The organism is Chitinophaga sp. HK235 (assembly GCF_018255755.1).
GTDB lineage: Bacteria > Bacteroidota > Bacteroidia > Chitinophagales > Chitinophagaceae > Chitinophaga.
Map to the genome: position 1 here is coordinate 4,462,501 of NZ_CP073766.1, position 115,343 is coordinate 4,577,843.

Here is a 115,343-nt window from a genome sequence, read left to right on the forward strand (position 1 = left end):
TTCCAGCGCCGGCTCTTTGGCTGCAGCTGCCACAGCGCCACCATCATTGTTATCCGCCTTGGTCTCCCGGAAGGTCTGCATATTATACAGTGCATAGCCTGAACCGGAGGACTTCTTTAAGAGAAAGCCCAGGTCACTTTGTGCAATCCGCACATGGAATTTCTGTTCCTGGGAAGGGCCCTCGCTTTTGGCGAAACCGATAGATATCGGTACCGTACCGCTTTCCAACCGGGGCAGGATAACATACCCTCTCTCGGTAGAACTCAGCACCTGGCCATTCACCTTTACATAAAAGGGCTGACCTTTTTCACTCTGGATATATACATAATGCTGCTGTTCCTGTGCCCATGCGCGGCCACAGCAAAACAAGCATGCCAATAGGTATAATACTGTCCTGTATTTGAAAAGCATACTAAAAATTGGTATAAAACTGTCCTTTATGCAAATATTATTCCAGCACGATCAGCACCTCGCCTTTTTCTACGGCAGTGCGCTCTGCTACTTTTATTTCTTTCACCACGGCATCCGAAGCCGCTTTGAATACATTCTCCATTTTCATGGCTTCCAGGATGAGCACCGGATCGCCTTTGTGGATAACCTGACCGGGGGTTACCAGCACTTTCAGTACCAGTCCCGGCATGGGGGCCTTGATATCATTCACTTTTTTAGTCATGGCATCCTTTATCCCCATGGATGCCAGCAGCTGGTCAATTGGTTCTTCAATGGCCACTTCGTACGTCTGCTGGTTGATCTGCAGCGTAACGGTCTTGGTGTCTTTGTCTACTTTCAGTACCTGTGCCTGATAGCTGTGGCCATCCATAATGATGCTGTAATCGCCCGAAGGCACCTGTACTGCAGACCAGTCTACCGCCTGCCCGTTGCAGGTAAGGGTTGAATCCTGACTAATAGTGTACGCAGACTTACCGTTTACTGTTGCTTTGATCATAGTGTTTCGTATTTATTGGCTGCTAAGCATAACAAAAATAGCATTTTTAACCACTTGCCTCATTATTAGGCCATTTGTTTAAATTTGACGCTTTATATAAGCAGAAGCTGATATATTTAATTAAAACTGATTTTACATGAATCAACATTTGAAGCGGTCCCTTTTGGGTGTACTGATCGGTGGGATGGCTGGCTTGGGAGCAACATCTTCCCTGATGGCCCAGACCGGGATAGCAGCCCCGGAAGATCCGGCCATGAAGATCTACAGAGCGGCAGCCACCAAGGTCAATGACCTGGTACATACCAAACTGGACGTACGTTTTGATTACCCCAAACGTTACCTGTACGGCAAAGCCTGGATTACCCTGAAACCCCACTTCTACGCGACTGACTCCCTCATTCTCGACGCCAAAGGCATGGACATCCATGAAGTGGCCATTGTAAAAGGAGGCAAGAACAGTCCACTGAAGTACTCATATGACAGCTTACAGCTGCATATCAAACTGGATAAAAACTACCAGGCCACCGAATCCTATAACATCTATATCAGCTATACCGCCAAGCCCAATGAGCTGAAGGTGAAAGGGAGCGCAGCCATTACTGATGCCAAAGGATTGTATTTCATCAACCCTGATGGTACAGAACCCAACAAACCTACACAGATATGGACCCAGGGCGAAACTGAAGGTTCTTCTGTATGGTTTCCCACCATCGATAAAACCAATCAGAAATGCACCGAAGAAATCAGCATGACGGTGCCCAAAAAATATGTGACCCTCTCCAACGGTAAACTGGTAAGTCAGAAAAACAATCCTGACGGCACCCGCACCGATACCTGGAAGATGGACCTCCCCCACTCGCCTTACCTGTTTATGATGGCAGTGGGCGAATATGCCATCGTAAAAGACACCTGGAAAGGCAAAGAGGTAAGCTACTATCTGGAAAAACCTTTCGAGAAGTATGCTAAAAACATCTTTGGCAATACCCCTGAGATGCTCACCTTTTACTCCAAAATCCTGGGATATGAATATCCCTGGATGAAATACTCCCAGATCACGGGCCGTGACTATGTTTCCGGCGCGATGGAAAACACCACCGCCACCCTGCATGGGGAGTTTATGCAGAAAACAGACCGCGAACTGCTCGATAACAATAACTACAACGAAAGCGTGATTGCGCACGAGCTGTTCCACCACTGGTTCGGCGACCTCGCCACAGCCAAGTCCTGGAGCAACCTTACCGTTAATGAATCTTTTGCCGACTACAGTGAATACCTGTGGCTGGAACACAAGTACGGTAAAGATGCTGCGGATGAACACGGCTATGATGCGGCTATGTCCTACCTGTCCATGGTACAGTATTCCGGCGACAAAAACCTGGTACGTTTCCATTACCGCGACCGGGAAGACATGTTTGACCAGGTGACCTATCAGAAAGGTGGCCGTATCCTGCATATGCTGCGTAATGCCGTTGGTGATTCCGCTTTCTTCAAATCCCTGAACGTATACCTCAAGGCCAACGCATTTAAAGCCACCGAAGCCCATCAGTTGCGTCTTGCTTTTGAAGAAGTAACCGGCCGTGATATGAACTGGTTCTTCAACCAATGGTATTTCGGACAAGGGTTCCCTGAACTGGATATCAGCTATAAATACAGCGGCAACAAAGTGACTGTATTTATCCAGCAGCTCCAGAAAGCGGATAAAGTATGGCAGCTGCCGCTGGCCATTGATATTTACAGCGGAGGCCAAAAAGAGCGTCACAATGTAACGGTATCCAACCGTGTGGATTCTTTCACCTTCACCTATTCCACTAAACCTGACCTGATAAACGTAGATGCAGAGAAGGTGATTTTATCCAAGAAAGATGACCACCGTGATTTCTCTACTTATGCTTACCAATACGCCCATGCGCCCCTCTACCTGGACCGCCGCATCGCTATTGAGGCAGCAGCTGAAGCACAGGGCAGTAATCCGGAAGCTGTAAAACTGCTGATACAGGCCCTGAAGGACAAATACCATGGGCTCCGTACCCTGGCAGTCGGTTCCCTCAATCTCAAGCTGCCGGCTGTAAAAGCTGCCGCCCTGCCTGTATTGACAGAAATGGCCAAACAGGATCCCAGCTCATTGACTAAGGCCGCTGCCATCAAACAACTGGGAGAGCTGAAAGACGCACAATACGCCACTTTATTTGAAGCAGCTACTAAAGACCCATCGTATGCTGTAGAGGCTGCCGGCATCGAGGCGCTTGCAGAGCTGGACCTCGACAAGGGTTATGGTATAGCCAAACAACTGGAGAAAGATACCAAGGGTAAACTGGTAAGCGCTATTGCCAGCATCTATGCCCGCAAAGGCAATCCGGCCGATATCAGTTTTGTAGCTACCAAATTTGATGAAACTTCCGGCCAGGACAAGCTCAATGCAGCATTCGATTACCTGGGCTTCCTTGCTAAAATCAATAATACGGAGGCCGTGCAGCGCGGAGTGGATCAGGTGAAAGCGATGACCCTACAGTTCAACAACGGTCAGGTAAACACCTATATCAGCAACTGGCTGCAGGAAATTGCCCGTAAAAAAGATATGGACGCTACAGCCGTTACTGGTAAAGACAGTGATGGACTGAAGCAACAGGCTGCCTATATGCGGAAAGCATCAGACAGCATCCGGGCGGCGGCTAAAGAATAATAGCCAGCTCAGATAAAAAGACAAAAGCGCGCAGTGGTTTAACTCCTGCGCGCTTTTGTCTTTTTATGCAAACTACTGTTCCTTTTTGATGATCTTTTGTGAGGAGGGGTCCCAGCGCCAGGGGGTTTTATCCAACCGGACACCGCCCAGCCACCGATGATGAAGGGGAACATAATCGAGATAATTTTCTTCATTGTTGAGCACCTCCTGCCCGAGGCTGGTGATACTAATCATCTGGGCTTCGTTTTCTATGACGCCGGCCTGTTGCATCCGCTGTATGAGTAAATCCAGCTGGAAGTCACCAAAGCCATATATCCACAATTCATCCCAGAAAGCGGTGTAAAGGTCATAATTCCGGTATTTGCCCAGAGAAAGTTTACGGAGGAAGAATTTTTCGATGCTACTCAGGCCGCCTTCCACATCGGGGAATCGTTCCAGATGGGCACGGAGTGCTGCCGGCAGATGTTTCAGATTACCGCCTTCCATTTGGGAGATTTTTTCCAGTGCCAGCGGGGTGTCTTCGCAGTAGGCCACCCAGGTATCGAGGGCCAGCTGAATATCGGCAGGCTGCAGTAATACCCGTTGTTCCAGCATGGGCGGATAATCTGTTACTTCCCGGTGATGAGGCATGTCTACAATGCTGATGGGGGGTAAAGTATCAAGATTGTTTTTGAGGTACAGGATGATAAAGACCAGGTTGATCTGACAGAACAGGTCTGCTTCAAACCAGAGTACTATTTCATCAAAAGAGCTGGAGTTTTTTAATTTCTCCAGCTCATGAACGACATTGGTATAATATGTTTGTTTGTCAATACCGTATTGGAATTCCAGGTGTTTGGCGCGGCTTTCAAAAAATTCAACCGGGTCTTTGGTGTTTTTGACTTTCCCTTCACTCATCATCTCCCTGCATACTACTACGCCTCCTCTGAGCCTGCTTTGTCTGAGCTGGGAAAGTGTAGCGTCTCCGTTTAACACATACATGTATGACATAACAATATTTTCTAAGGGTTTTCAGATTACCAGCTACCACTGGCGCCTCCACCGCCGCCGGAACCTCCGCCGAAACCACCGAAGCCTCCGCCACCGCCGCCGCCTGACCAGCCTCCTCCGCCACCGCGTCCGAAGCCGCCCATGCCGCCGATTACAGGCCATATCCAGCCTCCGCGCCTGTTGTAAGTGGTACCACCACCTCCACCGCCACCACGGCTGATAATGGAAATGATGATTACAATCACCAGGATGAGGAGGAAAACGCCGCCCGGGCTGATACCGGGTTTGCTTTGTCTTGGATCGGCTTTGTATTCACCGGCTGCCGCTTTCTCGATGGCATCTACCGCGCCATCGAGGCCCTGGTAGTATTGTCCCTGCCGGAAAGCGGGCTTAATGATCTGTGTAATAATTTCATTGGCTATAGCGTCCGGAACAACGCCTTCCATGCCATAGCCCGTTTCTATCCTGATCTTCCTGTCTTCCAAGGAAACAAGAATAAGGATACCATTGTTCTTGCCTTTTGTACCAATCCCCCAATCTCTTAAAATTTTAAGGCCTACCTGGCTGATATCGTAATTACCAACCGATTTAAGGGTAACGATCGCTATCTGAGTGGAGGTACTGTCACTATAGGCTACCAGCTTCTGCTCCAGCCTTTCGTCTTCATCTTTCAGGAGGATGCCGGCAAAGTCGTTTACTAAAGTCGGAGGATTAGGCCGTGGCGGGATGTTTTGTGCTTTTGCCAGCAATCCTGCCATCAGTAATAATCCAGGTAAAAACCAGCGTAATATCCTCATGTTCGTCTGTGCTAAAATCGTTTTAAAAAAGTGCCCGCTAGATATTGAAAACGATGTCGTCCGGTAACTCGTTGGTATCACCGGCTTCGTGGGGAAAGTAGGTACGGAGGGATTCGCCTATCTCCCGGATACATTCTTCGATACCTTCAATGATACGGTTGTTCTGGAAGTGGCTTTTAAGGAGGGTAGCCTCCTGCTGCCAGAAGTCGTCGCCCACTTTGTCATGAATGCCCTGGTCGCCCAGAATGGCAAACTGGTGGTCTTTAAGGGCCACATATACCAATACTCCATTGCGCTGTTTGGTTTTCTCCATGCCCAGGGAAACGAAGGCTTCCTTTGCGCGGTCCATGGGATTTACATAACTGCAATGGTTTTCTACAAATAACCTGATTTCGCCCGATGTAAGCCTCTCGGCCACCCGGATAGCCTGCACCAGTCTGTTTTTATCCATTTCGGAAAAAATCTCTCTCTTTTTAAAAGGGAATAGACGCATGCTATTTATTTTTTGATTTGGATATTTAGAGATTTAGAGATTTTCCCAAAAATTTCTAAATCTCTAAATATCCAAATATCTAAATATTAAAATTTAACCTCGGGCGCTTTTTCAGCACCAGCCTGTGCTTCAAAGTAACCTTTCTGTTTGAAACCGGTGATGCCGGCTACTATATTGGTGGGGAAGCTACGAACATTGCTGTTAAATCCGTTTACCGCATCGTTAAAGTCGTTACGGGCAACGTTGATTCTGTTTTCAGTACCTTCCAGCTGTGCCTGCAGATTCAGGAAGTTCTGGTTGGCTTTCAGTTCAGGATATTGTTCAGAAACGGCGAGCAAACGGCCCAGTGCCTGGCTCAGCTGACCTTGAGCAGCCTGATACTGCTGTATTTTTTCAGGGCTCAGGTCATTCACGTCTACTTTAATTTGTGTAGCACTGGCACGGGCTTCCATCACTTTAGTAAGGGTGGTTGTTTCAAAGTTGGCGGCGCCTTTTACAGTGTTTACCAGATTAGGAATAAGGTCTGCCCGGCGTTGGTAACTACTTTGCACTACACCCCATTTATTCTTCACACTTTCCTCCTGTTTAACTAACCCATTGTACTTTCCGCAACCTAACATGCCCAGTAATACAATAACAATGATTACAATAATTCCTTTTTTCATCTGAATAGAATTTTAAATTTAATGCCGGCAAGGGAGCAAAAGCTGTTCCTGTTTCCATGCCTGCCGGTGTAACTAGTTGTTTTCACGGTGAATGCAGTAAAAAACACGGTAAAACCATATTTTTCATCTTCCCACGAAAATATGGAAACTAAAGCAGTAAATCGCTATTGCTTAGGGAAACGATGAATTTAAAAAAAAGTTCATCCATACTTGAAAAATTCACGCTAATAGAGTATGTTTATATGTACCTTTATAGCACGTTTATCGTTAACCGTTATTTATCGATAAATGCCAAAAAGTGAATGGGGCAGGATAGATATTAAAATCGATATAACAGGTTTCATTGTTTCTAACTCATTTATTATTAATAACTTGGAACTAAGTCTGCTTAAATGAGTGCACAACACATCCATATACTCTATATTGATGATGAAATACACAACCTGAATGCCTTCAAAGCTTCGTTCAGGAGACTTTACAACGTTTTCACCGCCACCTCAGCCGAAGAAGCAGTGAAACTACTGGAAGAGCAGGAATTTCATATCATCATTTCCGATCAGCGAATGCCCAGAGTGACCGGAATCGAGTTTTTTGAGTCCATACTGGAAAAATATCCCGAGCCTATCCGCATGCTACTTACCGGCTACGCTGATATTAATGCCGTTGTGGATGCGATCAATAAAGGCCAGGTGTACAAGTACTTCTCCAAACCCTGGAATGAGGAAGAACTAAGACATAATATCGAAAAAGCGTTTGAAGTGTATTCCCTCCGGAAGGAAAACAAGGAACTGACCGCCAAACTCCTGGATGTCAACGAAAAGCTGGAGTTCCTGGTACGGCAAAAGCTGATTTCCTAAGATTCTACTGTTTTTGTTTATTGGCTTTTGAAAATTAGCATATTAAGCATTTTAGAATATTAATATAGTTTAAAAAAGGTCCGATAGCCGGCCTAATCCCAAAATCCACAAATCCGTAAATCCCAAATTCCTGAATGTTCTTTTTCCTTTAACTTGCATCCCATTGTGAACTTAATTTCCTGAATCATGCAAGTTTGGAAAGAATACCAGGCCCAACACAAAGAGCGTTTCCTGGAAGAATTGCTGGATCTGTTACGCATTCCGTCTGTGAGTGCTGATTCCCGCTTCAATGGTGACGTTCAGAAGTGCGCAGAAGCCGTAAAGCAACGCCTGCAGGAAGCCGGCGCGGATAAAGTAGAAGTATGCCCGACCGCAGGACACCCTATTGTTTATGGAGAAAAGATCATAGATCCTTCTTTACCGACCGTACTGGTATACGGCCACTACGACGTACAGCCTGCAGATCCGCTGGAACTGTGGCATAGCGGGCCGTTTGAACCCGTTATCAAAGATGGTAACATATACGCCCGTGGCAGTGCGGACGACAAAGGACAGTTTTACATGCATGTAAAAGCCTTTGAAACCATGAACAAAACCAACACCATTCCCTGCAACATCAAATTTATGATTGAAGGGGAAGAAGAAGTAGGTTCTGCCAACCTGGGTATCTTCCTGGAACAAAACAAGGAAAAACTGAAAGCTGATGTAGTGCTCATCTCCGACACCTCCATGATCAGCCTGGAAGATCCTTCCATCGATACCGGCCTCCGTGGCCTCGCTTACATGGAAGTGGAAGTGACCGGTCCTAACCGCGACCTCCACAGCGGCGTTTATGGCGGTGCAGTAGCCAACCCGGCCACTATCCTCGCCAAAATGATCGCTTCCCTGCACGACGAAAACAACCACATCACCATTCCCGGTTTCTATGATAAGGTGCAGGAACTGACTCCCGAAGAAAGAGCAGACCTCAACTCAGCTCCCTTCGATGAGGAAGCCTACAAAAAAGACCTGGGCATCGCTGACGTATGGGGTGAAAAAGGATATAGCACCATCGAAAGAACCGGTATCCGCCCTACTTTGGAAGTAAACGGTATCTGGGGTGGTTACACCGGAGAAGGTTCCAAAACCGTACTGCCTTCCAAAGCTTTCGCCAAAATTTCCATGCGCCTTGTTCCCAACCAGGACTGGCATGAAATATCCGATCTGTTTACCAAACACTTTGAAGCCATCGCTCCCAAGAGTGTGACCGTAAAAGTGAACAAACATCACGGCGGAAGTCCTTATGTAACCCCTACTGACTCTGTGGCCTACAAAGCAGCCCACAAAGCCATTGATACTACCTTCGGTAAAGCTCCTATCCCCGTTCGCGGTGGCGGCAGTATTCCGATCGTAGCCCTGTTCGAAAAAACACTCGGCCTGAAAACAGTACTGATGGGATTTGGACTGGACAGTGACAATCTCCACTCTCCCAACGAAAAATATGGTCTGGCCAATTATTATAAAGGCATCGAGACCATCCCTTATTTCCACCAGTATTTTGCTGAGATGAGTAAATAATATTGAGATTTTCGATTTTTTGATTTTGAGATTTGAAATAAATCTCAAAATCAAAAAATCGAAAATCCCCAAATCCTATAAAATGAGTACCACTGAAAAAATACGGGTAGACAAATATCTCTGGGCTATCCGGGTTTTCAAAACCCGCAGCCAGGCGGCAGATGCCTGCGACGGCGGTAAAGTAAAAATGAACGGCAACAATGTAAAGGCCGCCAAACCCGTTAGCCTCGGTGACAATTTCGAAGTCAGAACCGAAGGCCGTAAATGGATCATCCAGGTAACCGGACTTCTGTCTAACAGGGTTGCCTATAGCGAAGCCATCAAATACTACGCAGACAACACCCCTGAAGAGGATAAGTCCGCACCCAAAGCCATCGCAGCCGTATTCCATACCGGTAAAAGACAAAGCAAAATAGGACGCCCGACCAAAAAAGACAGAAGAAACATCGAAGGATTCCTGGGAGAAGTAGAGGAAGATTGATTTCAATCTTCTATAATTTCTCAGTTTTGCGTAGTAATTTTGCCACCTCATTCTTAAATCAAGGAGTAATCAATGCCTAAACAAAGCGACGTACTTGCTACCGACTTCCTCGTGAAAATAGCGGACGAATTTGGTACCCCGGTATATATATACCACGCAGAAAAGATTAAGACCCAGTATGAAAAGCTCCAGAAGGCCTTCTCGAAGGCTAACACCCGCTTTTTTTACGCCTGTAAGGCATTGACCAACATCAACATCCTGAAGTACATCAACTCCCTTGGTTGCGGACTGGACACCGTATCCATCCAGGAAGTACAGCTGGGCCTCAAAGCAGGTTTTGAAGCTAAAAACATCATCTTTACACCCAACTGTGTAGATCTGCAGGAAATCATTGCTGCCAAAGACCTCGGTGTGATTATCAACATCGATAACCTCTCCATCCTGGAACAATTTGGCAACAAGTTTGGCGGTAGCTATCCCATCAGCATCCGGCTCAATCCGCATATCATGGCGGGTGGCAACTTCAAGATCTCTACCGGACATATCGACAGCAAATTTGGTATCTCCATCCACCAGCTGCGTCATATCGAACGTATCGTGAAATCCACCAAACTGAAAGTAACCGGCCTGCACATGCATACCGGCTCCGAAATCAAAGATGTGGACGTTTTCCTCCGTGGCGTGGAAATCATGTTCGAAATGGCACAGCACTTCCCTGATATCGAGTCTATCGACCTCGGCAGCGGATTTAAAGTAGCTTACCAGCAGGGAGATCCTGAAACAGATATCGACCTCCTCGGTAAAAAACTGAGCGACGCTTTCAACAACTTCTCTAAAAACTACGAAAAACCACTCCAGCTCTGGTTTGAACCCGGAAAATTCCTGGTAAGCCAGTCCGGTTATTTTGTAGTAAAAGCCAACGTGATCAAACAAACCACCGCCAACGTTTTCGTAGGTGTCAACTCCGGCTTCAACCACCTGATCAGGCCCATGTTCTACGACGCATTCCACCTGATCCGCAATATCTCCAACCCGAAAGGAACTGAACGCATCTATACCGTAGTAGGTAATATCTGCGAAACAGATACCTTCGGATGGGACCGCAAAATCAATGAAGTACGGGAAGGCGACTACCTCGTTTTCTATAACGCCGGCGCCTATGGTTTTGAAATGTCTTCCAACTTCAACTCCCGCCTTAAACCGGCCGAAGTAATGGTGAAAGACGGCAAACCATCCCTGATCCGCAAACGCGATACACTCGAAGACCTGCTTAAAAACCAGATCGAACTCATTTAGTTTATTTGATCATTTGGTTATTTGGTTATTTATAAAAAGCTGTTTATCAGCAATAGTAAAATAGCCCAATAACCAAATGATCAAATTTAAAATATTGCCCCTACCTTTACGTCTGCATACTATCTCCCCTTGTTACTCCTGCACTGTTTTTACTGTAAATTGTAAATGGAACTTTTTGTGATCACAAAAACGAAAAGCCTTTGGTGATAATTTTATACGCGTTTATATGAAGATTTTAACTGCACACTCCAACAACGTATTGCAGGACGATAAATTAATCGAAGCCAATATATCATTCGTCCCTTTCCTTCGGTTCCTGAAGGAAAAGGCAGCTAATGACGAGGACCCGCGGTCTTCTTTCTATCGCCTGATCATCCGGAAATTCGAAAGCCACCCGGAGATACTCAATCCTATTTCCCCCACAGCCGATCTTTCCGTTTATAAAGAATATCTGGACCTGCTCACCGCAGCCATTTTTCCCATTACCACAGATACCACCCGCGATATCTATGGCATAGGGGTACCCTTTAAGTTTGCCATCTTTTATTATTCAGAGCTTTTCCGGCAGATGTTCACTGAAAACGGCACCGGCCTAATAACCGTTCCCCAGGGCATTACCGCAGCTAAAGTGAAAAAAGACAAACTGACATGGCTATATAAACTGATCCTGGAAAGGATATATAATTTTCCGGTCAACTACCAGAATGAAATCATACATCATATAGAACTCCCTGACGGATCCAAACGGTACGTGAAAGTAAATATAGACCCCCGTTTTGTAGACGTAAAGGTAAAAGGGGATACTCCGCCACCGCTGGACTACGACAATTACTGTTCTTACCAGATGGCTCCGGATACCCTGCAGAAAATTATCCCCCCGGATCAGTTCTACCTCGAAGGGTTTGTAATATGGACGGTGGAAGATGTCACACAGACAGAAATCCTCAACAATATCAAGGGTCTGGTGATGAACATGCAAGCCGGCAACGAGTCTGAGACCTACCGTACATTGGAAAAAATGATTCCCACTGTTATGGGCTGCCCCGACATTACAGCGCATATCGTACCTTTTCCGAAAGTAAACGGTAAAAACGTGCTGGAAGAACAGTTCATCAGCACCGATCCTATCCTGGGCATCGGGCATAAAAAACAACAACAGCACTTCTTCCACCTGTTGATCGAACATGCGGCCAAACAGCCCACACCACTGATCATTCCGGCAGTCAATGAGGCTACCGTCTCACAATATCCTTTCCTCAAATATCTGCCGATCAAAAATATTCAGAGCTTCGTCCTCTTCCCCATCACCCATAAAAAAGAAATACTGGGTGTGCTGGAACTGGCTTCTTCCCAGGTGAATATGTTGTCAGCAGAACCACTGTGGAGACTGGAAAGCATCTATCCGCTGATGGTCCTCATGCTCAACCGCAGCATGAGTATCCTCGACAGCAGGATCAACGAAGTACTGAAAGATCAGTTTACCGCCCTGCAGCCTTCTGTGGAATGGAAGTTTACCGAAGCTGCCTGGAACTACCTGCTCACTCCTGCAGAAGAACGCAAAGACATTGAAAACATCTCTTTTGAAGAAGTATATCCGCTGTATGGCGCCATCGATATACGGAATTCCTCCGTACAACAGGGCAATGCTATCCGCGAAGACCTCCAGGAACAGCTGGAACTGATCAAATCCACGCTGGAAACAATAGCACAGGAAATTCATCTCCCGCTCCTGGAAGAACTGATGTTTAAAACAGAGGATCTGCTGGCCAACCTCAGTGACAACCTCACCGCCGGAGAAGACCTGAAGGTGAATGAATTTATGGAACAGGAAATACAGCCTGTGCTGGAACATCTGTGCGAAGGCAGTGAATCGCTGAAACCCGTTCTGGAAAAATATTTCAGCAAAATCGACAAAGCTGAAGGCTATGTTTTCCGCCACCGCCGGGAATATGAAGAAAGCCTTTCCACCATCAACAGGGCCATCAGCCAGTATCTGGAAAAAGAGCGGCTATATATCCAGCAGTCCTTTCCCTGTTATTTCGAAAAGTACCGTACAGACGGTATCGAATACACGATTTATATTGGACAGTCGATTGCCCATGAGAAAAAATTTGATCACCTGTACCTCCGCAATCTGCGCCTGTGGCAGCTTTCCTCCATGGCTAAAATTGCACGGCTGACCCATAAGATATCACCACGGTTGAAGATACCGTTACAAACCACACAGATGATCCTTATGCACAGCTCCCCTATCACTATCAGCTTCCGTAGCGACGAACGCCGGTTTGATGTGGAAGGTGCCTATAACATCCGTTATGAGATCATCAAAAAAAGAATCGACAAGGTACACGTAAAAGATACCGGCGAACGCCTTACCCAGCCCGGCACCATTGCCATGGTCTACTCTTATGTGCGTGAAATGGAAGAACTGAGGAAATACATCTCCTTCCTGCAAAGCAAAAATATTCTGTTACCCGACATTGAGATGCTGGACCTGGAAGAACTGCAGGGTGTCAGCGGCCTGAAGGCACTCAGGGTGAGGGTCAACATGGAAGATACTTTACCATCAGCTTAAAAAAGAAAGACCGGGACATTTGCCCGGTCTTTTTTTATGATCAGAATTTAAATCCAAGTGTTAGGTAGGCAATCGTCTCTTCGCTCGAATGCCCTATTACTGCCGTTACAATCAGTGCATTGACAGGAGCCAGATAGATACCGCCACCGTATCCATCATGCCATATGTGCGAAGTTTCATTATCCTTCCATACACGGCCTACATCATTAAAGGCCAGCAGCCCTACTGCTGCAGGCAAAACATAGGTTTTCAGATCAAACAGTTTCACGCGTATTTCGGTATTGTTATACGCAGAAGCACCGCCGGCAAAACGATAGTTACGGAATCCGCGCAGGTTTTGTGTGCCTCCGACAGTAGCCGCCTGGAAGAATTCATAATCGCCCCATATCTTACTGCCCCCAAAACGGCTGACGATCACAAAGCTGGCAGGTGCCCGGAAGCTCATATACAGACTAAGATCTGATTGCAACTGCGTATAGTTCTTACTATCACTACTCAGCCCTTTGGTACCCGTCCATGTAGTGGTCCAAAAAATACCCCGTGTGGGGATCAGCTTATTATTACGGGTATCTATCTGGGCTACCAGCTTGGCGCCGGCATAAGACTTATTTTTGTAGATGCCGGAGTCGAGCCCGTTCAGCTGGAAGTTCGTGATAAAGCGGTTATTGTTTTCTTCATTGTTAAATGTATAGTTATTTAACGTAGGTCCGTAAGACAGGCTGAAATGATTGCCCATTTTCGTTCTCAGCAATACCTCTGCCGTATACAGATTAAACCGTGCCCGGTAATAACGGATGTTTTTGCCATTGCTTTTATCGAAAACAGTTTCATTCCCAAACCCGAAAAAGTTGATTGTATTATTGGGAGCTTTGGCTCTGGCTAGCAGCAGCAGGTCTGACTTACCCACAACATCCGTAAACTCTCCATCATAGCGGAAATTCCAGGCTCTGGTAGCCAGCGCATGTGTAGCGGTGAAGATATGTTTGGAAGCATAAGGCTCCTTACGGAAAGAGTGCCGGACGAGCTGCAGCCCCAATCCCAGTAAAAGACCGTCATCCCGGTTATAAGCACCAGCCAGCATAGGAAACGTTTTGTTATACTGGAAGGCGCTCCGGTTATAACGGATATTCTCCGGGTCATCAGACAAACGGCGCTGTATATGGCCATCCAGCTGGAAGGTATCCTGACCGGTCCGTTGATCGTATATGCGTATCCGTTTTCCTGCGTGGGAAGTGGAACTGTCGATATAGGTATCTGCGTCTTTGCCTCCTATAAGGCGAACACGTATAGGCGTGCCATGGTTACCTTTTATTTCGAAACGGTCGTGTCCTCCCAGCCCGTATACATTCACTTCATTGGTTTCTTTGGGATCAAAGGTGCGGGAATAGATGCTCTGCTGAACTTCTCCTTTTTTGCTGATCTTATACATATTCAGCGCTACCGCTCCTCCATTCAGTTTTTCCAGCTGAATCAGCTCATTTTTGCTGGTAGCTGGCACGTCTACAGACTTAGCCAGGAAACGATAGTATTTGAGCATGTTCTCTTTCAGGATGGATCTGCGGATAGACAGCCGCTGCAGCATCATCGGCCCCACTTCTTTACGGACAGTATCCGGGAAAGCGTTAACAGCAGCTCTTATCACACTGTCCGTCATTTTATTCAGGAACTTATCCGTTTGTTTTTCCCAGTCTTTTTTCTCCAGCTCATTCATAAAGGAACGGTCGAAGTAGCGGGCACTGAACTGAAAGCCATTCACATCAGGGATATGGTCCCGGAAGCCTTGAATTCCCGGCAGTATCCAGGGTCTGGACAACAGTCGGGGCAGCAATCCTTCATTCACAAAAAAAGCCTGGTCACGGTCACGGGGCACCGGATAATAGTACTCTTCTCCTTTATGTTTTTCCTTGTACCAGCGCCACTGGTCGTCGTGCCGGTCGAAGTCCATGATATAGGTATCGAGGATACGGGCGCGCAGCACAGCTTTCTGATCTACATGAATATCATTATCTCCCAATACTTTGGCCAGTACCTTAGGAGTGTTGTAGGTCTTGTCGTTTTTGCCGGTCACAGGTTCTCTTTCTTCCAGTAGAAATACATCGTTGCCGAAGTCGTGGGCATATATGCCGAGTGCAGTATCAAGTGGAAGATATACAAAGGTGGGATGCGTATGCGGTACACCGGCTGCTTCCGACAGTACACTTACCGCAAGCGGGGCATAAGGATTGGCTGCGGATATCTGGTCCTGCACCAGTTCGCGGGCAATCGTTTCTCTTAACTGCTCCGGAATGGCTGCCAGCGGGAATTTTTTCAGTGAACGCATGGCGTATTCCTTTCCGGTGCTATCAGCCAACCGGAGGGAATGGGTTTGTTTACCACCACCCCGCTGCAATATTTTATATCCGCTTTTATGGAGGTCCATCACCGGGAAATTGAGTGGTGTGGCCCATACTTCACGGTAGTTATTACCCAGCAGGAAACGGTGGAACTTATTAACCCTTGCATATTGTGAGTCAGCAGGTACTTTCACCCAGGCCGGCATAACGGAAGGTTCATGGAACTGCAGCCCCTGGCTGCGGATGTCCTGCAGATGTAATAGTGTATCACTGAAAACCGACGCAGACAAGTCTTTGGCCAGGAAATACTGTGCCCTCACAGTACTGTCGGACAGTACTTCCACTACGCTGAAACCATTTTCGGAAGAGGCAAACAGCGACTTCCGGCCTTTTTTCACGCGGTTGTTTTTGGCGGCGCTGCCACTAACAATGTAAGTGTTGGGCTTATCTTTTATCAGCTGCAGGGTATGGTCATGGCCTGATACGAAGACTACCGGTCCATGTGGTTTAAATGCTTCTTCCACCCCTTTGATCATCTCTTTATATTTGGGGTTGGGCATATCCTCTGGTGTACCAAATACGCCACGGGCCAGCGGATAGATAGACCCTATCACCGGCAGCGGCACATACAGCCATGGTTTCAGGTCTGTCAGCGGGAACACATGTTGTTTGATCGTATAATATCCGCCATGGATGCCATAGCTGCGGAAAGGGTGATGTGTAGCAAATATCAGGAGTTTGTTCCGATTGGTGGCCACTATCTCAGATAGTCTGGTCAGTACTTCGTCCTTGTCTTTACAGTCACAGGAAGATTCGATACCAGGCTTCTCATAGGGAAACACCCACCATTCGCTGTCCATCACTATCAGCGTGATATTATCTGCGATCGGTACTTCTACCGGGCCGGGACAGCCGTCTTTAGGGAGGAAGTCTACATTATCGAGGTAAAGTGAGTCGATGTACTCCTGTTGGTTACGGATGATCCTCCATCCGTCGGGTTTGCTCTTTTCCCAGTCGTGGTTGCCGGGGATGAAGATACCGCGGGAACGGGTACCTTTTACCAGGTTCACCTGGTAGTCCAGTATTTCCTTTGCCGCCGGATATGTTTTATTGGTAGGGTCTGGTAACCCTTTCGGATATACGTTGTCGCCAAGAAACAGGACGGTGTTGATATCTTCCTGGAGGTTATATTTTTTGCGGACAGCATCCACTACGGGATTATGCCCGTTGTCGTGCAGTTCACCGGCATCTCCTATCAGGATGATGCGTTTTACTACAACCGGGGATTGCGCAAATATGTGGCCGCATACCAGGGTAATAAATGTAATAAGGATTATGGCTCTGTTGATCATTTGCGCTTATAAGTGAATTTAAGAATATTGGCCATACCGTCATAGCCGCCTTCATTGGAGATGTAGAGGTCTCCGTTGGCCGCAAAGGTAAGTCCTTCAGGCTGGAGAAACAGCCGGTGTTTGAGGTTATAGGCTTCCTGTACATGTCCCTGCAGGTCGGTGATGACCAGCAGTCCATTGACCGATGCCACGATGTATAATCTTTTTTCAATAGGATGGATAGCCGCTGCAGAAGGTTTGAAAAAACGCATGTCTGTACCTGCCAGTTTCGCTATCTCTTCATTATCCAGGCGAAACAGGGGCATGGTGTCGAAAGTGCGGGTGGCCAGGTCAAAGCGGTAGGCACTGGTTTTTCCATCTTTTTTATCATCGTGGGCATTTTTGGTAATAAGCACGATACTGTTCCGGGCACTGTCAAAATAAGTGGTTTCAAATTCACGTTTGCCTTCTTTCGGGAACTTGTAATGTGTGGTGGACACAGAATCGGTAAACAGCCCATGTACTTCGTACAGTGAGCCATTGCTTTTCAATACAAACCAGCCGCTGTCTGTGCGACAGATATCTTCATAATCCCCGTTTTTGGCAAATTTCCAGGAAGGATAAGGCTGGGTGGTATGTACATCTATTTTGTACACTCTGCCTTCTTCATCATTAATCGCAATCATATTTCTTTCATCCGGGAAAGCCTCTATGCCGGAGATCTCCTGCATGGACTCCCGCACCCGGTACCGTACCGGCTCCTTAAGGTCATACCCTGCCGGAGAAGCGTATATTTTCTGTTCCCGGTCGCTGAAGCTATTACAGGAAAGGAACAGCAAGGTGATTATCAACAGGGGTATTCTGGTCATACATCGGCTTTGTAGCATAAATTTAACTTAAAAATGCAGTAACTTCCCTCACGCAAAGACACAAAGTGAGCAAAGCACGCCAGGCTTACAAAAGTACTTCTTCGCGTTCTTTGCACGCTCTACGCTTTTGCTGACAAAACTACGAATATGCAAAACAGCTCACTCATAGATGCCGCCAGAGATTATATGTTGGCCCAGTATCAGCAACATCCGCATCCGGAACTGGTATACCATAACTTTGAACATACCCAGCAGGTGGTAAAAGCCGCCTCACAGATTGCTGCACATTATCGCTTACAGGATGACGAATTACAGGCAGTATATGTTGCAGCCTGGTTCCATGATGCCGGCTATCTCCTGGGTGATAGCACTGTCCATGAAGAAACAGGAGCGGAAGAAGCAGTCCGTTTTTTACAGAGCCAGCAGGCCCCGGAGCATATACAAACCATGGTCAGAGGTGCTATCCTGGCCACGAAGATGCCTCAGTCACCACACAACCTGGTAGAACAGATTGTTTGTGATGCAGACCTGTTCCATCTCGGATCAAAAGAGTTTGCCGATCGCAACAAACTGCTGCGTCGTGAAGTGGAAATGAGAACACAACAGAAAATCCCTGCCACCACCTGGCTCACAGGCAACATCAAATTCCTCAGCAATCACGATTATTGGACAGACTACGCAAAAACATATACCAAACAACAAAAAGAAGAGAATCTGCAAAAGCTCTATAAGAGACTGGAAAAAAAATCAACAGAAGCACAGGAGAACAAAGCTACCACTGTCGCTGCCAGCGTACCTGACAGCACCGGCGTCACACCTGATGCACAGCTGATCGCCAAAGCCAAAAAGAAAGTACCCAAACCGGACCGGGGCATAGAAACCATGTTCAGGATCACCTCCACCAACCATATCCGGTTGAGTTCCATGGCCGATAGTAAAGCGCATATTATGATTTCGGTCAACTCCATCATTATCTCCTTTATGCTGACGGTACTGGTAAGGCGTATCGAAGATTATCCCAATATGATTATTCCTGCTGTGATATTCCTCATCACTTCCGTTACCACCGTCATTTTTGCGGTACTGGCCACCAGGCCCAATGTCACCAGTGGTACATTCACCAGGGAAGATATCTCCAACAAAAACGCCAACCTGTTATTCTTTGGTAACTTCTACCGGATGAAACTCGATGAATACGAATGGGGGATGAAAAAAATGATGGAAGATTCTGAATTTCTCTATGGCAGCATGACCAAAGACGTATATCATCTGGGAGTGGTGCTGGCACATAAATACAGACTGCTTCGCATATCCTATAACATTTTTATGTTTGGCCTGATAGTCTCTGTGCTGGCATTTATGATCGCCGGCTTATTTTTCCCGGTAAAAGCATAAGCATTCATGAGTATTCCTTTATATAACCGTGATCTGAGCTGGTTGTCATTTAATTATCGGGTATTGCAGATGGCTGCCGATACACAGGTGCCATTGTATGAACGTATCAAATTCCTGTCTATATTTTCATCCAACCTCGACGAATTTTTCAGAGTGAGGATGCCGGCCATACTGGCCATCAATAAGGTACTGGAGCGCGATCCGGAAGCTGCCGGTGAAGAATCTCCTTCACCCGAAACCCTGCAGCAGGTGCTGGATACCATCAATCAACAACAGGAAGAATATGGCCGGATATTTACCGGCAGTGTCCTGCCCGATTTACAGCAAAATGGTATATCCCTGCACTACGGTCCCTCCGCCGACCCGGCGGCCATGGCCACTCTGACCAGGACTTACTTCCTGTCGGCCGTCCTGGCCTGGCTGCAGCCGGTATGGCTGAGCCAACGCCATAAAAAATTCTTCCCGGAGAATAATGCATTATACCTGGTGGTCACCCTCTCCCCTGAGCAGGCGCCCGATACACAGGAAACAGTGCTCGTTAATATCCCTTCCGGGCTGAAACGCTTTATCACACTGGATTCACCCGATGGTGTATTTCGTATTGCCTTTCTCGATGATGTGATCAGAGTACATCTGCCCTATATTTTCCGCGGATATACCATACAAAACAGTTACTGCATCAAGCTGACGCGTAATGCGGAAATAGATATGGATGAAATGAAAGGTGATATCCTGGAAGAAGTAGAAACGTTGATCCGTAAACGTGAGTTGGGTGTCCCTACCCGTTTTCTGTATGATGCCACCATGCCGCTGCAGCTGCGCAATTTCCTGGCCGATCATTTTGAGGTGGCTGGCAACGAAATGGTGCCTGGAGGCCGTTACCACAACCTGAAAGATCTCGCCGATCTGCCGATGCCGGCAGGGTTTACAGATGCCCTGTATCCCAAAGCCAGGCCCTCAGCCAATCCGGAGGCAAATACAGCCGATTACCTGCTAGACCTCATTCAGCGGCAGGACCTACTGGTACATCTCCCTTATCAACAATACGATCCCGTACTGCGCTTCTTTAATGAAGCAGCTATCGATCCTGATGTGGCCGAGATATATGTAACCCTTTACCGCATTGCTTCCGGCTCCCAGATAGCGCAGGCACTGATCAGCGGCGCCCGTAACGGCAAAGCAGTGACGGTATTCGTGGAACTGAAAGCCCGTTTTGATGAAGCCAATAATATCCGCTGGTCTAAAAAAATGAAAGAAGCCGGGGTAAAACTCATCTATAGTATCCCCGGCATGAAAGTACATGCCAAAACAGCGCTGGTAAAGCGGCGCCGCGGTTATCAATGGGACTATTCCGGTTTGATTGCCACCGGTAACTTCAACGAAAGCACTGCCCGTTTCTATACCGACCATGTGCTCTTTACCTCACATGCCGGTATCACCCGGGAAATGGAACTGTTGTTCCTCTACCTCCAAAGCAGGGAACAACCGATGGCTTATCATTTCCTGCAGTTCCAGCACCTGCTGGTGGCCCAGTTCAATATGATGACCCGTTTTACTGATATGATAGATCGGGAGATAGCCAACGCCCATCAGGGCCTGCCGGCGGTCATTACCATTAAGGTGAACAACCTGCAGGAAAAAGCCATGATCGCCAAGCTGTATGAAGCCAGCCAGGCCGGCGTACAGGTAAACCTGATCGTACGTAGTATCAACTGCCTGCTGCCGGATATTACCGAAAGCCGCAATATCCGAGTGATAAGGATCGTAGACCGTTACCTGGAACATGCGCGGGTATTCATTTTCCACAATAATGGCAAAGAAGAAGTGTATATGGGTTCTGCAGACTGGATGAACCGGAACCTGTACAGACGCATAGAAGTATGTGTGCAGATATATGATACTGCCCTGCAGCAGCAGCTGAAAGACATCATCGCCTTACAGCTGGGAGATAGTGGACAGGCGCAAAAAGCCATACAGTCCTATGTGCAAAATATAGTGTAAATTAGAATGATGAATAAATCAAGTTTTATGAAGAAGATGGTGTGGACATTGCTGCTGAGCTTTGCGATCGTTTTACCGGTGATAAAAACACAGGCGCAGGCGCAGACACATGACCTGGAGCACATTTACAATCCTGCCGCTGATGCCAAAGCGGATATAGCCGCTGCCGTGAAAAAAGCTGCCGAAGAAAAGAAACATGTTTTGATACAGATAGGTGGTAACTGGTGCATCTGGTGCAAACGCTTATACAAATTCGTAGAAGATGATGCAGAGCTGAAAGCTATGATGAACAAAAACTATGTAGTGTACCACCTCAACTACAGCAAGGAAAACAAAAACCTGCCCATTTTACAGGAACTGGGATATCCACAACGTTTCGGGTTCCCGGTGCTGGTAGTACTGGATGCCAAAGGCAACCGCCTGCATACCCAGAATACCGGCCTGCTTGAATCAGCAGACTCCTACGACCGGAAGAAGCTCATGGAGTTCTTCAAACAATGGTCTCCCGCCGCTTTGCTGCCTTCCAATTACATCAACGAATAATACCGCCATGAATAACGGCATGACCACTTTTAACACGGATGCTGTGCACGCTTTTAAAAAGTTTGCACAGCATCCGTTTAAGTTTTCGGCCTACCTGTTTTGGAAACTGCCAGCAGCGTGGCTGGCGGGGGTACGCCTTCAATCCCTTCAGGATGAAACCTGCGTTACTTCCGTACCTTACCGCTGGCTGTCACAGAACCCTTTCCGTTCTACCTACTTCGCCTGTCTGTCTATGGCTGCAGAGCTGAGTACCGGACTACCCGCCATGATGTATGTGCAGAGTGTTCCCAGGCGTGTATCCATGCTCGTTACCGGCATGGAATCCACCTTTGTCAAAAAAGCGACCGGCCTTACTTACTTTACCTGCAATGACCTACCTGCCCTGAGAGCAGCCATAGAAAAGGCGCTCCATCAGGAAGAAGCTGTCTCCATCACCATGTGCAGCGAAGGCAGGGACAAGCAAGGCACGCTAATTGCCACCTTCACTATCACCTGGTCTTTTAAAGGTAAATCGTAATAATGGTGATCATCACCCTAAAACAAGGATATGAAAATAGCATTTCATGGTGCCGCCCGTACCGTTACTGGCTCTAAGCACCTCATCACATTAAAAAATGGCAAAAAGATCCTGCTGGATTGTGGAATGTTTCAAGGCATGGGTGCTGAAACAGACGATATGAACAGGGACTTCGGCTTTGAACCTTCAGAGATCACCTACATGGTACTTTCACATGCCCATATCGATCACTCCGGTCTTATCCCCCGACTGGTAAAAATGGGCTACAACGGGCATATCTTCTGCACACCAGGCACCCGCGACATGACCGAAATCCTGCTGCTCGATTCTGCCGAAATACAGGAAGATGATGTGAAATTCACCAATAAAAAAAGGGCAAACGAAGGCAAACCGTACGTGCTCCCGTTATACACCATCGAAGATGCCAAAAATGCTATTCGTTTCCTCAAACCCATGGAATACAACACATGGACTAATATTGATCCCGATGTACAACTGATGTTCACCGATGCCGGCCACATTGTGGGCGCCGCCTCTGTACACCTGCGTATCACCGAAGGCGGTAAAACAGAACAGATCTCCTTCAGCGGAGATATAGGCCGGTATAATGATGCCATCCTTAAATCACCCGCCACTTTTCCACAGGCTGATTATATACTCATCGAATCTACCTATGGCAGCACGCTCCATGCCGATGCCGCCCCTGCAGATGCAGAGCTGTTACGATATATCCGTGAAACCTGCGTCGAAAAAAGAGGGAAGCTGATTATCCCCGCTTTCAGCGTAGGCCGTACCCAGGAACTGCTCTATGCGCTCAATAAAGCGCAGCTCAACGGTACCCTGCCTGCTGTCGAGATCTTTGTAGACAGCCCATTGTCTACCGAAGCTACAGCCGTTACCAAATCACATCCCGAAGTGTTTAACCGTGAAGTGTCCGATATATTGAAAAGAGATGACGACCCCTTTGATTTTCCGGGACTGCACTATGTAAAATCTGTGGATGAGTCTAAAAACCTCAACTTCCGCAGAGAACCCTGCGTGATCATCTCCGCATCCGGTATGGCGGAAGCAGGCCGCGTTAAACATCATATTGCCAACAACATCGATGAAGAACGCAACACCATCCTGATCGTTGGCTATTGCGAGCCGCAATCCCTTGGCGGACGCCTGATGCGGGGCTCCAAAGAAGTATCGATCTATGGTACCCGTTACGAAGTAAAGGCGGAAGTAGGTGTTATCCGTTCTATGAGCGCCCACGGCGACTACGAAGACCTCAGCCAGTGGCTGGCCTGCCAGAACCCTGCTGATGTGAAAAAATTATTCCTGGTACACGGAGAATATGATGTACAGACCATCTTTAAAAACTGGCTGATCAAAAAAGGTTTCCTGGATATCGAAATTCCGGAAAGACATTACGAGATAGGCCTGAAATAAGCGACAACAATATTTTATAAAAAAGCGAAGTGTTTTTAGCACTTCGCTTTTTTATTAATTATTCCTCTACATAGGGGAAGCATATATTTACCCTCGTTCCTGTCGGGTTGCCGGCTTCATCTGTCAGGTCTTCAATATCAAAGCTGGCATCTACATTAAAACGGCTGTTATACAACTGAAGCCGGTCACGCGTGATCTGCAGACCACGCGAGTAATGCTGTTTCTCCATCTTCCGCAGAGCAGCAGATTTTTCTCTCCCCACCCCGTTGTCTTCCACACTACACAATACCCTGTCTTCCTTTCTGGAAAACGTGATGGTGATCTTACCCTTTGTACGGGTGTGCAGAATACCATGCCAGATGGCATTTTCCACAAAGGGCTGCAGTATCATGGTTGGAATCTCCACCAGATCGAGCTCCAGCGTAGGGTCGATGATAAATTGGTATTCAAACTGATCGGTGAAACGTAATTTTTCCAGTTCCAGGTAATTGGTCAGCATATTTACCTCTTTGGAAACCGGGATATTGTTCAGTTGGGAATTGTCAAGCACATTACGGATAAGCCTTGCGAAACGGGCCAGGTAAGACAATGCCTGTTCTGTTTCGCTTTTCATCATAAATGTCTGTATGGAATTGAGTGCATTAAAGATAAAATGCGGGTTCATCTGCGCACGCAGGGCTTTCATTTCCAGCTGTGCCATCTGTTGCTGGATGGCGGCCCTTTCGCGGGCTTCTTTCTTTACAGAGGTGATACGCAGTTTAAAATACAGATATACCAGCGCAATTGCGGTGAGCAGACACAATAACCGGAACCACGAAGTTTGCCAGAAAGCAGGCCGTATAAAGATTTTCAGCTCGCTGATATGTCTGGAGAAAGTACCTGCAGTATTAACAGCCCTCACGCGGAAAGTGTAATGTCCGGGCGCCAGGTTGGTATATTTGGCCACCAGTATGCTTTCAGCGCTCACCCAGTTTTCATCGAGGCCTTCCAGCTGGTAATAGTAACGGATCTTTTCGTGATGGTACAACAAGCTTTTAAACTCTACCCCGATAAAATTCTGCCGGTGGTTCAACTCTACCGGCTTGCCATCCCGCCGTGCTTCCTCAATCAGCACCGTGCTGTCCAGTGCTTTCATATTTACGATGGTCACATCAGGTGGTGGTGGCGCCACTTCCAGCTTGTCGGGTTCAAATACCACAAAATGATCGGATGCACCTACCAGGAGCCTTCCGTCTTTGAGCCAGGTGATGCGGCGGCGCACTTTCCGGGTATTGTCGATGATATCATCATTCTGGGTAAATGTTTCCAGTTTATCAGGCAGTGTAAGGCGGTAAAAACCATAAGGAGTAGTAAACCATACCTTTCCCGGAATATCTTCCCGGATGCTCAGCACCCATTCATCAAAAAGCTTTCCGTTGATCTTAACAGGCGTATAGGTATCACGGTTAGTATTGTAGACCCATAGCCCGTGGTCTGTGCCGGCCAGCAGCGTACTATCGTTGTATCTTACCAGTGAGGTGACGTTGTTGTAAATATGTTTATCCCATTCAAAAGTCTGCCTGTCCACGATCCGCCGGGAGCGCGGGTCAAACAGAATCAGGCCTCCACTGCTGGAGCCCAGCCATAACAGGGAATCTTTTTCGGCAACAATCTGCATCACGGAAAGCGGGCGTTTCAGGGAATCAGTAATCTCGTGGTAATGTACAAACTGGTTAGTGCGTGGGTTCCAGCTGGCAAGGCCACGTTTATACAATCCTATCCACACCATTGTATCCTGTACCAGCATACGAAGCAGGGTTTGCTTATATAATGCCGGTGGATTGAGATGCCGGGTAAACCGGCCGGTGGCAGGGTTAAACAGAGAAAGCGTTCCATTCTCCTGACCCACCAGGATAGTCCCATCTTTCAGCTCGGCAAAACTCCATACCAGTCCCCGTTCTTCAGGGATGGAGGTAGTGCTGTCGCCGCTGTGGAAGTAGTTGCCCAGTAGTTGTAATTGAGAAGACAGCCTGCTGAAGCCTTTCCCCCAGTATCCCACATATATGTCACCGTTACTCCCCTGAAAAATGCCGGTCACCTCTGCGGCGGGCAGCCGTTCCTTTGTTTTGATGAATGGGGTACGATGATCAAACATGCGGAAGGAAGTATTGTGCATGCTGAGGATATTGATACCACGATCCGTACCTATCCACAGGTGACCTTCCCGGTCGCTCAGCATACAGTTGGCTTCATAGTCATAATGAAAACCACGCTCGTCTGCATTATTACTGGTAATGTTCACATCAAACTGCCGGGTTGCTTCATTAAAGCGGAAGATCCCTCCTTTTTCCGTAGCTACCCACAGCCGGTTGTCTCCATCGGCCAATACGTCAAAAATAGGGTCTGTTTGTTGTTGTGCAGCAGGATAATGTTTGGTATCGGGAGCGATAAAATGATGTTCTTTCAGTGTGTTTTTCAGCTGATCATAGTGATAGAGGATTCCGCCCCTTCCGGCCAGCCATATCTGATGATTGGCATCGGTGTATATTTTTTTGAAGCTGTTACGGATATCGAGTATGCGTAAACGTTGGGGATTATGATCGGGTGTAAATAACTGCTTACGATCACGGTCCAGGATATAGAGATGTTCCTGACCGCTTATCCACAGATTGCCGGCTTCATCTTCCATGAGGCCGTCCTGCATCTGCAGCCGGTCTGTTTCGGGTATGCCGGCTGCTTTGTGGAAGCTAAAGGTGGCTTCATCAAATCGCATGAGGCCATCACGGGTAGTCGCCCACATTACACCGGCGTGGTCCTGGATGATATTACTGCATTGGAGTCCTTCCGGCAGTTCTGCCCTGTTGGCTACTTTAAGTGTTTTGATAAGGGTGGTAACAGGGTCGTATACACGAATATTATCAGGGGTACCCATCCATATACGGCCACGGTTATCTTCACAAAGGCAGATATCATCGTAGTAGATGGAACCGGGTACGCGGTCGAAATTGGCCATGGTGACCAGGTTGGTACCATCATACCGTTGCAGGGCGGTGCTGGCAATCCAGATAAACCCTTTACGGTCCTGCAGAATAGCTGAAACGTGATTGCTGGCAAGTCCGGTGCTGATGTCCAGATGCCTGAAATGATAAGAGAGATTTGTCTGCTGTCCAATTGCAGTACCGGCCATGATGATCAGACACAACAGACAATACAGGTGCCTGACTGTAGGATACCGTTGTGGTGTAATAACCTGAATAAGTTTGTGGATCATGGCAATATGGAAAAATGCGGATGCCCGTTAAATGTACTAAATGTTACTATATTTCTATAAAATGCTGAGGCTGAATAGCCCTCATTATTAACAGAAAGGATATATACCCAAACGATCATTGTCTGATAGTGAATTAAGTTATACATTACAATATCTTCCCCGGACCCCACAAAACAAGTTGAAATGATAGCACAACTACCATCCTATATCCCGTTGGTTTTTATACTGACAACCATCGCTACATTGCTGCTGTTTTACATGGCGGTGAAAGCATCAACAGCAGCCATCGTGCGTAAAAGATCTGTGCTTATTCTTATCTGTCTGATGCTGTGGCTGGCGTTGCAGGGGATATTGGCAATAACGGGTGTTTTTACAGCAACAGATGCTATGCCGCCCAGGATCCTGTTATGGGGTGTTTTACCTGCTATTATAACGATAATATCCCTGTTTCTCACCGCTGGTGGACGGGCATTCATAGACAGCCTGCCGTTGACAAGTCTGACCTATCTTCATGTGGTGAGAATACCGGTGGAAATTGTGCTGTGGTGGCTATCCTTAAACAAAGCCATCCCGCAGTTAATGACCTTTGAAGGAAGAAATTTTGATATCCTTGCCGGTATAACAGCCCCGTTTGTGGCCTATTATGGACTGCAGAAAGGAAAACTAAACCGGCAGGCGGTACTTATCTGGCAATTGGTTGCTTTGGGGTTATTGCTTAATATAGTGGTCAATGCAATTCTTTCCGCGCCTACTCCCTTTCAAAAGTTTGCTTTTGACCAACCCAACTTTGCCATATTTTATTTTCCTTTTAGCTGGTTGCCGGCTTTTATTGTGCAGGTTGTGTTATTCGCACATTTGGCCGCCATCAGGCAGCTTATCGGAAAGACGAGGTAGTTAGCGCTGCCTACACATACAGCTGCTTATTTGTATTGATTTGTTTTTCTACACTAACAGGCATAAAAAAAGCCTTCGAAAAATTCGAAGGCTTTTGTACCACGTACGGGAATCGAACCCGTGATTCCTCCGTGAAAGGGAGGCGTCTTAACCCCTTGACCAACGCGGCGTTTCCGTTTTGGGATTGCAAAGATAGGAATAAGTTTTATTCCACAAAATTTTTCTTCAAACTTTTTTACTTTTTTTTTCCGGAGATGATAAACAACACCTCACTAATGTTTAAGTCCTGCAATCAGATTGATGGTTAAAGCCACTACAAAAGTATTGAGGATATAAGACAACAATCCGTGTACCAGTACGGAACGGCGGAGAATGCGGTTGGAGATCTGTACATCAGAAACCTGGAAGGTCATGCCTATCACAAAAGAGAAATAAGCGAAATCGAGATAGTCGGGATGTTTTTCATCAGGGAAGTCGAGTCCACCGACGTGACGGCTTTTATCGGCCACATCATCATCGTAGTAGAGGTCGGCATAATGGAAGCTGTAGGTGGTATGTACCATGGCCCATGATGACAGTATGCCAATGATAGCTACGGGCAGGTAGGTTCCCTCTTTTTCCTGGCCTGAAACCATCAGTAATACAATGGTGACCATACTGGCAAAGGAGGCCAGTAACAGGATGATGGTTACAAAGATACGACTGCCATCGTCTATACGGGCCCAGTTGCGGATATCTGTCACAGATCGTTTAAAGAAAACGATCCAGCCGGTGGTGATGTAGGAGATGGCAAATACGTCCCATAGCAGCATATAAAATACCAGCGTGCTCAGCTGAACATGGTTGAGCATGAGTATAGCAGCTGTTCCCAGTGTCAGGCTGAGGCTGATCAGGATACGACGGAGCGGGTGCAGGTTAAAGACATCTTTGAGCAGCTTTCTGCGTTTCATAATGACCGATGGTTTTCAATAATGCCTAAAAATAGTGATTTGTAGATTGTCCGGATAAGGCTGTTGGGGGAAGATGTGCAATTGATGATATAAATTACTGCCTTACAGGTACTTAAAACAAAAAGGGCAGAAACATTACTGCTTCTGCCCTTTTCTTCGTACCACGTACGGGAATCGAACCCGTGATTCCTCCGTGAAAGGGAGGCGTCTTAACCCCTTGACCAACGCGGCGTATCGTTTTGGGATTGCAAATGTACAACCTTGTTTGATATTTCCAAAAAATATTTTCATAACCTAAAAATATATTGAATAATAGGGGTATAGATTGTAAATTCGCTCTCGATTTTTTCATACTCAAATCATGACGAAAAATGGGAACTACTCTCAAAATTGGTATTAATGGTTTCGGCCGCATTGGTCGTTTGGTGTACCGCCAGATTTACAAAATGCCCGGCATTGATGTGGTTGCTATCAATGATCTCACCAGCCCTACTGTGCTGGCGCATTTGCTGAAATATGATTCAGCACAGGGTAGGTTTGATGCAGAAGTTAAACATTCTGAGAACGCAATTAATGTGAACGGTGAAGATGTGAAGATATATGCACAGAAAGATCCGTCCCAGATTCCCTGGAAAGACCATGGTATTGATGTTGTGATCGAGTGTACCGGATTCTTTACTGATAAAGACAAAGCTTCCGCCCACATCACTGCTGGCGCCAAGAGAGTTGTAATTTCCGCTCCGGCTACCGGTGATCTGAAAACGATCGTTTTCAATGTAAACCACCATCTCCTGGATGGCAGCGAGACTGTTATCTCCTGCGCTTCCTGCACCACCAACTGCCTGGCTCCTATGGCTAAAGTACTGCAGGACAACTACGGTATCACTACCGGCTTAATGACTACTATTCACGCCTACACCAACGACCAGAACACCCTCGATGCTCCGCATCCTAAAGGTGACCTGCGCCGTGCCCGTGCTGCTGCTGCCAACATCGTACCTAACAGTACCGGTGCTGCAAAAGCAATCGGCCTGGTATTGCCTGAACTGAAAGGTAAACTGGATGGTAACGCTCAACGTGTACCAACCATCACTGGTTCCCTCACCGAACTGACTACTATACTGAACAAAAAAGTAACTGCAGAAGAAATCAATGCAGCTATGAAAGCAGCTTCCAACGAATCTTTCGGTTATACTGAAGATGAAATTGTAAGCTCTGATGTCATCGGTATCCACTACGGTTCCCTGTTCGATGCTACACAGACAAAAGTAATGACTGTTGGCGATCATCAAATGGTTAAAACCGTTTCCTGGTACGATAACGAAATGAGTTATGTTTCTCAGCTGGTACGTACTGTAAGGTACTTCGCCGGTCTGATCAGCAAATAATCAGACAGTATTCCCGGCATACCCTGTCGGGATACTTTTTTACATTCCGCGGAACAACTACACCATAGCAGCAGATATGCCAAGTCACTTTTGGTTGAAACTTGCTTTGTGCTGTTGGTCCGCGGTTTTTTTATGGCATAAACCCTTTCTTTAAATCGCTATTTATGAGCAAATTCTCCGACTATAACTTCAATGGCCGCAAAGCCCTGGTCCGTGTGGATTTCAACGTTCCCCTGAACGACAAGTTCGAAATTACTGACGACACCCGTATGAGGGCTGCCGTTCCCACCATCAAAAAAATCCTGAAAGACGGTGGTGCCGTAATACTTATGTCCCACCTCGGCCGTCCGAAAGATGGTCCCAGCGATAAATATTCTTTAAGACATCTTGTATATCACCTCATCTCCCTGCTGGGTGGCACCACTGTTAAGTTTGCAACCGACTGCGTAGGCCCTGTAGCCAAGAAAGCCGCTGCAGACCTGCAAATGGGTGAAGTGCTGCTGCTCGAAAACCTGCGCTTCCACAAAGCGGAAGAGAAAGGTGATCCTTCCTTCGCTGAAGAACTCTCCAAACTGGGCAATGTATACGTAAACGATGCCTTTGGCACCGCTCACCGTGCACACGCCTCCACAGCCATCATCGCACAGTACTTCTCCAGACCTGACCGCATGTTCGGGCTCCTCATGGAAGCAGAAGTAACCAACGCTGAAAAAGTACTCAACAACGCTGAAGCGCCTTTCACCGCTATCCTCGGTGGCGCTAAAGTGAGCGATAAAATTCTCATCATCGAAACACTGATGGAGCGCGCCAACAACATCATCATTGGTGGTGGTATGGCTTACACTTTCCTCAAAGCCCAGGGCAAGGAAATCGGTAACTCCCTCTGTGAAAATGATAAACTGGACCTGGCCAACGAACTGCTCGATAAAGCCAAAACCAAAAATGTAAAACTCATCCTGCCTGTTGACTCCGTCGCTGCCGACAAATTTGCTCCCGATGCCGCAACACAAGTAGTTTCCAACGATAACATCCCTGCCGGATGGATGGGCCTCGACGTAGGTCCTGAAAGCGTTGAACTGTTTGGCAAAACAATCCAGCAATCCAAAACCATTCTGTGGAACGGACCAATGGGCGTTTTTGAAATGGAAGCCTTTCAGAAAGGTACCAAAGGAGTGGCTGATGCTATCGTAGCTGCCACTGCCCAGGGCTCCTTCTCTCTTGTTGGTGGCGGTGACTCCGTTGCAGCTGTCAACCAGTTCGGACTGGCAGAAAAAGTAAGCTACGTATCCACTGGTGGTGGCGCCATGCTGGAGTTTTTCGAAGGAAAAACACTGCCAGGCATCGCAGCTATCTGATTACAGTCATCTAAACGATAATTACGGATTTGTGAGGATCAATGCTCCCTTGCAAATCCGTATTTTACTTTCTATAAATCACTTATGAAAAAGCGCCTTCTCCTCTACCCCGTCATCATAGGCCTGTTTGGGATATTGATTTGGGTAATCCTGCAACAAGGACAGCTGTTGCCTGTGAAACAGACAGAAGCCCCTGTGGCAACTGTCACCCATGCTTCACAAGCCACACCGGACAACTCCTGGTGGCAATATCTCGATAACTTCAAGCACCCGCTAAGCCTTTTGTTGCTGCAGATTATCCTGATCATGGTGGTGGCACGCGCATTTGGTATACTGGCCAACAAGGTAAAACAACCGTCAGTAGTAGGTGAAATCATCGCCGGGGTATTGCTGGGTCCTTCTCTGCTGGGCTGGACCATGCCATCATTTTCCGCTTTCCTCTTCCCCGCTGACTCCATGAAGAATTTACAGTTCCTCAGTCAGATAGGTCTGGCCTTTTTCATGTTTATCGTGGGAATGGAGCTGGATATCAGCAAAATCAGGAACAAAGCACACGATGCGGTAATGATCAGTCATGCCAGTATTATAGTGCCCTTTTTTCTGGGCGTATCGCTGGCCTATTATCTCTTTACCAGCTTTGCGCCTGCAGGGGTTAGCTTTCTGGCCTTTGCACTGTTTATGGGCATCGCCATGAGTATTACCGCCTTCCCGGTACTGGCCCGTATCGTACAGGAAAGAAAACTGACCGGGACACCGCTGGGCACGCTGGCCATTACCTGTGCAGCAGCCGATGATGTTACTGCCTGGTGTATCCTGGCAATAGTGGTGGCCATTGTAAAAGCAGGCGGTTTTGTTAGTGCACTCGTCACCATTGTGCTGGCCATTCTCTTTGTAGGAGCCATGCTGTGGCTGGTACGTCCCTGGCTAAACCGTACCATCAGCAGACATATAGCCGGAAATCGCCAGAAAGCGGCCGTTTCCGTGGTTTTCTTCACCTTACTGCTGTCGGCCCTGACAACCGAAGTAATAGGCATCCATGCCTTGTTTGGTGCTTTCCTTGCGGGAGTGATCATGCCACAGCAGACCGATATTAAACAACTGCTCACAGATAAACTGGAAGATGTCAGCGTATTATTGCTGCTACCGATATTTTTTGTGTACACTGGCCTTAGAACACAGATAGGCTTGCTGAATGAAAGTCATTTGTGGACCGTATGTGGCTTGATCATGCTGGTAGCCGTAGCCGGTAAGTTCGGCGGCAGCACTTTTACTGCCCGGCTCATGGGCCAGTCCTGGCGGCAATCCGTGGCAATTGGCGCGCTGATGAACACCCGCGGCCTGATGGAACTGGTGGTGCTCAATATCGGCTACGATCTGGGTATCCTCTCTCCAAGCATCTTTGCGATGATGGTACTGATGGCACTGGCCACCACCTTCATGACCGGGCCCCTGCTCGATCTGGTGGCGCTTAGTGAAAAGAAGAAGGGAATGCTGGCCGTATAACATACAGCTTTACTGCCCGAAATAAACGGGCCATAAAAAGAAAAAACCCGTGCCGGCAAAGCTGACACGGGTTTTTCTTTTTTATGAAGAGGAACTACTTTTTATGAGCAGTTTTCTTTTTGGAATGTTTTTTAGCAGCTGTATGTTTTTTGCTGCTGGATTTTTTAGCACTGGTGCCGGCTTTTTTAGCAGGTGCTACTCCCTCAGCCGCTATTTTAGCAGGTGCCGGGAATTTGGATTTGTCTACACCTGTTGCTTTATCATCCAGTGTCAGCTGTACAGACTCCTTCAGGATTTCGCCTTTCTCAGCCATGAACTGCTTCATCTTATCTTTCGGGATGCGCAGGTCGTAGTTGTTTTCAGCGCTGGACATTGCTTTGGCAAAACCAGGATTAAATCTTTCCAGTTCGCCCAGGGGCATATCCAGTTTTTTGGCGATAGCCTCCAGTCTGTATTTACCGGTAACGTTGATTTCCACACTGGAGAAGATTTCATCTTCTGTCAGAGGACCTCTGGCAGTAGGAGCAGCCGCTGCTGTGCTGGTGTTTTCAGCTACAGGAGCCATGTCATCGCTCACACCGAAGAAGTTGTTGAATCTGTCGAGGATGTAACCGGTAGCAATAAATTTATACACGTGGTTACGGGATTCTGCGGGCAGGAAATACTGCATACCCCAGAAATCTTCGCGGCCGCTGGCTTTCATAGCACGTTGTACTCCACCTGGGCCACAGTTGTAGGCAGCCACTACCAGGAGCCAGTCACCAAACTGGTTATATAGCTGGTTGAGGTACTGAGCGGCAGCCAGGGTAGACTTGTAGAAATCTTTTCTTTCGTCTACTCTTTTTCCAACGTTCAGACCAAGGATACGGGCGGTACCGGCCATAAACTGCCATGCACCTACAGCCCCTACTCTGGAACGAGCGTTGGTATTAAAGCTGGATTCAATTACGGCGAGATATTTCATTTCTTCCGGAATACCGTGCTCACGGAAGATTTTTTCTACCATGGAGAAATAAGGCTGACCTCTTTCGATCATGGTCTGCAGATGCTGGCTATACCGGGTAGCATAGTTGTTTACATAACCGGCAACCAGGTTGTTATTGATCTGCTCATATACTTTAGCACTGCGAATATTATTAGGCAGGCTCTGGGCGGCTTTTTTCACCGCCATGGTGGTTGGAGAAGGCACTAAACTATCCTTCGGCAAGTGCACCTTGCGAAATTTCGATACTGTAGTGTCACGCGAGACCAATGGAGACGCAGTCTCTTTAGGTACGCTGTTGCTACCCATAACATCCACACTTCCTAAACTCAATGCTGGCAACAGCAATAGTAAAAAGATTTTTCTCATACAATTTATTTTAAACAATCGAAGCCCTTTCCGTTGCCATCACTTGATGGGCAATTTGCAACAGGGCTGCTTCGTCAAACTTCTTTGTGATGATCTGTACACCGTATGGCATTCCGTTTGAATGCCGGCCCAACGGCACTGAAATGGCCGGGACCCCTGCAAGATTGGCCAGTACCGTATAAATATCTGCCAGGTACATAGCAATCGGGTCTTTTGTTTTTTCCCCTAATTTAAAGGCTGTCGACGGTACAGTTGGCATTAAAATAGCGTCGAATTCTTCCAGAATCTCATTCAGTTTTTCGGTAACTAATCTCCTGACTTGTTGTGCCTTCGTATAATATGCGTCGTAATAACCTGCACTCAGCACAAAAGTCCCCAGTAATATACGACGTTTTACTTCTTTACCAAACCCTTCCGATCTGTTTTTTTTGTAAAAATCGGTCAGGTCTAGATTCTTTTCGTTGGTTCTATGCCCAAATCTGACACCATCATAGCGGGACAAATTAGAGGATGCCTCCGCTGTTGTCAGCACATAATAGGCGGGAACCACATAGTCAAGATAATCAAAGCCTTTACCAGTTACGGTGTGTCCGGCAGTTACGAGGCTTTCAAAAAGATCGATATAACCACCTCTCATTTCAACATCCAATCCTTCATGGTACTGGGCATCTCTTAAATACGCCAACCTGTAACTTTTATTGTGTGACAGATTTTGCAGGTAGTCGGGAACTTCTTGTTGAGCCGCTGTACTATCGAACTCATCAGGTCCTGCCATCACTTGCAGAACACTGGCCACATCGTCAATTTCCTTGCCAAAAATGCCTATCTGATCAAAAGAAGAGGCATAGGCGATGAGCCCGTGACGTGAAATACGGCCATAGGTGGGTTTAAGCCCGATTATGCCGCAAAAATCAGCTGGTTGGCGGACAGAACCGCCGGTGTCGCTACCCAGGCTAACCTGACAAAGGTCTGCCTGTACAGCTACTGCTGAGCCTCCTGAAGAACCACCCGGAACCCGGGTATTGTCCAGCGCGTTCAGCGTGGGACCATAAGCGGAGTTCTCATTGGTAGATCCCATTGCAAACTCGTCGCAGTTAAGATTACCAATAATAATCGCATCCGCTGCCAGCAGTCTTTCCACAGCTGTGGCGGAAAAAAGTGATGTAAACCCTTCCAGTATCCTGGAAGCGGCACTCACATTATGGCCTTTATAACAGATTACATCTTTAATACCTATCACTACTCCGGCTAAAACGCCAACCGGCTGACCGTTTTTAAGGCGTTCATCCAGTTTCTGCGCTTTTACCAGCGCCTCCTCCTCATATACTTCCAGGAAGGCATTCAGGTGTTTTAACTGTGCTATACGGTCGAGGTAAAAACGTACTCTCTCCGTACAGCTTGTACTGCCGGCGTATAATGCTCTATGAAATGAAGCTATACTGCTGTATTCAGTCAAAGCTAAACCAGTTAAAATATTAATTCAGGATAATTCCCTCTACAGGGATACCGCCAGGTTAGGCGTTGTGCTGCGCATCAGTTGGCTTAGTTGTATCAGTAGTGGATGGTTGCACAGGTTTTTCTCTCATACCTTCCTCTATTTCCTGGCGCACATTGTTTTTGGCGTCATTGAACTCACGGATGCCTTTACCCAGTCCCCGCATTAATTCGGGTATTTTTTTACCACCAAACAGCAGTAAAACCACGATGGCTATCAGCAGCAGTTCAGACATCCCAATATCCTGGAGAATCAAAAATGATGATTTTACAAAAACAGCAGTCATCTTCTCAAAAGTTGTTTGTTTAAGTTTTCTACGATGCTAACAAAGGTAACTCATAAAATCCGCTTTTTCACCCGTCGGGTTTGTTAAAGGCGGAGATTTTAATTCCATTTTAAGACCGGTTGAAGACTGGTAGGAACGAAAAAAGGCGGAACCATCACGGTCCCGCCTGTAACTAATTTCCCTGTATTTTATACTAAACCCTTTTTTCTTTGATACGGGCTTTCTTACCAGCGCGCTCACGCAGGTAGAAAAGTTTCGCTCTTCTTACTTTACCCACTTTGTTCAGCACGATGCCGTCGATATGAGGAGAGTAAAGCGGGAACAGCCTTTCCACACCAATGCCGTCAGAAATTTTTCTAACAGTGAAAGACGCAGTAAACCCTGTACCCTGGATTTTCACTACATCACCTTTAAAGGACTGAATCCTTTCTTTATTACCTTCCACGATTTTATAATTGACAGTGACGTTGTCGCCTGCTTTAAACTTAGGGTACTGTTTTTTAGCTGTCAGTTGTTCGTGAACAAACGAAATTGCGTTCATCTTTCAAATATTTATGGGAGTGCAAAAGTAAAACAAGAAATGGCATTTACCAAATTAAGTCTGGAAAATATCAAGAAAATATCGGGCATTTTTCAAGATACCTATGTGGATAACCTGGTATAACCATTAATTACATTTCTAAACTATTAAATTACAACAAGTCCGGACGGCGTGTCTGGGTTCTTTCTACCGATTGCTGATGCCGCCATTCTTCAATTTTTTTATGATCACCGCTCAATAAAATGTCCGGCACCTTCCATCCCCGGAAATCTACGGGCCTGGTATATACCGGAGGCGCCAGCAGGTTGTCCTGGAAGGAATCGGTCAGCGCACTGGTCTCATCGTTGAGTACACCTGGCAACAGCCTTCCGATAGCATCTACCAGCACTGCTGCTCCCAGCTCACCACCGGAAAGCACATAATCACCAATAGAAATCTCTTTGGTAATGAAGTGATCCCGGATACGCTGGTCTATCCCTTTGTAGTGGCCGCACAGCATCAGCAGGTTACCCTTCATCGATAATTTGTTGGCCATCTGCTGGTTCAGCGTTTCTCCATCAGGAGTCAGGTAAATGATCTCGTCGTACTGTACTTTGGCCTGTAGAGACTCGATGGCATTCACAATCGGTTCCAGCATCATCACCATGCCGGCGCCGCCGCCAAACTGGTAATCATCTACCTGGTTGTGCTTCAGGTTGGAATAGGCCCGCAGGGGATGTACATGTACTTCCAGCAGTCCTTTTGCCTGTGCCCGCTTCATAATGGAATGGGAAAGCGGACTCTCCAGCAGCTCAGGCAATACTGTGATGATATCTATTCGCATAAATTTCTTGCTACATGTTTGTGTATAATTCAACGAGCCCTTCCGGGAGGTCCAGGTGTACCACCTGGTTTTTCCGGTCCACTTTCACGAGTGACTGCTCATTGACGGGCAGCAACGCCTCTTTACCCTGGATATGCACCTTTACGAGCACCTGCATAGGCATTTCAATGACTTCTTCCACTGTACCGAGCGTGCCGTGCTGCGCGTCTTCAACCGTGAAGCCAAGTAACGCCAGCGGGGCAGAAGAAGCTGTTTGCGCCTTAAAATCCTCTTCCTGGAGGTATACCTGGCCGGGCATCAGTTTCTGAGCCGCTTCCTTGGTATCTATGCCTTCCAGGCGGATATACACATGTTCTCCGTCTTTAACAGTCACCTGCTGCAGGAAATACGGGATAAAGCTGTTTTTCCGTTCTTCGAGGAAGATGGCGGTCACCCCTTTCAGGGAAGATCTTTTACCCAGGCTGTGCCTCAGGAGCAACTCTCCCTGCAGTCCGTGCGTTGACACCAGTTTTCCTATACTGAAATAATTATTCATCTTAATGAGAGGGCCCTGTCATGAAATTAAAAAAGGAAATATTTGCGGTTGCAAATATTTCCTTTTTCAGGTATTGTTAAAACGTTGCCGTTTTATGCTTCGTTACCTTCTCCTTCTGCGGATGGAGCAGCAGGGGTATCTTCTACCTTTCTAACGATCGGAGCAGCAATTCTTGCTTTTCTGTGACCGTCACGGCGGGCAGATACTTTCTGTTCGTGCTCAGCTTGCCATTGTGCAAACTTCTGGTAAGCAGTAGGCTCGTCGAACAGGTTCAGCGTAACACCTCTTAACAGGTGTTTCAAATACAATACACCTTTGAAAGAGAGGATTCTTCTTACAGTGTCGGTAGGTTGTGCACCTTTCTGCAACCAACGCAATGCTTTTTCAGTATCGATGTTGATGGAAGCAGGTACAGTCAAAGGATTGTAAGTACCGATTTTCTGAATGAATTTACCATCTCTGGGAGCGCGTGCGTCGGCTACTACGATAAAATAGAAAGGCCTTTTCTTCGCGCCATGTCTCTGCAGTCTGATTTTTACTGGCATAAATAAGTCGAGTTATTTTTTGCGAGTTAGGAAATATTGTTTATTTAGGGATGCAAATGTAACCTCTTAATTGAAATTTCCAAAAAAAATTTCCGGGGGGCCTGTTAACGCACCATTCCTTTCAGGCCACGACCGCCAGCACCAAACTTATTCATCATTTTCATCATCTGACGCATCTGGTCAAACTGTTTCATGAACTGGTTTACGTCCTGGATATTTTTTCCGGCACCTTTGGCGATGCGTTTGCGGCGGCTACCATCGATGAGGTCAGGATTACCGCGCTCATCCGGTGTCATGGAGTTGATCATGGCTTCGATGCCTTTAAAGGCGTCGTCGCTGATGTCAATGTCCTTGATGGCTTTGCCTACGCCGGGGATCATGCCCATCAGATCTTTCAGGTTACCCATTTTTTTGATCTGCTGCAGCTGTTCGCGGAAGTCATCAAAATCGAACTGGTTCTGACGGATCTTCTTTTCGAGCTTTTTGGCCTGTTCCTCATCGAACTGTGCCTGTGCACGTTCTACCAGGGTAGTGATATCACCCATGCCGAGGATACGCTGAGCCATACGTTCGGGGTAGAACACGTCGAGGGTATCCATTTTTTCACCCATGCTCACAAACTTGATCGGTTTGGTCACGGTGTAACGGATGGTCAGGGCCGCACCACCGCGGGTATCACCGTCCAGTTTGGTGAGTACCACACCGGTGAAGTCCAGGCGGTCGTTAAACGCTTTGGCGGTATTCACCGCGTCCTGGCCGGTCATAGAGTCTACTACGAACAGTATTTCCTGTGGCTTAACGGCATTTTTCACGTTGGCCACTTCGGTCATCATCACCTCATCAACGGCCAGACGGCCGGCGGTATCGATGATGATGATGTTATTGCCATTGGCTTTGGCGTGTTTGACCGCGTTTTCGGCGATCTGCACGGCGTTTTTATTCTCTGGCTCATTATACACCTCCACGCCTATCTGTTCGCCCAGCACTTTCAGCTGATCGATCGCAGCAGGACGATAGATATCGGCTGCTACCAGCAAAGGTTTTTTACCTTTTTTGGTTTTGAGGAAGTTGGCCAGTTTACCGGAGAAGGTGGTTTTACCGGAACCTTGCAAACCAGCGATGAGTATAATGGAAGGGTTTGTTTTGATATCAATTTCTGCCTCAGTGCCACCCATCAGCTCGGCCAGTTCGTCTTTCACGATCTTTACCATGAGCTGTCCGGGAGAGATGGCGGTCAGTACCTTCTCACCGAGGGCTTTGTCTTTTACTTTATCAGTAAATTCCTTGGCTATTTTATAGTTCACGTCCGCATCCACCAGTGCACGGCGGATTTCCTTAACGGTGGAGGCAATATTGATCTCACTGATACGTCCTTCCCCTTTAAGCTGCTTAAACGCGGAATCTAATCTCTCTGATAATGATTCAAACATTGTTGATATTTTAAACGGACTGCAAAAGTATTGTTTTTGCGTGATAAATGCTAAGATAGTTATTCCGGCGCTGATAGCCTGTTACCCAGATAAACCGGTCAGGCAAAAAAAAGCGGAGACAGGGAGCGTTGCTGCTCCTGTCTCCGCCAAAGCGTTTATATCCAACAAAACCTAATTCGTAATAATACTTATCCCAGGTAGTTCCGGAGCAGTTTGCTTCTGGAAGTGGTCCTGAGTTTGGTGATAGCTTTATCCTTGATCTGGCGTACCCTTTCGCGGGTGAGGCCAAATTTTTCGCCGATGTCTTCGAGTGACATAGGGTGTTCTACGGCGATGCCGAAGTACAGCATGATCACATCTTTCTGACGGTCGGTGAGGGTGGACAGGGAGCGTTCAATTTCACGGCGAAGTGAATCGTGGTGATCCAGTTCTTCATCGGCGCTGACAGCATTCGGATTTTCGAGCACGTCCAGCAGGGAGTTGTCTTCTCCGTCGATGAAAGGAGCGTCCATAGACACGTGACGGGCGGCCACACCGAGGGTAGCTTCTACTTCGTCGGTGTTGATTTCGAGAATGGTAGCCAGTTCATCAGGAGAAGGCTCTCTTTCAAATTCCTGTTCCAGCTGGGAATAGGCCTTGCTGATCTTATTGCTGAGCCCTACTTTGTTGAGCGGCAGGCGTACGATCCTGGACTGTTCTGCCAGTGCCTGGAGGATGGATTGACGGATCCACCAAACGGCGTAGGAAATGAATTTAAAACCGCGTGTTTCATCAAAACGTTGGGCAGCTTTAATTAACCCGAGGTTACCCTCGTTGATCAGGTCGCTGAGAGACAGACCCTGGTTCTGATACTGTTTGGCAACGGATACCACAAAGCGGAGGTTAGCCTTTGTCAGCTTTTCCAACGCTCTCTGATCGCCTTGCTTGATACGGATAGCGAGATTTACCTCTTCTTCCGGCGTAATTAAATCCACTTTCCCAATCTCCTGCAGGTACTTCTCCAGGGACTGAGACTCCCTGTTGGTAATGGACTTAGTGATTTTAAGTTGGCGCATTGACATAGAGTCGGAACAGTTACAGGTTAAGAAAAAGTTAAGATTTGATGAATGCCTGACAAAAATAACTTTTTTTAGATGCCGACCAAAAAAAATCTGTCGTTTTTAAATCATTTCCAAATAAAATCGATTGATCTTTAAGAGCTTAATATTTTTTCATGAAACCCGCTGCCCATACGGCAAAACGCAGTTATTTCCCATATATGCATTTTTTACATTATTAATAGTTTTAATATTTATGAAAACGTTAAAGTGACCATATAATCTTCAGATTAATTAAAAAAAAACAGTAAATTATTTTGACAGAATAAAATATTTTCTATAATTGCAACTAGATGATATTGATTTACTAATTATTTGAGAGATGTCTAAGAAAGTGCTTTATGAGTTGGAATTCCCGGTTAGGTGCTCCCCTGGTATCCTTTACGAATTCCTGTCAACCCCTGCAGGCTTGCAGGAATGGTTTGCAGACAAGGTAGATTACAGGGACAATGTGTTTTCCTTTTCCTGGAATGGCAGTTCTGAAGAAGCAGAAATACTGGAACAGGAAGAAGATGAATTTATCAGGTTTCACTGGCTCCATGCTCCGAAAGAAGAGTTTTTTGAATTCCGGATACAGATTTCAGAAGTGACCAATATGACCATTTTGGTTGTAAAAGACTTCGCCGATAAAAGAGAAATCAAAGACCAGAGTCAGCTTTGGGAATCTCAGGTGAAAGATCTGTTCCATCGCATCGGAAACTAACTTCCTTCTTTAACGTTCAGAACATTAAGCAGGGTGGCGTAAGCTTCCACTATGTCCGTGATAACTTCTCCCCAACGCTCCAGTCCAAACGGTTTTGCCAGTTTAATAAAACTTTGCCGGCTGACCAGCCTTTTCCAGTCTTCAAAACACATATCGCCTATGGCTTGGTAATGTCCGTCTTCAAAATCATGTTCCCAGGGATCATCTTCCGGCAGGTATACGCTAAACCCGGCAGCAGCCAGTTGTGTATATGCCTCCGCCAGTGATCCTTCGAACCTCTTTTTGACCGTACCCGCCAGGTGCAGGGTACAGGTGAAATAATGCCCCCACCAGAACATGCTCCGGAAGGCAAAGACATCCGTTTTGCTGAAATACCGCGGATAATCCAGCATCACCCAGGGCAGCGACTTATACTGCTCCCCCTTCGAAATTTTAGGCCCCTGCTGCAGCCAGGCTGCCTCAAAAGGAAAATCAGCCTCCGCATCCCAGGCCGCCAGTGCCAGTTGTAACCGGCCCATCAATAACATCACCTTCTCTATCGCCTTGTTTTTCAATTCTATCACTCTCGGCGAAAAAACAATCTCCGCCTCTTCTGCTGTCAAATAAAAATTTTCCATATAATTTAACGGTATTTTCAGGTATGCTTTAACACTCCTTTGTGAAATCATACTAACTTTACCTTCGCAAAAAAGCAAGGTGAGCAAAGAAATAAAGTGCTCCGGCACAGGAGCAAAGTAAGCAAAGAAGCGGAAAGATTATCTTTGCCCCTGCTCCATCTGCTCCTTTGCGGGAACTTGATGAGAGGCAATCAAAATAAAATCAGGCATTATCAGTGAAGAAACTCGATAAATTAATTATTAAAACATTCCTGGGGCCCTTTGTGGCGACCTTCTTTGTGACGCTTTTTGTACTGGTAATGCAGTTCCTCTGGAAATATGTAGACGACCTGGTAGGAAAAGGACTGGACACGGTGGTGATCATTCAGCTCATCGCCTATACCAGCGCCACGCTCGTGACCCTGGCCCTCCCGTTGGCCGTGTTGCTCTCTTCCATCATGACTTTCGGTAACCTCGGAGAAAGTTTTGAGCTGGTAGCCCTCAAATCGTCCGGCATATCCCTGCTCCGCTTTATCCGGCCACTGATGGTGGTGTGTAGCTTCATCGGCTTTCTGGCATTCCTGTTTGCCAACTATGTGATCCCGGTTGCCAACCTGCAGGCCAAATCCCTCTTGTACGATATCACCAACTCCAAGCCAGCCTTCAATATCAAGGCCGGCGTTTTCTACCGCGATATTCCCGGCTATACCATCAAGGTGGCCCAGAAAGATAAAGACAACCAGACCATTCACCAGGTGATGATCTTCGACAACCAGTCTGGTGGCGGAGATAAGGTTATCCTCGCTGAAAAGGGACAAATGGTACTCACAGCCAACAAACGTTTCCTGTATTTTATCCTGGAAAACGGCTGGCGTTATGAAGAGAGAGGCAACCGCGGTTACACTGTTCCCGGCGATATGATCCGCCTGGGCTTCAAAAAATACAGTAAAGCCTTTGACCTGAGCTCTTTTGCCTTCAACCGTCTCAACATGGATCTGTTTGCCTCCAACCAGCAGATGCTCAACATCAAACAGCTGGATGTGGCTATCGATTCACTGGAAAAAGCTCAAACTATCTTCGGCAAAACCGTTAACGCCTATGTGACGGTACGTTTCCCTTTCTTCCGCTGGAAAGACAGCGCCTGGGCAGCCACTGCCCCTCCGCTGAAAGTAAAGGACTTTGAAAACATCATTCCTGAAAAAAACCGCCGTGCCGTACTGGAGAGGGCTGAGCAAAGTGTCCGGGAAACTTTGGGGTCATTGGATGCCCCTACCAAAGAATATTCTGAGAAACACAGCGTTATATTAATGCATAAAGTGGAATGGCAGCGTAAGTTCACGCTCGCGGCAGCCTGTGTGGTGATGTTCCTCATTGGAGCACCGTTGGGTTCCATTATCCGTAAGGGTGGGCTGGGAACACCACTGGTATTTGCCGTGATCTTTTTTGTGATCTTTAATATCTTTTTTATGATCGGGGAAAAGATGGCCCGCAGCGGTGTGATGTTCACGTGGTCGGGTATGTGGCTCTCGAATATTGTGCTGTTGCCAATTGCCGGCTTTTTAATTTATAAAGCCATGAATGATTCCAACTTATTCAATAAAGAATTTTATTTTCGCATATACCAGAAGGTAAAAAAGTTCTTGCAAAAATTTAAGTCTAAAAAGCAACCTACAATTTAAAACCTACAGAATTGAAAACGCTGTATACACTGTTCAGAAAGAATGCATATTTCTTTCTGCCCTTCCTACTGTGGATCATAGTGGGAGGAGTAATGCTGGCAACCTACAGTCAACGTGAGTTATTTCTTGGTATCAACGGAGAACACTCAGCGTTTGGTGATGTTGTTGTTACCGGGATCACTTATCTCGGTGATGGAATAATGTTCGGTTTAATCCTGTTGCTGATGCTGATCATGCAGAAGTTCAGGGTATTTTTTATCGGACTGGGAGTATTCCTTTTGGCGGCTGCAGTAGTGCAGGTAGCCAAACATTATTTTAATGCACCTAGGCCTATCAGCTATTTTGGAGAGGAAGCCGCCACGCTGGTACACACCGTTAAATGGGTGACTGTACACAGCAGCTGCAGCTTTCCTTCCGGACACTCTGCTGTAGCCTTTGCCATGTTTAGTTTTCTCTCAGTATTCCTGCGCAATAAAAAGCTGGGCTTACTGTTTATTGTACTGGCACTGACGGCTGCATATTCCCGCATCTACCTGGCACAACATTTCTTTGCAGATGTTTACGTAGGTAGTATTGTGGGTACCCTGAGCACCATTATTGTATTTGGTTTCTTCAGGTTCCGTGATTCCGCCACTTCTCCGGAAGTTTGTGCAGAAGCGATGGTCAACGCCAACGCCGCGTAAATCCCGCAAAGTTTTTCAAAGGAGCAAAGTTCGCAAAGATCAGCACCTTTGCGGACTTTGCTCTTTTTTTTTGCTACCGAACCAATGCTTACTTTATATAAACTGTTATAATGAAATACCTGTTGATTGCCCTTGTGGCGGGCCTGCTATTCATACCTTTTCTGGGCGCTGTTCACCTTTTTGACTGGGATGAGATAAACTTTGCCGAAGCAGCCCGGGAGATGATTGTCAGCCATAACTACAGTCAGGTACAAATTGATTTCCGGCCATTCTGGGAGAAACCACCACTGTTTATATGGATGCAGACCGGTAGTATGTTACTCTTTGGGGTTAACGATTTTGCTGCCCGTTTGCCGAATGCCATCATTGGCATTGCCACACTGGTCAGCTTATTTGCCATCGGCAAAAAACTGGTAGACGAAAAAATGGGTATGTGGTGGGCACTGGTGTATGCCGGCTCCTGGCTTCCTCATTTCTATTTCAAATCGGGTATTATCGACCCCACTTTCAACTTCTTCATTTTCCTCGCGATCTATTTCGCCTATCGTATCGCCCATAGCGCTAAGTCATACCGAATGGCCATACTCAGTGGTTTTTTCCTGGGACTGGCCGTACTCACCAAAGGTCCGGTAGCCATACTGGTATCTATGCTGACCCTGCTGGTATATTTCCTTTGGAATAAGTTCAGGATCGGTATCAAACTGGCGCATCTCGGACTGATCGCTCTGTTTGCTTCCATCACCACACTGCTGTGGTTTGGTTATGAAATACTGGCCCATGGCTGGTGGTTTGTCAACGAGTTTGTGGCTTACCAGATCCGCCTGCTCACCACTGAAGATGCGGGTCATGGCGGCCCTTTCCTCTATCACTGGATTGTGTTGATCATTGGCTGTTTCCCTGCCAGTATCTTCCTCTTTACCTATATCCGTGATAGGAAAAAATCGATTTATAACCAACCTGCCGCTACCGAACAAAAAGACTTTAAGGTGTGGATGTGGGTACTTTTCTGGGTAGTGCTGATCCTGTTTTCCATCGTAAAAACCAAGATTGTCCACTATTCTTCCCTTTGTTATTTTCCATTGTCTTTCCTGGCGGCCAACCAGGTGTACAAACTGGCGGAAGGCAGGGTACGGATGCGTGGCTGGAATATTGCCCTGCTGCTGTTTATCGGTATTGTGCTGGGCATTGCTATTGCACTGCTGCCGCTGGTAGGTGTATATAAAGACATGCTCATCCCCTACATCGGCGATAAGTTTGCGGTGGCTAACCTGCAGGCACAGGTGTCCTGGTCCGCGGCTGAAGCCAGCTACGGTCTTGCCTATGTGCTGCTGGTGATCATCAGCGCCATCCTGCTGATCAAACGAAAAATCAGCAAAGGCCTCATATGTCTTTTTGTGAGTACCATTCTGGTGATACAGGTTACAGTCGTACATTTTGTACCTAAAATAGAACGTTACTCACAGGGCGCTGCCATAGATTTCTTTATCTCCATGCAAGGCAAAGATGTGTACGTAAAAGCATTGGGATATCACAGTTATGCCCAGCATTATTACACCCGGGAACAACCCCATGCCAATAAAAACTATTATAATACCGACTGGTTACTCAATGGACAGATAGACAAGCCTGCGTATTTCATCTGCCGTATCACAGATAGTGAGGAGTACATACATCACCCCAATCTCGAAGTGATCGGGGAAAAGAACGGGTTTGTGTTTATGAAACGAAAATCTTAACGATGATGTATTTTGATAAATACTGATGCTCCTGATGGAGTGAAGATTACATTATTTTAACTTTAATAAAAGCGAAGAAGCCATTGATCAGTATCAATGGCTTCTTCGCTTTTATTTTCGCTCCATCAGGAGCATCAGTATTTATCAAAACTCATCACAGTTATAGTTTTTTATTCACTTCATCCCAGTTTACCACGTTCCAGAACGCGTTGATATAATCAGGGCGTCTGTTCTGGTATTTAAGGTAGTAGGCATGTTCCCAGACATCGAGTGCGAGGATGGGCGTACCTTTTTCCTTAACAATATTGTGCATGAGTGGGTTATCCTGGTTGGGGGTGTTGATGATGGAGAGTTTTTTGTCCGGGCTAACGATGAGCCATGCCCATCCGGAGCCGAATTGGGTTTTGGCGGCGTCGTTGAATTTTTCCTGGAATTTTTCCCAGGAGCCGAAGTTGCTGTTGATGGCAGCTTTCAGTTTATCGGAGGGAGTAGTTTTTTTAGGTGACAGTAATGTCCAGAACAGGGAGTGGTTGTAGTGACCACCACCATTGTTGCGGATTGCTTTGTCTTTGTCTGTTACCTTATGGAGAATTTCTTCCAGGGTAAGGGAAGCGAAGGGTGTTCCATTCACCGCATCATTCAGATTTTTAACGTAGGCGCCATGATGTTTGTCATGGTGCAGTTCCATAGTCATTTTGTCGATGTATGGTTCCAGAGCATCGTAAGCGTAAGTCAGCGGAGGCACAACGAAGGGTGCCTTAGGGTCGTTGAGGCTGGTTTTCGCGGTAGTAACGGGAACGGCCAGACTACTGAGGGGGCCGCTGAGGGCAGCTACACCAGCAAGACTGGTCAGCTTTATGAATTCTCTTTTGTTCATATGGCAAGAATTGAAGTTTGTTTATATAAGGATGAGTACAAATCTACTTTTTAAGGGAATAACCAGCAGCAAAATTTACACCAATGCAATGGCAGGAAATAATACACCCACAATTTGCAGATATCTATGCCATTGAGTACCAGGATAACATCTGCTGCCAAGTTGACATTTATTCAAAAAACGGGACATTCTTTATGGGAAATTCTGGAAATAATACTATTTTACCATTACCTTCATGTGAAGAAGTAGAGCTTTTTAATCTTTTTCAAAAAATGGAACTATTTATCCCTGGCGATGCTAACTGCGGAGAGAGATGCAATCCCCTGTCATATTGGCCAACAATATTATGCTGATTTTACCGGAATCGAAATAGCATTGTTTATGGATAAAGCGGTAGCCTTTTTGCTGACAGTGCTTATATAAAACCATTTTATTGGAAGGGCCATCTGACCCAGCTACCTTTTAACGAACTAAATTTTAAAGCATTCCCGTACATGCTTAAGGTAAGAGTATTCAAGGCAATAGAATATCCGGAAGAATGTTTGCAATATATTGCAGGGCATCGTAAAGTGCTGGAAGCTTACGGTGTAACCAAAGTTACGTCTGCAAATGTTGACTGGATGTATGAGCCTTATACTTATATCATTACCGTGAGTAATGATGATTATACCAAGATGTATGGTGGTTGCCGGATACAACTGGCCGGGGGGAGTGTTCCCCTGCCAATAGAATCTGCGATCAACAATATGGACCCCCGGATTTATGGTATTGTGAAGGACCTGGCCGCAGCCGGGGGTACGGGTGAATTTTGTGGCTTATGGAATTCGCGGGAAGTTGCTGGCTGGGGAATTGGCAGCATTGTGCTTTTCAGGGTCGTCAACGCCGTATTGGATCAATTGCCTGTTACCACGTTCCTGGGCTTCTGTGCACAAACCACTTTCAGGAACAGTATCCGGACCGGGTACCAGATTATGACCAATATCGGCAACCAGGGCACTTTTTATTATCCCAAGGAAGACCTGATTGCTACAGCCCTGATACTCAATGATCCGTTGGAACTGAAGAGCGCACATCCTGAGGATAAGGAAAGAATGATGAGTTTACGCAACAATCCGGTGCAAACGATTGTAGAAAAAGGCCCCAAGGGTGAAATGCAGGTCGACTACGACCTGCGGATCATGTCGGCAGCCATGAGTGACCTGCCGTTATTCAGGTAGCCATAAACAATATTACCAATGAACAACGTATTAGTAGATGCTATTACAACGAGCAAACAACGAGCAACAGAAAGGGAAGTAAGATTTTTCAGATTACAGGACCCCATACAGCTGGAAGCCCTCACCCAACTGCTCCGGCAAAATACCGCTATCCAGGTGTTTGATGAAATACAAGCCCAACTGGCAGAGCTGATCCGCCTGCATCATCCCACAGAAAGATTATCTGAAACAGCCATCGCAGAACGTGTAGCCGCTCACCTCGGAGGTATAGCGCCCGCGGCCTATGGTGTATGGGTTTATTATCCCTGGTCCAGCCGTGTGGTACATATTCTGGATGAAGCAGAATTTATATACCTGCGGACCAGTCGCAACCAGCATAAGATCACCGAAGCAGAAAGGGAAACCCTGCAAACCAGGAAGATCGGCGTTATCGGCCTTTCTGTAGGCCAGTCCGTAGCACTGGCACTGGCTATTGAAAGACTGTGCGGAGAACTTCGTATAGCCGACTTCGATCAGCTCGATCTAAGCAATATGAACCGTATCCGTACCGGCGTACACAATGTAGGCATCCTTAAAACCGTGCTGGTGGCCCGGGAAATTGCAGAAATCGATCCTTTTCTGACTGTACACTGTTATGATAACGGCATCAACGACGACAATATCGACACTTTCCTTACCGAAGGGGGCAAACTCGACATTCTGGTAGAAGAATGTGATAGTCTGGACATCAAAATCCTTAGCCGCCAGAAAGCCAGGGAGCTGCAAATACCGGTAGTCATGGACACCAGCGACAGAGGAATGATCGATATAGAACGGTTTGATCTGCAGCCTGATTTACCTATATTGCATGGGCGTATTCCGGAACAGCTTACAGCAGCGCAGATCCGGAATATGCAGGGCCCTGAAAGAATGCAGCTGGTCGATAATATCGTCAACATCAGCGCCATGTCAACCAAAATGCAGGAATCCCTGAAAGAAATAGGTAAAAGTATAACTACCTGGCCCCAGCTGGCCTCGGCAGTTATGCTGGGCGGTGCCGCCATCGCCCATGTGTGCCGGGAAATGGCCCTTAACAAGCCCATTGTCTCTGGCCGCTACTATGTAGACCTTGAACAGATTTTTAACCAAGAAAAATGATCCGACTATAACGCCATGCGACTTCTGATAAGACCGGCATTTTACAAATTCGTATGCCTGTTACTGTTAGTAACGGTCCACTGGGTACCTGTTTGGGCAGATACCATCAATATCACCCCCAAACATCCCATCCAGCTGGCAGAATACAGCCAGCTGGAATATATGCTGGACCCCAGCGGGAAAATGGCTTTTCCGGAAGTGGAAAATTCGACAGCCTTTCAGAAGCTGCAAAAACAGATACCCAACTTCGGCCTCACCAAAGACGCCATCTGGCTACGGTTAACGGTCAGAAATAATACCAGCCGGCCGGAGCTGATGTTTAACGTCACCTACCCCATACTGGACCTGATCGACCTCTACTACCCCGATCAGCATAACCGGTACCAGGTGATCCCCGGTGGAGAACTACGGCCTTTTAAAAACAGGCCGGTCAACCACCAGAACTTTGTGTATAATATTAACATCCCTCCCGGCGAGTCTCAGACATTTTATGTGCGCATCCAAAGCCGCGAAGCTATTCTGATACCCATATACATCGGCACTGCGCGGGAGACCTATAAGAAGCTGTATAACGACGACCTGTTGCTCTCTATCTATATCGGCATCATCCTCGTTATGATATTCTACAATACCTTCATTTTCTTTTCTGTAAAAGACTGGAGTTATTTTTACTATATCCTCTACATCGCCTCTGTAGGACTGGCTCAGATATGCCTTCATGGATTCGGCTACCGCTTCTTCTGGCATGAAAACCTATACATCACCGAACAAAGTGTACTGTGGGCAGGCGCGCTCTCGGGCATCTCGGTGCTGATATTCGTGCAGAGTTTCCTCCATGTAAGGGAAAAAGCACCCTGGGCCTACCGTATACTAACGCTGTTTGTAATAGTGTATTCCAGCACCATCGTGTTGTCATTGCTGGGATTTTTCTCTGTCGCCTACGCGCTGATCGATTTTCTGGCTATCACCGGCGTGAGTTTTATCCTGTTGTTTGCCATTATGCAGGCGGTCAAACATTCAAGGACCGCTAAAATATTTGTACTGGCATGGACCATATTTATTCTGGCCATCATCTGTTTTGTGCTTAAAGATGTGGGCATCATCCCCTACAATATCTTTACCAGCCATATCATTGTGATCGGCTCCGCAATTGAAGTCATCCTACTGTCTTTCGCCCTGGCAGATAAAATCAATACCTTCAAGGCAGAAAAAGAAGCCTCACAGGCCATTGCCCTGGAGATCTCCAAAGAAAACGAACAACTGGTAAAAGAACAGAATATTATCCTGGAAGCCAAAGTCCAGGAAAGGACGGAAGAACTGCAAAACAGTAACCGCGACCTCAACATCGCGCTCACCAACCTGAAAGACACACAGACCAGACTGGTGGAAAAAGAGAAAATGGCGTCCCTCGGTCAGCTGACCGCCGGTATTGCCCACGAGATCAACAACCCGATCAACTTCGTCACCTCCAATATCAAACCACTGAAGCTGGATATTGCAGACCTGAAAGACCTGCTGACCCGCTACGATCAGCTAGCCGGCAGTACAGACATCAGCAAGGACCTGAAATCCATCGAACAGTTTAAGAAAGAAATAGATATCGACTATATCCACGAAGAAATATCTTCCCTCATCAAAGGCATTGAAGACGGGGCCGCCCGTACTGCCGAAATTGTGAAAGGACTCCGTACTTTCAGCCGACTCGATGAAAGCGAAGTAAAATCCATTGATATTCACGAGGGGATCGACTCCACACTGGTATTGCTCAGAAACGGTATTCCTCCCCATGTTAGCATCATTAAAAATTATGCGGAGCTGCCCAAAATAGAATGTTATGCAGGGAAAGTCAACCAGGTGTTTATGAATATTTTCTCCAATTCCCTCAATGCCATCAAAAGCAAAAAAGAGCAGCATAATGAATCTATCTCCATTACCACCGGACAGGAAAACGGCTTTATCACCATCCGTATCAAAGACACCGGTATTGGCATGTCTGAAGCGGTACAACAGAAAATATTCGATCCGTTCTTTACTACCAAGGATGTAGGGGAAGGCACAGGACTAGGACTGTCCATCGTTTTCAGCATTATAGAGAAACACAGGGGTAAAATCATTGTAAATTCCACCCCTGGAGAAGGAGCGGAATTTATTATATATTTACCTCTTAACATAGTTAATCATTAATCATCAATCTTAACCATAACGCCCTTTGATGAAAGAAAACCGCATTAGAATATTGTATATCGATGATGAGGTCCATAATCTGAATGCATTTAAGGCCAGCTTTCGTAGAAGTTATGAGATATATACCGCCAATTCTGCGCAGGAAGGCAAACAGTTGCTGAAAGAGATCGTAGTACATATCATCATAGCGGACCAGAAAATGCCGGTATCTACCGGGGTGGAATTCTTCAATGAAATAAAAGACACCCTTCCGGATCCCATGCGTATCCTGCTGACTGGCTATACTGATGTGGATGATATCATCGATGCCATTAACAAGGGTCATATTTTCTCCTATATCAAAAAACCCTGGGATGAAAATGAGCTGCATAAAACCATCAACAACGCGTATGAAATCTATCATACCCGCAGGCAGCTGAAAGAAAAAATCACGGAACTGGAGAAAACAAATGATGAACTGAACCGGTTTATCTATTCCACCTCCCACGACCTGCGTTCCCCGCTGATGTCTGTATTGGGCATTATCAACCTCTCAAGACTCGACAATTCAGTTGTAGACCCCAATGGCTACATCAACATGGTAGAGTCCTGTGTATTGAAACTCGACGGCTTTATCCAGAAGATCATTGAATACTACCGTAATTCCAGGCTGGAAATAGAATACGAAAGAATAAATTTCACCACCCTGCTGAATGACTGTATTACCGCCTTCCAGCCACAGAACACGGCTATCCGGTTCCACACCCAGGTAGATCAGGTGGCCGAATTCAGAGGCGACACCTTCCGGATCAGCGTTATTTTAAACAATCTTATTTCCAACGCTGTTAAATACCAGAAGCCGGACGAAGCCGAACCGATGGTCAATCTCTCTGTGAAAGTAGAGCCACACAAAGCCACCATCTGTATCCGGGACAATGGTATTGGTATCCTCAGTGAGCATCTGAACAATATCTTTAAAATGTTTTTCCGCTCCAAAAACAACAACAAACCTGGCAGCGGAATTGGTTTATACATTGTGAAAGAAGCCTTAAGCAAAATTGGCGGTACTATTAATGTAGAGTCCAAATACGGCGAAGGCACTCAATTTGAAATTACCATCCCCAACAGAAATGAATTCGATACCTGACCTGCGTGTCATATTGATAGATGACAATGAGATTGATTTATTGCTGCATGAGAAGTTGATCACCTTTCAACAAATCAGCAGAACGGTACTTTCATTTGTAAATGCCAACAAAGCACTGGAATTCTTATCTTCCAACATTGGCCTTCCCAGAATACCTCCTACCATCATACTGCTGGATATACAGATGCCCGAAATGGACGGCTTCGAATTTTTACAGGCATTCGATACCTATCCGCAGAAAATCAAGTCGCAATGCCATATCGTAATGGTATCTTCCTCCCTGGATTATGGCGATATTACCCGCACCAACGCCAATCCGCTGGTCATTAAATTATTGCGCAAACCCTTGTTACTAAAGGAATTAAAAGAAACAGTAGAAGGAATTTTTAAAGATTTTGTGTAAAAAATTTGTAATTCACGAAAATAATATATCTTTGCAATCCCGAAAGGGAAAATGACATGGGGGATTAGCTCATCTGGTAGAGCGCAAGCATGGCATGTTTGAGGTGAGCGGTTCGAGCCCGCTATCCTCCACCCAAAATAAAAAAACCGCGCAATGCGCGGTTTTTTTATTTTGGGTGCCCCAGGACTGAAGTCCTGGGCTGTTTTGGTCATTTTTGAAGCGCTGAGCGGATTGTTTTTAATTCAGCTTTTAATTCCTTGTTCTCCTTGTCCACCTGAATAAGATACAGTGTCAGCTCCTCCACTTTCTGCAATAACTTACTGTTCATCTCTTCCAGATCAATACCTTTTTCCTTTACAGTAGCTGCAGATGGAATACCCGGCAAATGCTGGTGTGTATTGACATATGTCTCTACTTCCTGTAAAGAAGGGAGCTGATAGTTTTTCGCAAACACAAAATCCGGCCAGTTCTGGTAGTTCTTTACCACTACCCTTTCAGCAATCATACTGCCGGCAACAGCCAACCGGTAACCTTTGGTATCATGCACGCCAATACCCACACCACCACCGTTGGGATTCAAAAACAAACTTCCATTTTCGGCGGTATTGGAAAAAGCCTGAATAAAGCCACTGTTATGCTGTCCGACGGAAATACCCATGCCTCCCTGAAATTTGGACGAAAAAAAGGTCATATGATGACCCGCAAATATAGACTCCTGCGTGGTAGGGGCAGTAACAGAAAATGCTCCCGATTTGGAGGTATTAACAATAACGGCATTCTGTGTCAGATCTAAGCTAGTTGGGATTTTACTGCCATTATCATCCACCAGCAAATTACCAGCTATTGTAATGGGATCCCCACTACTGAAGGGTGTTACTTCTGATACCTGCGACTCTTTTACGATTTCAAACGCTGAATTTTGTACATACCCGGTAAATGAAAATTCAGCCAGGGTGGAATTATTTTGAATAGAAACAGCCAGGTATTTAACGTCATTATATTTCAACGTCACCAACTGGGCGGGCTCGTTGTAACAGATCAGGCTTCCCCGATCGGAATTGTAGGCGGAAGCGGTGTTTACTTCGATGGTCCATTTACGGTTCCACGCTCCTTTATGCCCTCTGATAGCAGAAACTTTTCCCATCACAAAATACCCGTCCATCAGGTCATTGTCGTAGGACCTATGCAGCAAAAGGTAGTTAACAGCTGTAGCATCACCAGTATAGCCGGGAATCTGAATGTTAGTCCAATAGGTTCTAGTAGGGGAAGGAGTCTGGGCCTGGCCATCAGTCATAAAGGCTGCCAATAACAGCAGCATACATACAATTCTTTTCATGAAAGTATAGGTTTAAAATGAAATCGGGTTGTGGGTTATCAGATTGTGTTGGGCATTTTCGTTTGCTTTACAGGTAACACCATGATAAAGGATGTCCCTTCTCCTTCCACGCTGGTGGCTGTGATAATTCCCTGGTGTTTATCAATTACTTTTTTGGCAATGGCCAGGCCGATACCGGTGCCTTCATACAGATCAGCGTTATGCAGACGCTGAAAGATAGTGAATATCTTGGACAGGTATTTTTCGTTGAAGCCGATGCCATTGTCGCGGATAGTGATACGGCAATAGTTGCCATTTTCTTCCACAGCACTGTCTGCCGCATTGGTAGCTACCCTATCCGCCGAAATATGGATTTCGGGCGTACGGTCGTTGCGGGAAAATTTCAGGGCATTACTGATGATATTCTGGAATACCTGCCGGATCTGCCCAGGAACAGCTTCAATATGTGGTAATTTTTCTACACACACCACAGCATTCTTTTCGGTGATAGCCAGTTCCAGGTCACTGATAATCTCCTGTACCACCACATTGAGGTCAGTCATTTCGTATATGCTTGCAGCAGACAGGCGGGAATAATTCAACAGATCATTGATCAGTCTTGCCATCCGTTCGGAAGATCCTACGATCCTTTCCATGTAGGACATGGCATTGGGATCTGTTTGCAGAAACCGGTCGCGCACAATAGCGCCAAACAGCTGGATTTTGCGGAGTGGCTCCTTCAGGTCATGAGAGGCTACGGAAGCAAATTGCTGCAGATCGTGGTTACTGGCTTCCAGTGATTTGTTGATCTCAATCAGTTCTTCCGTCCTTTCTTTTACCTTCTGCTCCAGTATTTCATTGGCTTGCTTCTGCAGGGCGATATCGGTGAAGGTCCCGATCCACTTTACGATTTCGGGTCCTTCTTTTACGGGTGTGATACGCAGGAGATGACAGCGGTAGGAGTTGTCTGTTCTGTCTTTCAGGTATACTTCCTTTTCAAGTGGCATGCCGGCGCGAAGCGTTTGTTCCAGGCATTGCCGCATGGAATCGCCACCTGACAGTGTTTCCGGCAGCTGCTGCATATTGTCTGCATACTTGTACCAATTGCGGTTGACGTATTCTATCTGTCCGTCTGTGGTAACGGTAAAGGCTATCTGTGGTAATGCTTCCAGTGTGGTATGTAATTCATTCACTTTTTCACTCAGGGCTGCCTGAGCGAGTTTGCGCACTTCCACTTCGTCCTGTAATGACTGGTGTATCTGTTTCAGTTCCTGTGACTGCTGATACAGCCGGGAAAAGGTTTTCACCTTCATCAGCAGTACATCAGGATCTACAGGTTTGGTGAGATAATCGATTCCGCCGGAGTCGTAACCTTTTACGATAAAACGTTTTTCTTTGTTGACCGCGCTGAGGAAAATGATCGGGATGTCTTTTGCCTTGCTGTAGCCGGAAATGGCTTCGGCCACCTCAAAGCCGTCCATACTGGGCATTTGCACGTCCAGGATGATCAGCGTGTAGCTGTTTTTAAGTATTTTTTTCAGCGCCTCTTCACCCGACAAAGCGGTATCCACTTCAAACTTATACAGCTCCAACGTTTTCCTAATGGATAAAATATTCTCTGGCTTATCGTCTACAATCAGAATCATACACTAAAGATATTACGCAAGGTATATTTTCAATAACCATACCTCAACTGGTCATCATGCCGGCAAAACCGTTAATAAAAGCGGCCATGGCGGTGGCAGGCAGGATATGGTCTATAGGGGCAGTAAGGATGGCCTGTCTGGGCATTACGTCTACCGCGGCCGTATCGGGGTCCTGCACGACGGTGATACCGCCGGCATCATGTACGTCCATCAGTCCTTCTGCACCGTCTGTATTAGCGCCGGAAAGCAGGATGGCGGCCATCTTCTCCCCATAAGCCAGAGCAGCCGATGAGAACGTAACATCAATGCTGGGACGACTGAAATTCACCTTTTCCGAATAGTCCAGTGAGAAGGTGTGGTCCGTTTCCAGCAACAGGTGATAGTCTGCCGGCGCTATATAGATGGTGCCCGGCAGTAGTGTTTCCTTTTCTTCAGCCTCCTTAACGGTCAGCTGCGTTTTAGCCGATAACAGCTCTGTCAGCATAGAATCATAATGGTTTTGCCGGTGCAATACAATCACCACTGCGGCAGCAAGCTGTGGCATCAGGCCGGGCAACAACGTAAGGATGGCCTGCAGCCCTCCTGCAGAACCTCCTATCAACACAAGGCGGGAAGCCGTAGACATAAGGGTATACTACTTTATTACAGGTGATGTTTGCGCCAGATTTTTTCCTTGCTGTCCACTTGTTTGAACTGGCTGGCCACACTTGTGAAGTGAAGCGTTTCCTTACTTCCCAGTGCCAGGAAACCCAATGGCTCCAGGCTGTCGCAAAACAGGCGCAATACTTTATCCTGTAGGGTTTTATTGAAATAAATCAACACATTTCTGCAGATAATCAGCTGAAACTCATTAAAAGAGCCATCGGTGACAAGATTATGGGGAGAGAAGATAATTTTCTCCCCCAGGTCTTTTCTGAATTTAGCATATTCATAATTAGCCGTATAGTAGGAAGAAAAATCATGCAGCCCGCCAGCCTCCATGTAGTTACGGGAGTATTGCTGCATTTGCGAAATCGGAAAGATGCCGGTTCTTCCCTTCTCCAGCACGCTGGTATTAAGGTCTGTGGCATAGATGACTGACTTATGCAACAGATTGGCTTCCTTCAGCAAAATCGCAAATGAATACACTTCTTCTCCGGTAGAGCAGCCCGCATGCCATACCCGGATCAGCGGATAGGTGGCCAGCACCGGCAATACCTCCCGCCGGAGTGTATAGTAGAACTGCGGATCACGAAACATCTCTGTAACATTTACCGTGATCTCTTCCACAAAACGAAGCGCATAATCCGGATCAGACATAATACGATAGCGGAATTCCGCGAAACTGGGGAAACGGTCGGCCTGAAAAAGATGATTCACCCTCCTGTTGATGGAGGCAGGGGCATACTCGGTAAAATCGTACCCATAGCGCTCCAGCACATCATTCAGCAACATACTTACTTCTCTTTCACTTATGTGATTTCTGGTCACTTGTTAATCAGCTAAATATTGTTGTATCTGCGACAACAGCACATCTACATCAACAGGTTTTGAAATATAATTATCGGCGCCCGCCTGCAGACATTTTTCCCGGTCACCCACCATTGCCTGGGCAGTCACCGCTATAACAGGCAGCCTGCTGTTAGGGGCCTGGGCGCGCAAGGCGGCTATCGTTTCGTAACCATCCATATCGGGCATCATAATATCCATCAGTACTACGCCTACCTGGTGGTCTCCTGCCAGCAGCTCCAGGCCTTCAGCCCCGGAGGTAGCGGATATACAGGAAATACCTCTGGAACGTAACACTGCTTTGAGCGCAAAAATATTCCGCGCATCGTCATCAATGATTAATACTTTTTTCTGCTCCATATTATTTCATGCCTTTATCGTATAACCATACCCGTAGTAACGAAATCAACTGGTCTACGTCTACTGGTTTGGAGATGTAGTCAGAAGCTCCTGCCTTCAGGCATTTCTCCCGGTCGCCCATCATGGCTTTGGCCGTTACCGCTATTACCGGCAGTTGCGCCAGCGACGGCTGTGTGCGGATAGCAGCAATGGCATCGTAACCATCCATCTCCGGCATCATCATGTCCATCAGCACAATATCCACCGGATGTTCGCTCAATTGCTGCAAAGCTTCTTTTCCATCAACAGCAGAAAGTACCTTCATCTGATGTTTCTCCAGGGCCTTTGTCAACGAGAAGATATTACGCACGTCATCATCTGCAATCAATACGGTTTTATCTTTCAGCACTTCATTGAGCAACGACATTTTCCCGTTTACCATCGGCATCACCTGCTGACTGCTTTCAGATACCAGATGCAGAAACAGTGATACTTCATCGAGCATACGCTGATAGGAATGAGCAGTTTTCACCACAATAGAATCTGCGTACTGCCGTATCCGTTGTTCTTCTGCACGCGAAAGACTTTTACCGGTAAAGATGATGATGGGCAGATTTTCCAGCCCTTTGATCTCCTTCACTGTTTCCAGGGCTTCATAAGCCTGTTGGTCGGGTATGCCCATATCGAGAATTACACAATCTACATCCTGCTGTTGCAGCAGCTCCACTCCTTCCTGAACGGTATTGCTGATTTCAGAATTCACCTGATAGTTGCTGAGGAAGTAAGCCAGTGCTTTGGCATGTTTGGCATTCTCTTCCAGTATCAGCACTTTTTTGGTGGAACGTTGCAGCACAAACTCCATCTTTTCGAAGATGAGCTGCATACTTTCCATAGTAACCGGTTTGCTGATAAAGTCCACTGCGCCTTTCAGGAGGCTTTCCTTTTTAGCTTCCATGGAAGACATGATATGTACCGGTATCGGACGGGTGACCGGATCGTTTTTCAACTCTTCCATAACCTGCCAGCCATCCTTCACAGGCAGTTCTATATCCAGCAGAATCCCTATAGGCTTATATTTACGGGCCAGCTCCCCGGCCATATCGCCCCGTACGGTCACTACACCTTTATAGCCACGCTGACGCGTAAATTCCAGCAGGGCTTTAGCAAAGTAGGTATCATCTTCCACGATGAGAATAACCGCATCGCCGGGTTTTACAATATCACGGTCGTCTTGTATATCAGCAGGGATGCGGGTAGAGAGATAGGGTCCATGAGCTGGTTCTACTTCAGCCACAGCCGGTTCATACGGCGCTACCGGTGCCGGTGTGGGTAAGGGAACAACCGCTGCCATTTTTCGTGTAGCCGGTATCGTTACCACAAACTCACTGCCTTCCTCTTCATTACTATGCAGGGAGATATGTCCGCCCAGCAGTTTGGCCAGCTCACGACTGATAGATAGCCCCAGACCTGTACCACCATACTTGCGGCGGGTAGAGCCATCTGCCTGCTGGAAGGCTTCGAAGATCACCTGCTGCTTTTCACGTGGGATACCGATGCCTGTATCTTTCACGATAAAACGCACGGTACCGGGCACTTCTCCTGCCTGTACAGACAGTGTTACCGAACCTTTGCCCGTAAATTTAAGCGCGTTGGAAAGCAGGTTTTTCAATATCTGTTCCAGCCTAATCTGGTCTGTTTCAATAGCCTGCTGTAGCCCCGGCGCGGTGACCAGATTCAGCACCAGTCCCTTATCACGGGCGATAGGCTCAAACAGCGCCTGCATGTTGGACAGAATGTTACCCACATATACTTCATGATACTCCAGCTCCATTTTACCGGATTCAATCTTCGACAGGTCCAGTATCTCATCGATCAGTGTCAGCAGGCCTTTACCAGAAGAATTGATCACCTGTGCATATTCTATCTGGTCGTCGCTCAGGTTATGATCGTGGTTTTCTGAAAGCAACCTTGACAACAGCAGAATAGAATTCAGCGGTGTACGCAACTCATGCGACATATTAGCCAGGAACTCTGATTTGTACTTGGTACTGAGTGCCAGCTCTTCTGCTTTTCTATGAATTTCAAGATTACGTTCTACGATGATCTGGTTTTTCTCTTCCAGCATGCGGGTCCTTTCCTCCAGTTCAGCGTTGGATTGCATCAGTTCTTCCTGCTGTACTTTCAGTTCTTCTTCAGACACCTGTAGTTTCTGTGTCTGTGCTTCCAGTTCTACGTTGAGGCCTTCCAGTTCGCTGTGCTGTACCTGGAGTTCTTCTGCCTGTGACTGGGTTTCTTCCAGCAACTCCTGCAGCCTTGTGCGGCTACGGGTACTTTGTATGGCGACTGCAATGCTGACAGATGCCTGTTTCAGATAACTGAGCCCACTATCACTGAAAGGAAACAGAGAGCCTATTTCCACCACCCCTTCTGCAATACCGGCATGGATCAGTGGTATGATCAGCACATGTCCCGGCTGTGCGGCAGCGGTGCCGCCGGCGATATGCAGGAAGTTATCCGGCGCATCTTTGAGATAGATCGGTTCTCTTTGTTTCAATGCCTGTCCTACCAGGGTTTTACCTATAGAAATTACAGATGGTGCCGGGTATTGGTCAGACAAGGCATGGCCTGCAGAAAAGTGCAGATCTCCGTTTTGACGGATATACAACACTCCTGTTTGTCCGCCGGAATATTTTACCAGTTCTGCCAGCGCATCGTGGGTAAGCGATTCCATGTCTTGTTCTGAGAGCAGTGTTTCGTTGATATTGTTAAGGCCGGCCTGTACCCATATTGTCTTTTCATTTTCCTGACGGAATATTTTCAGGTCTGCTGCCATCTTCACCACAGCGTTGCCCAGCAGATCTTCAGTACTACGGGGCTGAACATCGATATTAAAGTTGCCTTTGCCGATGTTGTCTGCCGCCATAGCCAGTTGCTGTCCTGTTTTATCTATTTCTGTAAATGACTGAGCCAGGCTGCCGATGGCGTCTTTGGTATGAATGCCGGGGTCTACACCGCTGATGCCCCGGGCTATTTTTCCGGCAGCAGTCCTAAGTTTGTTCAGGCTTTCGGTGATGGTTTTGATGGTAAAGGAAACAAATGCCACCACCAGCGCCACGATGAGCACGAGGAATATGAGGTATTTTGTTTTGAGGTCATTTTCTTTTTTGGAAATGTTCCTTGCATCCTGGCCCACCTTTTCTACAATAGAGCGCTGCAGCTGTTTCAGCAGGTCTACGGCCATGCTGGAATTATCCCACCACGAGTCTGCATTAAAGAGTGTATCAATTTTTCTGCTATTGATAGTATTCCCGATAAAGTCGGTGGTGATGATAAACTCGCTTCTTTTTTCCATCTGCCGGAGGATGTTGGCGGTAGCGGGTGAAGCTTTATCAAGGAATTCGGCTCGCAGCGAGGAATACATATCGTTGTTGTTTTCGATACGTGAAAAATCATCGGGCGATACTTCTTTTTTGAGAATAAAGTAATAGATATCCATGCGGATCAAACCCTTATAGGCGGCCATCTGTGCCAGCAGGTATTGGGCATTAAGGTCCTGCTGCAGGGATTTCAGAATGGCAATATCGGGGGTATTGATACGGGCCAGGTTGTTCAGGCGGAAGATCAGGTTGGAATAATAATCCAGCACTTCCCGCTGAGGCATGCTTTTTTTATCGATGTCCTTCCTCTTTTTAGGCAGGGTATTGAGCAGGGAATAGGTAAAGAACTGGCTATCTGCAGCCAGCAGTTTACTTTTTACAGCATCAATCGCAAGGTCGGTTTTGGCCCTTTGCATCAGCAGGTCGTTGAGGACATTATTGCCCAAAGCGTAGTTCACACTATAGCGGCGTTCCAGATGTATCTCATCTGAAATCTTCATCATGGCAGTTGCGGTGTTAACATCCTGCAACAGGTTGTCGATACTACGGATATCAGCGTTTTGTTTATCGAATATCTGAATTCCGAAATAAATAAGGCATACCAGCGGAACAATCGCAATCAGGAACAATTTCCTGGGTAAGGGCAGCTGCATAAAAAATTTCTTCATGCGCCTGAGCTCGTTTAATTTTTTTTATAGAAATGAGATTACGGGTAAATAGCCCTGCAAACCGCGTACCTGGAGCAAGATCATTGTATGATAATGATAAGAAAATAACAACAAAATCCTAAATTTGTCTTTATTCTAAATATCATATGCTGAGCAGTTGTAAATATACCTCCGTACTTTTAGTTGATGATGATGTGGATGACAGGATGATATTTGGCGATGTGCTAAAAGAACTGGTGCCGGATATTATTTACAATGAAGCCATCAACGGTGAAGATGCCCTGGAGAGGCTGGGGAACGGCCTTGTTCCTGATCTCATCTTCCTGGACCTGAACATGCCTCGTATAAACGGAAAGCAGTTCCTCGCTGAAATACGGCAGATTGATCATCTCAAACATATCCCGGTTATTATCTACACAACTTCCTCTCACGAATCTGATAAAAGAGAGACCCGCGAACTGGGGGCGGCTTATTTTATCACCAAGCCCAATAGCCTGCATGAGCTCAACCAGCTCCTCAAGGGCATTCTGGAGCATACCATCCAATACACGCTGAAGTCATAACACAAAAAAGGCCTTGCAAAGAATTGCATGGCCGGATGATAATTATTGTTAAGATATAATTTGGCTGTTGTCAGTCAACAGCAATGATTATTGTTGAAATTCCTTGTTACCAGTCTTTTTATACGGATTTAATATCAGGTACAATACGCATCCAGTGGAGGCATAGGGCCAGGATAAAATTTCATATAACACAAATGGAGGCATAGTACTGCCAGGTATTCCCGTATTACCTGTCTACAGCGGGTTACACACTACCTTCGCTACATTCAGAACCCAATAAATATATATAAACGTTTTTAATATCCAGAAATTATTTACCGGTGCTGAATAACCTGCTTCAATATTAATAAATTGCACGTTCTAATCATTTGGTGTTATGAATCTGGAAGAACTGGAAAAGCTATATAATGAACAGGCATATACGGTAGCAATCATTCAGCTTGAAGCATACCTGGAGGAGCATCCGGCCGAAGCGGCCGCATGGCATCTGATGGGCTTGTGCAAGCTGGAAATAGCCAAGGCTGAAGATGAAAGGGATGAGATGATAGCAGAATATCACACCGCTTACGAAGCATTCAGCAAAGCGCTGGAATATAATCCTCAGCATATACAGGCCCGTGTGCATCGCGCTTATATGGGCGCCAATGTGATGGGTGATAAAACAGCAGAAACACTTAGTGACTGTCAGATCATCATGGATAGTGGTGACGAGGAACTGATCACCAGGGCCCTGCTGTATCGTTTTCAGATATGGATATTGGAAAATGAAACAGACAAAGCACTGGAAGATATCCACAGAAGTCTGGAAATTTATCATTCCCTTTATCAGGACGACCTTCCTCAGTTAAACGTGGCCAAATTCCAGTGTTATACCCGCATCGGCGACGTATATTATCACAACGATAACAAACCCGTAGCGCTGGACTACTACCGGCAGGCATTCCAATGCACAGTATATAACAACAGGACACTCTCTACGTTGCATTTTGCCCTCGAAATGGCAGATTACGACTTCGCTGCAGATATGCTGCATATCATGAGTACAGCCGGCGAACATCCGGAAGATGATATGCTGAAGATCCTGCAGAAAGTAAAAGCACTGCTGGACCAGGGTGTACGTCATTCTGCCCTGGCCAGAGAGTATTGCTGGGGTACTATCGACTTCTGGAATCAGTTTTATGGAGATGATGATGCAGAAGGTACACTGGAACAGATATCCACCGGTAAACGCTTTATTGCCCTTTATCCGGAAGAGAGTTATTTCTATCACTTCACCGGCACGGCCCTCTTTAATATCGGCAGCTTCAGCGAAGCATTGCCCTATTACGAAAAAGCCATCGCCATCAGGCCTTATCCGTCCAGTATCATCCGGTGGTATTATGCCTATTACAAAACACAGGGCAAACTCCCCGAAGGCTGGCCCGACACGGATTACAGCATTGCCTATGACTGGTATTCCGCCGGCGTTGTCTGTAGTGAACTGATACAGCAGGAACAAAATGCAGATGCCCGTAAGGCATTAACACAACTGAAAAAATTTCTCTACCAGAAAGCCTTTTCTCTTTATTACCCTTACTGGTATGAAAATACCGGTTCTTCCTATGCCGGCCACCCACATCATTTTGCGATGTGCTGCAACAACTACGGCATCACCCTGTTTGAGCTGGGCTCCTACGAAGAAGCCATCCATATACACAGTGTTGGTTACAACATGTCACCTTTCTGGGAACAGCTGGAGTCCAGAGCCGATGCTTTCCATCAGCTGGGAAAATATGCAGAAGCCGTAGCAGACCGTCAGCTGATCCTGAGCAATTTTATCTCTACCCTTCCGCTGGTATATTACGTATCTATCCACGAACGCGTTATCGAAGACCTCACCACACTGGAGCGTTTCGATGAAGCCCTTGCCCTGTATAGCAAGATACTGGCCGAATATGAGGAATGGATTGCCGTTGATATGGAAGAACTGGAGAAAGAAGAAAAAGATATCATCATCTATAACATAGACCGCATCAAAACCGGCAGGGCTTTCATCAAAACCAACAGCCAGGACGATCTCAGCGAACGTATACAGGCTCTGGAAAAACACCTGGAAGAAAAACCGGATGACAGCGATGCCTACTTCAACCTGATGTACCTGTATTTTGATAATGCCCAATACGAACACTGTATCGGTGCTGTCAATAATCGTATATCCATTGGCGGTATACAGCGTTTACCACTGGTTTCGCAGATGAAGATCTATTATTTCCGTGGTAAGGCTGCACTGAAGCTGGAGAGATATGCCGCCGCCATCCAGGATATGCTGCAAACACTGGAGATCATGGCCAATGGTGACGAATCTGATAATTCACCCAACAACCGTTGCGGCGTATATGCGTACCTGGCAGAAGCGTATCTCGGGCTGCATGATCATGACAACAGCCTGATGTATTGCAACCAATGCACAGAGATCTATAAAAGCATGAACTGGGGCTGGGATGCCGAGTCTTCTGTATTTCATTTCACGATGGCACTGGCTCAGGAAGGAAAAGGAGACCTGAGCGCCTGCAAAAAAACCATTGACCGTATTCTTGAAAACGATCCTGGTTTTCAGCCGGCCCTGAGTAAAAAAGCAGCGCTTAAAAACAACGGCGGACTGTTTTCATTCCTAAGAAAAAAGAAAGACTAGTTTCATACAAATCGCATAAAATAATAAGGCGCAGAAGGATTTGAAACCTTTGCGCCTTATTATTTATACTATCTGTGGACTAATTAATCAGCACTTTGTTGCGCACCAGCAGGCAGGCGCCAATAATACCAGCTCGCTCACCCAGACTGGATATCCGCAGTTTGGTATCATTATTCACGAGGCTGAGTGAGTATTTGTTGACAGCGCTTTTAATGGGTAACCGGATATAATCCTGTGTGGCAGCCAGGCTTCCGCCCAGTATTACCAGTTCAGGATTGAAGATATTGATCAGCAGCGCAATCCCACGGCCCAGGTTCTCTCCTATTTTGGCAATCAGTTCGATGGCCAGCACATCGTCGTGAATGGCGGCATCGATAATATCTTCCAGCTGTATACTGCCAGGGGCACCGTGTTTGCGGGAGAGCATGGAAGAAGAACCTTCCTGCAGTCTGTCCTGGAACATGCGGGTGAGGGCCCATCCGGAGGCTTCGGTTTCGAGACAACCTTTTTTTCCACAGTGGCAGATGATTTCATTATCAAACAGCGGAATATGTCCCACTTCACCACTATAGCCTGATTTACCGTAATACAGCTGCCCATCTATCAATACGCCCATACCAATACCATAGTCGAGGTTCAGGAAAAGCACATTGCGCTCACCGTGAACGGTATCCGAACAAAATTCGCCGTAGGCCATAGCACGGGAGTCGTTTTCCAGGAATACCCGGATACCTAATTTCGTTTCGATGATTTTGCTGAGTGGTTCTTCATCGAAATAGAAAAAGCTGTAACTGTAGCCGGTAGCATAGTTGATGCGGCCGGACAGGTTGATGCCGATGCCCAGGATTTTTTCACGGGGCACGGGCAGACCATTGATAAAATTGCTGATGAGTACACAGAGTTCTTCCAGCGAAGCCTTGTTGTTGTCCAGTTTATAAGGGATGCCTTCTTCCGTGCAGACCAGGTTTTTCTGCAGGTCAGACAGTCCGAGGTTCAGGTGATGTTGTTTCACATCTACACCGATAAAAAAAGCGGAGTCGGGCACCAGTCCGTACAGATTGGGTTTCCGGCCGCCGGTGGATTCTACTTTGCCATAATCTTTTACCAGTCCGTCCTGTATAAGATCGTTGAGCAGGGTGGTTACTTTGGGGGCGCTGAGGTTAAGTTGTTTGCACATGTCGGCGATGGTGGCATTGCCGATGTTGGCGAAGTAGGCCAGAGCGGCCTTCTTCAAGTTAATATTTTTATAGGCTACCCCGGTAACATTGTCATTGTTCAGTTCTTCGAAAAAGGTCTTACCCATATGCAGTGTGTGCTTTACATGAATGAAGGGCTCAATTTAATAACGTTATTCTTAATAATTATTAAAAGAGGGGCCGCAAAAATCGATTATTTAAATAAACATTTCATATTTCAAAAAATATTTTATTATTTAACAAGAATAAATAAATTTTATTAATTAGTATTATTGGTTACTAAAATAATTTTTTATTTTGGTTACCCATCCCGTTCTTTATGACCTTACTAAGAAAACTTTTTATCAGCCAACTGCTCTGTTTCCTTACCTGGAGCCTCAGCGCACAACAATTGCAGACAGATCTGCTCATCATCGGCGGCGGCGCCAGCGGCACCACTGCCGGCATACAGGCCGCCCGCATGGGCATCAACACCACCATCCTTGAAGAAACAACCTGGCTCGGCGGAATGCTTACCTCCGCAGGCGTTTCCGCCATCGATGGCAACAATGCCCTCCCCTCCGGCCTCTGGGGCGAATTCAGGGAACAGCTCCATCAGCACTATGGCGGCCCTAAAGCAGTGGCCACTGGCTGGGTCAGCAACACCCTCTTTGAACCATCTGTAGGCAACAATATCCTGCAGGCAATGGCCGCTAAAGAAAATAATCTGCATATCCACTTCAATACCCGGTGGACCGGCGTCAGCAAACAAAACGGTAAATGGCGTGTCAGTTTTATCCGCAATAACCAACCCGGCACCATAGAAGCCAAAATCCTGATAGACGCCACTGAACTTGGTGACATCATGGCTGCCACCCGCACCCCTTACAGCACCGGCATGGACAGCCGCCTGCAAACCGGAGAAGCGGTGGCCCCGCTTAAAGCCAACAACTATATCCAGGTGCTCACTTATGTGGTCACACTCAAAGACTACGGCAAAAATGCCGATAAAACCATCCCACGCCCCGCTGGCTATCAGCCCGATATCTTCCGCTGCTGCTGCGCCGGCTCAGATCCTTACGGCAGCAACAACGGCAAAATGAACTGCGACTTTATGATGCAGTACGGTAAACTGCCCAACAACAAATACATGATTAACTGGCCCGGCTGCGGTAACGACTATCCGCTCAATGTCATCGAAATGAACAGGGAAGCCCGCACCGAAGCCCTTAAAAAGGCGAAACTGCATACCCTCCGTTATCTCTACTACCTGCAAACCGAACTGGGATACAAAAATCTGGGCATCGCCGATGATGAATATCCTACTGATGATAAACTGCCCATGATCCCTTACTACCGGGAAGCGCGGCGTCTCAAAGGCATCACCACCCTCACTTTCAACCATGTAGCCAAACCTTTCGACCAACCGGAAGCCTATTATCGTACAGGCATTGCCGTGGGAGATTATCCTATCGACCATCACCAGGAGAAAGATCCCGCCGTACCTAAAATAGATTTCTCCAAAGCCAAAGTTCCTTCCTATAATATTCCACTGGGTTCCCTGATACCAGCGCAAACAGAAGATCTGATTGTAGCAGAAAAAAGCATCAGTGTCACCAATATCGTTAATGGTGCTACCCGTCTGCAACCAGTGGTATTACAGCTGGGTCAGGCTGCCGGCGCACTTGCGGCCATCGCCCTGCAACAACAGCTGCCACCCCGCAAGGTAGCCGTACGGAGTGTACAGCAGGCACTCCTCAAAGCCGGTGTATATCTGATGCCCTATATAGATGTAACCAAAGAAAATCCGCATTTTAACGCGATACAACGTATAGGCACCACCGGTATCCTCAGAGGGTTTGGCGTGCCATACACCTGGGCCAACCAAACCTGGTTTTATCCGCAACGTCCTGTCAGCGAATATGAGTTCACCCAGGGTCTGCTCACCTATTACCCGGCAGCCCGGCGGCTGACACCTACCGGCCAGGACCTCACACCGGCTTTTATGGTCCAGGCATTTCAGGCTGCCGGCGCCACCGGCATCACCTACGAAAAAATGGCCGAAGCCTGGCAACAGCTGCAGTTCAGCACTGCCATCAGCAACAACCTTTCACTCAACCGGGAAATGGCCGCTGTACTCACCGACCACTTCCTGCATCCTTTTGATATTCCCGTGACCTTTACCGGCACCCTTCAACCATAAATCAGCAACAACATGAAAATAACAGGTACCTTCCTCGACGAAATCAGCCACGACATCCCCCACCAGAACTGGGGCCGCGCAGAATGGGACGCCGACTTCTCCCATATGAAAGCTATCGGCATAGACACCGTATTCCTTATCAGAAGCGGCTTCCAACGCTGGCTCACCTATCCATCCCAGGTGGTTATGAAAGAAGAAGGCGGCTACGAACCTCCGGTAGACCTCGTGAAAATGTTCCTGGAACTGGCCGACAAACATCATATGAAGTTTTACTTCGGCCTCTACGACTCCGGTAAATACTGGTGGAAAGGCGATTTCCAGAAAGAAGTGGACATCAACCTGAAAGTGATTGATGAAGTATGGAAAAAATATGGCCACTACAAATCCTTCCAGGGCTGGTACCTTACCCAGGAAGTGAGCAGGCGCACCGGCAAAGTGATTGATCTGTATGCCAAATTGGGCAAACATTGCAAAGACATTTCCAACAACCTCCCTACACTGATATCTCCCTGGATAGACGGCAAAAAGGCTGTCATGGCCGCTTCTTCCACCATCACCAGAGAAGATGCCGTTTCCCTGAAACAACACGAATCAGAATGGAGTGAAATATTCGACGGTATCAAAGGCGTAGTAGACGCAGTAGCCTTCCAGGACGGCCACATCGAATTCCACGAACTACCCGACTTCTTCGCCGTCAACAAAAAAATGGCAGATAAATACGGCATCCAGTGCTGGACCAACGCGGAATCCTTCGACCGCGACATGCCTATCAAATTTATGCCCATCAAGTTCGAAAAATTACGCATGAAGCTGGAAGCCGCGCGCAAAGCCGGTTATGACAAGGCCATCACCTTCGAGTTCTCGCACTTCATGAGTCCACAGTCTGCCTACCTGCAGGCCGGTCATCTGTACAACCGCTACAAAGAATACCTCAAAACCCTTTAAACAGAGAACAATGACATTTCATGAGTATGCCACGTTATATCAGAACAACCTCTTAAACGACGTAGTACCGTTCTGGTTACAACATTCGCCGGACAAAGAATACGGCGGCTATTTCACTTGCCTCGACCGGGAAGGCAAAGTCTTCGACACTGATAAATTCATCTGGCTGCAATGCCGCGAAGTATGGTGTTTCAGCATGCTCTACAACAAAGTGGAGAAAAAACAGGAATGGCTGGACATGGCTGTCCAGGGTGCCGAATTCCTGAAAAAACACGGACGCGACAAAGAAGGTAACTGGTACTTCTCCCTCACCCGTACCGGAGCGCCGCTGATAGCGCCTTACAACATCTTTTCAGACTGTTTCGCTGCCATGGCCTTCGGCCAGCTGTATCAGGCCACCGGCAATGCCGACTACAGCCACATTGCCATCACTACCTTTCACAACATCCTCAAAAGACAGGACAATCCCAAAGGACACTATTCCAAAGCCATGCCCGGCACCCGGCCCCTGCAGAACTTCGCACTGCCCATGATCCTCTGCAACCTCGTGCTGGAAATGGAGACCCTGCTGGATGCACAGCTGGTCGAAAACACCATCCAACAGGGTATCCATACCGTGATGGATGTTTTTTACCAGAAGGATACCGGCCTGATCATGGAAAACATCACCCCGGAAGGACTACTGTCAGACTCTTTCGAAGGACGCCTCCTCAACCCCGGCCACGGCCTGGAAGCCATGTGGTTTGTAATGGACCTGGCTACCCGCAGCAATGACCAGGCACTGATCACCAAAGCCAAAGACATCACCCTCAGCCTCCTGGAACACGGATGGGACCAGCAATACGGCGGCATCTTCTACTTCCTCGATGTGAAGGGGTATCCTCCGCAACAACTGGAATGGGACCAGAAGCTGTGGTGGGTGCATATAGAAACTATTATCAGCCTCCTGAAAGGTTTCCTCCATACCGGCGACGAAAAATGCTGGCAATGGTTCGAAAAAGTACATGATTATACCTGGAAACATTTCCCTGATCCTGAAAATGGTGAATGGTTTGGTTATCTTAACAGGCAGGGCCAGCCGCTGCTTCCGCTCAAAGGCGGGAAATGGAAAGGCTGTTTCCATGTGCCGAGAGGCCTTTATCAAAGCTGGAATACGCTGCAGCAGATCGCAGCCAAACATGCATTATCCACTCAACCAAAATAATTTATGGCGGTAATATCCACTACAAACCAGGTACAGACCACGGTCTCCGGCAGCAAACAGTCGTATATGCCAGCCCTTATTTCGCTGGCAGTACTTTACTTTATGATGGGCTTCATCACCTGCCTCAACGACACACTGGTACCCTTTTTCAAGAAAGGCTTCACCCTGAGTTATTCACAGTCCTCGCTGGTACAGTTCTATTTTTTTCTTACCTATGGCATCATGTCTGTTCCAGCCGGAAGGATCGTGAGCCGTACCGGCTACAAGAAAGGAATGGTGCTGGGCTTCGCCATTGCGGCCGTGGGAGGATTACTGTTTTACCCGGCTTCGGTGTATCATCAATATATGCTGTTTCTGGCTGCCTTGTTTGTGATCGCTATTGGGATTGTATTGTTACAGGTGGCTGCCAATCCATATATCACGGCACTGGGACCGGCCCATACCGCTTCAGCCCGACTTACCCTGATACAGGGCGTAGGCTCTTTGGGCACCACTGTAGCTCCTCTTTTCGGTGCTCATTTTATCCTCGCCAGGCTGGAGGAATCTCATGCCTCCAGTGAGGCCGTACGTTATCCTTACCTGGGTATCGCAACATTGTTGCTACTGATTGCTTTCGCCGTTTCCCGTTTAGCCCTTCCCGTTATCAGCACAGCCGGTAATGACCAGGGCTCCGGAGAGAGCAGGGGCATTTTTTCATATCGTAACCTGCGCTTCGGCATCATCGGCATTTTCGTGTATGTGGGAGCAGAAGTATCCATCGGCACATTCCTTACCAACTACATCGTGGACCTGCTGGGCATCCCGGAAAATGTAGCCAACAACTATGTAGCTTTTTACTGGGGAGGCATGCTGGTAGGGCGTTTGCTGGGCGCCGGCCTCCTGCGTGTTTTACCGCCGCCGAGAGTGCTGGCCGTATGTGCAGTGGGTGCTGTATTGCTGGTATTGCTGTCAGTAAGTACTACAGGCTATGTGGCGGTATGGAGCATGATTGCTGTTGGATTGTGTAATGCGATCATGTTTGCCACGATCTTTTCCCTTTCCGTGGAAGGTGTAGGCAAACACACCACTACAGCCTCCGGCCTGCTGTCTACCGCCATCTGCGGAGGGGCTATCATCTCCTTTGCACAAGGTTTTCTGAAGGACCATGCCAGCTGGCAGGTGGCTTTCCTCATTCCGGTAGTATGTTATCTCTATATTCTGTTTTATGGTCTCAACGGCTATAAGGCGCAAAAAACAACGGCATGAAGCGCAGAGACTTTTTAAAACAATCGGGTATGGCCTCAGGTATGATGCTGCTGCCTGGTTTTGTACATGCGGCCATGGCAAAGACCTCTCAGCCAGCTACCCGCCGGGTAGTATTTATACAGCTGATGGGGGGCAATGATGGACTGAATACGGTTATTCCCTACCGGCAGGAAATGTATTACCAGCAACGGCCTCTGCTGGCCATCCCGGCGGAGGAAGTATTACCTGTCACCGCCGAATGGGGCTTTAACCCTGCTTTGCGGGAGCTGCTGCCATTTTATGAAAAGCAGCAGCTGTTGGTATTGCAACAGGTAGGTTATCCTGATACCGACACTTCTCACTATCATTCCAGCCAGATATGGCGTACCGGCTGTTTACAAGGCCAGGAAGCCAACCGCTGGCTTCCTGCTACGGTCCCGGTAACCGATTATGGCACTGCTGATTTCGGCCCCACGCTGGAACATATCGCCAGCCAGATCGGCAAAGGAGATCCTACACAAGTGTACCACCTCGCCCTGGATGGTTTTGATACCCACCAGTTTCAGCGGGTACAGCAAGACCTGCTGCTGGCCACCTATGCACAGGGTGTCAGCACTTTCCTGCATGCCCTCCGGCGCAATGGCCAGCTGGATAACACCCTGGTAGTAACCTGGTCTGAATTCGGCCGTAGTGTATCACAGAATATCCGCCAGGGCACCGATCATGGGCATGGCAACCAGGTATATATCTTCGGTAGCCGGCTGCGCCAATGGGGTATCCAGCCCTGCACACTTAATGGCGGGGAGCTGTCCGTACGTACCGATTTCAGGAGTTTGTACGCCACCATTGGCAGTAAGTGGCTGGGAGTAGCCATAACCGCTGATTTCCAGGATGGATTGCAGATAGTATAATAACTACCTATCGAATATAGCGTAGCGCTATATTCGATAGGTAGTTATGGTTTACCCCGCCACGTTATCCTGATCCAAATCATCTTTTGGCTCCCAAAGCTCAATAATGTTCCCTTCCGGATCGAGCACATGGACGAATTTACCATATTCATATTCCGCGATCTCATCAATAATAGTCACGTTGTTCTTTTTTAATTCCTCTACCAGTACAGCAATATTTTCCACCCGGTAATTAATCATAAATGGCTTAGCTGACGGATTAAAATATCCGGTATCCTGCGGAAACGTGCACCAGGCTGTAGATCCTTTTTTCGATGGATTATCGGCCTGCCGCCACTCAAACGTTGCTCCATATTCAGTGGTAGCCAATCCAAGGTTTTTGGCGTACCATTCGTTCATGCCTTGCGGATTATCGCATTTAAAAAATACGCCTCCAAGGCCCGTTACTTTTTTCATATTGAAACGTGGTTGTAAGATTAAAAAAGTGATATAAAAATGGAATATTAAAAATAATAAACCGCTGAATCATCTTAAATATGCTGTAGCTTTTTAATCGCCCTGATTATCATATTAATCAGTAGTCATCCAACTGACCAGCGGTTGCTGTAATTATCTTGTAATCAGCAAAATCAAACTAATCGGCGGTTAAATCAGTGGTTATTTTTTTTTAATTCGGGGAAAATAATACCTTTGCAATCCTTTTTGAGTAAAAAGCGATGCTTTTTTCTTATTTTCGCGCGGCCCTGACGGGGAATGCGAATAGCAAAAGTTCTTATATTTATTAGTTCCGGGTGTGGTGAAATTGGTAGACATGCCAGACTTAGGATCTGGTGCCGCGAGGCATGGGGGTTCGAGTCCCTCCACCCGGACATATTTTTTAAGTGGCAATGTGTCAATATGGCAATGTGATAATGCTATGCTTTCCTTCACTTTCATTGTCACTGCAGTCATACCTGACGCGCTCTCACCTAATTAATTGTCTTTTATTTTAATTTTATTTCCTGCCATTCCTGCTTGCCGTTTGTGACTTCATGGCAGAAATACAAACAAGGAATCATTATTGCTTCTTAAAGAACATTTTTATACAATTCAATTATGGCAACCGTTACCAGAGAAAACATTGGTTTATTGAACGATAAGATCACTGTGAAAGTGAGCCAGGAAGATTACCTTCCTAATTTTGACAAAGCAGTAAAACAATTCAGCAAGAATGCAAATATCCCAGGCTTCCGTAAAGGTATGGTGCCTGCCGGTATGATTAAGAAAATGCACGGTGCAGCCATCTTTGGCGACGAAGTGCTGAAAACTGTGGAAAAAGAGCTGATGGGTTATGTACAGACCGAGAAACTGGACATTTTTGGTCAGCCGCTCTCTCTGGAAAAAACTGCAAAAGATCTCGATTTCAACCAACCTGCTGAATATACTTTTGAATTTGAAGTGGGTCTGAAACCAGCTTTTGAAGTTACTCCGCTCGAAAACAATAAAACCACCCTCACTAAATACAAGGTGGCTGTTACCGACGAAATGGTGAATGACGAAGTGCAGCGTTTACAGCTGAAAGGTGGTAAGCCTTCTGAAGGTGAAGCCGTTAGCACTGAAGACGACATCATCAACGTTACTTTCGAAGAAGCTGATGCCAAAGGCAATGTAGCTGAAGGCGGTATCAAAAAAGAAACCAGCCTGCTGGTTAAATACTTCACTGATGCTGTACAGGCTGAGCTGAAAGGCAAAAAAGTTAACGAAAGCATCGTGATCGAACTGGGCAAATCCTTCGACGAACAACGTCTGGCCTGGGTTTCGAAAGATCTGGGTATTGAAGCTGGTGACAAAGAAGCTGCTAAAAAGCACTTCAACCTGACTATCACCAAGATCACCCTGATCGAAAAAAGAGAATTAAACGAAGAGTTCTTCAAAGAAGTTTACCCTGCGGACAACATCACTACAGAAGAAGCTTTCCGCGCTAAACTGAAAGAAGAAATCGCGAAATACTGGGATTCAGAAAGCCGCAACCACATGCACAACGACCTGTTCGAAGTGCTGGTACATGAAACGCCGATCGAATTACCAAAGGATTTCCTGAAACGCTGGCTGCAGGTAGGTGGTGAAAAACCAAAAACTGCCGAAGAAGCCGAAAAAGAATTCCCAAGTTTCGACCACCAACTCCGTTGGACACTGATTAGCGATAAACTGGTTCGTGATAATAAACTGGAAGTTTCTTTCGAAGACCTGAAAGAAAACGCCAAACAAAAAGTACTGGGCTACTACGGTGGCGCTGCTGCTGATGGTGCTGAATGGCTGGACAGCTACCTGGACCGCCTGCTGCAGGACGAAAAATTTGTTGACCAGACTTACCGTGAAATGATCACTGCCAAGTTGTTTGACTGGGCTGAAGCCAAGGTGAACGTGAAAGAAGAGGAAATCAAAGCAGAAGAATTTGTTAATTTACCTCATAAACATCACCATCATGAACATTAATAACGATGAATTCAGAAAATATGCCATCAAACATCGCGGAATCAGCAGCCTGGTTGTAGATAGCTATGCCAAAAGCCACCAGATCAATAGCCTGACTCCATATATCCTCGAAGAGCGCCAGATGAATATGACCCAGATGGACGTTTTCTCCAGGTTGATGGCTGATCGTATTATTTTCCTGGGAGATCCCGTTAACGACTACGTGGCCAACGTTATTACCGCGCAGTTGCTATTCCTGGAATCTTCCGACCGCAACCGTGATATTCAGATGTACATCAATAGTCCCGGTGGTAGCGTTTACGCTGGCCTGGGTATTTATGACACCATGCAGATCATTTCTCCTGACGTAGCTACTATCTGCACCGGTATGGCCGCCTCTTTCGGCGCTGTACTGCTGGTAGCAGGTACCAAAGGAAAACGTACGGCCCTGAAACACGCCCGCGTCATGATTCACCAGCCTCACGGCGGCGCTGAAGGTCAGACTTCTGACATCGAAATCACTGCCCGTGAGTTCGTGAAACTGAAAAAAGAACTCAACGAGATCATTGCCGGCCACTGCGGTCAACCCGTGAAAAAAGTGGAAAAAGACTCTGATCGCGACTACTGGATGACCGCTGATGAAGCCAAAGAATACGGTATCATCGATGACGTACTTCAGAAAAATCCGAAAAAACAACTGGACACTCCACAGTAATCCAGGTAGCGGGAATTAAAGACACACAGATATAGCATAAACGTAAAATGTTAAGTCTTGATAATCTTAATCTATCCTGCAAAATCTACTAAATCCGGACTGATCAGGGACCACCTGGCTGGTTAAGATAACTTTAACAGTCCCGCCTGTGGCGGGGCTGTTTTATTTTACTACCTACCCGGATTTTTAGTGTAAATTTGTAACCCTGTAATAAGATTGCAGGCATTGTAGATTCGTCGAAAAATAATTAACGCTGAAATGAAAGAATCGAAAATTCGTTGTTCCTTCTGCAGCCGCTCCAAGGATGATGTGCAAATACTGATTGCGGGAGCGGAAGGACATATCTGTGAAAACTGCGTGGCCAATGCACAGGAAATCATTGACGCGGAGTTGTTCACTCCCGGCAAAAAAGCTGCCTCCACCGCAACCAACGTAATGCCCAAAGTAGCAAAGCCCATGGACATGAAAAAGTTCCTGGACGAATACGTTATCGGGCAGGACGATGCCAAAAAAATCCTGGCTGTAGCAGTATACAACCACTATAAAAGATTAAACCAGCAAATAGGAGATGATGAAGTGGAAATCGAAAAATCCAACATCATCATGGTAGGTGAAACCGGTACCGGTAAAACTCTGCTGGCCAAGTCCATCGCCAAACAGCTGAACGTTCCGTTCACCATCGTAGACGCTACCGTATTCACAGAAGCCGGCTACGTAGGTGAAGACGTGGAAAGTATCCTCAGCCGCCTCCTGCAGGTATGTAACTATGACGTAGAAGCCGCCGAACGCGGTATCGTATACATCGATGAAATCGATAAAATCGCCCGCAAAAACGATAACCCTTCCATCACCCGTGATGTAAGCGGCGAAGGCGTGCAACAAGGTCTGCTCAAACTCCTCGAAGGTGCTGAAGTATTAGTACCTCCACAGGGTGGCCGCAAACACCCCGAACAGAAACTGATCAAGCTGAACACCAGCAATATCCTGTTCATCTGCGGCGGTGCCTTCGATGGTATCGACCGTATCATCAGCAGAAGAATCCAGACCCACTCTATCGGCTTCACCGTTAACAAGGAAAAAGAAGAAGAGAGCAGGAAACAGATCCTCCGCTATGTCAACTCCCAGGACCTGAAATCATTCGGCCTTATCCCCGAATTACTGGGACGTCTGCCAGTGGTGACTTACCTCAACTCCCTCGACAGAGATACCCTCAAGGCTATCCTGACAGAGCCTAAGAACGCCCTGATCAAACAATACAAAAAACTGTTCGCAATCGAAAATATCGACCTTCAGGTTGAAGGCGAAGCGATCGAATATATTGTAGACAAAGCAATGGAATATAAGTTGGGCGCCCGTGGCCTGCGGTCCATCTGCGAAGTAGTGTTGAGCGATGCCATGTACGAACTGCCATCCGCCAACGAAACTTCCTTTGCACTGACCAAAGAATACGCGCAAAACAAATTGGAACGGTCAACGTTATCCAAGCTTAAAGTTGCGTAATTAATTACGGATTATCCATGCCGGAACAACCTCTCCTGATGGATAATCCGTAATTCGTAATTGAATTTGTCACCTCTTAAAACCCACTATCATGCAGGAACTCATTCAGCAATTACAGGCCAAAGCCGGCCTTACTCCTGAACAGGCAGCCCAGTCCATCGAAGTGATCAAAGAATATGTGAAAGGCAAGCTCCCTCCCTTTATCGCCGGCACCGTAGACACCTGGTTCGCCAATATGTCCGATAAACCCGGAGAAAAGAAAGACAGCCTGATGGATCAAGCCAACGATTTCATGGATAATGTGAAAGACAAAGCTGAAGACTGGAAAGATAAAGCAGAAGGATGGGCAGAAGATGCTAAAGACAAAATCACAGACTTCTTCAAAGACAAAAAACAACCCTGATTGATGTGATGATAATGATGCTCCAGCAGCAGTTATCATTTGTGAAGATAAAAGCGAAGCCCCCATTGACTCAATGTCAATGGGGGTTTCGCTTTTTTATTAACTCCCCTACTGGTTTTTCAGATAGAGAAACAAGGCCTGTAACTCCTCATCGGTATACTGAGCCCTCATAGACCAGGCCCAGCAATACAATGCCGGCCCATTCTAAAATTTTGTGGAGCATAATGTTAAATGCTTTAAAAATCTGCAGTAAGCTAAACAGGGGAAATTTGACAGATACCAGTAATATGACTCATTTTTGAGGGAGTGCTTTTTACGTCTGAAAAGCATAACGTGGAGATTACAGGTCCTAATGATTTGTACTGATACGGGTGAATTCCGGTATAAGAAAGCACCCGTTTAAAGGGTGCTTTCCATTGCGTAAAAGTGTTTCAAATCTTTCTTTGATTTTGTGTTAAGGTTGATAAACGGTAAAGAGTGATGAATTAACCCAAATTTAACGTTCCTTTTGCAATATCTAAATAACACTAAAGGGGTAATATTTCATTTTTTTGTAAAAAAAGATGAAAGGTTTGCAGTTTTTCTTTTTTTAAATTAAAAAAAATCACCTATCTCAATTCCATCAAAATCAATAACAAAAATCCATATAATTATCTTAGTACCTCTCTCGCGATCACGATCTTCTGTATCTCTGAAGTACCCTCTCCGATAGTGCATAATTTTGCATCTCGATAATATTTTTCTACCGGGAAGTCTTTGGTATAGCCATATCCGCCGAAAATCTGCACTGCATCGTTGGCTACCCTCACCGCTACTTCCGAGGCGTAATATTTAGCCATAGCGGCTTCTTTGGTCATTTTTACATGCCTGTTCTTCATATCAGCGGCCTGGAGGGTCAGCAGAGTGGCGGCCTCGATATCCGTAGCCATGTCTGCCAGTTTAAAGGATATTCCCTGGAAGGCAGCGATAGGCTTATCAAATTGGTGGCGTTCCTGGGCGTATTTTACGGCAGCATCCCGCGCACCCATGGCAATACCCAGCGAAAGCGCGGCAATCGAAATACGGCCTCCGTCCAGCACTTTCATGGACTGTATAAAACCGTCTCCTTCAGCCCCCAGCATATTGGCTGCCGGTATGCGACAATTATCAAATATCATTTCGGCTGTTTCGGATGCCCGCATGCCCAGCTTATTCTCTTTTTTACCACCACTGAAACCCGGTGTACCTTTCTCTACCACAAAGGCAGTCATACCATGACTATCTCTCACATTGCCGGTACGGGCAATCACTACGGCCACATCACAACTTCTGCCATGTGTGATCCAGCATTTGGTACCGTTCAGTACCCAGTGGTCGCCGTCCTTTTTGGCTACACATTTCATGTTCATAGCATCAGAACCGGTATTGGGCTCTGTGAGGCCCCACGCTCCAATCCATTCGGCAGAAGCCAGCTTTGGCAGATAGCGCTTTTTCTGCTCTTCGTTGCCGAATTGCAGGATATGGCCGGTACATAAAGAGTTATGTGCTGCCACACTCAGTCCGATAGCGCCACAGAAACGGGCTATCTCGCTGACTACTGTTACATATTCCAGGTACCCCATACCACTGCCTCCATACTCCTGTGGCACCAGCACCCCCATTAATCCCAGCCCACCCAGTTGTTTGAAAAGGTCTACAGGAAACTCCTGTTTTTCATCCCACTCCAACACGTGTGGTGCAATATGTGTTTTTCCGAAATCCCGGATCATCTGGGCAATCTGTTGCTGCATATCCGTAGGCTCAAAATTCATAACGTGCGGGTTTAAAAAGTGATTACAATGTAATGTTCAATTTTACGATAAATAATCTCATCCACCAACGGCAGTTGCCGGAGCTCTTCAACATGCCGGAACCCCCCGTGGGCACTGCGATACTGTACTATCAAACGGGCCAGTTTATAACGTATATATGGATGTGCAGCCAAAGATTTTTCATCTGTGAGGTTGAGGTCTAATTTTTTTAGAGAACTATTACCGTTCTGCAAAAAAGGTTGAATTTTTTTAAAGGTACTATCCGGTAGCCCATAACATTCACCGACCTGTACGATATCATAAAACCCACCCAGCTTATCCCGGAAAGCCACGATACGCCTGGCAAACCCCGGTCCTATACCCGGCAACGACTGCCAGGTGGTGGTATCAGCGGTATTAATATCAATGATGCGGGGTGATGGCTTGGGATGGTAAGCACTGCTATCTTTTCTGTAAGTATAACCATTATACCTGCGCTCAAAATGCAGTGTGCTGTCCGGTGCTTTCACGGGCCTCTCCTCCGGAACAATGCGGACATAGGGTTGCAGTTGCCGGCACAACACAGGCGGCAGTCCGTATATCCGTTGCAGATCCATTGCCTGCCGGAACCGCCCTCCTTTCTCCAGATAACGGGCAATGGTGGCCGCAGTACAGGCACTGACACCCAGTTGCTGCCATCCGGCTGCAGACAAGGTATTGGGATCAAAATAAAAAAGCGTGGGCTGTGATGTATGGCCATACGGGGCTGCTACTTCCGCACTGTCTGCCTGCAGGGCCTCCAGCGCCCGCAGGGCGCTATAAAAACCAATAGTATCGGCAACGGCTGTACGATGAAAATGCGCCCACCAATGCGGCAGCCGGCTGGTAAAGAGTATCAGCAGCAGCAACAACAAAATGCCGGCACGTTCCTTCCGGGAGAAATGAAATAAAGCTTTCAGAAAGGGCTTACGCATGGGGTAACATTCAGCCCCAAGATAAAAAACAGGAAAATGAAAACTGTTAACAGGAAGTAAATGCCCTTATATTTCCAGGGTAAGCCCGTCATAGGCCAGCGCCATGCCATCAGGCAACTCTTTCATCACCTCATCATGCAATCCCAGCTGGTGACTGATATGGGTAAAATACACCTGTGGCACATCCAGCTCTTTTCCCAGTGCAATGGCTTCTTCCAGCGTAAAGTGAGAGATATGTTTTTCCTTCCTCAGCGCATTCAGTACCAGCACTTTGGAGCCGCGGATTTTTTCCTTCTCTTCCGGTGCGATAAAGTTGGCGTCGGTGATATAAGTGAAGTCATGGATACGGAATCCCATCACCGGCATCTTATAGTGCATCACCTGTATCGGCGTGATAGTCAGGCCATTCACCGCAAAAGGCTCGTCATCAATGGATTTCAGCGTGATCTCCGGAATACCGGGATATTTAAAATCAGCAAACGCATAGGCAAACTCCCGCATGATAACATTCTGCGAGAATTCAGTTGCATAGATATCGATGGCGCCCTGCTGGAAAAAATTGAATGCCCGGATGTCGTCCATCCCGGCGATATGATCTTTATGTGAATGGGTGATCAATACTGCTTCCAGGTGTTTTACCTGTGCCCGCAGCATCTGATAGCGGAAATCGGGGGTGGTGTCCACCACTATATTGCCTGCTCCTGAGGAGATAAAAATGCTGCTCCTTAAACGCTTGTCTTTGGGATTGGAAGATGTACATACTTCACAACCACAAGCTATAACCGGTACTCCCTGCGATGTGCCTGTTCCAAGAAATGTGACTTTCATCCGATGGTTAGTTTTCTGGTGCCTCTTCCCCGACGGTGGCTGCTTCATCGGCATCCGGCACGGGTTTGCTGTTCAGGATCTGTTTATAGAGCTTGTGCGATTCTGCAGTCAGCAGCTCCTCATCCAGCGGAAGCGTGGATAAGATATCCAGCAGCGTGTTAATACGGCCTTCCAGGTTCAGAAACTTGTTGATCACTACAACCCTTTTGGCTTCAAGGATACAATAACCGGAAGTAAAAGAACCTTTCTCAAAACGCAGTATGTACTTGGCATCGTCGAAAATCTTCTCCAGCTTGGTCAGGTTACCAGGTGTGATCTTAATGTTCATACTACAAATGTAACTAAAAGAATCACTTCGATACCATTCTTACCACGGGCACAATCATTTCTTCCAGCGAAATACCGCCATGCTGGAAGGTATTGCGGTAGTAGTTCACGAAGTAGTTGTAGTTGTTGGGATAACACAGATAACCATCTCCCTTGGCGAAGATATACGACGAATTGACGTTGGGCTTGGGCAGGCCGGCATCGCGCGGATCGCGGAAGGCCAGTACTTCCTTGGCGTCGTAGTTGAGGTTACGGCCGTGTTTATAGCGAAGGTTGGTGGTGGTTTGTTTGTCACCGATCACTTTTACCGGTGTTTTTACCCTTACGCTGCCATGATCGGTGGCGATGATCAGATTGATCTTTTTGTCGCTGATCCGTTTGAGGGCCTGATGCAGCGGACTGTGTTCAAACCAGCTGGCTGTCAGGGAACGATAAGATGCTTCATCACTGGCCAGTTCTTTCAGCACTTCCATCTCGGTGCGGGCATGACTGAGCATGTCCACAAAGTTGTATACGATAATGCTCAACGGATAATCCATCAGATTATGGATGTTGTTCAGCATATGCTGTGCGTCGGTATGGTTGGTGACCTTGGTGTAGGAAAACCGCGGGTCCATTCTCAGGCGCTGCAGCTGGCCTGCGAAAAACTTCTCTTCATAGAGGTTCTTTCCTCCTTCTTCGTCATCATTTTTCCATTCTTCCGGGAACTTGTGTTCGATATCTATCGGCAGCATGCCGGCAAAAATGGCGTTGCGGCTGTATTGTGTGCTGGTAGGGAGTATGCTGTAAAAAGTATCTTCTTCGACCACCCGGAAAGATTCCTGGAAAATGGGCAGTATCGCTTTAAACTGGTCAAGGCGCAGGTTATCGATCAGCAGAAACACATTGGGCACTTCAGGGTCCAGGAAGGGCACAATCTTTTTACTGAAGAGCGTATGTGACATCACTGGTGCATCGGTGGTTTTAGGATGCAGCCAGTTGGAGTAATTACGGCTGATGAATTTGGCGAATTCCGTATTGGCCTCAGCTTTCTGGGTATTAAACACTTCCAGCATTTCAGGGCTGTTGGCCTTGGTCATTTCCATTTCCCAGTAAACAAGCTTTTTGTAGATCTCCATCCACTCGTTGTGATCGGGGTTGGAGCTGAGGGCCATAAACAGGGACCGGAATTCCTGCTGGTAGGCGGTGGTGGTTTTTTCGGCCACCAGCCTTTTGTTGTCGATGATTTTTTTGAGCGATAATAATACCTGATTGGGATTGACAGGTTTGATGAGATAATCGGTGATCTGGGAGCCGATGGCATCGTCCATCACGTTTTCTGCCTCATTTTTAGTGATCATCACTACAGGGATCTGCTGGTCTATCTCCTTGATTTTGCCCAGTGTTTCCAGGCCGGTGATGCCGGGCATGGATTCATCGAGGAGTACCACGTCTACCACCTGTTCTTTCAGGAATTCAAGTGCATCATATCCGTTGGTGAGAGCAGACACCTTGTACCCCTTGCTTTCCAGAAAGATGATCTGTGATTTTAAAGATTCGATTTCATCATCTACCCAAAGTATATTTATCTGGCTCATAGTTCGGTTTAAGGTTGCGGAAAACAGAAAATTACCGCTATTTTCTGTCAAAAATCATTCCCTGCAATATATAAGGCGGTAATTATATGTTAAAAATGGGCCCCTGTTATAAAATCCCGGTCTAAAAAGCGGGTCGCTCCCCAAAGTTAATTACCTTCGCGTATAACAATTTTCTACCTGTAACCTACCAATTGTTTTTACTGTAATAGGGGTTTTCCCCTGGCAAAAGCGTCATTATAAGTAAAAAAAATACATATAATTAATTCATAGTGTAGTTTTGTGTAATATCACTATGAATTTCAGGTGCGCATAGGCATTTGAAATTGAATAATCTGATGCAATGACCGAACGCAAGCGAAAAATTGTTAATGATCCGGTGTATGGCTTTATTACCATAGATCACCCGTTGATTTTTAAACTCCTTTCACATCCCTGTTATCAGCGTTTACGCAGGATCCACCAGATGGCCCTGGCACACCTGGTATATCCGGGGGCAATGCATACGCGTTTTCATCATAGCCTGGGCGCCTACCACCTCATGACCATGGCCCTTCAGGAACTGAAGAGCAAAGGCGTGGAAATCACTACAGAAGAAGAAGTTGCTGCCAAACTCGCCATCCTGCTGCACGATGTAGGTCATGGTCCCTATTCCCATGCTTTGGAGAATGGTATTATTGAAGGGGTGTCTCACGAAGCCATTTCCCAGTGGCTGATGGAAGACCTGAACAACCAAATGGACGGTGCCCTGTCACTCACCCTCGATATTTTTAATGGCCGTTATCATAAAAAGTTCCTGCATCAGCTGGTTTCCAGCCAGTTGGATGTAGACCGGATGGATTATCTCAACCGTGACAGTTTCTTTACCGGGGTGGCTGAAGGCACCATCGGTTATGACCGTATCATCAAGATGCTGACCGTTCACCAGGGAGAACTGATGGTGGAGGAGAAAGGTATCTATTCCATTGAAAAATTTATTGTGGCCCGCCGCCTGATGTACTGGCAGGTATACCTGCACAAAACGGTACTCAGTGCGGAAAACATGCTGGTCAAAATACTCGTCCGCGCAAAGGCACTGGCCCAGGACGGCCAACAGCTGTTTTGTTCGCCGGCGCTGGCCTATTTCCTGTATAATACCGTTACCAAAGACAATTTTGAAAGAGAGCCGGATTGTTTGAAATTATTCTGCGCACTGGACGATTATGATATCATGGGCGCAATCAAAGTCTGGTCAGAACACCCGGACAAAGTCCTGTCACTCTTATGTAAATGGCTCATTAACAGGGAATTGTTTAAAGTCGTACTGAGTAATGAACCATTCGACAACAGTGCAGTGGACCTGCTGCGGCAAGAGGTGGCACAAAAATGGCAGATAGCAGACGGCGACCTGGACTATTTTGTTTTTACCGACGTGGCCACTTTAAGGGCATATAATGTAAACGATGAGAAGATCAATATCCTGTTTAAAGACGGAACTGTAAAAGACATTTCCTCGATAGATAATGCATTGATTAGTCACACACTGGCTATACCGGTAAAAAAATTCTACATTTGTCATCCAAAAATCTAGGCTAACAACGTTTTAGGGTATTAAAATGTTAAAAAATAAATTAATAAATCCGGAGTAGGCCTGGAAAACATTACAAATATTATTTATGCAATTTAGCGCATTACAGTTAGCGACCATGTTAGATGGTAAGCTGGAGGGAAATCCGGACGCGAAGGTGAGCAACATCGCCAAAATCGAAGAAGCAGGTGAAGGGATGCTCAGTTTTATTGCCAACCCTAAGTACGAAGAGTTTATATATACTACCAAAGCATCCATTCTGATTGTGAATGAAAGCCTGGTAACCGAGAAGCCGGTACACTCCACCCTGATCCGGGTAAAGGATGCCTATAGCAGCTTTGCGCTGTTGCTGGAAAAATACCGGTACCTGACCGGCAACAAATCCGGCATACAACAGCCTTCCTATATCCCTTCGTCTGTAAAAATGGGAGAAAACGTGTTTGTCGGCGCTTTTGCCTACCTGGGTGAAAATGTAGTGCTGGGCAACAACGTAAAAATATATCCGGGCGTTTACCTGGGCGAAAATGTGGTGGTGAACAATGACGCGGTACTGTACCCCGGCGTAAAAGTATACGACAACTGTATTGTAGGCAGCCGTGTGATCCTGCACGCTGGTTGCGTAATCGGCGGCGACGGCTTTGGTTTTGCGCCTCAGCCCGATGGTTCCTATAAAAAAGTGCCTCAGATCGGTAACGTCATCATCCATGACGACGTGGAAATCGGTGCCAACACCACCATCGACAGAGCCACAATGGGCTCTACCATTATCCGTCAGGGCGTGAAACTGGACAACCTGATCCAGGTAGCGCACAATGTGGATATCGGTACCAATACCGTGATCGCTGCACAGACCGGCGTTTCCGGCAGCACCAAAATAGGCCAGAACTGCGTAATCGGCGGCCAGGTGGGCATGGTAGGTCATATCCACATTGCCGATGGCACCAAAATCAACGCCCAGAGCGGACTTTCCAAATCTATCAGTGTGCCCAACTCATCTCTGACCGGCTCTCCTGCGTATGATTATAAAAGTTCGCTGAAAAGTCAGGCAATTTTTAGAAATTTGCCGGACCTTGAAAAACGCGTGAAAGAATTAGAGGAGATGGTAAAACAACTGTTACAGGAAAAAGCAGGGGTTTAAAATAATCTGAAGATCAAATAGTTATACATTAGTTAATATGATTGAAAATCAACAGTTGCAGAACCAGCATACCCTGAAAGGCGAGATCAGCATTTCGGGCGTAGGTTTGCATACAGGAGCCAGTGTAAACATGACACTGAAGCCGGCATCGCCAGGCTTCGGTATCAAATTCCAACGTGTAGACCTGCCTAACCAGCCCGTTGTGAAAGCAGACGTGGACTACGTGGTAGACACAGCCCGCGGTACCACGCTGGAACATAATGGCGCCCGTGTAAGCACGGTAGAGCACCTGCTGGCCGCCCTGGTAGGCACCGGTGTAGACAACATACTGATCGAACTGGACGGTCCGGAAATTCCTATCATGGACGGCAGCTCCCTTCCTTTTATCGAAGAAATCGAAAGAGTAGGGATACTGGACCAGGACGCCAAAAAGATCTATTATACTATAGATACCAACATCACTTATTACGACGAGCAGAAAAAAGTAGAGATGGTTGCCCTTCCGGCACTGGACTACCGCATTACCTGCCTGATCGACTTTAATTCTCCGGTACTGGGCACCCAGCACGCGAAGATGAAAGGCATTGAACAGTTCAAATCTGAAATTGCCTCCTCCCGCACCTTCTGCTTCCTGCACGAACTGGAATACCTGCTGAATAACAACCTGATCAAAGGTGGTGATATCAACAACGCCATCGTGGTGGTAGACCGCGCGGTAACTGAAGACGATATGTCCCGCCTCGCCAAAGCCTTTAACCGCGATACGATCTCAGTACAGCGGGAAGGTATCCTCAACAACATCGAGCTGCGTTTCCCGAATGAACCAGCACGCCACAAACTGCTCGACGTAGTAGGCGATCTGGCCCTGATAGGTTATCCTATCAAGGCGCATATCATTGCCAACCGTCCCGGACACGCTTCCAACGTGGAGTTTGCCCGCAAGATCAAGGCATATATCAAAAAGAACAAACACAATAAAGACGTACCAGTATACGATCCGAACCAGCCACCAATCTTCGATACACCCCGTATCGAAAGAACACTGCCGCACCGCTATCCCATGCTGCTGGTAGATAAAATCATCGAACTGGACGAAGAACGCGTAGTAGGTATCAAAAACGTAACCTTCAACGAACACTTCTTCCAGGGCCACTTCCCGAGCAACCCGGTTATGCCCGGCGTTTTACAGCTCGAAGCACTGGCACAGGTGGGTGGTATCCTGGCGCTCAACCGCGTACCAGACCCGGAAAATTATGACACCTACTTCCTGAAAATTGACAACTGCAAATTCAAACAGAAAGTTGTCCCGGGAGATACCATGATCCTCAAAATGGAGCTGTTAAGCCCAATCAGAAGAGGTCTTGTCGAGATGCGGGGGACGGTTTTCATCGGCAATAAAGTTGCTACGGAAGCCGACATGATAGCACAAATTATAAAAACAAGAGAAGGCAAATAAAAGCAATGATCCACCCGCTTACATACATACATCCGGACGCTAAAGTGGCGCCTAATGTCAAAATAGATCCGTTTACCGTCATCCACAAAAACGTAGAAATCGGTGACGGCACCTGGATAGGCTCCAACGTTACCATCATGGAAGGAGCCCGCATCGGTAAAAATTGCCGTATATTCCCGGGAGCCGTTATTTCTGCTATCCCTCAGGATTTAAAATATGCGGGTGAAGAAACCACTGTGGAAATCGGTGACAATACCACTATCCGTGAATTTGTGACCATCAACCGCGGTACACGCGATAAATGGAAGACCAAGATCGGCAACAACTGCCTGATCATGGCCTATGGCCACATCGCACACGACTGCGAAGTGGGCAATCACTGCATCTTTTCCAATAACACCACCCTGGCCGGCCATATTACCGTAGGCGACCACGTTGTACTGGCAGGTATGGTGGCCATCCAGCAGTTCTGTAAAGTAGGCGACCACGCCTTCGTTACCGGCGGCTCCCTCGTTAGAAAAGACGTACCTCCTTATGTAAAAGCAGCACGTGAACCACTCTCCTATGTAGGTATCAACTCCGTAGGTCTCAAAAGAAGAGGTTTCTCCCTGGAAAAAATCAATCAAATCCTGGATATTTACCGTGTGATCTTTGTGAAGGGCTATAAATTATCCAAGGCCATCAGCATCATTGAAGCAGAATTCCCTGCTACCGACGAAAGAGACGAAATACTCTCCTTCATCCGTGAATCCGGCCGTGGTATTATGAGAGGTTATACTTCCCACTCCAATGATGATATCTCTTGAACAGACCGGAAAACGGTTTAACTACGACTGGATATTTCGTGGTGTGACCCTCTCTTTCCAGGCAGGTGAACGCTACGCGATTCTGGGACCCAATGGTTCAGGAAAATCCACTTTATTACAGGTTATCAGCGGCGCCATTCAACACAACGAAGGCACCATACAATACAGCACACCGGAAAAGCCCATCGCTCACGATGCGTTTTTCCGGTACTGTGCTATTGCTGCCCCTTACCTTGAACTCATCGAAGAATTCACCCTCACGGAAATCATCGAATTCCATCTTCAGTTCAAACAATTCCTCCCCGGCATCACACCAGCCATGGCCATGCAACTGGTAGGACTGGAAAAGGCCGCCGGGAAACAGCTCCGCAACTTCTCCTCCGGAATGAAACAGCGTATCAAACTGGCCCTCGCCATCCTCAGCGATGTGCCCGTACTACTGCTCGACGAACCCTGCACCAACCTCGATGCCGCCGGTGTAGCCCTGTACCAGCAGCTGATCAATCAATATGGCGGCAACCGCCTCATCATTGTCAGCTCCAACGACGAGCAGGAGTATTTTATGTGCAGGCAACACATCCATATCACCGACTATAAACAATAACTATCTCATATCGCTATTTTGTTATCTTCGTTGTCGAACTAACAGTTATCACTATTTATGAATACTGCCGGCAAAAAGGTAATCAATGGCTGGGCCATGTATGACTGGGCCAACTCCGTATACAACCTCGTTATCACCACCACTTTCTTCCCTATTTACTTCCTGGCCGTCACAGATGAACATGTGAACTTCCTGGGTAAGCGCTTTGTCAACTCTGCGCTGTACAACTATACCATGGCGGCAGCTTTCCTGCTGGTAGCGATCGCCTCCCCCATCCTGTCGTCTATCTCCGACACCCGGGGTAACAAAAAGAGCTTCCTGAAATTCTTTACCATCATGGGCTCGATATCCTGCGCAGCCCTTTTCTTTTTTGACAAAAACTCCCTGTGGCTGGGCGTGCTGGCCTTTATGCTCGCTACCATGGGCTATTGCGGCGGTCTGGTGTTTTACAACTCCTATCTCCCTGAAATAGCAGCCCCCGAAGACCGCGATCGTATCAGTGCCCGCGGCTTCAGCATGGGCTATATCGGCAGCGTGATATTACAGCTGATTGGGTTTGCGCTGATCCTTATCAAACCTTTCGGACTGGGAGACGATAAACTGGTACAGATCACCTTCCTGCTGGTAGGTGTATGGTGGCTGGGATTTGCCCAGATCACCTTTGCCACCCTGCCCGATACCAAAGGCACCATCAGCAAACACACCGGCAGCGCCATCATGGAAGGATTTACCGAATTACGGAAAGTGTATGCCCAGGTAAAAACCATGCCTGTGCTCAAACGTTTTCTCCGTGGCTTTTTCTTCTACAGCATGGGCGTGCAGACCGTGATGATGGCCGCTACTATTTTCGGCAGTAAAGTATTACACCTCCCTTCCGACAAGCTGATTGGCACCGTGGTGATCATCCAGGTGGTAGCTATTGCCGGCGCATGGGGCATGGCCCGCCTTTCCGGCATCTTCGGCAACCTTCGTGTATTGATAGGCGTTGTATTACTGTGGATAGGCATCTGTATCGCCGGTTACAAAATGCAAACCGCCATGCATTTTTATCTCCTGGCCACCGCAGTAGGACTGGTAATGGGCGGTATACAGTCACTGAGCCGTTCTACTTACGCCAAACTGATGCCGGAAACAAAAGATACGGCCAGCTTCTTCAGTTATTATGACGTGACTGAAAAGCTGTCTATCGTGATCGGTATGTTTTCTTTTGCCTATATTGATGATATCACCAACGATATGCGCAACTCTGTGCTCGCATTGGTGGTATTTTTCGTGATCGGCCTGGTATGGATCATCTCTGCTTTACTGAAACAACAACAGACACCCACACCACAGCCCCGGAGAAAAGAGGAGGCGGTAATCTGATCTTTCAGCAAGGGATAACATCGTTATCCCTGTCAAAATATCCAATGATATGAAGTTATATACCATTGAAACAGGTTTCTTTAAACTGGACGGTGGCGCTATGTTTGGCGTAGTGCCTAAAACCATGTGGAACAAACTCAATCCCGCAGATGAAAACAATCTCTGCTCCTGGGCCATGCGTTGTCTGCTCATAGAAGACGGCAACCGGCTGATCCTGGTAGACAACGGCATCGGCGACAAACAGGACCCTAAATTCTTTAGCCACTACTACCTGCATGGTGATGCCACACTCGATAAATCCCTGGCTGCACATGGCTTCCACCGGGATGATATCACCGACGTGTTTTTAACCCACCTGCATTTCGACCATTGCGGAGGCAGTATTGTGAGAGAAGGGGATAAACTGGTGCCGGCCTTCAAAAACGCTACCTTCTGGAGTAATGAAGACCACTGGAAATGGGCCACTGTACCCAACGACCGGGAAAAAGCTTCTTTCCTGAAAGAAAATATTCTGCCTATCCAGGAAAGCGGACAACTGAAATTTGTATCACATCAGGAAGGCGTTGCCTTTACCGACAATATCAATATCCGTTTTGTCAACGGGCATACAGACGCTATGATGTTGCCACAGATCCGTTACAAAGACAAAACCATTGTGTACATGGCCGATCTCCTGCCTTCCGCAGCGCATATTCCCATCCCTTATGTGATGGCTTATGATATGTTTCCGCTGACCACCCTTAACGAAAAGAAACAATTCATGCAGGAAGCGCTGGACAAACAATATGTACTCTTCTTTGAGCACGATCCGGCTATTGAATGCTGTGTGTTGCAGTCTACCGACAAAGGTATCCGCGCAGGTGAATCTTTCGCTCTCAGTGCATTATAAGCACTGTCAGTATGTCACTAAAATCAGCCCCGCATCATTTTTGATCCGATTAAAACATGGCTATACATATTACACCGGATAACAAATTGAAAAAACTGATCGTTGTCGGCGACCGTGTGCTGATTAAGCCAACTACGCCACATGATCGGACCAAAAGCGGATTGTACCTGCCTCCGGGCGTACAGTCCAAAGAAAAGGTACAGCGCGGATATGTGATCAAAACCGGACCTGGTTATGCCATCCCCGTTCCCATTGAGGAAGAGGATGCCTGGAAACCGGAAGAAGACAAAGTGAAATACATTCCGTTGCAGGCAAAAGAAGGCGATCTGGCCATCTTCCTGCTCAGCGGTTCTACTGAGGTGGTTTATGAAGATGAAACCTACTTTATTGTGCCTCAGGGTGCCATATTGATGCTGGAGAGAGAAGAAGACCTGTAATCATTTGGAAATTTTGAGATTTAGATATTTAGTTCCCGCCCTCTGGGCGGGATTTTTTGTTTATATTATCGGAATTCCTTTCGGGCGGGCCAATTGCTATCCAACAGCAGGGATTGCACCCGGTTTTTGTTATCTTCATAAAAAACATATTACACCATGGCCAATAAAGAAGCATTTCTGGAATCGATCAAGAACGGCTATACATTTAAAGGCGAGCATTTCAAGTTGGGATGCGCAATGCTGGATGGTGAAGTGATCAGTGGCGCAGATGTATACCTGCCATTAAAAATGATGAACAGACATGGTCTGATTGCCGGCGCTACCGGCACAGGGAAAACCAAAACCCTGCAGATCATTGCCGAAGGCCTCAGCGACGCCAGCGTCCCGGTATTGTTGATGGATATCAAAGGAGACCTCAGTGGCATCGCAGCCGCAGGTACCGACAACCCGAAAATACAGGAACGTTATCAGAAAATAGGTGGCACCTGGTCGCCCGCCGCCTACCCGGCGGAACTGTTGTCACTCAGCCAGGAAAAAGGAGTACGCCTCCGCGCCACCACCAGCGAGTTTGGCCCCATCCTGCTGTCCAAAATCCTGGAACTCAACGATACCCAGGCCGGCCTGGTATCCATGCTATTCAAATACTGTGACGATAATAAACTCCCCCTGCTCGACCTCAAAGACTTTAAAAAAGTGCTGCAATACGCCAGCGACGAAGGAAAAGCAGACCTGGAAAAAGATTATGGTAAAATATCTACCACTTCTACCGGCACCATCCTGCGTAAAGTGATAGAACTGGAACAACAAGGCGCAGACCTCTTCTTCGGTGAAAAATCCTTTGAAGTGGACGACCTGATGCGTATCAGCGACGACGGCCGTGGTATGGTATCTATCCTGAGAGTCAGTGATATACAGGACAGACCCAAACTCTTCTCCACCTTCATGCTCAGCCTCCTGGCAGAGTTATATGCCACCCTGCCCGAAGAAGGAGATCTGGACAAACCAAAACTGGTTATGTTCATCGATGAAGCACACCTCATCTTCAACGAAGCCAGCGACGCCTTACTCAAACAAATTGATACCATCATCAAACTGATACGCTCCAAAGGTGTAGGCATCTTCTTCTGTACCCAAAATCCCATGGACGTCCCGGCCTCCGTGCTCGGACAGCTGGGCCTTAAAGTACAACACGCCCTGCGCGCCTTCACCGCCAACGACCGTAAAACCATCAAACAAACCGCAGAGAATTACCCGCTTTCCGACTTCTACAAAACGGATGAACTACTCACGCAGATCGGTATCGGCGAAGCACTCATCACCTGCCTCAACGAAAAAGGCGTGCCCACACCACTCGCAGCCACCATGCTGGTCACTCCACGCTCCCGCATGGACGTGCTCACAGACGCTGAAGCAGACACCCTCGTTAATAATTCCAGGCTCGTAAAAAAATACGCCGAAACCATCGACAACGAAAGCGCCTACGAAATACTCAACGCCAAACTACAGGAGGCTGCAGACAAAACAGCCGCTGCTGCTACCACAGCCAGCAACCAATCCGGTAAAGGCAAACCTGAAAAAAGCGTCTTTGAACAGGTGATGGAAAGCTCCGCCATGAAACAGGCCGGCCGTACAGCCGCCAACGTTATCACCCGCAGCCTGCTGGGCGCGCTGGGACTGGGTGGCAGGAGCAAGAAAAGCAGCTGGTTTTAAACTGTGATTTTTCGATGTGGATGAACAGCGAAGAATAAGCTTTGCAGAGATGATCTTTGAGAAGGTATAAGGAAGATGTAGAAAAACTGATTGTTTTTTTATACTTTAATCCTGAGAATCAATCTAATTAGCCTAATCCTGAGGAAATAATTATGAGTAAAGTTATTAAAACGGGCATCTGTTCTTTTGGCATGTCCGGACAAGTTTTCCATGCACCTTTTATACATGTGAATCCCGGGTTTGAATTCACGGCAGTGGTGGAACGTAGCAAAAACCTGGCAAAACAACGGTATCCTAACGTTAAAGTATATACGACTGTTGATGAAATGCTGGCAGATAAAGAGCTGGAACTGATTGTAGTCAACACACCCAACTATACCCACTTCGATTACGTAAAAGCCGCCCTGGAAGCAGGTAAAAACGTAGTAGTGGAAAAACCGTTTACTGTCAATACCGAAGAGGCTAAGGCGCTCATAGAACTGGCCGCCTCAAAAAAATTATTGCTCAGCGTCTATCACAACCGCCGCTATGACAGCGATTTCAAAATCGTACGGAAAGTCATCAACGATGGCCTGCTGGGCGATGTCCTGGAAGCAGAAATACACTACGACCGCTTTAAGGAAGAACTGAGCTATAAAAAACATAAGGAAGAAGCACTGCCCGGCACCGGCAGCCTCTACGACCTAGGCTCCCACCTGATTGACCAGGCCCTGCAACTGTTTGGCTTTCCACAGGCTGTATGGGCTGATATACGCATCATCCGCAAGGAGTCTGTCGTAGATGATTATTTTGAGCTGGTGCTTTATTACAATAACCTGCGGGTACGCCTTAAATGCAGTTACCTCATACGGGAAGCCCTCCCTTCCTATCAGTTGCATGGCCGTAAAGGGTCTTTCATCAAAACAAAATCTGATATACAGGAAGCTCAGCTGCAAAGAGGACTGTTTCCCAACAGCCCGGACTGGGGCGCAGAAGCACCACATGAATGGGGCCTCTTACACACAGAGATCGACGGCAAAGTGGTAAAACAGTTTTTACCCAGCACCAACGGCAATTACATGGAATATTACCAGGGTATATACGAAGCTTTGGCCAACAATGCGCCTAATCCGGTTAATCCCCGGGATGCAGAAAATGTGATCAGGATTATTGAAACAGCCTTCCAGAGCAGTAAAGAAGGCAAAGTGATTCATTTAGGTTAGATATTTTGGGATTTAGTTATTTAGATATTTGGTTATTTATTGGATTACCAATAAATAACCAAATATCTAAATAACTAAATACAGAGTTTTCCTTCTTCATCGCGACGCAACAACCCTTCTTCATTCATAAACTGCAACACGGCCATCAGGTCATTCCTCCGCACATCCGCCAGCTGATGATGAAGGTCCGCAAATAACAGCGGCTGCTTTTTTAAAATCGTGATAACGTCATCGGATATACGCTTAAACATAGCAGCATCCATTGGTACCGATTTTTTCTTCAGACATACATCACAGACACCACAAGGTTTGGCATCCTTTTCTCCGAAATAAGCTACCAGTTGCTGTGTGCGGCAGATCTCACCGTGACGGGCATACGCAAACATGGCCGCAAGTCTGTCGGTATAGGCTTTTTTCCTCACCTCCACCCGGGCCATATTGATCCGCAGCTGGGACGCAGACACTCTTTCCTGTAAGAAACAAAGCTGTGGCTCGTCGCGACGGGCCTGGTAGTGAATAACGCCATACTGGTGAAGCTGTTGCAGCTGTGCTGCAATATCATCATCTTCCATATACATGATCCTGCCTATCTGCCGCTCGTAGACAGGCACCGAATGATCAAAAATACCTTCATAGGTACGCAGCAACACCTTGATGATCTCTTCCAGTACAGGATAGGCGCTTTCAAAAGCATACAGGGATTCCTTGTTGGTCACAAACTCTACCCGGGAAGGCAGGAACACGCTTTCACTCAGCTGTAATACTTCTTCCTGCTCCAGCAGCTTTACAGCACTGTACACCATAGTGAGGTTCAACTGGAAAGTGCGGGCAAATTCGTTGATATCAAAGTCAAAATACACTCCTTCCGCACTACCTACCGGTACCTGCAGATAGTTGACAATACACTGGTATACTTCGCGCACCTGCTCCTGCGTAGGGAACTGCAACGCAATACGTTCCTGCATTTCCGCCAGTTCCCCCTCATTGTAGAGCAGTACGGCGTAGGCTTTCTGTTCGTCGCGGCCGGCACGGCCGGCTTCCTGATAGTAGGCTTCCAGGCCATCAGGGATATCGTAATGCACCACCACCCGCACATCCGGCTTATCGATGCCCATGCCAAAAGCATTGGTGCACACCATGATACGGGTTTCGTTATTGATCCAGGCTTCCTGCCGCGCGGCACGTTCGGCCTGTGGCAGGCCGGCATGATAGTAACTGGCCGGTATTCCCTGCAACTGCAGCAGCGTGGCTATTTCCTTGGTCCGTTTGCGGTTGCGGCAGTATACTATACCGCATCCGGGCACGCGGTCCAGGATATGTTTTACTTTATCAATTTTGGTGGCTTCTTCCAGCACACTGTAAGATAGATTGGCACGGGTGAAACTTTTGGTAAACACCTTTGCCTCATTCATCAGCAGTTTATCGCAGATATCTGTCTGCACCCTGGGGGTGGCAGATGCGGTGAGCGCCAGTACTGGTGTATCAGGGAAAAAACTGCGGATATCCGCTATTTTCAGATAGGCAGGCCGGAAATCATATCCCCACTGGGAGATACAGTGGGCTTCATCTACCGCAATCAGGTTTACCGGCAGGCCATCACAATAAGTCTGAAAAAGTTTGCTTTGCAAGCGTTCCGGAGATACATACAGGAATTTGCATCCTCCTCTGCGAGCCGCTTCCAGCACACGTTCCACATCTTTATACAACATACCGGAGTAGATGGAATAAGCGGAGATGCCTTTCCGTTTGAGATTGGCCACCTGGTCTTTCATCAATGCGATCAACGGCGTGATCACGAGACAGAGCCCAGGTTTCATCATGGCAGGTACCTGAAAACAGATGGATTTACCGCCGCCTGTGGGTAACAAAGCAAGGGTATCCTGGCCTGCCAGGATACTGTTGATAATATCTTCCTGTAATGCGCGGAACTGGCTGTAACCCCAGTATTGCTGTAGTATGGCGACGGGTGTGCTCAAAGCTTTGTACAAATAGTGCGCCCGCAATTTACTATTTAGGACGCACTATTCATGTGTCAGTGTGACACGTTCTTATACCGCAGGCGTACTGAATTGACCGCCAGCACCACATCGGAAAGGCCCATCACACCAGCACCAACGATAGGATTTAAAAAGCCCAGCGCTGCTACCGGAATGGCTACCACATTGTAAATAAAGGCCCAGAAAAGATTCTGTTTGATGGTGAGATAGGTATGTTTACCAAGACCCAATGCCAGCGGCAGCGAGCCCAGATGATTATTCAACAGCACTACATTGGCACTCTGCATGGCCACCTGGGTGGCATCACTCAAAGAGATACCAATGGTAGCTTTGGAGAGAGCCGGAGCATCGTTGATACCATCGCCCACCATGGCGGTGGGAGCTGTTTGCATTAAACGGTCGATCTGTTGCAGCTTCTGCTGGGGCGACTGCTCAGCATATATTTCGGTGATGCCCAATGCTGCAGCCAGCTCCTGACATTTGCGGCTGGTATCACCGCTCAGCAATATCGGTTTTATGCCGGCTTCTTTCAGCTGGCGGATGACTGTATCAGCTTCGGGCCGTATTTCATCGGTGAAGTCGAGCCATCCCATGAGTGCACCATTGCGAAGGAGGTAGAGGTTATGGCTATCATCCTGTGTTACACCGGCTGCCATGCGGAAGGAGCCCAGCTGCCACTCATTGCCTTCCGGGTCTTTGGCACGCATGCCGAGGCCTTTGTGTTCCCTTACCTGCTGCAGGGGCACTTCACCGGCAGATTTCCACATGGCGGCCACAGAGCGGGCTATCGGGTGAGATGAATATTTTTCCAGGCTGTAAACGATCTTCCGGAAAGCCATATCCTCCAGGGAGCTGTGGTAATTGCGCAGTACCAGTTTTCCGGTGGTGAGTGTTCCTGTTTTATCGAATACTACCTGTTTGATATTTTTGAACAGTTCCAGGGTATGCCCGCCTTTGATCAGGATACCATGCCGGGCGGCACGTCCCAGTCCCACCATGACGGCGGCAGGTGTAGCCAGCCCCATTGCACAGGGACAGGCGATTACCAGCACAGCCACACTCCGCATCATAGCCGTAGCCAACGAAGTATGTCCTATAAAATACCAGCCCAGGAAGGTGATGATGGCGATACTCAGCACCAGCGGCACAAAAATGGCGCTGATACGGTCTGCCAGCCGCTGCATGGGCGGCTTGTCCTGCTGGGCCTGTTTTACCAGTTCTATGATGTAAGACAACACGGTGTCTTTGCCGGTGGCAGTTATATAAACCTTGATGCTGCCTTCTTCCAGGATGGTACCGCCTATCACTTTGTCTTTTTCCTTTTTGCTGACAGGTTCGCTTTCGCCGGTAATCATGGATTCGTTGATATGGGCGCTGCCCCAGTAAATAGTGCCGTCCATAGGGATTTTATCTCCGGTATTGACCAGCACACAGTCACCAGGACGGAGGGTACGGTTGTCTACTTCGTGGATATGTTCATGCCCATGGTCGGTATTGATGAGCCGGGCGGTGGTCACCTGCATGCCGGCCAGTTCTGCAATGGCAGAAGTGGTCTGTTTCACCGACTTTTCTTCCAGAAGATTGCCCAGGAATACCAGGGTGATGATAGCAGCGCTCGTCTCATAAAACATGTATTCCGGGTTGCCCATCACAATAGTGCCGATAAGGCTGTATACAAAGGCGGCGCTGGCGCCGAGGGTCACCAGTACGTCCATATTGGCCATACGGTTCATTATAGAGCGGATGGCGCTTTTGCCGAAGTGCCATAGTCCCATCAGGAATACCGGCAGTGTCAGCCAGAACTGGGTCCATGGCTGATGCAGCCAATGCCAGTCGACCCACATATGCAGCAATAAGGGCAGTGTAAATATTAAACAAAAGAAGAATTTGAAGGTCAGGGTATTAAAAACAGATACCTGGGTGGGTGCCTGGTCGGGCAGTACTACGCGGAAACCGAGGTGGTTGATGCCTTGCAGCACTTCTGCGGAGTCGGCGCCGGCAGGAGCGGTGAAACTCACCTCCTCCGTAGCGAAGCTGACATTGACATTTTCCATACCTTTTTTCTCGAGATAGCGGGATACGCTGAGTGCACAATTGGTACAATGCATCCCTTCCACTTTGCAGCTGATTGATGTCATGGTGTTTCCTTTTTCCTTTTGCAAAGTTACCGGAAGGTACCTTAAGGGGGTGGAAATATTAATGCAACAGCGACTCATTTTCATTTAGGGATTTTTTTGATTTAGATATTTTTTCATTTTGGGGAGACGATCAAATCCTTAAATCAAAAAATCCCAAAATCCATACATTTGCTAATGCAATGGACATTTACGCTGGAACAGCTGCCGGAGGTAGCAGGTGCTTTCTGGGAATATTTTGGCGATAAACAGGTATTTACGCTTAACGGACCTATGGGTGCCGGGAAAACAACCATGATCAAGGCCCTGTGTGCGGCCAAAGGTGTAGCCGACGCTACGGCAAGTCCCACTTTTTCCATCATCAATGAATATGGCTACCTCGACCCACAGGGACGCCCCCGCCGTATTTATCATCTCGACCTCTACCGGTTAAAGGATGAGGACGATGCTATCAGCGCCGGCGTGGAAGACACACTCTACCAGGACGCCATCAGCTTCGTGGAATGGCCCGACGTGATAGCCCCGCTCCTGCCTCCTGATACGGTCCATCTTCAGCTGGAAGTACTCCCCGATCAAAAAAGGGTGCTTCGCGAAATCGCCGCATCTGACAAATAGCGTATCTTTACTTAATCACAGAAAATAATATTGAAGCGTATATGGAGCAAAGGCAAAAACCTGTAGTGAGTGCTGGCTTTACTTATTCCCCACTGGAAGAAACGCTGGATATCCCACAAAAAAATTCCCGTTTGTATATCGGTATCCCAAAAGAAAACTCCTTCCAGGAAAACCGTATTGCCCTGACGCCTGACGCAGTAAGCATCTTAGCTGCACACGGACATCATATAGTGGTAGAACATAAAGCTGGCGACGGATCACATTATTATGATACCGACTACTCAGAAGCCGGTGCCGAGATCGTATATGATAAAAAAGAAGTGTTCAAAGCGGAGATCATCGTCAAGTCAGCCCCACTGAATGACGAAGAAATAGAATTACTACACCCGCACCAGATCATCATATCGCCCATCCACCTGGCAGCCCTGAAAGCGCCCCAGGTACAGAAAATGATGGACAAACGCATCACCCTGCTCTCTTTTGAAAACCTGAAAGACGATGCAGGCACCTACCCTATTGTAAGAGCCATGAGCGAAATAGCCGGCGGTGCTGTCATGCTCATAGCTGGTCAGTACCTGAGCAATGGCAATAAAGGTAAGGGTATCCTTTTGGGTGGCATCACCGGTATCCCACCTACCAAAGTGGTGATCATCGGGGCCGGTATCGTAGGGGAGTTTGCAGCCCGCACCGCAATGGCACTGGGTGCTTCTGTAAAAGTATTTGACAACAATATCTACAAACTTAAAAGACTGCAAAACAATATCGGTGTCCGGGTCTTCACTTCCGTGATCCAGCCCAAAGTGCTGGCCGAACAATTACGCAACGCCGATGTAGCCGTAGGAGCCTTATCTTCCCAAAGCGGCCGCACCCCCATCGTTGTTACCGAATCCATGGTCAGCAACATGAAAGCAGGATCAGTAATCGTAGATGTCAGCATAGACCGGGGCGGATGCTTCGAAACCTCCGAGATCACCAGCCACGAAAACCCGGTATTCAAAAAGTACGACGTAGTTCATTACTGCGTACCCAATATCCCCTCCGGCTTCGCCCGCACCGCCTCAGAAGCTATCAGTAACGTACTGATGCCCCTGCTCATAGAAGCAGCCGATGATGGCGGATTCGAAAATCTCGTATGGATCAAACGGGGTATCAGAAATGGTATTTACCTCTATAAAGGCGCCCTCACCAACTACCACCTCAGCGAAAAATTCAAACTGAAGTATACAGATCTGGAATTGCTGTTGGCCGTCAAAGGGTAACGGTAATGGATGTGATAAATACTGATGCTCCTGATGGAGTGAAGATAAAAACAAAGAACCCATTGATGTAAAAATCAATGGGTTCTTTGCTTTTATTAATAAGATATTGAGTGCATCTTCGCTCATATATTCGCTCCATCAGGAGCATCAGCATTTATCACATCCATCACCGTTACAGTTCCAGGGAATAACCCATCAGAATAGCACCGATAATGATAGCGCCTACAATAATGCGGTAGTAACCCCACATTTTGAAACCATATTTTTTTAAGGCACCGATAAAGAACTTGATAGCACCCATCGCCACTATAAATGCTACGATGTTACCCACCAGCAGCAGTTTCAGGTTTTCGGGGTGAGCCATCAGCAGCTCTTTCCCTTTCAGCAGTTTGTAACCAGTGGCTGCAGCCATGGTAGGTACCGCGAGGAAGAAAGAGAATTCGGCCGCTTCACTGCGGGTAAGCTTCTGTTGCATACCGCCAATGATGGAAGCTGCACTGCGGCTAACACCCGGCACCAGCGCCAGACACTGGAAAAAACCGATACGCAGGGCTGTAAAGATGCCTACTTTTTCATCCGTCTCAATAGTTGGTTGCTGGAACCAGTTGTCCACAAACAACAATACGATACCGCCGAGCAGCAGGGTAATGCCTACTGTAAGCGGACTTTCCAGCAGCTGGTCTATTTTATCACTGAAAAGGTATCCAGCGATGAGAGCAGGTATCACGGCTACAATCAACTTCACATAAAAACCAACCCGGTTTTTATCGAAAACCAGGAATTTCCGCCAGTACAATACCACTACGGCCAGAATAGCACCCAGCTGGATCACTACTTCAAACAGTTTGGTAAATTCATCCTTGCTAATACCCAGCAACGAGCTTACAATAATCATATGACCGGTAGAGGAGATCGGCAGAAATTCAGTCAGCCCTTCTACGATGGCAATAATGATGGCATGGAAAAAGTTCATTAAATCAAGTATGGTTAAAAGTGATAAAAAAAGCGATGAGGGCATCATCGCTGTAAAATATATTCGTTGGTTACAAAATTACTCTTTCGTTTTAGGGCGGGCCATGATGGCATACACTTCTATCAGCAGGCCCAGCACAATTACGATAGGCGCCAGCGTGATACGACGAAAGCTGTATACTTCTTCCGGTTTGAAAGCATTGGGATCGTTACTGTTGCCTCCCATCATGAGAAAAAAGCCCAATACGATCACTACGATGCCAGCCAGCATGTATTTGTAGTTCTCTTTCGGGAAAATAGGGCGGCTGTCGGTCACTGGATGGGATGCCAGGGGAGCGTCCTTGGTCACAGTAGATCTGAGTGTTTCTTTAGCCATAGCCATAGTGTTTATTTGTTATGATGATGTTGCATTAATAAAGATCGTCCAGTTTGAGCCGCAGGTATTTCATTACGGAGCGGTGAGTACTGAACAGGGAGATGGCGATACCCACGATGGTCATACCCAGGAAAAGCAGGGCTATCATTACGTTGTCCCGCAATCCGTTGAGCTCCGGCAGGGCTTTATCGGCAAACGACAGGATGGCCACCAGACCGGCAATAGCAATCAGTGCGCTGATAGCACCATTGGCAATGCTGCGGAGGTCAAATGGTTTGGCGATAAACCAGCGGGTAGCACCCACCATCTGCATGGTTTTGATCAGAAAACGGTTGCTGAACATAGCCAGGCGGATGGTATTATCGATCAGGAAGATGACCACCAGTGCCAGCAAGCAGCTGATAATCAGGATCACCATTCCTATTTTGTTGACGTTTTCATTCAGTTTGCTCACCAGCGTACGCTGATAGGATATCTCCCGTACGATGCTCTGCTGAGTAAGGTTGTTTTCAATAACCTTCAGACTGTCAGTGTTAACATAATTGGCGTTAGCCTTTATATTGATACTGGCATACAATGGGTTATACTGCAACAGCTGTATAAAATCTTCTCCAAAATCTTTTTTGAAACGCTGGGCGGCCATATCCTTGGACACGTATTCAATTGTTTTAATATATGGCTTATGAGCGATGGAGTCGCGCAGCGCCAGGGCCTGGGTTTCTTTTACATTATCTCTCAGGATGACCTGTACTTCAATACTTTCCTTAAAGTACTTGCTAAGCTTGCTGGCGTGGATCACCACGAGGCCCAGGGTACCCAATGAAAATAATACCAGTGCTACACCGATAATGGAGTAGAGGTAGGACGGTTTAGACTTCTTTGCTGATGATTTCCCGGATTGCGCCATTAATCTGCAGTTTATCGGCGAAAATAATAAAAATTAGCAGTTATGTGTAATTTTGCCAGTCCCTCAGGTTACTGGCAACATAATATGTTAAGAAAACGGCAATATATAAAGATGTTGGGGGATGACATTGCTGTATTAATATTTTTAACATTATTTTGCTGAAATGGCATAATCCGATTTTTAAATTATAACTGATAACGCGGTAAAGCCCGGATGTATTGTTTACCTCCGTTGCTTACTGCTCATCTACACTCATATATGGAATACAATTTCAGGGCAATCGAAAAAAAGTGGCAACAGCAATGGCAGGAGTCCCACGCTTACAAAGTCAGCAATGACAGCCCCAAACCCAAATGTTATGTGCTGGATATGTTCCCCTACCCTTCCGGAGCAGGGCTACACGTAGGGCATCCTTTGGGCTACATCGCTACAGACATCTATGCAAGGTATAAAAGGCTAAAAGGTTATAACGTACTACATACTATGGGGTACGACGCCTTCGGCCTGCCGGCAGAACAATATGCCCTGGAAACAGGCCAGCATCCGGCCGTTACCACTACCCAGAACATCAAAGCCTTCAGGGAACAGCTGGACAATATCGGATTTTGTTATGACTGGGACCGCCAGGTAAATACCAGCGATCCTTCTTACTATAAATGGACCCAGTGGATCTTTTTACAGCTGTTTGAAAGCTGGTACAACCGCATCAACCGGAAAGCAGAGCCGATCAGCACACTGACTGCCATCTTCGAAAAAGAAGGCAACAGCAATCACAGTTGCCCCGGCGACCGTCAGCGTTCCTTTACCGCTGCAGCATGGAAAAGCTATTCCGAAAAGGAAAAGCGGGAGATCCTTATGCAATACCGCCTGGCCTTCCTGGACTACGCCGAAGTAAACTGGTGCGCTGCCCTCGGCACCGTACTGGCCAACGACGAAGTAATCAACGGGGTGAGTGAACGTGGCGGCCATCCCGTGATTAAAAAGAAAATGCGCCAGTGGTTCCTCCGCATCACCGAGTACGCTAACCGCCTCCTCGAAGGACTGGAAACCGTCGACTTCAGCGATGCCATGAAGGAAATGCAGCGCAACTGGATCGGTAAAAGCCAGGGCGCCGAAATAAAATTCGCGCTGAAAGGCTCCGACCAACACCTGGAAGTATATACCACCCGTCCCGACACCATCTTCGGTGTAGACTTCATGGTGATTGCCCCGGAACATGAGCTGGTACAACAGATCACTACCCCGGAACAAAAAGAAGCCATCGAAAAATACCTGGAGTACGTACAAAGCCGCTCCGAAAGGGAACGTATGGCCGATGTAAAACAAATCACCGGCTGCTTTACCGGCGCCTACGCTGTCAACCCATTCGACGGCCGTGAGATACCGGTATGGACCGCAGAATACGTACTGGCCGGCTACGGCACCGGCGCCATCATGGCCGTGCCCTGCGGCGACCAGCGTGACTTCGGCTTCGCCCGTCATTTTAATATCCCCATCACCAACATCATCGGGGATGCTTTCAATGGCGAAGAAGCCAATCCCACTAAAGATGCCCAGCTGCAAAACAGCGGCTTCCTCAATGGTATGGACATGAAAGCCGCCATGGACGTGGTGATCTCCAAACTGGAAGAAATGAAGATCGGCAAACGCCAGATCAACTATAAAATGCGTGACGCAGGCTTCAGCCGTCAGCGTTACTGGGGCGAGCCATTCCCTATCCTGTTTAAGGACGGCGTTCCCTACGCGATGGATGAAAAAGACCTGCCACTGGAACTGCCCTACGTAGAACAGTACAAACCCGGCGAAGAAGGTGAAGGCCCCCTCGCCAACATCACCGACTGGGTAAACGTAGCCCCCGATGTAAAAAGGGAAACCAACACCATGCCCGGATATGCCGGCAGCAGCTGGTATTTCCTCCGCTACATGGACCCGCACAACAACGCAACATTCGCTGACCGCAAAGCTACTGACTACTGGAACCAGGTAGACGTATACGTAGGCGGTACCGAACATGCCGTAGGACACCTGCTCTACTCCCGCATGTGGACCAAAGCACTGTTTGATCTCGGTCACATCGGATTTGATGAACCTTTCAAATCTCTGATCAACCAGGGGATGATACAGGGTTCTTCCCGCTTTGTTTATCGCATCCACGGCACTCAGCAATTTGTTTCCGCAGGCTTGAAAGATCAGTATCAAACAGATAAATTACACGTTGACGTAAATATTGTCGATGGTGTAGTGCTTGACACGGAAGCCTTCAAAAAATGGAAACCGGATTATGCCGATGCTACTTTTACCCTTGAAGATGGACAATACATCTGCGGTACTGAGGTAGAAAAAATGAGCAAAAGCAAGTATAATACTGTCAACCCGAATGAACTGGTAAATAAGTTCGGCGCCGACACCTTCCGTATGTACGAAATGTTCCTGGGCCCTGTGGAACAGTCCAAACCCTGGGATACCAAAGGCATAGAAGGCGTACACCGCTTCCTCAAAAAAATGTGGCGCCTGTTTGCCGATGAAAATAAAGGCCTCATCGTTACCAACGACGCCCCTACACCAGAAGAGCTGAAAATACTGCATAAAACCATCAACAAAATCGATGGCGATACAAACAGCTTCTCCTATAATACCGCTGTCAGCCAGTTTATGATCTGTGTAAACGAACTGGCTACACTGAAATGCAGCAAACGGGATATCCTGGAACCGTTGCTGGTACTGCTCACACCATTTGCGCCCCACTTCTGCGAAGAGCTGTGGCACTTACTGGGACATACTACCAGCATCCTGGACGCAGCATATCCGGTATACAATGAAGCCTATACGAAAGAAAGCGCTTTCAACTACCCAATCGCTGTAAACGGTAAAACCCGTACTGAAATGGGCCTTCCATTAGATGCTGACAACAGCACCATCGAAAAGGAAGTACTGAGCAGCGAAGTAGTGCAGAAATGGCTCGACGGCAAACAGCCTAAAAAGGTGATCATTGTAAAAGGAAGAATGATCAACATAGTAGTATAACAACCACTTTAACAAATAACAAAGGGAGCAAACACCTCAGTGTTTTGCTCCCTTTGTTTTCTATGGATACTACCAATGAAAGTAAATGCGTAAGTAAATAAATACACAAATAGCCCCGCCCAGCAACTGTATAATACCCGACGATAACAACAACACCTTGCCTGTTTCATTACGAGACACGGAAAACATGACCAATATAAGTCCGGTCACCAGATAAACCGGTGCTACAAACAAAAACAACAATCCTGCTCCCATCTCTTTATTCACAGCACTGGCCAATACCAGTGAAATACTGATTGGTGTCAGTAAAGTCCACAATAATTTTCTGGCAAAAGGTTTCACCACAGTCCAGCAGATTATTTTATACACAAATTAATATTTATATTTAGATGTACAGTTTAAGCCAGCGAAATATGCTACAGGAGGTATTAAAGAAATATCAATCCACCTTTAAGCCGGTCATAGCTCTGATTCATCCGGATGAACAGCTGTTGGTCATGGACTTTACTGCCAACAACACCACCCTGACTAAAGCTATCCTGAACAATATCAAAAAGTTCTGCAGCTATATTACGCGGACATTGAAGGCCAGCAGTTGCCGGCTGGGCATTGGCGGATACAGCGAACACCGGACCATCTACGCCGTCAGTCCTCACTTTGACGCCGGAGAAGAGCCGCGCAGGCTGCACCTGGGCATAGATGTCTGGGGCGTAGCAGGCACCCCTGTTTTTGCACCGCTGAAAGGTCATATTCACAGCTTCCGCTTTAATGACCACTTCGGTGATTACGGTGCTACCATCATCCTGCAACATAAACTGGAGGGACATACTTTCCATACGCTCTACGGACATCTCAGTATCTCCAACCTGCAAGGACTATACGAAAATATGCCAGTCGTGGCTGGTCAGCAGCTGGGCTACTTCGGCACTCCGGCTGAAAACGGAGGATGGCCTCCCCATCTGCATTTCCAGCTAATAGAAGACATGATGAAATTCAGAGGCGATTACCCAGGCGTATGCCGCTTCAGCGAACGCGATAAATATCTTCAAAACTCTCCCGATCCTGATCTTATCCTGCAATTGAACCGCAACACCCACGGATAAAAAAAGGCCGCCGGCAATTACCGGCGACCTGTCGTCCTTACTATGGTGGTTGGTTTTATGTCTTATTTGGAATTTTGCTGCAATGTCTTATTGTAGGCCAGTGCCTTTACAGAAAAAGGCATGATCCACATCAGTGATTCCGGCTTGATGGAATAGGTTTTAGTGCCTTCCACTTTTGTGATGGTAGCCTTGTACTGTGGGTCGTTGTTGAAGCGGCGATAATCCAGGTATATCATACCTGTTCCCCTGTATTCACAACGCAGCTCTCTCCGTATCAGGCTGATGGCCTCTTCCGGCGTGTTAGCAGTAACATCTGTATAAGAAGCTGCCAGTATACGTTTGCGGCGTACGGTATTCAGCGCGGCCATAGCCTCTGCCACCTTACCGGCACGGGCCAGGCACTCCGCCTTAATGTAATACATCTCCGGTGTGCGGATACCACCCACGTTTACGTTATCATTCCTTCTGTAAGACCAGATTGTTTCTGAAGTAGGGCCCAGACTTCTCGGTGCAAAATTGACCAGCAAACGGGCATCTCCCTTATCATACTGCGCAGAATCAGCATAACGCATGGAAGAGGCATAGAAACCCTGCAGCTGCGCAATACTGCCGCCATAATGAAAAATATAGTTCTCCGGGTTGGTGAATTCAAACTTCGGCGTATTCACAGATAACGTAGGCTTCTCCAGCACCGCCTTGTTATCATTGTAATAACCCGGATAATCAAACAGGACACTATTTTCTGCCAGTGCTTTATCGGCAAAGCCGGCCGCTTCATCATAATGTTTCATGAATAGGTGTACCCTCGACAGAAAAGCATATCCCGCTCCTTTATTGGCGTAGTAGGCGTTTTCAGCAGTCTTTGGCAGGTCCGGCAGGGCTGCATTCACATCCTGCAGGATGAAGTCGTAGATCTTCTGAACAGATACCTGCTCCGGTTTGTCTTCAGCATCGCCGGTAATATTGAATGGCACGGCCGGATCATTGGCTGCTGTTGCAGCATCATACATCTTGGCGTAGGAAGTCACCAGATAAAAGTAAAGCATACTTCTCGCCACACGGGCCTGCGCCACCAGCTGGGCCTTTCCTGCAGCAGATCCTTCTATAGCATTCGGAACATTATTCACCAGTGTGTTATAAATAAAAATACCGGCATAGGCTCCATTATACCCTGCATCATCAATGACCAGCTCAGCCCTGCTTTTGTCTTCCTGCCAGTTAAAATTAATGGTGGTCAGGTTTACAGCTACCTGTTGCTGCTGCGGTGTATAAAACTCATTGGCTACCACAGCCTGGTTGGTATAATCAAAAGTATGAGCGCTTTTGCTCTCTACCAGTGGTTTATAGTCGGCCAGCGTTTGTGGGATTTTTTCCCCCTTGGGTACTATCTCCAGGTATTTCTTACAGCTGGCAGCTCCTATCATCAGGCTTCCACCTAAAACAAGTTGCATGATCTTTTTCATATACAAATCTTTTCTGCTGATGATTAAAGTGTGATGTTGAATCCTATGTTATACGTGGGCATGATCGGTAAACTACGGGATCCTCCTTTGAAGTCCATGGCTTCGGGGTCTATGCCTTCTCCGTTAAAGCCGATGTAGAACAGGTTATCTGCCTGAAAACGTATACGGGCATCCGCGATTTTTGCTTTCTTAATCCATTGTTTGGGCAGAGAATAGCTCAGGGCCAGGTTTCTGGCTTTAATGTAAGAGGCGCTGACTACGTTCTGATCGCCATAACGATAGTAGGCGTCTCTGAAGCTGGATTTCCGCGGATCATATTCCCATGAAATACGGGGCACATTGGTATACAGCTCATCTCCAGGCTGTTTCCATACATTATCTGCACCTCCTTTGATAAAACCGGCGGAGTTAGGCAAACCGGTGATTGCACGGGCATCTGTACGCATCACGTTACCGGCGTGATACACAAACATGAACGACAGCTGGAAGTTGCGCCAGTTGACATTGTTGATCAAAGCACCGCTGAAAAGAGGAGTCAGAGAACCACTGTACACCGCAATATCAGGATTTGTTACGGCTGCATTTACCGCTACACCGTCCAGGTTATATACCATCGGTTCTCCATAGTTGTTCAAGCCGGCATAAGGATAACTGTACAGCGCTTTGTAAGGCCTGCCCTGTAAAAAATAATCTCCATCTGAGATTAATGAAGAAGCGGTACCAGGCTTGAGGTCTACACGTGTTACTTTATTTTTGTTATAGGAACCATTCAAGGTGATGTCCCAACCGAAATTACGCTGACGAATCACCTGTCCTTTCAGCATCAGCTCAATACCTTTGTTTTCCATCGCACCATTATTCAGGATAGCAGAGGTAAATCCCATGGCAGGATCGATGGTTACCGTGGTCAGCAGATCATCACTCTTCTTCTGATAGATATCAACAGAGCCTGATATCCTGTCTTTCAGCACAGCGAAGTCAATACCGAAGTTGGTGGTAGTGGTTCTTTCCCAACGCAGATTAGGATTGGGTGGTGATTTGATGGAGCCAGTCGTGTTATTGGTCAGGGAATTAAGACCATAACTCACTGTCATAAAAGGTCCGGATTCTTTGGCCACATTACCATTGATACCGTAGGAAGCCCGCAGCTTTAACATATTGAGCCATGCAATGTCTTCCATAAATTTCTCCTTGCTGATAATCCAGCTGGCACCAGTAGACCATAAAGGTCTGTACTGGTAAGCAGGATTGGTACCAAACAGGTTAGACAGATCGTAACGTGCGCTTCCGCTGATCATGTACTTACCGTCATAGATATAACTGGCATTTCCATAGAAAGAAAAATAACGGTTGGTCACTTCACCCATTGACTGCAGATCTTTGAAATTGAGCCTGCCCTGGTGTCTGTTGAGCCCCACCATACCATTGATCATTTCAGTGGTATTGTTAAGCGGCACATACTGAAGGGTGAGCGGATCATAACCAAACATGGCCATGAAGTCACGGTTGTTTTTCACCTCTCTGGTCTCAGAACCAACGATGGCAGCTATTTCATGCTGTGGAGAGATGGTTTTATTAAAATTCAGCTGATTACGGAGCGTATAGGCGCGAAGGTAGTTACCATAACTACGGAAAGCATTTCCTTGCGGCAGCTTATACACTACATTGCCTTTTGTATCGAGGGAGGTAAAGCTGTTCATTTTATCCCGCATGTAGTAGGAGGCTGCATCCAGCAGCTGCTCTGTTTTCCCGGCATTTTTTTCATACTGGAACATGCCTTCATAGGTAAGCCAGGGCCGGATTTTAGCGTTTAATTTGCCGTAGGCACGTGTTTTAAGATTGCGTGTCCAGGCCAGGTTATAGTTCTGTTCATCAGATACGATCTTATTAGGGGAATACAGGTTGTATTTCGTATAGTCGGCTAGTTCATCCGGCTGCAGTCTGTTACGGAGTGGTAATGGATTACCATTCTGATCGAAGATAGGTTCAAAAGGCTGCTGGTCGTTGATCAGATCTACCAGATAAGTACCGTCCGGGCCGGGCGCTTTTGAATCGCTGTAGTTCAGGTATACACCTCCTTCTGCTGTCAACCATTTATTGACAGAGAGGGTATTGCGGAAGTTGAGGCCCAGGTTTTTATTGTTGTCAGAACGTTGGTATCCCTGTTCGTTCCGGAAGGTAGCGGAGAAGTTGAAAGCATTGCCGGCCGTGGCTTTGGAGAGAGACAGGTTATACTGCTGATTGGATGAAGGACGCATCAGCTGCAGCACTTGTTTGTTGTATAAATCCATGCTGCGCAGTTGGTTCATTTTTTCATCTGCTTGAGCACGGGTAAGTTTTCCTTCTGCCACCTGCAGCATGATGTCTACCGCTGGAGTAATAGCGCCAGTGTAGTTACGCAGGCGGTTGGCTTCCTGTAGCGGATTGGTTTTATAAGCAGGATCGTTGTCGAAATAGTTATAGGTAAGATCTAGGAGTTCGCTGGCACTGGCCTTGTTCAGGTAAGAGAGATCATATTTCGGTTTTACCGCGAAATCACCGGAGAAGCTGATCCTGGTAGCGCCTGCCTTTGCTTTTTTGGTGGTGATCACAATGACGCCATTGGCTGCACGGGCGCCATAGATAGAAGCTGCTGCCGCATCCTTCAGCACCGTAATGTTTTCAATATCTTCCGGGTTGATATTGGGTACATTATCTTTCAGTTTAAAGTTAAAGTCGTAGGAAGTATTCTCTACCGGGAAACCATCAATCACATACAAAGGTGCACTGGTGGCCATAAAGGTGCTGTTACCACGAATGCTGATATCGCCTTTAAAGCTCACCACCCCAGGCAGCGTACCTTCCAGAACCTGCGACAGGCTGGAGATACGGCGTTTTTCCAGATCAGCAGATTTAACAGTAGCAAAAGCTCCGGTAGCTCTTTCTTTCGATAGTGTCTGATAACCTGTTACCACTACTTCATCCAGTACTTTGCTGTCCATGATCACATTCAGGTTCACAGCTTGCCCAAGTACCATCCGCTTACGTTCCATGCCGGCGTATGTGAAAATTAAGGCAGTAGCCTTTACCGGCACCGCGATAATGAAGTAACCATTGTTATCTGAGACAGCCCATTTTTTTCCACCTTCCAGCTGGATGGTTACGCCGGGAAGTGGCGTACCGCTCTGTTCTCTAACAGTACCGCTGATGGTGCGTGTTTCCTCTTCTTCCACACTTCCCTGTACCACGCCAGGAGCAAGGTTTTCCACCTTATGATCTTTTTTTTGCCGGGCAACAATGGTATAATGATTTTTATCTACATACAGAAACAACAGGTCGGTAGGATACAATATGCTTTTCAGCACTTCTTCCACCGGCTTACCTTTCATGGCATCTACATTGACATTGGTGTTTTTGTTCTTCAATAAAACACCTTCGTACATAAAGGTGGTGCCGTATAGGGCAGTCACCCTGTCCAATGCGTATTTCACCGGCGTAGGTGCCGGGTATCGGCCGGGAACTGATTGTTGTGCAAAAACAAAGGCACTGGTGAGTAACAGTACACACAGGTACAGGAAGCCATACAGGCTTTGTCTAGTACAAATCCTCATTGATTTTGGTTTTTTAATTACGCTGTTTAATATCCGCGCTGACCATTGTTTTTCAGGAACAGCGTGTCATTGTTCTTCTCGATTTTTACGTTTAGTATGGCTGATAATTCAAACAGTACATTGTTGACATTATTCAGTGATAAAGTACCTTCTATAGTACGGTGGGCAATGGATGTATCTTGCAGAATGATGATGAAACCATAGGTATCCTGCAGGGTATGTATAATCTCGCTGACCGAGGTTTGTTTCAGTTTCATTTTGTTTTCACGCCATGCCAGCGTAGTTCCGGCATCAGCGGTATTTTTCTTAAGCTGGCCATTGTCTTTGTCATACGATGCTTTTTCATCTGGTTGCAACAGCAGGACCTGATGATGATGCTGTGCAGATACTTTTACTTTTCCCTGCTGAAGGAAGACTTCTGTCTTTTCCCTTCGATGTTTTACATTGAAGATGGTGCCCAGTACCTCTACACGAACAGCGCCGGCATGGACCGTAAAATGCTGAGCAGTGGGCATTGTTGCAGGTCGCACTTCAAACAGCGCTTCTCCTTCCAGCCACACCTCCCGCTTTCCGTCTTTCCATGAATGATAACTGAGCGCTGAATGAGCATTAAGGATGACGACAGAAGAATCCGGCAATGTAACGCGTACCTGTTGACCATATCCGCTCTCCACCCTGTTCATTTTGGGAGGCAGCAACTGGTACCAGATAGTAGCAGCGATCAGCAATGGCAGCAACACAGCCGCCACCATCCAGCGTTTGCGGGCGTTGCGTTTCAACGGCACCACCGGTGTTTCTCCTAACCGGGATTGTATCTGTGCCCACAGGGCTGCTTTATCGTTAGCAGCAGGCTTGATCCTTTTCAGGCAATAGATGGCTTGTAATGCTTCCACAGCCTGTTCCAATTCCTGCAGGTTGTCTGGTTGGCTGTCGCGATAGGCCGTCCAGAATGCTGTCGCTTCCGGTGTGGCATATCTCACCCACTCCCTGAAAAAAACATCTTCCAGGAAATCATCTTTCTTAAATAAATAATAGCGCTTCAATATCAGTTCTTCGTTAGCATCACATTAATCATCACAGGAGAGTAAGAAATGACTACCCCGTGTTTCATACAGAACACAGGGATTTTGCAAAACACCCCACTTTTTTTCAATTTTTTTATACTTTTTTAATTAGAAACTATAAAAGCACTGATTTCATTGATTTTATATCGATGTATATTTTTCATATTTATTCTTAGTTATATGTAGCCAGGACAATCGGGAAAGGCTATACATTTTTTTGTACATTTAGCCATTCAAGTGGGGAGATGGACGTTTTAACAACAGCTGATACAATACTCTGGACAGCATTACAACAAGGCGATGAACAGGCTTTTGCCAATCTCTACGACCGTTATTTTGAACGGCTGTACGAATATGGTATGCGCCTGCATCCCAACGATGACCAGGTAAAAGATGCTATACAAGAGCTTTTCATCAAGCTGTGGACAAACCGGCAAAATCTCAGTACCACCGTAGATCCCCGTCCTTACCTGTTTGTAGCACTCCGCGGCACCATCTACAACCGGCTGCGTCCCCGCAAAAACGCCGTGCTGGTAGCTTTTAACCAACAGGAACACGACTTTCTGGCCCACTTCTCTACCGAGCACGCCTATATTAAAAAAGAGCAGCTTCGGGAACAACAGCAGCAACTGCTACAGGCCCTCAATCAACTCAATGCCCGGCAGAAGGAGATCCTGTACCTTCGTTACTTTGAAGAACTCGATTACGACCAGATCGCCAACATCATGGGCATCTCCGTAAAAGGCGCATATAAACTCTCTGCCCGCGCACTCAAAAACATGCGCGACATATTGGGCATCTCCTCCGCTATTCTGCTTACGCTGCTGGCAGAACTGAAAACAACCATCCATCCATAACGGCATAAAAAAGTAAGCTGATTGATTATTTTTACCGGATAAACAGTTACAATATGAGAAACATATGGCTGACAGGCATATTATGCCTGATCATGGGCGCAGCGGTTGCACAGGCACCACTGCAGGTAATGACTTTCAACATCCGGATGAATACTCCAAACGACAGCCTGAATGCATGGCCTTACCGGAAAGACAAAGTAGCATCGGAAGTATTATTTCATCAGGTGGCCATCCTGGGTGTACAGGAAGCACTGTTTGATCAGATGGAAGACCTTCGGCAGCTACTGCCCGGCTATAAATCCATCGGCACCGGTCGCGAAGACGGTAAAAACAAAGGAGAATTCTCTGCTATCTTTTACGATACCACCCGCTTACAGTTACTCAAAACACAAACTTTCTGGTTATCGGAAACGCCTGCAGTGGCAGGCAGCAAAGGATGGGATGCTGCTATCACCCGTATTGTAACATGGGGTCAGTTCAGAGATAAACAAACGAAAAGAATATTCTATCATTTCAATACCCACTTCGATCATATGGGTAAAGTGGCACGCCGCGAAAGCGCACGTTTCCTGCTGCAACAGGTACATAATATTGCCGGCACCACATCTGCCATCATCACCGGCGACTTCAATGCTACACCTGACGATGAACCGATACAGGTAGTAATGGACAACAAAAATTCCCTACACTTCACCGACAGCAAAAGCATCAGCCTTACGCCGCACTACGGTCCTACCGGCACTTTCAACGGATGGCATTCTGCTGAAGTAGATGATCAGCCCATCGATTATATTTTCCTGAAAGGTAAATTCAAAGTACTGCAACATGCTTCTATCTCCCAGACATGGGGAGGACGTTTTGCTTCCGACCATTTTGCAGTGCTGTCCAGCATTATACAGCAGTAATAAAACAGAAAAAACAGGATTAAATAGAAAAAAGAAGGCCAGGACGCTTTCAGGGTTTTGAATGATGAACGCCAACGGGTGATAC

95 protein-coding genes and 4 tRNA genes (1 of these 99 running past the window's edge) are annotated in these 115,343 nt (G+C 47.1%); 54 read left to right on the top strand and 45 right to left on the bottom strand.

Features of this window, described 5'->3' with window-relative positions; translation table 11 throughout:
- Together KD145_RS16250 and KD145_RS16255 are read right to left on the bottom strand one after the other, a co-directional pair.
- Positions 1 to 411, bottom strand: the start of a protein-coding gene (locus tag KD145_RS16250) for a DUF4476 domain-containing protein (RefSeq protein ID WP_211999906.1). Its footprint begins 1,077 nt before the window's first position; the window shows 411 of its 1,488 coding nt (coding positions 1-411); its start codon is at positions 409 to 411; the stop codon falls past the left edge of the window.
- Between the two features lie 37 nt (positions 412 to 448).
- Entirely contained in the window at positions 449 to 946 is a 498-nt protein-coding gene (locus KD145_RS16255) for a biotin/lipoyl-containing protein (protein ID WP_211999907.1), read from the bottom strand.
- A gap of 136 nt (positions 947 to 1,082) precedes the next feature.
- On the opposite strand from KD145_RS16255, the gene KD145_RS16260 reads away from it, so the two are divergent.
- Complete coding sequence (locus KD145_RS16260) at positions 1,083 to 3,626, top strand: M1 family metallopeptidase (RefSeq protein WP_211999908.1); 2,544 nt, start codon at positions 1,083 to 1,085, stop codon at positions 3,624 to 3,626.
- A gap of 72 nt (positions 3,627 to 3,698) precedes the next feature.
- On the opposite strand, the gene KD145_RS16265 is transcribed toward KD145_RS16260, so the two are convergent.
- The 4 genes from KD145_RS16265 to KD145_RS16280 all read right to left on the bottom strand — a co-directional run bounded on the left by KD145_RS16265 (position 3,699) and on the right by KD145_RS16280 (position 6,571).
- The gene (locus tag KD145_RS16265) at positions 3,699 to 4,616 is read right to left on the bottom strand and encodes a DUF1835 domain-containing protein (protein ID WP_211999909.1); all 918 of its coding nucleotides are present in this window, start codon (positions 4,614 to 4,616) and stop codon (positions 3,699 to 3,701) included.
- A gap of 26 nt (positions 4,617 to 4,642) precedes the next feature.
- Positions 4,643 to 5,413, bottom strand: coding sequence for a YgcG family protein (locus tag KD145_RS16270; protein WP_211999910.1), 771 nt, complete (start codon positions 5,411 to 5,413; stop codon positions 4,643 to 4,645).
- A 37-nt stretch (positions 5,414 to 5,450) separates the two neighbouring features.
- The gene (locus tag KD145_RS16275) at positions 5,451 to 5,906 is read right to left on the bottom strand and encodes a TPM domain-containing protein (protein WP_211999912.1); all 456 of its coding nucleotides are present in this window, start codon (positions 5,904 to 5,906) and stop codon (positions 5,451 to 5,453) included.
- An 86-nt stretch (positions 5,907 to 5,992) separates the two neighbouring features.
- Complete coding sequence (locus KD145_RS16280) at positions 5,993 to 6,571, bottom strand: LemA family protein (protein ID WP_211999913.1); 579 nt, start codon at positions 6,569 to 6,571, stop codon at positions 5,993 to 5,995.
- Between the two features lie 392 nt (positions 6,572 to 6,963).
- On the opposite strand from KD145_RS16280, the gene KD145_RS16285 reads away from it, so the two are divergent.
- From KD145_RS16285 to KD145_RS16305, 5 genes are all read left to right on the top strand, one after another.
- The gene (locus tag KD145_RS16285) at positions 6,964 to 7,428 is read left to right on the top strand and encodes a response regulator (RefSeq protein WP_211999914.1); all 465 of its coding nucleotides are present in this window, start codon (positions 6,964 to 6,966) and stop codon (positions 7,426 to 7,428) included.
- Between the two features lie 186 nt (positions 7,429 to 7,614).
- Positions 7,615 to 8,985: a dipeptidase gene (locus KD145_RS16290; RefSeq protein WP_211999915.1), complete on the top strand. Its 1,371-nt coding sequence runs from the start codon at positions 7,615 to 7,617 to the stop codon at positions 8,983 to 8,985.
- Positions 8,986 to 9,067: 82 nt separating this feature from the next.
- Positions 9,068 to 9,466, top strand: a complete 399-nt coding sequence (locus KD145_RS16295) for an RNA-binding S4 domain-containing protein (protein WP_211999916.1) — start codon at positions 9,068 to 9,070, stop codon at positions 9,464 to 9,466.
- 72 nt (positions 9,467 to 9,538) lie between these two features.
- Positions 9,539 to 10,762 carry a diaminopimelate decarboxylase gene (gene lysA, locus KD145_RS16300; RefSeq protein ID WP_211999917.1) on the top strand — a complete coding sequence of 408 codons (1,224 nt, stop codon included), beginning with the start codon at positions 9,539 to 9,541 and terminating at the stop codon, positions 10,760 to 10,762.
- 226 nt (positions 10,763 to 10,988) lie between these two features.
- The gene (locus KD145_RS16305) at positions 10,989 to 13,337 is read left to right on the top strand and encodes a hypothetical protein (RefSeq protein WP_211999918.1); all 2,349 of its coding nucleotides are present in this window, start codon (positions 10,989 to 10,991) and stop codon (positions 13,335 to 13,337) included.
- A gap of 40 nt (positions 13,338 to 13,377) precedes the next feature.
- Here the strand turns inward: KD145_RS16305 and KD145_RS16310 are convergent, their stop codons facing one another.
- Positions 13,378 to 17,022, bottom strand: a complete 3,645-nt coding sequence (locus KD145_RS16310) for a BamA/TamA family outer membrane protein (RefSeq protein ID WP_211999920.1) — start codon at positions 17,020 to 17,022, stop codon at positions 13,378 to 13,380.
- A complete protein-coding gene (locus KD145_RS16315; protein WP_211999921.1) occupies positions 17,019 to 17,870 on the bottom strand; it encodes a hypothetical protein in 852 nt (283 codons plus the stop codon). The genes KD145_RS16310 and KD145_RS16315 overlap by 4 nt, the downstream gene beginning before the upstream one ends.
- 147 nt (positions 17,871 to 18,017) lie before the next feature.
- Between KD145_RS16315 and KD145_RS16320 the strand changes: the two genes are divergently transcribed.
- The 5 genes from KD145_RS16320 to KD145_RS16340 are packed head-to-tail and all read left to right on the top strand — an operon-like array spanning position 18,018 to position 23,760.
- Positions 18,018 to 19,265 (top strand): Pycsar system effector family protein, encoded by a 1,248-nt coding sequence (locus KD145_RS16320; RefSeq protein ID WP_211999925.1) that lies wholly within the window; start codon positions 18,018 to 18,020, stop codon positions 19,263 to 19,265.
- A 6-nt stretch (positions 19,266 to 19,271) separates the two neighbouring features.
- Positions 19,272 to 21,266, top strand: coding sequence for a polyphosphate kinase 1 (ppk1, locus tag KD145_RS16325; protein ID WP_211999926.1), 1,995 nt, complete (start codon positions 19,272 to 19,274; stop codon positions 21,264 to 21,266).
- 27 nt (positions 21,267 to 21,293) lie between these two features.
- Entirely contained in the window at positions 21,294 to 21,809 is a 516-nt protein-coding gene (locus KD145_RS16330) for a thioredoxin family protein (RefSeq protein WP_211999927.1), read from the top strand.
- 7 nt (positions 21,810 to 21,816) lie between these two features.
- Positions 21,817 to 22,326, top strand: coding sequence for a DUF4442 domain-containing protein (locus tag KD145_RS16335; RefSeq protein ID WP_249219386.1), 510 nt, complete (start codon positions 21,817 to 21,819; stop codon positions 22,324 to 22,326).
- A 30-nt stretch (positions 22,327 to 22,356) separates the two neighbouring features.
- Positions 22,357 to 23,760 carry an MBL fold metallo-hydrolase RNA specificity domain-containing protein gene (locus tag KD145_RS16340; RefSeq protein ID WP_211999929.1) on the top strand — a complete coding sequence of 468 codons (1,404 nt, stop codon included), beginning with the start codon at positions 22,357 to 22,359 and terminating at the stop codon, positions 23,758 to 23,760.
- Between the two features lie 58 nt (positions 23,761 to 23,818).
- On the opposite strand, the gene KD145_RS16345 is transcribed toward KD145_RS16340, so the two are convergent.
- The gene (locus tag KD145_RS16345; RefSeq protein ID WP_211999931.1) at positions 23,819 to 27,010 is read right to left on the bottom strand and encodes a sensor histidine kinase; all 3,192 of its coding nucleotides are present in this window, start codon (positions 27,008 to 27,010) and stop codon (positions 23,819 to 23,821) included.
- A 183-nt stretch (positions 27,011 to 27,193) separates the two neighbouring features.
- On the opposite strand from KD145_RS16345, the gene KD145_RS16350 reads away from it, so the two are divergent.
- Positions 27,194 to 27,904 carry a hypothetical protein gene (locus KD145_RS16350; protein ID WP_211999933.1) on the top strand — a complete coding sequence of 237 codons (711 nt, stop codon included), beginning with the start codon at positions 27,194 to 27,196 and terminating at the stop codon, positions 27,902 to 27,904.
- A gap of 97 nt (positions 27,905 to 28,001) precedes the next feature.
- On the opposite strand, the gene KD145_RS16355 is transcribed toward KD145_RS16350, so the two are convergent.
- The 3 genes from KD145_RS16355 to KD145_RS16365 form a co-directional block, all read right to left on the bottom strand.
- Positions 28,002 to 28,073, bottom strand: a tRNA-Glu gene (locus tag KD145_RS16355).
- Positions 28,074 to 28,176: 103 nt separating this feature from the next.
- The gene (locus KD145_RS16360; RefSeq protein ID WP_249219387.1) at positions 28,177 to 28,854 is read right to left on the bottom strand and encodes a DUF1345 domain-containing protein; all 678 of its coding nucleotides are present in this window, start codon (positions 28,852 to 28,854) and stop codon (positions 28,177 to 28,179) included.
- Between the two features lie 159 nt (positions 28,855 to 29,013).
- Positions 29,014 to 29,085: transfer RNA gene (locus KD145_RS16365), tRNA-Glu, on the bottom strand.
- Positions 29,086 to 29,225: 140 nt separating this feature from the next.
- Between KD145_RS16365 and gap the strand changes: the two genes are divergently transcribed.
- The 3 genes from gap (at position 29,226) to KD145_RS16380 (ending at position 33,100) form a co-directional block, all read left to right on the top strand.
- Positions 29,226 to 30,242, top strand: a complete 1,017-nt coding sequence (gene gap / locus KD145_RS16370) for a type I glyceraldehyde-3-phosphate dehydrogenase (protein ID WP_211999935.1) — start codon at positions 29,226 to 29,228, stop codon at positions 30,240 to 30,242.
- Positions 30,243 to 30,406: 164 nt separating this feature from the next.
- On the top strand, positions 30,407 to 31,597 hold the full coding sequence (gene pgk, locus KD145_RS16375) for a phosphoglycerate kinase (protein WP_211999937.1): 1,191 nt from the start codon (positions 30,407 to 30,409) through the stop codon (positions 31,595 to 31,597).
- A gap of 84 nt (positions 31,598 to 31,681) precedes the next feature.
- Positions 31,682 to 33,100: a cation:proton antiporter gene (locus tag KD145_RS16380; protein WP_211999938.1), complete on the top strand. Its 1,419-nt coding sequence runs from the start codon at positions 31,682 to 31,684 to the stop codon at positions 33,098 to 33,100.
- Between the two features lie 94 nt (positions 33,101 to 33,194).
- Here the strand turns inward: KD145_RS16380 and KD145_RS16385 are convergent, their stop codons facing one another.
- The 9 genes from KD145_RS16385 to KD145_RS16425 all read right to left on the bottom strand — a co-directional run bounded on the left by KD145_RS16385 (position 33,195) and on the right by KD145_RS16425 (position 41,161).
- On the bottom strand, positions 33,195 to 34,451 hold the full coding sequence (locus tag KD145_RS16385) for a lytic transglycosylase domain-containing protein (protein WP_211999939.1): 1,257 nt from the start codon (positions 34,449 to 34,451) through the stop codon (positions 33,195 to 33,197).
- 10 nt (positions 34,452 to 34,461) lie between these two features.
- Positions 34,462 to 35,907 (bottom strand): Asp-tRNA(Asn)/Glu-tRNA(Gln) amidotransferase subunit GatA, encoded by a 1,446-nt coding sequence (gene gatA / locus KD145_RS16390; protein WP_211999941.1) that lies wholly within the window; start codon positions 35,905 to 35,907, stop codon positions 34,462 to 34,464.
- Positions 35,908 to 35,965: 58 nt separating this feature from the next.
- Positions 35,966 to 36,202 (bottom strand): twin-arginine translocase TatA/TatE family subunit, encoded by a 237-nt coding sequence (locus KD145_RS16395; protein WP_249219389.1) that lies wholly within the window; start codon positions 36,200 to 36,202, stop codon positions 35,966 to 35,968.
- A gap of 223 nt (positions 36,203 to 36,425) precedes the next feature.
- Entirely contained in the window at positions 36,426 to 36,773 is a 348-nt protein-coding gene (gene rplS, locus KD145_RS16400; RefSeq protein ID WP_113616690.1) for a 50S ribosomal protein L19, read from the bottom strand.
- A gap of 151 nt (positions 36,774 to 36,924) precedes the next feature.
- The gene (trmD, locus tag KD145_RS16405) at positions 36,925 to 37,596 is read right to left on the bottom strand and encodes a tRNA (guanosine(37)-N1)-methyltransferase TrmD (RefSeq protein WP_211999944.1); all 672 of its coding nucleotides are present in this window, start codon (positions 37,594 to 37,596) and stop codon (positions 36,925 to 36,927) included.
- A 10-nt stretch (positions 37,597 to 37,606) separates the two neighbouring features.
- Positions 37,607 to 38,131 carry a ribosome maturation factor RimM gene (gene rimM, locus KD145_RS16410; RefSeq protein WP_211999945.1) on the bottom strand — a complete coding sequence of 175 codons (525 nt, stop codon included), beginning with the start codon at positions 38,129 to 38,131 and terminating at the stop codon, positions 37,607 to 37,609.
- 92 nt (positions 38,132 to 38,223) lie between these two features.
- Positions 38,224 to 38,676, bottom strand: coding sequence for a 30S ribosomal protein S16 (gene rpsP / locus KD145_RS32535; protein WP_113616687.1), 453 nt, complete (start codon positions 38,674 to 38,676; stop codon positions 38,224 to 38,226).
- 104 nt (positions 38,677 to 38,780) lie between these two features.
- Positions 38,781 to 40,106 carry a signal recognition particle protein gene (gene ffh, locus KD145_RS16420; protein WP_211999949.1) on the bottom strand — a complete coding sequence of 442 codons (1,326 nt, stop codon included), beginning with the start codon at positions 40,104 to 40,106 and terminating at the stop codon, positions 38,781 to 38,783.
- Between the two features lie 188 nt (positions 40,107 to 40,294).
- Entirely contained in the window at positions 40,295 to 41,161 is an 867-nt protein-coding gene (locus KD145_RS16425; RefSeq protein ID WP_078670220.1) for an RNA polymerase sigma factor RpoD/SigA, read from the bottom strand.
- Between the two features lie 364 nt (positions 41,162 to 41,525).
- On the opposite strand from KD145_RS16425, the gene KD145_RS16430 reads away from it, so the two are divergent.
- A complete protein-coding gene (locus KD145_RS16430; RefSeq protein ID WP_211999950.1) occupies positions 41,526 to 41,906 on the top strand; it encodes an START-like domain-containing protein in 381 nt (126 codons plus the stop codon).
- On the opposite strand, the gene KD145_RS16435 is transcribed toward KD145_RS16430, so the two are convergent.
- Complete coding sequence (locus KD145_RS16435; RefSeq protein WP_211999952.1) at positions 41,903 to 42,523, bottom strand: hypothetical protein; 621 nt, start codon at positions 42,521 to 42,523, stop codon at positions 41,903 to 41,905. The genes KD145_RS16430 and KD145_RS16435 overlap by 4 nt on opposite strands.
- Positions 42,524 to 42,738: 215 nt before the next feature.
- On the opposite strand from KD145_RS16435, the gene KD145_RS16440 reads away from it, so the two are divergent.
- The 3 genes from KD145_RS16440 (at position 42,739) to KD145_RS16450 (ending at position 46,600) form a co-directional block, all read left to right on the top strand.
- Positions 42,739 to 44,181 carry an LptF/LptG family permease gene (locus KD145_RS16440; protein WP_211999959.1) on the top strand — a complete coding sequence of 481 codons (1,443 nt, stop codon included), beginning with the start codon at positions 42,739 to 42,741 and terminating at the stop codon, positions 44,179 to 44,181.
- Positions 44,182 to 44,192: 11 nt separating this feature from the next.
- A complete protein-coding gene (locus KD145_RS16445) occupies positions 44,193 to 44,864 on the top strand; it encodes a phosphatase PAP2 family protein (RefSeq protein ID WP_211999960.1) in 672 nt (223 codons plus the stop codon).
- A 110-nt stretch (positions 44,865 to 44,974) separates the two neighbouring features.
- Complete coding sequence (locus tag KD145_RS16450; protein WP_211999961.1) at positions 44,975 to 46,600, top strand: glycosyltransferase family 39 protein; 1,626 nt, start codon at positions 44,975 to 44,977, stop codon at positions 46,598 to 46,600.
- Positions 46,601 to 46,760: 160 nt separating this feature from the next.
- Here KD145_RS16450 and KD145_RS16455 read toward each other — a convergent pair whose 3' ends face one another.
- Positions 46,761 to 47,477 carry a superoxide dismutase gene (locus KD145_RS16455; RefSeq protein ID WP_211999963.1) on the bottom strand — a complete coding sequence of 239 codons (717 nt, stop codon included), beginning with the start codon at positions 47,475 to 47,477 and terminating at the stop codon, positions 46,761 to 46,763.
- 83 nt (positions 47,478 to 47,560) lie between these two features.
- Here KD145_RS16455 and KD145_RS16460 point away from each other — a divergent pair, with 83 nt between their 5' ends.
- The 7 genes from KD145_RS16460 (at position 47,561) to KD145_RS16490 (ending at position 53,675) form a co-directional block, all read left to right on the top strand.
- Positions 47,561 to 47,830: a hypothetical protein gene (locus KD145_RS16460; RefSeq protein WP_211999964.1), complete on the top strand. Its 270-nt coding sequence runs from the start codon at positions 47,561 to 47,563 to the stop codon at positions 47,828 to 47,830.
- 141 nt (positions 47,831 to 47,971) lie between these two features.
- The gene (locus tag KD145_RS16465; protein WP_113616672.1) at positions 47,972 to 48,694 is read left to right on the top strand and encodes a hypothetical protein; all 723 of its coding nucleotides are present in this window, start codon (positions 47,972 to 47,974) and stop codon (positions 48,692 to 48,694) included.
- Between the two features lie 18 nt (positions 48,695 to 48,712).
- The gene (locus tag KD145_RS16470; protein ID WP_211999965.1) at positions 48,713 to 49,831 is read left to right on the top strand and encodes a ThiF family adenylyltransferase; all 1,119 of its coding nucleotides are present in this window, start codon (positions 48,713 to 48,715) and stop codon (positions 49,829 to 49,831) included.
- Between the two features lie 15 nt (positions 49,832 to 49,846).
- Positions 49,847 to 52,015 carry a 7TM diverse intracellular signaling domain-containing protein gene (locus KD145_RS32495; RefSeq protein WP_211999966.1) on the top strand — a complete coding sequence of 723 codons (2,169 nt, stop codon included), beginning with the start codon at positions 49,847 to 49,849 and terminating at the stop codon, positions 52,013 to 52,015.
- 28 nt (positions 52,016 to 52,043) lie between these two features.
- Positions 52,044 to 53,141 carry an ATP-binding protein gene (locus KD145_RS16480; protein WP_211999967.1) on the top strand — a complete coding sequence of 366 codons (1,098 nt, stop codon included), beginning with the start codon at positions 52,044 to 52,046 and terminating at the stop codon, positions 53,139 to 53,141.
- Positions 53,125 to 53,544 (top strand): two-component system response regulator, encoded by a 420-nt coding sequence (locus KD145_RS16485; RefSeq protein WP_211999968.1) that lies wholly within the window; start codon positions 53,125 to 53,127, stop codon positions 53,542 to 53,544. Before KD145_RS16480 ends, KD145_RS16485 begins: the two co-directional genes overlap by 17 nt.
- Before the next feature lie 58 nt (positions 53,545 to 53,602).
- Positions 53,603 to 53,675, top strand: a tRNA-Ala gene (locus KD145_RS16490).
- A gap of 77 nt (positions 53,676 to 53,752) precedes the next feature.
- On the opposite strand, the gene KD145_RS16495 is transcribed toward KD145_RS16490, so the two are convergent.
- The 6 genes from KD145_RS16495 to KD145_RS16520 are packed head-to-tail and all read right to left on the bottom strand — an operon-like array spanning position 53,753 to position 62,377.
- Positions 53,753 to 54,880, bottom strand: coding sequence for a hypothetical protein (locus KD145_RS16495; protein ID WP_211999969.1), 1,128 nt, complete (start codon positions 54,878 to 54,880; stop codon positions 53,753 to 53,755).
- Positions 54,881 to 54,918: 38 nt separating this feature from the next.
- Positions 54,919 to 56,505, bottom strand: a complete 1,587-nt coding sequence (locus tag KD145_RS16500) for a response regulator (RefSeq protein ID WP_211999971.1) — start codon at positions 56,503 to 56,505, stop codon at positions 54,919 to 54,921.
- Between the two features lie 43 nt (positions 56,506 to 56,548).
- Positions 56,549 to 57,130 carry a chemotaxis protein CheB gene (locus tag KD145_RS16505; protein WP_211999973.1) on the bottom strand — a complete coding sequence of 194 codons (582 nt, stop codon included), beginning with the start codon at positions 57,128 to 57,130 and terminating at the stop codon, positions 56,549 to 56,551.
- 17 nt (positions 57,131 to 57,147) lie between these two features.
- Positions 57,148 to 57,975 carry a protein-glutamate O-methyltransferase CheR gene (locus KD145_RS16510; protein WP_249219393.1) on the bottom strand — a complete coding sequence of 276 codons (828 nt, stop codon included), beginning with the start codon at positions 57,973 to 57,975 and terminating at the stop codon, positions 57,148 to 57,150.
- Positions 57,976 to 57,978: 3 nt separating this feature from the next.
- A complete protein-coding gene (locus tag KD145_RS16515) occupies positions 57,979 to 58,353 on the bottom strand; it encodes a response regulator (protein WP_211999975.1) in 375 nt (124 codons plus the stop codon).
- 1 nt (position 58,354) lies between these two features.
- Positions 58,355 to 62,377, bottom strand: a complete 4,023-nt coding sequence (locus KD145_RS16520; RefSeq protein ID WP_211999977.1) for a response regulator — start codon at positions 62,375 to 62,377, stop codon at positions 58,355 to 58,357.
- Positions 62,378 to 62,523: 146 nt separating this feature from the next.
- Between KD145_RS16520 and KD145_RS16525 the strand changes: the two genes are divergently transcribed.
- Positions 62,524 to 62,940 carry a response regulator gene (locus KD145_RS16525; protein WP_211999979.1) on the top strand — a complete coding sequence of 139 codons (417 nt, stop codon included), beginning with the start codon at positions 62,524 to 62,526 and terminating at the stop codon, positions 62,938 to 62,940.
- Between the two features lie 376 nt (positions 62,941 to 63,316).
- Entirely contained in the window at positions 63,317 to 65,611 is a 2,295-nt protein-coding gene (locus tag KD145_RS16530) for a hypothetical protein (RefSeq protein WP_211999980.1), read from the top strand.
- Between the two features lie 79 nt (positions 65,612 to 65,690).
- Here KD145_RS16530 and KD145_RS16535 read toward each other — a convergent pair whose 3' ends face one another.
- Positions 65,691 to 66,914 carry an ROK family protein gene (locus KD145_RS16535; RefSeq protein ID WP_249219395.1) on the bottom strand — a complete coding sequence of 408 codons (1,224 nt, stop codon included), beginning with the start codon at positions 66,912 to 66,914 and terminating at the stop codon, positions 65,691 to 65,693.
- A 212-nt stretch (positions 66,915 to 67,126) separates the two neighbouring features.
- Here KD145_RS16535 and KD145_RS16540 point away from each other — a divergent pair, with 212 nt between their 5' ends.
- The 5 genes from KD145_RS16540 to KD145_RS16560 are packed head-to-tail and all read left to right on the top strand — an operon-like array spanning position 67,127 to position 73,273.
- Positions 67,127 to 68,989, top strand: coding sequence for an FAD-dependent oxidoreductase (locus KD145_RS16540; protein WP_211999981.1), 1,863 nt, complete (start codon positions 67,127 to 67,129; stop codon positions 68,987 to 68,989).
- Between the two features lie 12 nt (positions 68,990 to 69,001).
- A complete protein-coding gene (locus KD145_RS16545) occupies positions 69,002 to 69,934 on the top strand; it encodes a DUF4434 domain-containing protein (RefSeq protein WP_113616645.1) in 933 nt (310 codons plus the stop codon).
- Between the two features lie 10 nt (positions 69,935 to 69,944).
- Complete coding sequence (locus KD145_RS16550; RefSeq protein ID WP_211999982.1) at positions 69,945 to 71,138, top strand: AGE family epimerase/isomerase; 1,194 nt, start codon at positions 69,945 to 69,947, stop codon at positions 71,136 to 71,138.
- A 3-nt stretch (positions 71,139 to 71,141) separates the two neighbouring features.
- Positions 71,142 to 72,383, top strand: a complete 1,242-nt coding sequence (locus tag KD145_RS16555; RefSeq protein WP_211999986.1) for a sugar MFS transporter — start codon at positions 71,142 to 71,144, stop codon at positions 72,381 to 72,383.
- Positions 72,380 to 73,273 carry a DUF1501 domain-containing protein gene (locus KD145_RS16560; protein ID WP_211999987.1) on the top strand — a complete coding sequence of 298 codons (894 nt, stop codon included), beginning with the start codon at positions 72,380 to 72,382 and terminating at the stop codon, positions 73,271 to 73,273. The genes KD145_RS16555 and KD145_RS16560 overlap by 4 nt, the downstream gene beginning before the upstream one ends.
- A 51-nt stretch (positions 73,274 to 73,324) precedes the next feature.
- Here the strand turns inward: KD145_RS16560 and KD145_RS32305 are convergent, their stop codons facing one another.
- Positions 73,325 to 73,729: a VOC family protein gene (locus KD145_RS32305; protein WP_249219397.1), complete on the bottom strand. Its 405-nt coding sequence runs from the start codon at positions 73,727 to 73,729 to the stop codon at positions 73,325 to 73,327.
- A 331-nt stretch (positions 73,730 to 74,060) separates the two neighbouring features.
- Between KD145_RS32305 and KD145_RS16570 the strand changes: the two genes are divergently transcribed.
- The 5 genes from KD145_RS16570 (at position 74,061) to KD145_RS16590 (ending at position 78,345) form a co-directional block, all read left to right on the top strand.
- A tRNA-Leu gene (locus tag KD145_RS16570) sits at positions 74,061 to 74,142 on the top strand.
- 226 nt (positions 74,143 to 74,368) lie between these two features.
- Positions 74,369 to 75,748, top strand: coding sequence for a trigger factor (tig, locus tag KD145_RS16575; RefSeq protein WP_211999990.1), 1,380 nt, complete (start codon positions 74,369 to 74,371; stop codon positions 75,746 to 75,748).
- Positions 75,738 to 76,442 carry an ATP-dependent Clp endopeptidase proteolytic subunit ClpP gene (gene clpP, locus KD145_RS16580; protein ID WP_113616636.1) on the top strand — a complete coding sequence of 235 codons (705 nt, stop codon included), beginning with the start codon at positions 75,738 to 75,740 and terminating at the stop codon, positions 76,440 to 76,442. Before tig ends, clpP begins: the two co-directional genes overlap by 11 nt.
- 258 nt (positions 76,443 to 76,700) lie before the next feature.
- Positions 76,701 to 77,942, top strand: a complete 1,242-nt coding sequence (gene clpX, locus KD145_RS16585) for an ATP-dependent Clp protease ATP-binding subunit ClpX (RefSeq protein ID WP_211999993.1) — start codon at positions 76,701 to 76,703, stop codon at positions 77,940 to 77,942.
- Between the two features lie 91 nt (positions 77,943 to 78,033).
- Positions 78,034 to 78,345 carry a YtxH domain-containing protein gene (locus KD145_RS16590; RefSeq protein WP_211999995.1) on the top strand — a complete coding sequence of 104 codons (312 nt, stop codon included), beginning with the start codon at positions 78,034 to 78,036 and terminating at the stop codon, positions 78,343 to 78,345.
- 650 nt (positions 78,346 to 78,995) lie between these two features.
- Here KD145_RS16590 and KD145_RS16595 read toward each other — a convergent pair.
- The 5 genes from KD145_RS16595 to KD145_RS16615 all read right to left on the bottom strand — a co-directional run bounded on the left by KD145_RS16595 (position 78,996) and on the right by KD145_RS16615 (position 83,820).
- Positions 78,996 to 80,135: an acyl-CoA dehydrogenase family protein gene (locus tag KD145_RS16595; protein ID WP_211999996.1), complete on the bottom strand. Its 1,140-nt coding sequence runs from the start codon at positions 80,133 to 80,135 to the stop codon at positions 78,996 to 78,998.
- 11 nt (positions 80,136 to 80,146) lie between these two features.
- Complete coding sequence (locus KD145_RS16600; RefSeq protein ID WP_211999998.1) at positions 80,147 to 81,088, bottom strand: helix-hairpin-helix domain-containing protein; 942 nt, start codon at positions 81,086 to 81,088, stop codon at positions 80,147 to 80,149.
- Between the two features lie 66 nt (positions 81,089 to 81,154).
- On the bottom strand, positions 81,155 to 81,916 hold the full coding sequence (locus KD145_RS16605; RefSeq protein ID WP_212000000.1) for an MBL fold metallo-hydrolase: 762 nt from the start codon (positions 81,914 to 81,916) through the stop codon (positions 81,155 to 81,157).
- A gap of 7 nt (positions 81,917 to 81,923) precedes the next feature.
- Positions 81,924 to 82,244, bottom strand: coding sequence for a hypothetical protein (locus tag KD145_RS16610; protein WP_212000002.1), 321 nt, complete (start codon positions 82,242 to 82,244; stop codon positions 81,924 to 81,926).
- Between the two features lie 22 nt (positions 82,245 to 82,266).
- Positions 82,267 to 83,820 (bottom strand): response regulator, encoded by a 1,554-nt coding sequence (locus KD145_RS16615; protein WP_212000003.1) that lies wholly within the window; start codon positions 83,818 to 83,820, stop codon positions 82,267 to 82,269.
- Between the two features lie 340 nt (positions 83,821 to 84,160).
- Here KD145_RS16615 and KD145_RS16620 point away from each other — a divergent pair, with 340 nt between their 5' ends.
- The 10 genes from KD145_RS16620 (at position 84,161) to KD145_RS16665 (ending at position 94,991) form a co-directional block, all read left to right on the top strand.
- Positions 84,161 to 85,387 (top strand): HD domain-containing protein, encoded by a 1,227-nt coding sequence (locus tag KD145_RS16620; protein WP_212000004.1) that lies wholly within the window; start codon positions 84,161 to 84,163, stop codon positions 85,385 to 85,387.
- Between the two features lie 85 nt (positions 85,388 to 85,472).
- Positions 85,473 to 86,522: a UDP-3-O-(3-hydroxymyristoyl)glucosamine N-acyltransferase gene (gene lpxD / locus KD145_RS16625; protein WP_212000005.1), complete on the top strand. Its 1,050-nt coding sequence runs from the start codon at positions 85,473 to 85,475 to the stop codon at positions 86,520 to 86,522.
- 37 nt (positions 86,523 to 86,559) lie between these two features.
- Entirely contained in the window at positions 86,560 to 87,978 is a 1,419-nt protein-coding gene (locus KD145_RS16630) for a bifunctional UDP-3-O-[3-hydroxymyristoyl] N-acetylglucosamine deacetylase/3-hydroxyacyl-ACP dehydratase (protein WP_212000006.1), read from the top strand.
- A gap of 5 nt (positions 87,979 to 87,983) precedes the next feature.
- Positions 87,984 to 88,784, top strand: a complete 801-nt coding sequence (gene lpxA, locus KD145_RS16635) for an acyl-ACP--UDP-N-acetylglucosamine O-acyltransferase (protein WP_212000007.1) — start codon at positions 87,984 to 87,986, stop codon at positions 88,782 to 88,784.
- Entirely contained in the window at positions 88,768 to 89,388 is a 621-nt protein-coding gene (locus tag KD145_RS16640) for an ABC transporter ATP-binding protein (RefSeq protein ID WP_212000008.1), read from the top strand. The genes lpxA and KD145_RS16640 overlap by 17 nt, the downstream gene beginning before the upstream one ends.
- A gap of 57 nt (positions 89,389 to 89,445) precedes the next feature.
- Entirely contained in the window at positions 89,446 to 90,753 is a 1,308-nt protein-coding gene (locus KD145_RS16645) for an MFS transporter (protein ID WP_212000009.1), read from the top strand.
- A 49-nt stretch (positions 90,754 to 90,802) separates the two neighbouring features.
- Positions 90,803 to 91,642 carry an MBL fold metallo-hydrolase gene (locus tag KD145_RS16650; protein WP_212000010.1) on the top strand — a complete coding sequence of 280 codons (840 nt, stop codon included), beginning with the start codon at positions 90,803 to 90,805 and terminating at the stop codon, positions 91,640 to 91,642.
- A gap of 56 nt (positions 91,643 to 91,698) precedes the next feature.
- Positions 91,699 to 92,079, top strand: a complete 381-nt coding sequence (locus tag KD145_RS16655; protein ID WP_249219398.1) for a co-chaperone GroES family protein — start codon at positions 91,699 to 91,701, stop codon at positions 92,077 to 92,079.
- A gap of 156 nt (positions 92,080 to 92,235) precedes the next feature.
- Positions 92,236 to 93,789 (top strand): helicase HerA-like domain-containing protein, encoded by a 1,554-nt coding sequence (locus tag KD145_RS16660; protein ID WP_212000011.1) that lies wholly within the window; start codon positions 92,236 to 92,238, stop codon positions 93,787 to 93,789.
- 152 nt (positions 93,790 to 93,941) lie between these two features.
- Positions 93,942 to 94,991 (top strand): Gfo/Idh/MocA family oxidoreductase, encoded by a 1,050-nt coding sequence (locus tag KD145_RS16665; RefSeq protein ID WP_212000019.1) that lies wholly within the window; start codon positions 93,942 to 93,944, stop codon positions 94,989 to 94,991.
- Between the two features lie 74 nt (positions 94,992 to 95,065).
- Here KD145_RS16665 and KD145_RS16670 read toward each other — a convergent pair whose 3' ends face one another.
- Together KD145_RS16670 and KD145_RS16675 are read right to left on the bottom strand one after the other, a co-directional pair.
- On the bottom strand, positions 95,066 to 96,979 hold the full coding sequence (locus KD145_RS16670) for an ATP-dependent DNA helicase RecQ (RefSeq protein WP_249219400.1): 1,914 nt from the start codon (positions 96,977 to 96,979) through the stop codon (positions 95,066 to 95,068).
- Positions 96,980 to 97,023: 44 nt separating this feature from the next.
- Positions 97,024 to 99,126, bottom strand: a complete 2,103-nt coding sequence (locus tag KD145_RS16675; RefSeq protein WP_212000021.1) for a cation-translocating P-type ATPase — start codon at positions 99,124 to 99,126, stop codon at positions 97,024 to 97,026.
- A gap of 174 nt (positions 99,127 to 99,300) precedes the next feature.
- Here KD145_RS16675 and tsaE point away from each other — a divergent pair, with 174 nt between their 5' ends.
- Both tsaE and KD145_RS16685 read left to right on the top strand, forming a co-directional pair.
- Positions 99,301 to 99,738 carry a tRNA (adenosine(37)-N6)-threonylcarbamoyltransferase complex ATPase subunit type 1 TsaE gene (gene tsaE / locus KD145_RS16680; protein WP_212000025.1) on the top strand — a complete coding sequence of 146 codons (438 nt, stop codon included), beginning with the start codon at positions 99,301 to 99,303 and terminating at the stop codon, positions 99,736 to 99,738.
- Between the two features lie 41 nt (positions 99,739 to 99,779).
- Positions 99,780 to 100,997 carry an alanine dehydrogenase gene (locus tag KD145_RS16685; protein WP_113616601.1) on the top strand — a complete coding sequence of 406 codons (1,218 nt, stop codon included), beginning with the start codon at positions 99,780 to 99,782 and terminating at the stop codon, positions 100,995 to 100,997.
- 172 nt (positions 100,998 to 101,169) lie between these two features.
- On the opposite strand, the gene KD145_RS16690 is transcribed toward KD145_RS16685, so the two are convergent.
- From KD145_RS16690 to KD145_RS16700, 3 genes are all read right to left on the bottom strand, one after another.
- A complete protein-coding gene (locus KD145_RS16690) occupies positions 101,170 to 101,970 on the bottom strand; it encodes an undecaprenyl-diphosphate phosphatase (protein ID WP_212000026.1) in 801 nt (266 codons plus the stop codon).
- Between the two features lie 78 nt (positions 101,971 to 102,048).
- Positions 102,049 to 102,345 carry a DUF3098 domain-containing protein gene (locus KD145_RS16695; RefSeq protein WP_212000028.1) on the bottom strand — a complete coding sequence of 99 codons (297 nt, stop codon included), beginning with the start codon at positions 102,343 to 102,345 and terminating at the stop codon, positions 102,049 to 102,051.
- Positions 102,346 to 102,379: 34 nt separating this feature from the next.
- Positions 102,380 to 103,252, bottom strand: coding sequence for an ABC transporter permease (locus tag KD145_RS16700; RefSeq protein ID WP_212000029.1), 873 nt, complete (start codon positions 103,250 to 103,252; stop codon positions 102,380 to 102,382).
- Positions 103,253 to 103,510: 258 nt separating this feature from the next.
- Here KD145_RS16700 and leuS point away from each other — a divergent pair, with 258 nt between their 5' ends.
- A complete protein-coding gene (gene leuS / locus KD145_RS16705) occupies positions 103,511 to 106,276 on the top strand; it encodes a leucine--tRNA ligase (protein WP_212000031.1) in 2,766 nt (921 codons plus the stop codon).
- Positions 106,277 to 106,345: 69 nt separating this feature from the next.
- Here leuS and KD145_RS16710 read toward each other — a convergent pair whose 3' ends face one another.
- Positions 106,346 to 106,645 carry a hypothetical protein gene (locus KD145_RS16710; RefSeq protein ID WP_212000032.1) on the bottom strand — a complete coding sequence of 100 codons (300 nt, stop codon included), beginning with the start codon at positions 106,643 to 106,645 and terminating at the stop codon, positions 106,346 to 106,348.
- Between the two features lie 44 nt (positions 106,646 to 106,689).
- Between KD145_RS16710 and KD145_RS16715 the strand changes: the two genes are divergently transcribed.
- Positions 106,690 to 107,379 carry a peptidoglycan DD-metalloendopeptidase family protein gene (locus KD145_RS16715; RefSeq protein WP_212000034.1) on the top strand — a complete coding sequence of 230 codons (690 nt, stop codon included), beginning with the start codon at positions 106,690 to 106,692 and terminating at the stop codon, positions 107,377 to 107,379.
- Between the two features lie 62 nt (positions 107,380 to 107,441).
- Here KD145_RS16715 and KD145_RS16720 read toward each other — a convergent pair whose 3' ends face one another.
- The 3 genes from KD145_RS16720 to KD145_RS16730 are packed head-to-tail and all read right to left on the bottom strand — an operon-like array spanning position 107,442 to position 113,475.
- Positions 107,442 to 108,842: a RagB/SusD family nutrient uptake outer membrane protein gene (locus KD145_RS16720; RefSeq protein WP_212000035.1), complete on the bottom strand. Its 1,401-nt coding sequence runs from the start codon at positions 108,840 to 108,842 to the stop codon at positions 107,442 to 107,444.
- 23 nt (positions 108,843 to 108,865) lie between these two features.
- Complete coding sequence (locus tag KD145_RS16725) at positions 108,866 to 112,432, bottom strand: SusC/RagA family TonB-linked outer membrane protein (protein ID WP_212000036.1); 3,567 nt, start codon at positions 112,430 to 112,432, stop codon at positions 108,866 to 108,868.
- A 26-nt stretch (positions 112,433 to 112,458) separates the two neighbouring features.
- The gene (locus tag KD145_RS16730; RefSeq protein ID WP_212000044.1) at positions 112,459 to 113,475 is read right to left on the bottom strand and encodes a FecR family protein; all 1,017 of its coding nucleotides are present in this window, start codon (positions 113,473 to 113,475) and stop codon (positions 112,459 to 112,461) included.
- A 266-nt stretch (positions 113,476 to 113,741) separates the two neighbouring features.
- Between KD145_RS16730 and KD145_RS16735 the strand changes: the two genes are divergently transcribed.
- Together KD145_RS16735 and KD145_RS16740 are read left to right on the top strand one after the other, a co-directional pair.
- Positions 113,742 to 114,353, top strand: coding sequence for an RNA polymerase sigma factor (locus KD145_RS16735; protein WP_212000046.1), 612 nt, complete (start codon positions 113,742 to 113,744; stop codon positions 114,351 to 114,353).
- Positions 114,354 to 114,406: 53 nt separating this feature from the next.
- Positions 114,407 to 115,258, top strand: a complete 852-nt coding sequence (locus KD145_RS16740; protein ID WP_212000048.1) for an endonuclease/exonuclease/phosphatase family protein — start codon at positions 114,407 to 114,409, stop codon at positions 115,256 to 115,258.
- The last annotated feature ends 85 nt before the right edge of the window (positions 115,259 to 115,343 follow it).

What these genes read in the sequence shown, in the direction of transcription:
- KD145_RS16255 (WP_211999907.1), bottom strand. Translation starts at nt 946, where the DNA reads ATGATCAAAGCAACAGTAAACGGTAAGTCTGCGTACACTATTAGTCAG.
- KD145_RS16260 (WP_211999908.1), top strand. Translation starts at nt 1,083, where the DNA reads ATGAATCAACATTTGAAGCGGTCCCTTTTGGGTGTACTGATCGGTGGG.
- KD145_RS16265 (WP_211999909.1), bottom strand. Translation starts at nt 4,616, where the DNA reads ATGTCATACATGTATGTGTTAAACGGAGACGCTACACTTTCCCAGCTC.
- KD145_RS16270 (WP_211999910.1), bottom strand. Translation starts at nt 5,413, where the DNA reads ATGAGGATATTACGCTGGTTTTTACCTGGATTATTACTGATGGCAGGA.
- KD145_RS16275 (WP_211999912.1), bottom strand. Translation starts at nt 5,906, where the DNA reads ATGCGTCTATTCCCTTTTAAAAAGAGAGAGATTTTTTCCGAAATGGAT.
- KD145_RS16280 (WP_211999913.1), bottom strand. Translation starts at nt 6,571, where the DNA reads ATGAAAAAAGGAATTATTGTAATCATTGTTATTGTATTACTGGGCATG.
- KD145_RS16285 (WP_211999914.1), top strand. Translation starts at nt 6,964, where the DNA reads ATGAGTGCACAACACATCCATATACTCTATATTGATGATGAAATACAC.
- KD145_RS16290 (WP_211999915.1), top strand. Translation starts at nt 7,615, where the DNA reads ATGCAAGTTTGGAAAGAATACCAGGCCCAACACAAAGAGCGTTTCCTG.
- KD145_RS16295 (WP_211999916.1), top strand. Translation starts at nt 9,068, where the DNA reads ATGAGTACCACTGAAAAAATACGGGTAGACAAATATCTCTGGGCTATC.
- lysA (WP_211999917.1), top strand. Translation starts at nt 9,539, where the DNA reads ATGCCTAAACAAAGCGACGTACTTGCTACCGACTTCCTCGTGAAAATA.
- KD145_RS16305 (WP_211999918.1), top strand. Translation starts at nt 10,989, where the DNA reads ATGAAGATTTTAACTGCACACTCCAACAACGTATTGCAGGACGATAAA.
- KD145_RS16310 (WP_211999920.1), bottom strand. Translation starts at nt 17,022, where the DNA reads ATGATCAACAGAGCCATAATCCTTATTACATTTATTACCCTGGTATGC.
- KD145_RS16315 (WP_211999921.1), bottom strand. Translation starts at nt 17,870, where the DNA reads ATGACCAGAATACCCCTGTTGATAATCACCTTGCTGTTCCTTTCCTGT.
- KD145_RS16320 (WP_211999925.1), top strand. Translation starts at nt 18,018, where the DNA reads ATGCAAAACAGCTCACTCATAGATGCCGCCAGAGATTATATGTTGGCC.
- ppk1 (WP_211999926.1), top strand. Translation starts at nt 19,272, where the DNA reads ATGAGTATTCCTTTATATAACCGTGATCTGAGCTGGTTGTCATTTAAT.
- KD145_RS16330 (WP_211999927.1), top strand. Translation starts at nt 21,294, where the DNA reads ATGAAGAAGATGGTGTGGACATTGCTGCTGAGCTTTGCGATCGTTTTA.
- KD145_RS16335 (WP_249219386.1), top strand. Translation starts at nt 21,817, where the DNA reads ATGAATAACGGCATGACCACTTTTAACACGGATGCTGTGCACGCTTTT.
- KD145_RS16340 (WP_211999929.1), top strand. Translation starts at nt 22,357, where the DNA reads ATGAAAATAGCATTTCATGGTGCCGCCCGTACCGTTACTGGCTCTAAG.
- KD145_RS16345 (WP_211999931.1), bottom strand. Translation starts at nt 27,010, where the DNA reads ATGATCCACAAACTTATTCAGGTTATTACACCACAACGGTATCCTACA.
- KD145_RS16350 (WP_211999933.1), top strand. Translation starts at nt 27,194, where the DNA reads ATGATAGCACAACTACCATCCTATATCCCGTTGGTTTTTATACTGACA.
- KD145_RS16360 (WP_249219387.1), bottom strand. Translation starts at nt 28,854, where the DNA reads ATGAAACGCAGAAAGCTGCTCAAAGATGTCTTTAACCTGCACCCGCTC.
- gap (WP_211999935.1), top strand. Translation starts at nt 29,226, where the DNA reads ATGGGAACTACTCTCAAAATTGGTATTAATGGTTTCGGCCGCATTGGT.
- pgk (WP_211999937.1), top strand. Translation starts at nt 30,407, where the DNA reads ATGAGCAAATTCTCCGACTATAACTTCAATGGCCGCAAAGCCCTGGTC.
- KD145_RS16380 (WP_211999938.1), top strand. Translation starts at nt 31,682, where the DNA reads ATGAAAAAGCGCCTTCTCCTCTACCCCGTCATCATAGGCCTGTTTGGG.
- KD145_RS16385 (WP_211999939.1), bottom strand. Translation starts at nt 34,451, where the DNA reads ATGAGAAAAATCTTTTTACTATTGCTGTTGCCAGCATTGAGTTTAGGA.
- rplS (WP_113616690.1), bottom strand. Translation starts at nt 36,773, where the DNA reads ATGAACGCAATTTCGTTTGTTCACGAACAACTGACAGCTAAAAAACAG.
- trmD (WP_211999944.1), bottom strand. Translation starts at nt 37,596, where the DNA reads ATGCGAATAGATATCATCACAGTATTGCCTGAGCTGCTGGAGAGTCCG.
- rimM (WP_211999945.1), bottom strand. Translation starts at nt 38,131, where the DNA reads ATGAATAATTATTTCAGTATAGGAAAACTGGTGTCAACGCACGGACTG.
- rpsP (WP_113616687.1), bottom strand. Translation starts at nt 38,676, where the DNA reads ATGCCAGTAAAAATCAGACTGCAGAGACATGGCGCGAAGAAAAGGCCT.
- ffh (WP_211999949.1), bottom strand. Translation starts at nt 40,106, where the DNA reads ATGTTTGAATCATTATCAGAGAGATTAGATTCCGCGTTTAAGCAGCTT.
- KD145_RS16425 (WP_078670220.1), bottom strand. Translation starts at nt 41,161, where the DNA reads ATGCGCCAACTTAAAATCACTAAGTCCATTACCAACAGGGAGTCTCAG.
- KD145_RS16430 (WP_211999950.1), top strand. Translation starts at nt 41,526, where the DNA reads ATGTCTAAGAAAGTGCTTTATGAGTTGGAATTCCCGGTTAGGTGCTCC.
- KD145_RS16435 (WP_211999952.1), bottom strand. Translation starts at nt 42,523, where the DNA reads ATGGAAAATTTTTATTTGACAGCAGAAGAGGCGGAGATTGTTTTTTCG.
- KD145_RS16450 (WP_211999961.1), top strand. Translation starts at nt 44,975, where the DNA reads ATGAAATACCTGTTGATTGCCCTTGTGGCGGGCCTGCTATTCATACCT.
- KD145_RS16455 (WP_211999963.1), bottom strand. Translation starts at nt 47,477, where the DNA reads ATGAACAAAAGAGAATTCATAAAGCTGACCAGTCTTGCTGGTGTAGCT.
- KD145_RS16460 (WP_211999964.1), top strand. Translation starts at nt 47,561, where the DNA reads ATGCAATGGCAGGAAATAATACACCCACAATTTGCAGATATCTATGCC.
- KD145_RS16465 (WP_113616672.1), top strand. Translation starts at nt 47,972, where the DNA reads ATGCTTAAGGTAAGAGTATTCAAGGCAATAGAATATCCGGAAGAATGT.
- KD145_RS16470 (WP_211999965.1), top strand. Translation starts at nt 48,713, where the DNA reads ATGAACAACGTATTAGTAGATGCTATTACAACGAGCAAACAACGAGCA.
- KD145_RS32495 (WP_211999966.1), top strand. Translation starts at nt 49,847, where the DNA reads ATGCGACTTCTGATAAGACCGGCATTTTACAAATTCGTATGCCTGTTA.
- KD145_RS16480 (WP_211999967.1), top strand. Translation starts at nt 52,044, where the DNA reads ATGAAAGAAAACCGCATTAGAATATTGTATATCGATGATGAGGTCCAT.
- KD145_RS16485 (WP_211999968.1), top strand. Translation starts at nt 53,125, where the DNA reads ATGAATTCGATACCTGACCTGCGTGTCATATTGATAGATGACAATGAG.
- KD145_RS16495 (WP_211999969.1), bottom strand. Translation starts at nt 54,880, where the DNA reads ATGAAAAGAATTGTATGTATGCTGCTGTTATTGGCAGCCTTTATGACT.
- KD145_RS16500 (WP_211999971.1), bottom strand. Translation starts at nt 56,505, where the DNA reads ATGATTCTGATTGTAGACGATAAGCCAGAGAATATTTTATCCATTAGG.
- KD145_RS16505 (WP_211999973.1), bottom strand. Translation starts at nt 57,130, where the DNA reads ATGTCTACGGCTTCCCGCCTTGTGTTGATAGGAGGTTCTGCAGGAGGG.
- KD145_RS16515 (WP_211999975.1), bottom strand. Translation starts at nt 58,353, where the DNA reads ATGGAGCAGAAAAAAGTATTAATCATTGATGACGATGCGCGGAATATT.
- KD145_RS16520 (WP_211999977.1), bottom strand. Translation starts at nt 62,377, where the DNA reads ATGAAGAAATTTTTTATGCAGCTGCCCTTACCCAGGAAATTGTTCCTG.
- KD145_RS16525 (WP_211999979.1), top strand. Translation starts at nt 62,524, where the DNA reads ATGCTGAGCAGTTGTAAATATACCTCCGTACTTTTAGTTGATGATGAT.
- KD145_RS16530 (WP_211999980.1), top strand. Translation starts at nt 63,317, where the DNA reads ATGAATCTGGAAGAACTGGAAAAGCTATATAATGAACAGGCATATACG.
- KD145_RS16535 (WP_249219395.1), bottom strand. Translation starts at nt 66,914, where the DNA reads ATGGGTAAGACCTTTTTCGAAGAACTGAACAATGACAATGTTACCGGG.
- KD145_RS16540 (WP_211999981.1), top strand. Translation starts at nt 67,127, where the DNA reads ATGACCTTACTAAGAAAACTTTTTATCAGCCAACTGCTCTGTTTCCTT.
- KD145_RS16545 (WP_113616645.1), top strand. Translation starts at nt 69,002, where the DNA reads ATGAAAATAACAGGTACCTTCCTCGACGAAATCAGCCACGACATCCCC.
- KD145_RS16550 (WP_211999982.1), top strand. Translation starts at nt 69,945, where the DNA reads ATGACATTTCATGAGTATGCCACGTTATATCAGAACAACCTCTTAAAC.
- KD145_RS16555 (WP_211999986.1), top strand. Translation starts at nt 71,142, where the DNA reads ATGGCGGTAATATCCACTACAAACCAGGTACAGACCACGGTCTCCGGC.
- KD145_RS16560 (WP_211999987.1), top strand. Translation starts at nt 72,380, where the DNA reads ATGAAGCGCAGAGACTTTTTAAAACAATCGGGTATGGCCTCAGGTATG.
- KD145_RS32305 (WP_249219397.1), bottom strand. Translation starts at nt 73,729, where the DNA reads ATGAAAAAAGTAACGGGCCTTGGAGGCGTATTTTTTAAATGCGATAAT.
- tig (WP_211999990.1), top strand. Translation starts at nt 74,369, where the DNA reads ATGGCAACCGTTACCAGAGAAAACATTGGTTTATTGAACGATAAGATC.
- clpP (WP_113616636.1), top strand. Translation starts at nt 75,738, where the DNA reads ATGAACATTAATAACGATGAATTCAGAAAATATGCCATCAAACATCGC.
- clpX (WP_211999993.1), top strand. Translation starts at nt 76,701, where the DNA reads ATGAAAGAATCGAAAATTCGTTGTTCCTTCTGCAGCCGCTCCAAGGAT.
- KD145_RS16590 (WP_211999995.1), top strand. Translation starts at nt 78,034, where the DNA reads ATGCAGGAACTCATTCAGCAATTACAGGCCAAAGCCGGCCTTACTCCT.
- KD145_RS16595 (WP_211999996.1), bottom strand. Translation starts at nt 80,135, where the DNA reads ATGAATTTTGAGCCTACGGATATGCAGCAACAGATTGCCCAGATGATC.
- KD145_RS16600 (WP_211999998.1), bottom strand. Translation starts at nt 81,088, where the DNA reads ATGCGTAAGCCCTTTCTGAAAGCTTTATTTCATTTCTCCCGGAAGGAA.
- KD145_RS16605 (WP_212000000.1), bottom strand. Translation starts at nt 81,916, where the DNA reads ATGAAAGTCACATTTCTTGGAACAGGCACATCGCAGGGAGTACCGGTT.
- KD145_RS16610 (WP_212000002.1), bottom strand. Translation starts at nt 82,244, where the DNA reads ATGAACATTAAGATCACACCTGGTAACCTGACCAAGCTGGAGAAGATT.
- KD145_RS16615 (WP_212000003.1), bottom strand. Translation starts at nt 83,820, where the DNA reads ATGAGCCAGATAAATATACTTTGGGTAGATGATGAAATCGAATCTTTA.
- KD145_RS16620 (WP_212000004.1), top strand. Translation starts at nt 84,161, where the DNA reads ATGACCGAACGCAAGCGAAAAATTGTTAATGATCCGGTGTATGGCTTT.
- lpxD (WP_212000005.1), top strand. Translation starts at nt 85,473, where the DNA reads ATGCAATTTAGCGCATTACAGTTAGCGACCATGTTAGATGGTAAGCTG.
- KD145_RS16630 (WP_212000006.1), top strand. Translation starts at nt 86,560, where the DNA reads ATGATTGAAAATCAACAGTTGCAGAACCAGCATACCCTGAAAGGCGAG.
- lpxA (WP_212000007.1), top strand. Translation starts at nt 87,984, where the DNA reads ATGATCCACCCGCTTACATACATACATCCGGACGCTAAAGTGGCGCCT.
- KD145_RS16640 (WP_212000008.1), top strand. Translation starts at nt 88,768, where the DNA reads ATGATGATATCTCTTGAACAGACCGGAAAACGGTTTAACTACGACTGG.
- KD145_RS16645 (WP_212000009.1), top strand. Translation starts at nt 89,446, where the DNA reads ATGAATACTGCCGGCAAAAAGGTAATCAATGGCTGGGCCATGTATGAC.
- KD145_RS16650 (WP_212000010.1), top strand. Translation starts at nt 90,803, where the DNA reads ATGAAGTTATATACCATTGAAACAGGTTTCTTTAAACTGGACGGTGGC.
- KD145_RS16655 (WP_249219398.1), top strand. Translation starts at nt 91,699, where the DNA reads ATGGCTATACATATTACACCGGATAACAAATTGAAAAAACTGATCGTT.
- KD145_RS16660 (WP_212000011.1), top strand. Translation starts at nt 92,236, where the DNA reads ATGGCCAATAAAGAAGCATTTCTGGAATCGATCAAGAACGGCTATACA.
- KD145_RS16665 (WP_212000019.1), top strand. Translation starts at nt 93,942, where the DNA reads ATGAGTAAAGTTATTAAAACGGGCATCTGTTCTTTTGGCATGTCCGGA.
- KD145_RS16675 (WP_212000021.1), bottom strand. Translation starts at nt 99,126, where the DNA reads ATGACATCAATCAGCTGCAAAGTGGAAGGGATGCATTGTACCAATTGT.
- tsaE (WP_212000025.1), top strand. Translation starts at nt 99,301, where the DNA reads ATGCAATGGACATTTACGCTGGAACAGCTGCCGGAGGTAGCAGGTGCT.
- KD145_RS16685 (WP_113616601.1), top strand. Translation starts at nt 99,780, where the DNA reads ATGGAGCAAAGGCAAAAACCTGTAGTGAGTGCTGGCTTTACTTATTCC.
- KD145_RS16690 (WP_212000026.1), bottom strand. Translation starts at nt 101,970, where the DNA reads ATGAACTTTTTCCATGCCATCATTATTGCCATCGTAGAAGGGCTGACT.
- KD145_RS16695 (WP_212000028.1), bottom strand. Translation starts at nt 102,345, where the DNA reads ATGGCTAAAGAAACACTCAGATCTACTGTGACCAAGGACGCTCCCCTG.
- KD145_RS16700 (WP_212000029.1), bottom strand. Translation starts at nt 103,252, where the DNA reads ATGGCGCAATCCGGGAAATCATCAGCAAAGAAGTCTAAACCGTCCTAC.
- leuS (WP_212000031.1), top strand. Translation starts at nt 103,511, where the DNA reads ATGGAATACAATTTCAGGGCAATCGAAAAAAAGTGGCAACAGCAATGG.
- KD145_RS16715 (WP_212000034.1), top strand. Translation starts at nt 106,690, where the DNA reads ATGCTACAGGAGGTATTAAAGAAATATCAATCCACCTTTAAGCCGGTC.
- KD145_RS16720 (WP_212000035.1), bottom strand. Translation starts at nt 108,842, where the DNA reads ATGAAAAAGATCATGCAACTTGTTTTAGGTGGAAGCCTGATGATAGGA.
- KD145_RS16725 (WP_212000036.1), bottom strand. Translation starts at nt 112,432, where the DNA reads ATGAGGATTTGTACTAGACAAAGCCTGTATGGCTTCCTGTACCTGTGT.
- KD145_RS16735 (WP_212000046.1), top strand. Translation starts at nt 113,742, where the DNA reads ATGGACGTTTTAACAACAGCTGATACAATACTCTGGACAGCATTACAA.
- KD145_RS16740 (WP_212000048.1), top strand. Translation starts at nt 114,407, where the DNA reads ATGAGAAACATATGGCTGACAGGCATATTATGCCTGATCATGGGCGCA.